Here is a 115,343-nt window from a genome sequence, read left to right as displayed (position 1 = left end):
CGCGTACGAGGTGAGGACCATCAGGTCGGCGGAGGCGTAGGCGGCGTCGAGTTCGGCGCCGGCCTTCGGGCCCGCGAGCTGCAGCCGGTCCTCGAGGCCGTACTTCGCGATGAGGCCGCGCAGATGGGTGACGTACTCCGGGTCCTGCCCGAGGCCGCCCACGCACACACAGCTCCACGGCAGGTCCCGGGCCGCGGCCAGCGCCTCCACCAGCCGGTGCTGGCCCTTGCGCGGGGTGACGGCGGCCACGCACAGCAGACGGGAGACGCCGTCCGTGCCGGAGGCCAGCGGGGCGATGTCGGCGCCGGGGGCGGCGACGTGCACCCGCTCGGGGGCGAGGCCGTGGTGCGAGACCAGGCGGCGGACCGCCCACTCGCTGGTGGCGATCACCGCGGGGACGGCCCGCAGCACGGCCCGCTCCTTGGCGTCGAGTTCGGCCGCCACCTCGGGCGCGAGACCCCGCTCGTCGCCCAGCGGCAGATGGACGAGCACGGCGAGCCGCAGCCGCTCCGCCTCGGGGGCGATGATCTCCGGCACCCCGCAGGCCACCAGGCCGTCGATGAGGACGACCGTCCCGTCGGGGAACTCCCGCAGGGTGCGGGCCAGTTCCGCGCGGGCCGCGGCCTCCGGACGGGGCCAGGAACCGGACGCCAGGTGCTTGTGCACCTGCCAGCCGAAGCCCGGCAGATCAAGGCACAGGCGCCGGTCGTAGGCGTTGCCGCCGCTCGGGTTCGCCGGGTCGTCGACTCCGCCGGGCATCACGAAGTGCACGGAGCGCAGCGACATGGGGATGATCCCGCCCATCTTGGGAAGCGCCGACTGCGAGGGCACGTACGAAAGCGGGGCCGTGTGCACGGTCTTCTCCAGGGTCACGTCGGTCACAGCGCACGCTCGTAACTCGCCCAGGCGACGTGCGACTCGTGCAGGGAGACCGCGATGGCCGCGATGCCCCGGGCGCCCTCGCCGAGCGCCCCCTTGTGGATCCGCTCCGCGAGCCGGTCCGCGATGACCTTGGCCAGGAACTCCGTCGAGGTGTTGACCCCGGCGAAATCCGGCTCGTTGTCGAGGTTGCGGTAGTTCAGCTCGCTGACCACGGCACCCAGTTCCTGCGTGGCGAGTCCGATGTCGACGACGATGTTGTCGTCGTCCAGCTGCTCGCGGCGGAAGGTGGCGTCCACGAGGAACGTCGCTCCGTGCAGGCGCTGCGCGGGTCCGAAGACCTCGCCGCGGAAGCTGTGGGCGATCATGATGTGATCGCGGACGGTGACACTGAACAACGGACGACCCTCCAGGTGCGGCGCGTCTGGCTCCCCCGGCAGTTGGCCGCCGGGGGATGCCGTGTAGTACGGACCTTCGCTTCCCCGTGTTCAGCCCGATCTCACTCTTTTCTCAGGTCAGGCCCTCTTGTGCATACCTGACGCGGTGACACAGGGCCGGGATCTCGCCCGACGCCAGCTTCGGCATGACGTCCGGCAGCTCCTCGAAAGCGCTGTCCCCCGTGACGAGCGCGTCCAGCGCCGGATCGGCCAACAGCTCCAGGGCGAGCGCGAGCCGGTCGGCGTACGTACGGCTGGAGCGGCGGGCCGGGGAGACGGCGCCGACCTGGCTGCTGCGGATCACCAGACGGCGGGAGTGGAACTCCTCGCCCAGCGGCAGGGAGACCTTCCGGTCGCCGTACCAGCTGAGTTCGAGGACCGTGCCCTCGGCCGTCAGCAGCTCCAGGGAGCGGGCCAGACCCGCCTCGGTGGCGCTGGCGTGCACGACGAGATCACAGCCGCCCAGGGCGTCCTCGGGGACGGCGAAGTCGACGCCGAGGGCCTCGGCGGTCTTCGCCCGCGCCGGGTCGGCGTCCACCAACTGCACGCGCACCCCCGGGAAGCGGGCCAGCAGCGCGGCCACCGAGCAGCCGACCATCCCGCCGCCGACCACCGCGATCCGGTCGCCGACCAGCGGCGCAGCGTCCCACAGCGCGTTGACGGCCGTCTCGATCGTGCCGGCGAGGACGGCCCGTTCGGCGGGCACGGAGTCGGGGACGACCGTCACCGCGGCGACCGGGACGACGTACCGCGTCTGGTGCGGATAGAGGCAGAAGACGGTCCGTCCGACGAGGTCCCGCGGCCCCTCCTCCACCAGCCCCACATTGAGGTAGCCGTACTTCACCGGGGCCGGGAACTCGCCCTCCTGGAACGGCGCCCGCATCACGGCGTGCTGGCTCGCGGGGACCCCGCCGCGGAAGACCAGCGTCTCCGTGCCACGGCTGACGCCGGAGAAGAGCGAGCGGACCAGCACCTCGCCCTCGGCGGGGTCGGGAAGGGTGAGATCGCGTATCCCGCCCTCACCCGGAGAGTCGATCCAGAACGCACGAGCGGTGCGGTTCATCGGGATCCTCCTGAACGATCGGGAACCTGTTCACGTACCGAGGTGTGCACAGTCCGCGCACAGTACGCGGCACTGATCATCTCTGTCATCTGGCCGGAGGAATGTGCGGTGGCCCTGAACAACACTTACGACGCAAGGCTGGTCCAGCAGGAGACCGCTGTGGGAGCGGGCGTTCAGATCCTGTTGCTGGCCCTGCTCGGCACGGCGATCGGCATGGGGCCGGCGGGCTGGGTGACCGGTCTCGTCTTCGCCATCGCCACCTGGGCGGTCCTCTCCCGGGCGCTGCACCGATCCAGTCTGCGCTCCTTCGGCCCGGCCAACCGGGTCACGCTCGGCCGGGCGACCCTGGTCGGCGGGGTGACCGCGCTGGTCGCGGACTCCTTCGAGTCCGCCCCGCCGGTGACGCTCCTGGTCGGCCTGACGGCCGTCGCCCTGATCCTCGACGGCGTCGACGGCAAGGTCGCCCGCCGCACCGGCACCTCGACGGCGCTCGGCGCCCGCTTCGACATGGAGGTCGACGCGTTCCTGATCCTGGTGCTCAGCGTCTACGTCTCGATGGCGCTGGGCCCATGGGTCCTGCTCATCGGCGGCATGCGCTACGCCTTCGTCGCCGCGGCCCGCGTCGCCCCCTGGCTCAACGCGCCGCTCCCGCCGAGCACCGCCCGCAAGACGGTCGCCGCACTGCAGGGCGTCCTGCTGCTGGTGGCGGGCGCCGACCTGCTGCCCCACGCGGCCAACTTCGCCGTCGTGCTGCTGGCGCTGGGCTCGCTGGTGTGGTCCTTCGGCCGCGACGTGCTGTGGCTGTGGCGGACCTCGCGCGTCACGGCGGAGGCACCCGCGGAGAAGATGCTCGAGCTCGTCTAGCACGCAGGGGATGGGCCCGGACCGGATTCCCGGTCCGGGCCCATCCCCTGCGTTCCGGACACGTTCCGGATTACGTTCCGGCAGGGCTACGAGCGTGCCGACCGCGTCCGTACGACGGCGAAGCCGGCGGCCGCGAGGCCCAGCACCCCGACGACCAGCCCGGCGACGCCGAGGCCACGGGCGGTGGAGTCGCCGGTCCCGGAGGCGGCGGCTGCGCCGGTGTCAGCGGCGGTGTCGGCCTGTTTCGTGCTGCCGGCGGCGGTGTCGGTGCTCTTGGCGCTCACCGTGGTCAGCCTCAGCACGGGCGCCGGGTTCTCCGGCTCGTCCGCGCCCGCCGCGGCCTCCTCGATCCAACGGACGGTCTTGCCGTCGGAGTAGGTCTGCAGGGCCTTGAAGACCAACTGGCCCGTGTCGTCGGGGAGTTGACCGAAGGCGACGTCGAAGTCCTCGTACTGGCCGGCGGCGATCTTCCCGCCGGTCCAGGTGATCTCGGTGACGGCCTCGGTGATGGCGCCGTCGTCCGTCTTGACCGGCGTCTTGAGCTTGGTGGTGGTCACCTTCGGCGTCCAGCCGTCCTGGGGGCGGACCAGCACGCCGAGGACGGGGTGGTCGGTGGGCAGGAAGACCTGGACCTCGGTGGTGCTCGCGGTGTCCTCCTCGTCGGGCACCCGGAAGCTGAGGACGCCGTCGGTGGCCCCCTTGGCGTAGCTCTCGGGATGGACGGTGACGTGCGCGGAGGCGGCGCCGGCCGCGCACAGGACCGCGGCGGCGGCGAGCACGGCGCCGAGACCGGCCCGGCGCAGGGCGGAACGGGTCGTGGACACGCGCGTGGACACGCGCGTGGATGCGGTCGTGGTCGTGGTCGTGGTCTCGGCCGTGGATACGGATGTGGTCGTGGTCGTGGTGGTGGACATGGGCGGGTGATCTCCGTACAGGAAGGTGTGGGCCCGGCTCTGGGCCGGCTCGGGTTCAGGTCGCGTACGGGATCGGCGGGGGCGGCCCACGGCGGCTCACGGCATGCCGGAGCAGCAACTGCCGGGCCGGGCCCGGAGCCGGGGCGGCGGAGCGGACGGACGGCACGGGCGCCGGCGGGACCCGGGCGTCCCGCCACCAGGCCGCGAGGCCCGGCAGGAAGGCGACCGCCCAGCGCAGCAGCGACCACAGGGCGGCCTCCCCGCGCCGCAGCCACCAGGAGGCGGCGAGCGCGGCGAGGACGTGAGCGGCGGTGGCGTGCGGGGTCATGGCCGTCGCGGTGTGCGGGGTCATCGCCGTGGCGATGTGCGGGGTCATCGCCGTGGCGATGTGCGGGGTCATCGCCGTGGCGATGTGCGGGGTCATCGCCGTGGCGATGTGGGTGTGGGTGTGGGCGTGGGCGTGCAGGTGCGGGCCGCGGTGTGCGGACGTCATGGACATCGCGGGCATGGTCCGCGCGGCCGCACGGGAGCGGGCGGCGGCGTCGAAGGCGATGTGCAGGCCGGCCTGGGTGACCAGCATGGCCGCGCCGATCCCGGGCAGCGAGCGCTCCCGGGCGCCCAGCAGCCACCCGGCGGCGAAGACCGCCAGGAATCCGGCGCCGTCCGCCCACGGCGGCGGCGCGTCACCCGTGGCGAGTCCGTGCCCGGCGGCGGCCAGCAGCACGCACACCGCGGCGAACACCGCGGCGCGCAGACTCCGGACCGCCGGGGACGCACTCATGATGCGGGATCCTCCCACGCCCGACGGATACGACGGGGACCACTCCCGCGTTGACCTCCGTTTGGGCCATGTGGGCCGCGCGGGGTGTGTGGGCCGAGCGGGGCGTGCGGGGCGTGCGGGGCGTGTGGGTCGTGTGGGTCGTGTGGGTCGTGCGGGGCGGCAGAGCAAGCGACGACGGCAACCGGCACCGCTGCACTCCGGAGGCGGGAAGGACGCGGGTGACCGCGCCACCGCAGACCACGACCGGCACCGCCACTCCCGCCTTCACGCTCTGCGGGCCCCGCGCGGCAGCAGGACAACAGCGGCAGCCGGTACCGCGGCCAGCAACACCCAGGGCACGGCCGACGGCAGCCCGGAGTCGAGCAGGCTGCCGGTGACCGCGCTTCCGACGAGCACGATCAGCCCGGAGACCGAGGACAACGCCCCCGTGTACAGGCCGAGTCGGCCCTCTTCGGCGAGGTCGGGGACCCAGGCGCGGGCGGCGGGCGCGACGAGCATCTGGCCGAGCGTGAGCAGCACGACGAACCCGGCCGCGGGCAGCAGCCCGGCCGTCCCGGTGCGCCCGGCGGGCAGGACCGCGGCCACGACGGCGAACCCGGCGGCGATCAGCGCGAGCCCCGCCGCCATCGAGCGGCGCAGGCTCAACCGCTCCCCCACCCACCGGGTGACCGGCAGCTGGGCGGTCACCACCAGCAGCGACGACAGCGCGAACAGCCAGGCCAGCGGCGCCTGCGAACCGGCCGCCCGCTCCACCTCGGCGGGCAGGGCGAGGTAGAGCTGGTTGTAGGCGAGGAGGTAGGCGCCGTAGGCGCAGGCCAGCGCGAGGAAGCGGCGGTTGCGCAGCAACGGGCCCACGCCGCCGCGGACTCGGACGCGGGTCCGGCCGGGGATGTGCTGCGGCAGCAGCCACGCGTGGGCGGCCAGGACCAGCACGAAGACCCCGGCTCCGGCCAAACACACCGCACGGAAGTCGACCTCGAGGAGCAGCGCGCCGAGCAGCGGCCCGACGAACGCCCCGGCCTGCCCGGCGACCGTGAACAGCGCCAGCACCCGGGTCCGCGATCCGCCGCCCGACTCCTCGTGCGCGACGGCCTGCCGGGCCACCTCGGACTCGACGGCGGGTGAGAACAGCGCGGCCGCGAACCCGATCAGCAGCACCGCCCCGACGACCGTCCCGGCCTGCCCGGCGTACCCGAGCCACCCGAACCCGGCGATCCGCAGCACGCACCCGGCGAGGACGACGGGCCGGACGCCGTACCGGTCCGCCAGCGCGCCGCCGACCACGAACAGCCCCTGCTGACTGAAGGTCCGCAGCCCCAGCACGAACCCGACCAGCCAGCCCGCCATGCCGACCGCGCCGCCCAGATGCTCGGCGAGGAACGGCAGAACGGCGAAGAAGCCTATGTTGAAGGCGAGTTGAGTGAGGATCAGCAGCCGCAGCAGCGGCGGGAGTCGAGTGGCTTCGCTCGCCCTGCGGCGCGGGGAGAGGCGCGTGGCCCTCACCGGGACCTCACCGACTCCGGTGGGGAGGAAGGCAGTTCGACGCCGTCCAGCTCGCTCGGGCCGTCCAGGTCTGCCGTACGACGACGTGGCCGTCGCAGTGCTCCGGCCGCCGTCACCGCGAGGGCGCCGAGCAACGCCAGGACGGTGGCGGGGGCGAGGACGGCCCAGGGGGCGCGTTCGGCGTAGGGCTGGTTCTCGGCGAGGAGCAGACCCCACTCGGGGGACGGCGGCTGCGCGCCGAGGCCGAGGAAGCCGAGGGAGGCCAGGGCGAGGGCGATGCCCGGCAGACGCAGGAGGGCGTGGCGGGCGACCGGCGGCAGCACGGCGGGCAGGAGTTCGCTCCTCAGCAGGTACCAGGGGCCGGCCCCGAGGGCGCGGGTGGCGGTGAGGTGGACGGTGGCCCGCTCCTGCCGCAGCAGAGCGGAGGCGTGCGCGGCGAGCGGCGCCCAGGCCACCACCGCCACGGCGAGGACGGGCGTCGTGGGCCCGCTGCCCCAGACCGCGGCGACGAGGAGCGCGGCGAGAACGGGCGGCACGGCGTTCACGGTGTCGACGAGCGGCCCGGACAGCCGGGGCAGCAGCCCGAGCAGGACTCCGGCGGTGAGTGCGATCGCGCTGATGGCGAGGGCGAGAAGCAGGGTGTCGAGAGCGCCGTGCGCGACCCGGGCGAGAACGTCGCGGCCGAGCGCGTCGGTGCCGAAGGGGTGGGCCGCGGAGGGGGGTCGCAGGCGGGCGGCGGTGTCGAGGGCGAGCGGGTCGCGGGGCAGGCCGAGACCGATGACGACCGACAGCAGAAGACTGTATGCAATAGGCAGGATCCTGCGGACGGTCGGCGGCGGCCCGTGGAGTGTATGCAAGGCGCCGTCGCGCAGAGCCGGGCCGATCAGCCACCGGGCGCCGAGCCGGGCAAGGCCGGTGGCGAGCGCCGCGAGGACGACCAGCACCAGGGCGCCGGCCTGGAGGACGGGCAGGTCCTGGGCGATCGCGGCCTGGAGGGTGGTCCGGCCGAGCCCGGGGATGTCGAAGATCTGCTCCACGGCGACGGATCCGCCGGTCAGCCCCACGACGAACAGCCCGAGGTTGGGCAGCAGTCCGGGCACACAACGGCGCAGCGCCTTACGGGCGATGCTCCGGCCGGGCAGTCCGCGCGCGGCGGCGGCCTGCGCCCAGGGCTCGGCGAAGGCGGCAGGCAACTGGTCGTCGAGAAGCCGCCCGAGGACCGCGCCGGCGGGCAGGCCGAGGGCGAGCGCGGGCAGCACGGTCCACTGCGGGCCGTACCAGCCGAGGGCGGGCAGCCACCCCCACTGCACACCGACCACCGTGGCGAGGACGGACGCGGTGAGGAACTCCGGCAGCGCGGCGAGCACGGCGGAGCCGGACCCGCCGGCGGGCCGGCCGTCGAGCCGTCGCCCCGAGCCGAGGTACAGGGTGCGGGCGCACACTCCGGCGGCGGTGACCACGGCGACCGCCAGTGCCACCGTCATCAGCAGCAGCGACACCCCAAGGGCATCGAGGACACCGGGCAGGACGTCGGCGCCGGAGACCCAGGACCGTCCGGCGTCACCGCGCGGCAACCCCGCGAGCCACTGCCCGAGGAGGTGCAACGGGCCGTCGTCCAGCCCCAGTCCGGCACGGACGGCGGCGAGCACCTCAGGGGTGGCGTCACGGTCGGCGGACCGCGCCTTCAGTACGGTGAGCGCCGGATCCGTGTGCGAGAGCCAGGGCAGCAGCCCGATCCCGCACACCAGCAGCGCGGCCAGTCCGGCACGCCACAGCAGCGCGCCCACCCTGCTCCGCATGCCGTCCGCGCGAAATGCCGTCAGCGCCGGGTCCCGATGCCGACGAGGGTGCGCTCGTACGGGTCGAGCAGCACGCCGCCGACCTCGGCTCCGACGCCGGTGATGACGCGCTGGTGGACCAGCGGGACGACGGCGTCGGCGCCGAGGATCTTCGCCTCGGCGGCCATGGCGGCGTCCTGCCGCTCGTCGGTGTCGGCGACCGTCTGCGCCGTGCCGACGGCCGTGTCGACTCCCTTGTCGCACAGCAGGGCGAGGTTGTAGCCGCCGTCGCAGGTGAAGTCACCGGCCAGGACGGAGACGGGGTCGCCGGTGTCGAGAAGGCTGTTGCGAGCCCCGACGAACGCGTCGAACTTCCCGGCGAGCGCGTCGCTCTCCAGCCGCGAGTACTCACGCACCTCCAGCTTCACCGCGAAGCCTGCCTTCTCCAGCTGCTGCTTCAACACCTGGGCCGCTTCAGGGAGTTCGGGCCGGTTGTCATAGGTGGCGAGGGTGACCGAGGCCCCGCCGGGGTTACCGGCCTGCGCTCTGCCGACGGGCTGGACGCGCTTGCCCGCGGCCCAGGTGACGGCGGGACCGTAGATCCCGGCGCCTGCGTCGGCGTGCCCTTCGTAGACGCCCTCGGCGAGGGCGGAGGTGTCAATGGCCGCGCGGGCGGCGGCGCGCAGTGCCGGGTCCTTGAAGACGCCCGACTTCGTGTTGAGTTGCAGGCTGGTGGTGCGGGTGGTGGCGGTCTCGCGGCGGGTGTTCGCGTCGAGGGTGGCGGCCTGGGCGACGGGTATGGCCTCGGCGAGGTCGACCTGGCCGGTGCGCAGGGCGTTGGCGCGGGCGGTGCCGTCGGCGACGAACCGCACGTCGATGCCGGAGGCCTGGGCCCGGCCGCCCCAGTAGTCGTCGAAGCGGTCGAGGTCGGCGACGGTCGTGCCGGTCACCTTGGTGAGCTCGAAGGGGCCGGTGGCGGTGCCGACCGGGTCGACGGCGTCCTTCTTCCCGTACGCCTTCGGGGCGAGGACGGCAAGGCTCGGGCTGGAGAGCCGCAGGGGCAGCACGGGGTCGGGCCGGGCGGTGGTGACGCGTACGCCGGCGCCGCCCTCCGCCTTCGCAGTGAGATCGACGCCGGCGAGGGCGGCCGGGGCTGGCTCGGCCTCGGTGGCACGGGTGAGGGAGGCGGCGACGGCGACGGGCGTGACGTCGGTGCCGTCCTGGAAGACGGCCTCGCGCAGGGTGAACAGCCAGGTCCGGTCGTCCTCACGGCGCCAGGACGCGGCGAGCGCGGGCGCGGCGGCGCCGTTGGCGTCGAGGGCGGTCAGCCCTTCGGTGACGCCGAGACGGCTGAGGATCGTCGCGTCGGCCCCGTACGGGGAGAGGTTCTCGGCGGGCGGGAAGGCGAGCGCGACCCGCAGCCGGGAGCCGTCGCCGGCTGCGGACCCCTCGCCGTCGTCACCACCGGAGGAGGCGAAGCAGCCGGCGAGGACGGGGGCGAGGAGAAGTCCGGCGAGGATCCGTGGACGGCGGGGAAGGCGGGAAATGGGGCGGCGGTGGGGGAAGCGCATGGGTGGTTACCGGCCTAGAGGTGGGGGGAGACGGCGGCGGGGCGACGGGCGACGAGGGCGTCGAGGGGGACGTCGAAGTGCACGATCCCCTGACCGCCGCCCGGGTCCTCACGCTCGTCGTGCACGACCGTGCCGAGCGACCGCCAGAAGCCTTCGGCGCCTTCCACGGAGGGGTCGGTGTGCAGATACACGGACCGGTAGCCGCCGTCCGCGGCCGCGAAGGCGAGCAGTTCGGCGACCAGACGCCGGGCAAGGCCCCGCCGCCGGTGCTCTGATCGGACATAGACGCGGCGCAACTGGGCGCTCGCGCCGGAGGGATAGCGCTCGGCCACGAGCCGGGGGTTCGGCGGGTGGAGGGGGCCGCGGGAGTCCAGGGCGCCCGTGGCGACCACCTGCCCCTCGGGGTCGAGCGCGACCAGCAGGGTATGGCGGGCGGGGACCAGATAGGCGGCGACCGGATCGATGATGTCGCCGTGCCAGCGGGGCACGTAACCGGTACCGAAATCGCGGTAGACGGTGTCGAGCATGACGGCCCGGGCGCCGTCGAGGTCCTCTGGGCCCGCGGGCCTTATGCAGTAGTCACGCACTTGCACATCATATGCATTAAGCCGAGGGCATTCGATCACTCGACCACCCCGCCCCGGGGATTTGACAGAGATCACGGCACGCCTTAAACCTAGCCACATGACATTCATTTTCAAAAAGGCGGTGCGGTGATGCGCATCGCTTTCGTAGGGAAGGGCGGCAGCGGCAAGACGACACTGTCGGCCCTGTTCGCCCGACAGTTGGCGCAGTCCGGCGCACCGGTGCTCGCCGTGGACGGCGACATCAACCAGCACCTGTCCGAGGCCCTGGACCCCACGGCCGGCCCAGCGCCCTTCACCGCCCCGCCCCTGGCCGGGCACCTGGGCGAGATCAAGGACCTGCTGCGCGGCGCCAACCCGCGGATCGCCTCCCGCGAGGCGATGGTCAAGACGACCCCGCCGGGCCGCGGCTCCCGACTGCTACACCTGCTCGGCGACGACGAACTGCACACCCGCCACGTCCAGCAGGTCGGCGGCGTGCCCCTCATGGTGACGGGCGCGTTCGACGAGAGCGACCTGGGCGTGGCCTGCTACCACTCCAAACTCGGCGCCGTGGAGCTCTACCTGAACCACCTGGTCGACGGCCCCGGCGAGTATCTGGTGATGGACATGACGGCCGGCGCCGACGCCTTCGCCTCCGGCCTGTTCACCCGCTTCGACATGACGTTCCTGGTGGCCGAACCCACCCGCCGAGGCGTCTCCGTCTACCGCCAGTACCGCGACCACGCCCGCGAGTTCGACATCCCCCTCGCGGTGGTCGGCAACAAGGTGACCGGCGAGGACGATCTCCTCTTCCTCAAAGAACAGGTGGGCGACGACCTCCTCACCCACCTCGCCCTCTCCCCCTGGGTCCGCTCCGCCGAACGAGGCAGCCCCCAGGGCGAGTTGGAGGACACCAACCGCCACGCCCTCGACATCCTGCGCGAGACGGTCGACGCCCGCACCAAGGACTGGCCCACCCTCCACCGCCACGCCGTCCACTTCCACCTGCGCAACGCCGAATCCTGGGCCAACGAGGCAACGGGCCAGGACCTGGCGGGGCAGGTGGACCCGGAGTTCGTACCGGGCCCGGAATCACTGGCCCGATAGCCCGGGGGGGGTCCCCCTCCCCCCTCCCCTCCCTCCCCAAGAACAGGAACAACACCCATGTCTCTCGACGTCTCCCCGAAGCTCCTCGCCGAGGCCGAAGCCGGTGACATCCGTGAGGAGGACTTCGTGGACACGGTCCGCACATCTCTCCCCTACGCCTACGACCTCGTCGCCTCCCTCTCCGCCGAGCTGCACGCCGGCATCGGTGAGTTCACCGACAACCAGACCCCTCCCGCGTCCGAGCAGGAGCGCGGCCAACTTCTCCGCGCCCTCGCCAGCGACGCCATCCGCAGCAGCCTGGAACGCCACTTCGACGTCACTCTGGCCTTCCAGAACTGCCACCGGGTCGCGGCGTTCCGCCCGGGAGCGCGGGACGGGGAGACCTTCGCGCGGTTCACGTCGACGCGAGCACAGGTACTGAACCAGTCCGCGCTGTTGCGGGACTGCTAGGTCGTCGGCCCACCGGCCTGCCGTCAGGTCGGGCTGCTGAGGGGATCAGGCAGCCGCTCGGGCCGATCGGCTGCCTCTCCCCCGACCCCCGGACACCCGCGCTACCGGACACCCGCACCGCCGGCCACCGCGCTACCGGACGCCCGCCGCGTCAAGCAGCCGTACCAGATCCTTTCGACCGTATCCGAGGAGTGCGGCGCGATGGGCGACCGTCAGCAGCAGCTGCGCGACGATCTGCGCCCCGTATCCATCCGGGTCGTTGCGCGACCACTCGTCGGGCTCCTCGATGCCGAGGCTGTTCATCACCACGCCATGCTCGCGGCGAATCTCCGCGACGGTGTCGGACACGGCGCCCAGAAGCGTGGCCCCTGACCGCTCGCACTGCAGAGCGAAGCAGCCGAAGTCGACGGGCTGACAGCCGCTGGGCGGCTGCGTGCGCAAGCTCGCGTAGCGCTCATCCCGGAAGTCACCGCCGAACTCTTCGTGCACCAAGGCGAATCGATGCACCCCCGGAGCCGACGGCGGCGTCGGCGTGGGTGGGGGCGTCGGGGGCGGGTGCTCCCAGCCGGCATCCTCGTGCACCAACCGCTGCACCTCGTCCTCGTCGGCCGAGGTGGCCGTGAAGCCGGTCTCGTCGTTGCGCCCTGTCGTCGTGCCGTCCGCGTTGCGCTGGAAATGCAGGCTCACAGCCACCCCCGTGGTCCGTCATGAGCGGGAAGATCCCGTCACCCGCACAACGGCCCGCCGAGGCCCCGCGTGCCCACGCTCCGAAGTATCACCCGTTCGCGTGAAGACGCCGCTCGCCGGTGACGGAGCCGCGGCGGGCACGTCGCCCCCTGGTCTGCTGTGAAAGTGGGCATGGGGCGAGCCTCACAGTGGCTCGCACGGCAGGCACCCCGGTTCTCGCGGGAACACCGGTCCCGCCACTTGACGCGCGCCTTCGGGTAGTTGAAGCATTCAGCGCTGAGAGAGCGCTCTCAAGCCGCTCTCCGTTCACTTCCTTAAATCAGCCGTTCACTCCGAGCGGCCTGTACCGAGGAGAGCCGCCCATGACCCACACCCCACAGTCGGACCCGCCCTCCGTGCGCCGCAGAGCGGTCCTCGCGGCCGCCGCCACCGCCGCAGCCGTGCCCGCCCTCTCCGGAGCGGCCTCCGCGCAGGCCGCCGCCGTTCAGGACGGCGACTGTCCGCACGCTCTGCCGGGCGGCGGCGACCTCGGACCGAACGTTCTCGTCTTCGGCCCGGCGACCCCCGACATCCAGGCCCGGGTGGACGAGGTGTTCCGGCAACAGGAGTCGGCCCAATTCGGCAGCGGACGTTACGCGTTGCTGTTCAAGCCGGGCGTCTATCACGGCCTCAACGCCCAACTCGGGTTCTACACCTCCATCGCGGGCCTCGGTCTCTCCCCCGACGACACCACCATCAACGGGGATGTGACGGTCGACGCGGGCTGGTTCGGCGGCAACGCGACGCAGAACTTCTGGCGTTCGGCGGAGAACCTCGCGCTCGTCCCGGTGAGCGGAACCAACCGGTGGGCGGTCGCCCAGGCGGCCCCGTTCCGTCGGATGCACATACGCGGTGGCCTCAACCTCACCCCGTCCGGCTACGGTTGGGCCAGCGGCGGCTACATCGCGGACAGCCGCGTCGAGGGTGAGATCGGCCCGTACTCGCAGCAGCAGTGGTACACCCGGGACAGTTCGATCGGCAGCTGGCTCAACGGCGTGTGGAACATGGTGTTCTCGGGCGTCGAGGGCGCCCCCGCCCAGAGCTTCCCCAACCCGCCGTACACCACGCTCGACACGACTCCGGTCTCACGGGAGAAGCCTTTCCTGTACGTCGACGGCGGCGACGGCGACGGCGACGGCGAGTTCCGGGTCTTCCTGCCCGCCAAGCGGACCAACGCCCGCGGGGTCTCCTGGGGCAACGGCACACCCCGCGGCAACTCGCTGCCCCTGTCGCGGTTCTACGTCGCCAAGCCGGGCGTCTCCGCGGCCACGCTCAACCAGGCTCTCGCCCAGGGCCTGAACCTGCTGCTGACGCCGGGCATCTACCACCTCGACCAGCCCATCCGGGTGGCCCGAGCCAACACCGTTGTCCTGGGCCTGGGTTACGCCACCCTCATCCCCGACAACGGCGTCACCGCCCTGAAGGTCGCCGACGTCGACGGCGTCCGACTCGCCGGCTTCCTCGTCGACGCCGGACCGGTCAACTCCTCGACGCTGCTGGAGGTCGGTCCGCCGGGAGCCCGGCGCGACCACTCCGCCAACCCGACCACCGTCCAGGACGTGTTCGTCCGGATCGGCGGTGCCGGCGCCGGCAAGGCCACCACCAGCATGGTGATCAACAACCGTCACACGATCGTCGACCACACCTGGGTCTGGCGTGCCGACCACGGCGAGGGCGTCGGCTGGGACACCAACCGGGCCGACTACGGGGTCGTCGTCAACGGCCACGACGTGCTGGCCACGGGCCTGTTCGTGGAGCACTTCAACAAGTACGACGTGCAGTGGTACGGCCAGCGCGGCCGCACGATCTTCTTCCAGAACGAGAAGGCGTACGACGCGCCGAACCAGGCGGCGATCCAGAACGGAGCGACGAAGGGCTTCGCTGCCTACAAGGTGGGCGACAACGTCACCGCGCACGAGGGCTGGGGCCTGGGCAGTTACTGCTACTACAACGTCGACCCCACGATCGTCCAGCACCACGGCTTCGCCGCTCCGAACGTGCCTGGTGTGAAGTTCCACAACCTGCTGGTGGTCTCCCTCGGCGGCAAGGGCCAGTACGAGCACGTCATCAACGACCTCGGAGCACCGACGTCCGGCACGTCGACCGTGCCGTCGACCGTGGTCTCCTACCCCTGAACCATCGTGCGGGACTGAATTCCTGATGTCTGGTCAGATCCTGAGGCGCTCGGGAATCGGAAGGGTGCGGGTCCCCGGAACCTCGGGCCGAGGTTCCGGGGACCCGCACCCCGCTCCGGGGCCTACCGCGTCGTCGCCGCCGTCGGCGCCGGGGCGTATCCCGTCGGGCGGGCCGAGAAGGTGCCTCGGCCCTGCGTGCGGCTGCGCAACCGGGTCGCATAGCCGAACAGCTCGGCCAGCGGCACGGTGGCCGTGACCACCGCCGAACCGCCGCGGACGGCCGAGTCGGTGATCCGCCCGCGCCGGCCGGCCAGGTCGCCGAGGACCCCGCCGACGGCGTCCTCGGGCACCGTGACCGTGACCTCGACAACCGGTTCCAGCACAGCCATCACGCAGCCGCGCAGGGCCTCCCGGAGCCCGAGCCGGCCTGCGGTGCGGAAGGCCATCTCCGAGGAGTCCTTCACATGCGTCGCCCCGTCGGTCAGGGTGACCCGCAGCCCGGTGACCGGGTACCCGCCGAGGGGGCCTTCGGCAAGGGCGTCCCGGCAGCCGGCCTCGACGGCACGCGCGTACTCCTGCGGCACTCGTCCACCGACGACGGTCGAGCGGAACGCGAAACCGGTTTCAGCGTCACCGCCCGCGCCGCCTGCTTCGCCCGCATCGCCTCCATCACCTGCATCGCTTTCGCCGAGCGGTTCGACATCGAGCACGACATGCGCGAACTGGCCCGCGCCACCGTCCTGTTTGACGTGCCGGAAGACCAGGCCGGACACCCCATGGACGACCGTCTCCCGGTAAGTCACCCTCGGACGCCCCACGTTGACCTCCAGTCCCAGGCTGCGGCGGATCTTCTCCACCGCGACCTCCAGATGCAGTTCACCCATGCCCGACAGCACGGTCTGACCCGTCTCCGGATCGGTCCTGACGACCAGCGACGGGTCTTCCTCCGCGAGCCGGGCAAGCGCCGAGGCCAGCCGGTCGGCGTCGGCACTCGTGCGCGCCTCCACCGCCACGGAGACGACCGGGTCGGGGACCCCCGGCGGTTCGAGAACGATGGGCGCCTCGGGCGCACACAGGGTCGAGCCCGCGCGGGCCGACTTCAGCCCGACCACGGCCACGATGTCACCGGCGACCGCGCGCTCCAGCTGGGCGTGCCGGTCGGCCTGCACGCGCAGGATCCGGCCGATCCGCTCGGTGCGTCGCCCGCCCGACTCCCATACCGCGTCTCCCTTCTCGATCGTGCCCGAGTACACCCGCAGGTAGGTGAGCCGACCTGTCGGGGTGGCGCTGACCTTGAACGCGAGCGCCGCGAACGGCGCGGCGGGGTCGGCGGGCCGTTGCTCGCCGACGACATCCTGCATACGGTCGACACCGTCGCGCATACCGTCCACGCCATCGTGCATACCGTCCACGCCGTCGTGCATTTCGTCGACGCCATCGTGCATACCGCGGGAAGCGTTCTGTATACGGTCGACAGCCTTGCGCAAACCGCCGCCCGTATTGCGCATACCGTCAGCGCCGTCGCGCATACCGCATACCGGCGGCACGTCCAGCGGCGACGGCAGATAGGCGACGGCCGCGTCGAGCAGTGGCTCGACGCCCCGGTTGCGGTAGGCCGAGCCGCACAGCACGACCACCCCGTCACCTGTACGGGTCAGGTCGCGCAGGGCCGCGGAGAGAGTCTGCGCGGACAGTGTCTCCTGGTCGCAGAACTCCTCCAGCGCGGCCGGGTGTCGCTCCGCCACGGCTTCCTCCAGCAGGCGGCGCCGACGCAGCGCCTCCTCCCGCAGCTCCTCGGGTACCGCCCCTTCGACGGCACTGTCGCCGTCGTCGTTCCAGGTCAGCGCCCGCATGCGCAGCAGGTCGACGACGCCGGTGAAGTCGTCCTCCACGCCGATCGGCAGTTGCACGACCAATGGGACCGGATGGAGTCGTGCCCGGATCGAGGCCACCGCGGCGTCGAGGTCGGCGCCCGCCCGGTCCAGCTTGTTGACGAACGCGATCCTCGGCACGCCGTGCCGGTCGGCCTGCCGCCACACGGACTCGCTCTGCGGTTCCACGCCGGCGACGGCGTCGAACACCGCCACCGCCCCGTCGAGTACCCGCAGGGATCGCTCCACCTCGTCGGCGAAGTCGACGTGCCCAGGGGTGTCGATCAGGTTGATGCGGTGACCGTCCCAGTCGCAGCTCACGGCCGCGGCGAAGATGGTGATCCCACGGTCGCGCTCCTGAGGGTCGAAGTCGGTGATCGTCGTGCCGTCATGGACCTCACCGCGCTTGTGCGTGGTCCCGGTCGCGTACAGGATCCGCTCGGTGACGGTGGTCTTGCCGGCGTCGACATGGGCGAGGATGCCCAGGTTGCGCACGGCGGAGAGATGACGGTCGAGGTGGTTGCGCACGGCCCTTGGCCTTTCGGGGTGTTCCGAGAACGGGCAGCGCGATTTCCCGACGAGGGCGATGAGCGTCGAAGGTCGGTGAGTGGGATCAGACCTGTTCGACGCACCGTCAGGCATGGGGCCTCGACGGTGCGTCGGAGTGCTCAGGCGTTCGTCAGGACATCCGGTGCCGGCCGCGCAGCGAGCACCGGACGGACGTGGATACGAGGATCACCTCGTAGCGGGAGCGGGGAGCGACGACAGCGGTGTGGTCACGCATGGCCGGGCTCCCCTCGTTCGTCTCGGTACCGCACAGCCGCGTCATGTCGTGGGCTGCGCTCGGTCTTCGGCGATTCTAGAGGCGAACGGTCGTGCGTGGCACGTGATTTATCGCGTGCCGGGCGTCTCCTGGGGAGCTGTGTAGAACTGCCGCCGCACCCGGCGCAGCCATGCTTCGGCGGCCGTGTCGTCGGGGTGTTCGGGCAGCACGCTGCGCGTCTCGGCGAACGCCTCCTCGAAGCCGCGCAGCAGCGGCAGCGCGGCTTCGGGATCGGCGGCGACCTGCTCGCCGAACCGGTGGTAGCTCTCCGGGTCCTCGACCCGGATCGTCAACTGCCCGGTGGCGTACAGCTCGTAGCCCTGGGTGCACAGCCGCTTGAGGTGGCGTGCGTGCTTGGCGGTCCGCTTGCTGACGTCCTCGGAGAGAGTGCCCTGGCTGCGGTTCTGCAGTTTGCGGAACTGCTGCGTGGCGTAGCCGAGGTAGGCGTCGCGGACCCGGTGAGCGCCGAGCAACGTCTGGCGGACGGCGATGAGTTCGTCGCCGAGCGGAGTGCGCACCTCGTACAACTCGTCCGGCAGCCAGACGAGTTCCATGACGGTCGGGTTGCCGCCGAGGGCGAGTCGGCACCACTTCGCGGCCTCGTGCAGGGTGCGGTCGGGCGCCGTGCTGACGTGCGACTCCTTCGGTCCGTGCAGACCGTGCAGTTCGTCGGTGGGGGCGGCGAACATGCCGAGGCGGTCGATGTCCGAGCCTTTGTGGGCGAGCCCGTAGGCGGTCGAGCCGACGATTCCAGACAGCAGGATGTTGTTGACGGTCACAGGTGCCCCCGGTCGTTCCCCCGACGATGATCACCCGGCGCCGCAGTCGGCGATGGGACCGCCATGATGCCCCGGCCTCGGCTCGGACCACCTCACATTTTCCGGCACCACCCCCCTCTGCGCTCCGCCAGATCCACCCACCCCACCCACCCCACCCGCTTCTCGCCCCCGCTTCTCGGCCCGCCTCGCGCCCCGCCCCGTCGCGCTTCACCCGTACGGCTCCTTGCGCTGGTCGAGCGGCCCGGCCGGTGGTGCGGTGGAGGGCAGGGGCAGCCGACCCCCGTCCTCAGGAGGTACTCGTGACCAGCCCTCGCCCGTCGTCCCGCCCGCCCCGTCCCTCGGGCCCGGCCGGTCCGAACCGCCCGGTCCGCCCGGTCCGTCCGGCCCGTCCGGCTCGGGTGCTGGCCGCCGTCCTGGCCGCCGGAACGCTGCTCACCACGGCAGCCTGTTCCGACGGGGACGACAGCGCGTCGAGCGGCTCCGGCGTGACGGCCTCGCCCGTCGCCGAACGCGCCGTCACCACGACTCCGACCACGACTGCGACCACATCTGCGACCGCGTCCCCCACCGAGCCGCTCACGCAGGCCGGCGCACAGACGGCGCTGATCACGGAGGGCGACCTGGAGGACGACTGGACGCAGGTGAAGACCGCGGCGAGCTGGCGGGACCGACTGCTCATCGACACGGTCGACGCGGCCCAGTTCGTCACGGCCAAGACACAGTCCGATGCCTGCCAGCAGTTCCTCGACGGGCTCTACGACGACGACCTGCTGGGAAAGCCGTCCGGGGCGTCGGCGCTCACCGGCTTCCAGGAGGGCGACTCCCGTCTGCTCTACCAGGTCGCCGCATACCAGCGGGCCGCCCTGGACTCGAAACTGGACTGGCTGGAGTCGCTCCCGACCGAGTGCGACCAGTTCAACGCGGTCGGCTCGGACGGCTCCACACGCACCGTGCAGGTCATCGTGAACTCCCTGCCCAAGGTCGGCGACGCCCGATACGGCTTGACCATGACCATGCAGGGCGTCTCCGGCGGCGCCCCGATCACGCTCACCCTCGACGTCGCCGTCGTTCGGGTCGGGGACGACGCGATCACGGTCACCAACGGCGGACTCGACGGCGCGGATCACGACAGCACCAAGGACGCGGTGAGCCACGGCACCACACGCCTCAAGGACGTCCGGGAAGGCCGTACCCCGGCCCCGGAGCCCAGCGAGTTCGACTGAGCGTGCGCATGGCCCTCCGGGCCGTCGCGGCCTTCTTCCTCCAGTCAGAGCAATGTGACATATTACTGGTGTGACCAAGCGACTGAGCGGTGACGTCGTGGTCGTCGGCGCCGGCATGGTGGGCGCCGCCTGCGCGCTGTACGCGGCCCGCGCCGGGCTGGACGTGGTCCTGGTCGACCGCGGCCCGGTGGCCGGCGGCACGACCGGCGCGGGCGAGGGCAATCTGCTGGTCTCCGACAAGGAGCCCGGTCCGGAGCTTCAACTGGCTTTGCTGTCCTGCCGTTTGTGGGGCGAGCTGGCCCAAGAGCTGGGAACGGCCGTCGAGTACGAGCCCAAGGGCGGGCTCGTCGTCGCGTCCACGCCCGAGACGCTCGCCGCCCTGACGGACCTCGCGGCCGGACAGCGCGCGGCCGGGGTGGAGACGGTCCACGTCGACGCGGGCCGACTCACCGATCTGGAACCGTACTTGGCGCCCGGCCTAGCGGGCGGCGTGCTGTATCCGCAGGACGCCCAGGTCATGCCCACCCTCGCCGCCGCCCACCTGGTGAAGGCGTCGGGTGCGCGGCTGGAGACCGGTCGCACGGTGACACGCGTCCTGCGCGGCGCCGACGGGGCCGTACGGGGCGTGCGGACCGACCGGGGCGACATCCTCGCGCCGGCCGTGGTGAACGCGGCCGGGACCTGGGGGGCAGAGGTCGCCGCATTGGCGGGGGTCGGACTGCCCGTGCTCCCCCGCCGCGGCTTCGTCCTGGTCACCGAGCCGCTGCCGCACCGGGTGCGGCACAAGGTGTACGCCGCCGACTACGTGGCCGACGTGGCGAGCGACTCGGCCGCCCTGCAGACCTCGCCGGTCGTCGAGGGAACCGCCGCCGGGCCGGTGCTGATCGGCGCGAGCCGCGAACGGGTGGGCTTCGACCGGTCCTTCTCGCTGCCGGTCGTACGCGCCCTGGCGGCGGGCGCGACGCGTCTGTTCCCGTTCCTGGAGCACGTCCGGGCGATGCGCACGTACCTCGGCTTCCGCCCGTACCTGCCCGACCATCTGCCCGCTGTCGGGCCCGATCCCCGCGTGCCCGGGCTGTTCCACGCCTGCGGCCACGAGGGCGCGGGCATCGGCCTGGCGACCGGCACCGGGTCCCTGATCGCGCAGACGCTCACCGGCGGGAGCCCCGAGCTGGACCTGACGCCGTTGCGCCCCGACCGCTTCGCCGAGGAGGCTGCCAGGTGAATCCCTTGAAGTTGGTCCGGGCGCGTCCCGGCGCCCCGTTCACCGTCACCTTCGACGGCCGGGAGATCGAGGCGCTGCCCGGTCAGACGATCGCCGCGGCCCTGTGGTCGTCGGGCGTCACCGCGTGGCGCACCACCCGGGGCGGAGGGCGTGCGCGCGGGGTGTTCTGCGGGATCGGCGTGTGCTTCGACTGTCTGGTGACCGTCGACGGCCGTCCCAACCAGCGGGCCTGTCTGGCGCCGGCCCTGCCGGGCGCGGACGTCCGTACGCAGGAGGGGACGGGCCACGATGACCACGACGACTGAACACCGTCCGGTGCTCGCGGTGATCGGGGCCGGCCCGGCCGGGCTCGCCGCCGCTCTGGCAGCCGCGGCGCACGGGGTACGCGTGGTGCTGATCGACTCCGCCGCCGAGGCGGGCGGGCAGTTCTACCGGCAGCCCGCACGCGGACTCGGCGCCCGGCGCCCACAGGCGCTCCACCACCAGTGGCGTACCTGGGAGCGACTGCGCGCAGGGCTCGACGACCAACTGGCCGCCGACCGCGTCACACACTTGAGTGACCGTCATGTGTGGTGTGTGGAAAGGGAGTCGGACGGGTCCACGGCGGGTGGATTCATCGTGCACGCGCTGCTCGGTCCGCTGCAGGAGGAGTCCGTCGCGGTCCGCGCCGAGGCCGTGCTGCTGGCGACCGGCGGCTACGAGAAGGTTCTGCCGTTCCCCGGCTGGACACTGCCCGGCGTGGTCACCGCGGGCGGCGCGCAGGCCCTGCTGAAGGGCGGGCTCGCGCTGCCCGGCCGTACGGCGGTCGTCGCCGGCACGGGCCCGCTGCTGCTGCCCGTCGCGACCGGCCTCGCGGCCGCGGGCGCCCAGGTCGTCGCACTCGTCGAGTCGGCCGATCCGCGGAGCTTCGTACGGCGCTCCAAGGCATGGGCCGCGGCCCCGGCGAAGCTCGCCGAGGGTGCCGGGTTCGCGGCCCAACTCCTGTGCCACGGCATTTCGGTGATGGTTCGTCATGCCGTGCTGGAGGCGCACGGGACCGAGCGGCTGGAGTCCGTCGGCGTCGTCGCGCTGGACGCCGCGGGCCGGCCCGTGCCCGGCACCGAACGGCGGCTGCCCTGCGACACACTCGCCGTGGGCCATGGCCTGCTGCCGCACACCGACCTCGCCGAGGGGCTCGGCTGCCGCCTCGACGGGCCGAACGTGCGCGTCGACGACGAACAGCGCACCGACGTCCCCGGGGTCTGGGCCGCCGGCGAGACCACGGGGATCGGCGGCGCGGCCCTGTCGCTCGCCGAGGGGCACATCGCCGGACGGTCGGCGGCGGCGCGGCTGACCGGTGCCGTTCCCGACCCGCGGGAGTGGGCTCCGGCCTCCCGTGCCCGTACCCGGCTGCGGGCGTTCTTCGCGGCACTGGACGACGCCTACGCCGCAGCTCCCGTCCGGTGGACGGAGCAGGTGACCGACGAGACGGTCGTGTGCCGCTGCGAGGAGGTCACCGCCGGTACCGTCCGCGAGGCCGTCGGCGCGCTCGGCGCGGGCGATCTGCGCACCGTGAAACTGCTGACCAGGGCCGGGATGGGCTGGTGCCAGGGACGCATGTGCGAGGCCGGGGTTGCAGGCGTCGCGGGCTGTGCGTTCGTCCCGGCTCGACGGCTGCTGGCGCGCCCCGTGCCTCTGGGGGTGCTGGCCGCCCCGACCGAACCGACGACACCGCAGTGACGGTCACAGCAGTGATATGTCACATTCCACTCACGCCGTTCATTGCACTCATGGCACTCATGGCACTCATGGCACTCAGCGAAGGGACCTCCGCGCATGACCGCCCCCACGGCATCCTCAGCACCCGCCACTTCCTCAGCATCCACCGCCGCCCGGCGCCGACCCTGGCGTGGTGTCCTCGTGGCCACCGCGCTCCCGCTCGACGACGACCTCTCCATCGACTACGACCGGTACGCCGAGCACTGCGCCTGGCTGGTGGCGAACGGCTGCGACGGCGTCGTCCCGAACGGTTCCCTGGGCGAGTACCAGGTGCTCACGCCGGAGGAGCGCGCCAGGGTGGTGGAGACCGCGGTGGCCGCGATCGGCGGCGCGCGGGTGATGCCCGGGGTCGCCGCGTACGGCTCGACGGAGGCCCGGCGCTGGGCCGAGCAGGCGGCCGAGGCGGGCTGCGGGGCGGTGATGCTGCTTCCGCCGAACGCCTACCGCGCCGACGAGCGTGCCGTCGTGGCCCACTACGCGGAGGTCGCCCGGGCGGGTCTGCCGGTCGTGGCGTACAACAACCCGATCGACACCAAGGTCGATCTCGTGCCCGAACTGCTGGCCCGGCTGCACGGCGAGGGGCACATCCACGGCGTGAAGGAGTTCTCGGGGGACGTCCGTCGCGCCTACCGGATCGCCGAACTCGCCCCTGAACTGGACCTGTTGATCGGCGCCGACGACGTGCTGCTGGAGTTGGCCGTGGCGGGCGCCAAGGGCTGGGTGGCCGGGTACCCCAACGCGCTGCCGAAGGCCTCGGTGGAGCTGTACCGGGCGGCCGTCGCCGGTGATCTCACCGCCGCGCTCCCCCTCTACCGTCGGCTTCACCCGCTGCTGCGATGGGACTCGCGCGTCGAGTTCGTCCAGGCGATCAAACTCTCGATGGACGTCGTGGGCCGCCACGGCGGCGCCTGCCGCCCGCCGCGGGTCCCGCTGCTGCCGGAGCAGGAGGCGGCGGTCCGCGCGGCCACCGAGAAGGCCGTCGCCGCAGGGCTGGCGTAACTCCGAAGCGGACAAGGGGACTTCATGCGCAGCAAGCTCGTCCTGCACGCCGTCGACTCGCACACCGAGGGCATGCCCACTCGCGTGATCACCGGCGGGATCGGCGTCATTCCCGGCGCGACGATGAACGAGCGTCGGCTGTACTTCCGTGAACACCGCGACGACGTCAAGCAGTTGCTGATGAACGAGCCGCGCGGTCACTCCGCCATGAGCGGCGCGATCCTTCAGCCGCCGACCCGGCCGGACTGTGACTGGGGCGTCGTCTACATCGAGGTCTCCGGCTATCTGCCGATGTGCGGGCATGGCACGATCGGGGTGGCGACCGTGCTCGTCGAGACGGGCATGGTCGAGGTCGTCGAGCCGGTCACCACCATCCGTCTGGACACTCCGGCCGGGCTCGTCGTGGCGGAGGTGGCGGTCGAGGACGGCGCTGCCACGTCCGTGACCTTGCGGAACGTTCCCTCGTTCGCGGTCGCGCTGGACCGCGAGGCGACGCTGGCGGACGGCCGCAGGGTGCGCTACGACCTGGCGTACGGCGGCAACTTCTACGCGATCCTGCCGCTGGAGGAGTTCGGGCTGCCCTTCGACCGCGCCCGCAAGGACGACATCCTGCGGGCCGGCCTGTCGCTGATGGAGGCGATCAACTCCGAGGCGGAGCCGGTCCATCCCGAGGATCCGTCCATCCGCGGTTGTCATCACGTCCATCTGTACGCGCCCGGCGCGACCGCCCGTCACTCCCGGCACGCGATGGCCATCCACCCCGGCTGGTTCGACCGCTCGCCCTGCGGCACGGGGACGAGTGCGCGGATGGCGCAGCTGCACGCGCGGGGCGAACTGCCGTTGCACACCGAGTTCGTGAACGAGTCGTTCATCGGCACCAGGTTCACGGGCCGACTGCTGGGCACGACCGAAGTGGCGGGCCGTCCGGCGGTGTTGCCGAGCTTCACGGGCCGCGCCTGGATCACCGGCACGGCCCAGTACCTGCTCGATCCGACGGATCCGTTCCCAGCGGGGTTCGTCCTGTGACACCACAGGTGCCCGCACCGTAGATACTGGTGGTACGTGACATGGCACAGGGGCCGATGACACGGTGACAGGCCCAGCCCGCATCCGAGGAGATCCACGATGGCCGCCCTGCCCGAGAGCAGCAGCCAGCCGCCCGCCGAGCCGTCGCTGCCCGTGCTCGGCGGGCGACGCAGCAGCTACCGCGAGCGGGTCGTCGACGCCCTGCGGGCCGCGCTGATCGCGGGCGAACTGCGGCCCGGCGAGGTGTACTCGGCGCCCGCCCTGGCCGCCCGCTTCGGCGTCTCGGCGACCCCGGTGCGCGAGGCGATGCTGGACCTCGCGAAGGAGGGTCTGGTCGATGCCGTCCCCAACAAGGGGTTCCGGGTCACCGATGTCTCCGACCGGCAACTGGACGAGTACACCCACGTCCGCGCGCTCATCGAGATCCCCACGGTGGTGGCGTTGGCGACGACCGCCGACCCGGTGTCGTTGGAGGCGCTGCGCCCGGCCGCCCGGGAGATCGTCGCCGCCGCGGTCGCGGGGGACCTCATCGCCTATGTCGAGGCCGACACCCGTTTCCACCTCGGGCTGCTCGCGCTCGCCGGAAACGCGCACCTCGTCGAGGTCGTCCGGGAACTGCGCGGCCGGGCCCGCCTGTACGGGCTGACCGCCCTCTCCGCGTCGGGCCGGCTGCTGGCGTCCGCCGAGGAGCACCTGGAGCTGCTGGACGCCCTGTCGGCGCGCGACGAGCGGGCCGTGCGCGAGGTCATGACCCGGCATCTGGGGCATGTGCGGGGGTTGTGGGCCTCCGCCCGCCCGTAGCGACTCGCCCCGAAGTGGGTGGATCGTCCGGCGAAGTCCCCCATACCCGTCTCCTCCTCTCCCGCCACCTCGGCCCCGGGATCCCGCCTGTGATCCTTGTCGCCGGTGTGCGAAGAGTGAGGAGTGCGTCGCACGGGCATTCAAATGCCCGTGCGCGAAAGGAATGGTGTCTGACCTGTGGGGGAATCGTTGCGTCTGTGTCTGATCGGTGCGGGTCTGTCAGGGCTGGCGACGGCACACGCTCTGAAGACGGCCGGGGTCGACTTCGTCTGTCTGGAGCAGTCGGACGACGTCGGCGGGATCTGGCGTCGGCCGCAGGCGGGCGAGCGCGGCCCCGGCTATGTGTCGTTGCACCTCAACACCGCCAAGCAGCTCACGGGTTACACCGCCTACCCGATGCCCGACTCCTATCCGCTCTATCCGCGGCACAGTCAGATCGCCGTGTATCTACGCGCGTTCGCCGAGTGGGCAGGCGTACTGGACCGGGTCGAGCTGGGGACGACCGTGGAGTCCGCACGGCAGGAGGCCGACGGCGGGTGGACGGTCGTCAGCCGGGATGCCGACGGCACGGTATCGTCGCGCGGCTTCACGCATGTGGTCGTCGCCTCCGGGCACAACTCGGAGCCGTCGATGCCCGCGCTGCCGAGGGGCGCCGAGACGTTCACGGGAACGATTCGCCACTCCGTCGACTACCTCGACGGCAGCGAGTACGCCGGGCAGCGCGTCATCGTCGTGGGGCTCGGCCCCTCGGCGGTGGACATCGCCGCGGACCTGTCCCGGTACGCCGAGCAGACGATGCTCTCGGTGCGCCGGGGACTGCACATCGTGCCCAAGCAGTTGTTCGGCATGGCCCTCGATCAGATCGCCGACGCGCCCTGGTGGATCAGTATGTCCCTGTCCGAACAGCGCCATTTCATCGAACAGGCCCTGCTGGTCGCCCGCGGCAAGCTCGGCGACTACGGCCTGCCCGAGCCGGACCACCCGCTCTTCGCCTCGGCGATCACCATCTCCGACGAGATCCTCAGCCGTATCCGTCATGGCGCGGTCACGCCGAGGCCCGCGATCGACGCCGTCGACGGCGACCGGGTCTCCTTCGCCGACGGCACGTCGGTCAGGGCCGACGCGATCGTGTACTGCACCGGCTACCAGATGGCTTTCCCGTTCCTGGAGCCCGGCTGCCCGGTCGGCGCGCAGGGCTCGGTGGAGCTCTACAAACGGGTCGTCGCCCCGGATCGTCCCGGACTGTTCTTCGCCGGTCTGATCCGCCCCGTCGGTTCGATCACGCGGCTGGTGGAGGCCCAGGCGCGGTGGATCGCGCGGCTCGTCACCGGCGATGCGGTGCTGCCGGAGACGGAGTTCATGCGCAAGGAGATCTCGACGTACCTGAGCGGGATCGCGGGTCAGTACGGGCAGCGGGAGGGGGCGTCGATCCAGGTCGACATGGCACCGTATCTGCAGGAGCTGCGGGAGGAGCACGCCTCCCGGTGACCACCCGAAGTGACACCGCGAAGACACCCGAAGCAAGGGAATGCCCGCCCCTGAGGGCGGGCATCCGGCCTTCTCGTGTGGAACTACTTGGTCAGCCAGTTGAGGAACTTGCTCCACACACCGGCCTGTTCGGGCTGGCGGGCCGCAGTCGGGGGCGCCGATGCCTGGGCGGTGGTCTGCCGAGTCGGCCGAGTCACCGGCTTGATCGGGGTGTACCGGGCGGGGAGCGTGGCGAGACCGCGGCTGAAGGCGCCCGGACGCCACGTCAGGCTCCCCTCAGGAACACTGAGTTCGACGTCCGGAAGCCGGTTGAGGAGGTTCTCGATGGCCGACACGGCGATCTGCCGGGCGGGTTCCTTCGAGGGGCAGGCGTGCGGTCCGGCGCTCCAGGCGAGGTGCGCCCGGTTGCTGCCGGCCTTGCGGGCCGCCGACAGCACGGGGCCGGTGTTGGCGGCGGCGATGCCGACCAGCATCAGGTCACCGGCGGTGAGCTTCTGGCCGGCGAACTCCATGTCGGACACCGGATAGTGGGCGGAGAAGGTGGCCATGGGCGGGTTCTCCCACAACGTGTCGTCCATCGCCTCCTCGATCAGCCCGCCCTCGTGGGCGTACCGGTCGTCGGTGAGCAGCCGGTGCAGGGTGTTTCCGATGAGGTTGACCAGGGGCTCGGCTCCCGCGCCCAGCAGCAGGGCGACCTGGTGCAGCATCTCCTCGTCGGTCAGGTCCGTGTGATGCTGCAGAAGCCAGGAGGTGACGTCCTCGCCGGGCTTGCGCCGCTTGAGGGCGACCAGCTCGCCGACGGCCTGGAACAGCACCTCGCCCGCCTTCTCGGCGTTGACCCCGTCGAATATGCCGGAGATGCCGAAGAATACGCGGTCGCCGATGTCGGCGGTGCAGCCGAACAGCTCGTTGAACACGAACAGCGGAAGCTGCTTCGCGTAGGAGCCGATGAGGTCGGCCGAACCGCGTTCGGCGAACTGGGAGATGAGGAAGTCGGAGATCCGCTCGACACTCTGGCTCAGCCGCATCGGGTCGATGCGCGACATGCTGTCCGTGATGGACTGACGCAGCCTCAGATGCTCGGCGCCGTCGCTGTACATGCAGTTGGGCCGGTGGGCGAGCACGGGGAGAACGGGGTTGTCGGGGGCGATCCGGCCCTCGTTGAGGTCCCGCCAGCGACGCGCGTCCTTACGGAAGGAGCCGGAGTCCTGCAGGAGTTGGAGAGCGGTGGCGTAGTCGGTGACGAGGGTGGCCTCGACTCCCGGGGTGATCTCCACGGGCGCGGTGGGCCCGTAGTGCCGCAGGTAGGTGTAGTAGGCCTGCGGGTCGGCCGCGTAGTCCGACCCGTACAGCGGCACTCTGCCTCCGGGCTGGTGCGCCGGGCAGCCCGGCGGGGGCACGGGGGCGTTGGGTTGGTCCATGACTGCTCCTAGTGTGCGCGGTCCTGCAGGTGGCGGACGAGGGTGATCAGCGCGTCGGCCGACGACTTCTCGTCTCGCGCGTCGCAGGTGACGACGGGTGTGTCGTCGAGCAGGTCCAGTGCGTCGCGCAAAGCCGTCTCGTCCCGCGGCGGGGCGCCGTCGAAGTGGTTGACGGCGATGGCGTAGTCGAGTCCGTACTGCTCGATCAGATCGATCACGGCGAAGGAGTCCGCGAGTCGCTCGGGGTCGACGAGCACCAGCGCGCCGAGCGCGCCGCGTGCCATGTCCTCCCACATCTGTACGAAGCGCTGCTGGCCCGGCGTTCCGAACAGATAGAGCACCACGCGGTCGCTGATGGTCAGGCGGCCGAAGTCCATGGCGACCGTGGTGGTGGTCTTGCCCTGGACTCCCTTGAGGTCGTCGACCGACTCCGCGGCCCGTGTCATGGTCTCTTCGGTGGTCAGCGGCTCGATCTCGGAGATCGCCCCGATGAACGTGGTCTTGCCGACCGCGAAGTGGCCCACGACGAGGATCTTCACCGCCGTCTGCGTCGCGCCGCCGCGGACGTAGGCCTGCTCATCCAAACTTGGCCCTGAGACCATTCAGCACCTCCTCCAGGATGTCCCGGTCGGCGAGTGGAGCCCGCTGCACGGGGGGACGCGTGATGAGGTAGCCGCCTTCGGTGAGGGCGGCGAGGAGGATCTTCACCACGCCCAGGGGCAGTTGGGTGTGCCCGGCGATCTCGGCGACCGAGAGGTAGCCGGCGGCGCACAGGTCCAACAGGTTCTGTTCCTCGGGGGACAGACGGGTGGGCCGTTGCTGGTGGTCGGCGGTCGCCGTGACCAGCGTGATGAGGGAGAGCTGTCCCTCGTCGGGCAGCCCGCGCCCCTTGGTGATGACGTACGGACGCACTAACTCCGGTGTCTGGGGCTCCAGTTCGTCGAAACCGGTCATGACCGCGCGCCGAGGTTCTCGCGCGGCGGCGTGGTGAGCGCCTTGCCGAGCTGTCCGACGAGCTGCTGCATCCGGAAGGTGATGTCCTGCATGTCGACGTCGGGCGAGGCCGAGACGCCGAGGTAGGCGCCCTCGCCGGCGGAGATCAGGAAGACCCAGCCGCCGTCGAACTCGACCAGCGTCTGCCGCCAGCGCATCTGCGGGTCCTCGCAGAAGAACGCCAGCGAGCGGCTGAGCGACTGCACACCGCTCATCGCCGCGGCCACCCGGTCCGCGTCGTCCTTGCCGAAGTCCTGCGTCCGTGCCATCAGCAGGCCGTCGGCGGATATCAGAACGGCATGCAGGGCCCCGGGAATCTCCAAGGCGCTGTCAAGCATCCATGACAGATCGTCGTTCACGAGACCTCATGCCCTTCGCTGCTTGCACCACGTGTGCTGCTCGACTTTTCCGCGGGATTCGCAGGCGTGGCCCGGCCCGACTGGGTGCCCCGCTGGAAGGCACCCATGATCGCCGCCGTCTCGGCGCCCGAGCGGGCGGGAGTGGCGGCGGACGCGCTGCCCGGCACGATGGCCATGGGCCGCTTGCGACGCCGCTTCGGCAGGCCGTCGGCGGTGGTGCTGGCGGTGAGCGCGCCTTCTGCGCCACTGAGGCCCGTGGCGGCGACGGCGGGAGCGACCGGGGCCGGCTCCTTCTGCTCGGGCGCGCTGGTGAGCAGATCGTGCGGCAGCAGGAGAACCGCCCGGACACCTCCGTAGGGGGAGGTGGAGTCCACGGACACCTCGAAGCCGAAGCGCTCGCTGAGCACGCCGATCACCGCGAAGCCGAACTGCGGCGGGTTGCCGAGTGCCGAGACACCCGAGACCCGGTCGCTCGTCAGGAGCCTGTCGGCGCGGGCGCGCTCTTCGTCGTTCATACCGACACCGGCGTCGTCGACGACGATGCAAATACCCTTGGGCACGGTACGAATGTTGATTTCGACGACGGTGTCCGGGCTGGAATAGCTCGTGGCGTTGTCGAGCAGTTCGGCGAGGGCCAGTGCGACCGGTTCGACGGAACGGCTCGTGATGCCGAAGTCGACCTGGGAGAGAATCTCCACCCGCCGGTAATGGCGAACCCTGCCCTGTGCGCTGCGCACCACGTCGTATACGGACGCGACATCGCGTGCGCGCCCCAGCCAGCCGTCGCAGAGGACGGCGATGGACTGGGCACGTCGGCCGAACTGCGAGTTCGTGTGGTCGATCTCCAGGAGGTCCTGGAGGATGACCGACTCGCCATATTTGTTCTGCAGCCGCGAGACAATCAACTGCTGTTCCGCGGCGAGGCCCTGAAGGGTCCGCATCGCGGACTTGAGGACCGTTTTCGTTGCGTCTTCGGCTCGTTCCTGAGCTGCCTCGACGGATTGCGCGTACTCGTTCTCCAAAGCGGAGTAGTGGGTCCTGAGCCCCGCGATCTCCTGCCTCAAGGCACGCGCCGCCCTGCGCTGACGAACAATGAGGGCGACTGCGATGAGCACGGCGACGAGGAGAGCCCAGAGTGCCGGGTTCTGTATGTAATCAGTCATAAGACTCTCTTCAGGCGACTGACGGCCAGTTGCTGAATTCCCGTCAATGCGGGTGGACCGGCGGACCGCCCGCACCGGGGTGACCGCCCGGACTGTCCCCGTAGTCGGAGATGTCGTCTTGCACCCATCCGCCCGCTCTACAAGCGAGCGTGATCGTATCACCACAAGAAGACGTCACAGACCGTCAATATGCTGACTGAGGTGAACATTGACGCTCCGTCAGCGCGACCTGGGAGGGGCCGGTCGGCGACCGGGAAGCGACCCCGACACAGGGGCGTCGAGCGATGTGACAGGACAACCGATAAACGGGCTTCCGCGACATTCGGCGACAATGGAACGGAAACAACAAAACCCGCACCCGGCGAACGCCGAATGCGGGTATCAGATGTGAGCACCGAGTGCTCACCGAGCGGAATCCGCTCACCACGGAGAGTGAAAGTGTCCGAGGGGGGACTTGAACCCCCACGCCCGATAAAGGGCACTAGCACCTCAAGCTAGCGCGTCTGCCATTCCGCCACCCGGACCAGGTGTCTGTCGCCACGCGTGTTCCCCGCGGCGACATGGACAACAATACCAAGCTTTCCGGGTGCGTTTCACCTGCATAACCGCTGGCCCAGCGGCTGCCGGGCCGCCGGCGCAAGCACCTCACGCCGGGTGACCGGACGATCACTTCAGCACCGGGTCCCCGCTGCTCATCGGCGGCTGGGGGACCCGGCCGCCGCGTCCGGTCGCCGGGTGCGCGGACCCGTGCAGCGTGCCCGGGTCCGCCGGGTCAGGGCATCAGCTGGTACTCCGGGAAGTTCCCCGGCAGCCTCTCCCCCGCCGGTCCCTGTGTCACCGCGCGTATCAGCAGCTCGCCGCCCACGAACGCGCCCCGCCAGGACGCGCCGAAGCCGCCGAACAGCTCGTCGCGGTCGCCGCGGGAGCGGGGCATGCCGTGGCCGATCTTGAACGCACGGATCTGCGGGGCCAGCCGCTCGTAGGTGCTGCGGTCGTCCGTGGACAGGGTGGCCACGAGCGCGCCGTTGGACGCGTTCATGGCAGCGAGCAGCTCCGCCTCCGTGTCGACCAGGACGATCGTGTCGACCGGGCCGAACGGCTCCGCGTGGTGCAGCGGCGAGGACGGCGGCGGCCCGAGGAGCGTGACGGGCTGGACGTACGCCGAGGTGTCCTGGCCGGGCAGGAAGCGGGCGTCGGCCGGGTGGCCGCGGTGCAGCGGGACCGCGCCCCGGTCGATGGCCTCGGCGACCTGGTCGTGCAGTTCCTTGGCCTTGGCCGCGTTGATCACCGGCCCGAAGTCCAGCCGTGGATAGGGGTCGTCGCGCTTCTCGACGGCCAGCGGATGTCCGAGCGTCAGCGTGCGCACCGCGGGCAGGTACGCCGCGAGGAACTCGTCGAACAGCGCGCGCTGGACGACGAAGCGCGGATACGCCGTGCAGCGTTGCTTGCCGTAGTCGAAGAGCTTGGGGAAGACCGCGGCGAGAGCGTCCCAGTCGGAGTGGTTCCAGATGCCCCAGGTGTTGAGTCCTTCCTGTTCGAGGATGTGGCGCTTGCCCAGGTCGGCGACGGCCGTGGCCACCGCGGCGCCGGTGTCGCGGCCGCCGACGAAGGAGACGCAGCCGATCTCGGGCGCCCGCACCAGCGCCTGGGACAGCTCGCCCCCGCCGCCGCTGACGAGGGTGATCGGGACGCCCTCCCGTGCGGCCAGCGCACAGGCCAGGGTCAGACAGGCGACACCGCCGTCGGTCGGGGTCTTGGCGATGACCGCGTTGCCGGCCAGTGCCTGTACCAGCAATGCGTGAACGAGCACGCTCATCGGGTAGTTCCAGCTCGCGATGTTGGAGACCGGTCCGTCCAGCGGGGCCCGGCCGTCGAGCATGGGTTCGATGCCGTCGACGTACCAGCGCACGCCGTCGACGGCGCGGTCGACGTCGGCCTGCGCGAGCCGCCAGGGTTTGCCGATCTCCCAGACGAGGAGCAGGGCGAGCAGTTCACGGTGTTCGGCGAGGGCGTCGAGGGTGGCCGCGACACGGGCGCGACGTTCCTCGAGCGGAACGTGCCGCCAGGCGCGGTGCCGGTCCAGGCAGGCGCGGACGGCTCGGTGGGCGGTGACCCCCTCCAGTCGGGGCGGACCGGCGATCGGACCGCCGTCGACCGGGCTCGTCGCCGGCAGCGTGCGGCCGTCCGCCTGCCAGGAGCCGTTCCAGAGGTTGAGGACGCGGTCGTCCCGGAAGGCCTCCGGGGCGACGGCGAGGCATCGCCGCCAGGCGTCGGACCAGGACGTGCCGGATTTGAGGGTGAGGGCTGTGGTCTTCATCGTGCTGCTCCGCTCTCGGTGCACAGTCGGGGGCGGGTGCGTACGTGATGCTTCGAGGGACGTCATGTTTCGTGCTTCGAGGGACGTCATGCTTCGAGGGACGTCACGCTCGTTCCTCGAGTACGGCGAGTGCGAGGCGGGCGGTCTCGGTCGGGGTGGCGCCCACCCGGACGCCCGCCGCCTCCAGCGCCTCCTTCTTCGCCCGCGCGGTCCCCGAGGAACCGGACACGATCGCTCCGGCGTGCCCCATCGTCTTGCCCTCGGGCGCGGTGAAGCCGGCGATGTAGCCGACGACGGGCTTGGTGACGTGCTCGCGGATGTAGGCGGCGGCCCGTTCCTCGGCGTCGCCGCCGATCTCGCCGATGAGGACGACGAGTTCGGTGTCGGGGTCCTCCTCGAAGGCGGCCAGGCAGTCGATGTGGCTGGTGCCGACGACCGGGTCGCCGCCGATGCCGACGCAGGTCGAGAAGCCGATGTCGCGCAGCTCGTACATGAGTTGGTAGGTGAGCGTGCCGGACTTGGAGACCAGTCCGATGCGGCCCGGCTTGGTGATGTCGGCCGGGATGATGCCCGCGTTGGACTGGCCGGGGGTGATGAGGCCGGGGCAGTTGGGGCCGATGATCCGCGTCCCGCGTGCCGTGGCGTAGGCCGTGAAGGAGACGGCGTCGTGGACCGGGACGCCCTCGGTGATGACGACGGCGAGGCCGATGCCGGCGTCGGCGGCCTCGGTCACCGCCGCCTTGACGAAGGCGGGGGGCACGAAGACGACGCTGACGTCGGCGCCGGTCGACCGCATACCGTCGGCGACCGACCCGAAGACGGGTACGGCCCGCTCGTCGAAGTCGACGGTGCGGCCCGCCTTGCGGGGGTTGACCCCGCCGACGACGTCCGTGCCGGCCGCGAGCATGCGCCGGGTGTGTTTCATGCCCTCGCCGCCGGTCATGCCCTGGACGAGGACCTTGCTCTCCTTGGTGAGGTAGATGGCCATGGCGTCGACTCTCCTCAGGCTGCGGTGGCGAGTTGGGCGGCGCGGCGGGCGGCGCCGTCCATGGTGGTGGCCTGGTGGACCAGGGGATGCCGGTGCTCGTCGAGGATCGCGCGCCCCCGGGCCGCGTTGTTGCCGTCGAGCCGGACGACGAGCGGCTTGGTCAGCCGTACGGTGTCCAGGGCGCGCACGATGCCCTCGGCGACCGCGTCGCACGCGGTGATGCCGCCGAAGACGTTGACGAAGACCGACTTCACGGCCGGGTCGGAGAGGATGACCGACAGGCCGTCGGCCATGGTCTGGGCGGATGCCCCGCCGCCGATGTCGAGGAAGTTCGCGGGGCGGGCGCCGCAGCCCGCGACCACGTCCAGGGTGGACATGACGAGGCCGGCGCCGTTGCCGATGATGCCGACCTCGCCGTCGAGTTTCACGTAGTTGAGGCCCTTGGCCGCGGCCGCCGCCTCCAGCGGGTCGCCGTGCGCGGCGCTCTCGGCTCCCCAACGCTCCTGTCGGAAGCGGGCGTTGTCGTCGAGGGTGACCTTTCCGTCGAGGGCGAGGATCTGCCCCTGCGCGGTGCGCACGAGCGGGTTCACCTCGACGAGGAGGGCGTCCTCGCCGACCAGCACCTGCCACAGCCGTACGAGGACGTCGACGCTCTGCTGCGGGAGTCCGGCCGCCTCGGCGATCTCGCTCGCCCTGGCGGAGGTGACGCCCTCGGCCGGGTCGATGTGGATCCGGGCGACGGCCTCCGGTCGGCTCGCGGCGACCTCCTCGATCTCCATGCCGCCCTCCGCGGAGGCGATCGCGAGGAAGGCGCCCGCCGCGCGGTCGAGGACGTAGGAGACGTAGAACTCGCTGTCGATGTCCACGGGTTGGGCCAGCATGACCTTGCCGACCGTGTGCCCCTTGATGTCCATGCCGAGGATCTGACGGGCCGTGATCTCGGCGGCGGCCGGGTCCGCGGCGAGCTTCACCCCGCCCGCCTTACCGCGGCCACCCGTCTTGACCTGGGCCTTCACCACCACGCGACCGCCGAGCCCACGGGCGATCTCGCGCGCTTCCTTGGCCGACTCGGCGACCTCCGCCCTCGGCGTCACTATGCCGTGTTCTTCGAAGAGTTCCCTTGCCTGGTACTCGAACAGGTCCATCTCGGCTCCTGACCTAAAAGTGCCGCACGCCCCCTGGACACCACCCATCGGATGCGGGATAACAAGCTTCATACAGTATTCGTCGACTGTATGCAATGTACCGCGAGAGCCTGCCAACCCCCTACGAAGGGACGGGACTTCGCCATGCCCGACGACACCCAGGACATGATTTCCGGTGGTCATCTCGTTGCCAAGGCGCTGAAGGCAGAGGGGGTCGACCGCATCTACACCTTGTGCGGCGGCCACATCATCGACATCTACGACGGCTGCGTGGACGAGGGCATAGAAGTCGTCGACGTACGCCACGAACAGGTCGCCGCCCACGCCGCCGACGGCTATGCGCGCATCACCGGCAAGCCCGGCTGCGCGGTCGTCACGGCCGGGCCCGGCACCACCGACGCCGTGACCGGCGTCGCCAACGCCTTCCGCGCGGAGTCCCCGATGCTGCTCATCGGCGGCCAGGGGGCGCTCACCCAGCACAAGATGGGGTCCCTGCAGGACCTCCCGCACGTCGACATGATGACGCCGATCACCAAGTTCGCGGCGACCGTGCCGGACACGGCGCGCGCCGCCGACATGGTGTCGATGGCATTCCGCGAGTGCTACCACGGCGCGCCCGGGCCCTCCTTCCTGGAGATCCCACGCGACGTGCTGGACGCCAAGGTGCCCGTGGCCAAGGCGCGCGTGCCCGAGCCCGGCGCCTACCGGGCCTCCACCCGCTCGGCCGGCGACCCCGAGGCCGTCGAGAAGCTCGCCGACCTGCTGGTGCACGCCGAGAAGCCCGCGATCCTGCTGGGCAGCCAGGTGTGGACGACCCGGGGCACCGAGGCGGCCATCGACCTCGTACGGACGCTGAACATCCCGGCGTACATGAACGGCGCCGGCCGCGGCACCCTGCCCCCCGGCGACCCGCACCACTTCCAGCTGTCGCGCCGCTACGCCTTCTCGAACGCCGACGTGATCGTGATCGTCGGCACGCCCTTCGACTTCCGCATGGGCTACGGCAAGCGGCTGTCGCCGGACGCGACCGTCGTCCAGATCGACCTCGACTACCGCACGGTCGGCAAGAACCGCGACATCGACCTCGGGATCGTCGGCGATGCGGGACTCGTGCTGAAGTCCGTCGCCGAGGCCGCCACGGGTCGCGTCAACGGCGGGGCGTCCAGGCGCAAGGAGTGGCTCGACGAGCTGCGCGCCGCCGAGCAGACCGCCATCGAGAAGCGGCTCCCGCAGCTGCGCTCGGACTCCTCGCCCATCCACCCCTACCGCCTGGTCGGCGAGATCAACGACTTCCTCACCGAGGACTCCATCTACATCGGCGACGGCGGCGACATCGTCACCTTCTCCGGGCAGGTCGTGCAGCCCAAGTCGCCGGGCCACTGGATGGACCCGGGCCCGCTGGGCACCCTCGGCGTCGGCGTCCCCTTCGTGCTCGCCGCCAAGCAGGCGCGGCCCGACAAGGAGGTCGTCGCCCTCTTCGGCGACGGCGCGTTCTCCCTGACCGGCTGGGACTTCGAGACCCTCGTGCGCTACGACCTCCCGTTCGTCGGCATCGTCGGCAACAACTCCTCCATGAACCAGATCCGCTACGGCCAGGCCGCCAAGTACGGCCCTGAGCGCGCGCGGGTCGGCAACACCCTCGGCGACGTCCACTACGACAAGTTCGCGCAGATGCTGGGCGGTCACGGCGAGGAGGTGCGCGACCCCGCCGACATCGGACCCGCCCTGCGGCGCGCCCGCGAGTCGGGCAAGCCGTCGCTGATCAACGTCTGGGTCGACCCGGACGCCTACGCCCCCGGAACGATGAACCAGACGATGTACAAGTGAGGTGCCCCCGATGACCCCCATGAGCCCCATGAGCCCCATGAGCCCCATGGCAGGAACGGCCGGCAAGGCTCTCGAAGGCATCCGCGTCCTCGACATGACGCACGTCCAGTCGGGCCCGTCCGCGACCCAGCTGCTCGCCTGGCTCGGTGCGGACGTCGTCAAGCTGGAGGCGCCCTCCGGCGACATCACACGCAAGCAGTTGCGCGACCTCCCGGACGTCGACTCCCTCTACTTCACGATGCTCAACTGCAACAAACGGAGCATCACCCTCAACACCAAGACCGAGCGCGGCAAGGAGATCCTCACCGAGCTGATCCGGCGCTCCGACGTCATGGTCGAGAACTTCGGTCCGGGCGCCGTCGACCGTATGGGCTTCACCTGGGACCGCATCCAGGAGATCAATCCGCGGATCGTCTATGCCTCCATCAAGGGGTTCGGGGACGGCCCGTACACCGACTTCAAGGCGTACGAGGTCGTCGCCCAGGCCATGGGCGGGTCGATGTCGACCACCGGTTTCGAGGACGGGCCGCCGCTGGCGACGGGGGCCCAGATCGGGGACTCGGGGACGGGTGTGCACGCCGTCGCGGGGATTCTCGCGGCGCTGTACCAGCGGGAGAACACCGGGCGTGGGCAGCGGGTCAACGTGGCCATGCAGCACGCCGTACTCAACCTGTGCCGGGTGAAGCTGCGGGACCAGCAACGCCTGGCACACGGGCCGCTCGCCGAATATCCCAACGACGACTTCGGCGACGAGGTTCCCCGGTCCGGAAACGCGTCCGGCGGCGGCCAGCCCGGCTGGGCGGTCAAGTGCGCGCCGGGCGGCCCCAACGACTACGTGTACGTCATCGTGCAGCCCGTCGGCTGGCGGCCGATCAGCGAGCTCGTCGGCCGGCCCGAGCTGGCCGACGACCCCGAGTGGGCGACGCCCGAGGCGCGGCTGCCCAAGCTCACCAAGATGTTCCAGCTGATCGAGGAGTGGTCCTCGACCCTGCCCAAGTGGGAGGTGCTGGAGAAGCTCAACTCCCACAACATCCCGTGCGGACCGATCCTGTCCACCAGGGAGATCATCGAGGACGAGTCGCTGGCCGCCAACGAGATGGTGGTCCGTGTGGCGCACCCGCAGCGCGGCGAGTTCGTGACCGTGGGCAGTCCCCTGAAGCTCTCCGACTCCCCCGTCGAGGTGACCGGCTCACCGCTGCTCGGCGAGCACAACGAAGAGGTCTACATCGGCGAGCTCGGCCTCGGGGACGAGGAACTGCGCCTGCTCAAGTCGAACGGGGTGATCTGACGTGATGGCCGAGGACCGGGCGCCGAGGGTGCGCGCACTGCTCGACGCGGTGCGGGCCGAGGGACGGACCGCGCTGACCGCGCCCGAGGGCAAGGTGATCGCCGACGCGTACGGGATCGCCGTACCGGGCGAGGAGCTCGCGAGGGACGTCGAGGAGGCCGTCGCGTACGCGGCGCGCTTCGGCGGGCCCGTGGTGATGAAGATCGTCTCGCCGGACATCCTGCACAAGACCGACGCCGGCGGAGTGGTCGTCGGGGTGCAGGGCGCGTCGGACGTGCGGGCGGCGTTCCACCGAATCGTCGAGAACGCGCGCGCGTACGACGCCGCGGCCCGTATCGAGGGCGTGCAGATCCAGGAGCTGCTGCCGCAGGGCCAGGAGGTCATCGTCGGCGCGGTCACCGACCCGACGTTCGGCAAGGTCGTGGCGTTCGGGCTCGGCGGGGTGCTCGTGGAGGTGCTCAAGGACGTCACGTTCCGGCTGGCTCCCGTGGACGCCGACGAGGCGCTGTCGATGCTGGACTCGATCCGGGCGGCGGAGGTCCTGCGCGGGGTGCGCGGCCGGCCGGCCGTGGACCGGTGGGCGATCGCCGAGCAGATCCGGCGGGTCTCCCGACTGGTCTCGGACTTCCCGGAGATCGCCGAGGTGGACCTCAACCCGGTGATCGCCACGCCCGAGGGCGCGGTCGCCGCCGACATCCGGGTGATCCTGTCCGACGCGCCCGTCAAGGAGCGTCGACGCTACACGCGCGCGGAGATCCTCACCTCGATGCGCCGGCTGATGCAGCCGAACTCCGTGGCCGTGATCGGCGCCTCCAACGAGCAGGGCAAGATCGGCAACTCGGTGATGCGCAACCTCGTCGACGGCGGCTTCGCCGGGGACATCCATCCGGTGAACCCCCGGGCCGATGACATCGTGGGCCGCAAGGCGTACAAGAGTGTCACCGACGTTCCCGGAGAGGTGGATGTGGCGGTCTTCGCGATACCCGCCAAGTTCGTGGCCGCGGCCCTGGAGGAGGTGGGACGCAAGAACATCCCGAACGCCGTGCTGATCCCCTCCGGGTTCGCGGAGACCGGGGAACACGCGCTCCAGGACGAGATCGTGGCGATCGCCGAGCGCTACGGCGTCCGACTGCTCGGGCCGAACATCTACGGCTACTACTCGACCTGGCAGGACCTGTGCGCCACGTTCTGCACTCCGTACGACGTCAAGGGCGGGGTCGCGCTGACCTCGCAGTCCGGTGGCATCGGGATGGCCATCCTGGGCTTCGCGCGCACCACCAAGACGGGCGTGTCGGCGATCGTGGGGCTCGGCAACAAGTCGGACCTGGACGAGGACGACCTGCTGACCTGGTTCGGCGAGGACCCGCACACCGACTGCATCGCGATGCACCTGGAGGACCTCAAGGACGGGCGCGCCTTCGTCGAGGCCGCGCGGGCGACCGTGCCGAAGAAGCCGGTCGTCGTCCTCAAGGCGGGCCGAACGGCGGCGGGCGCCAGGGCGGCCGGTTCGCACACGGGCGCGCTCGCGGGCGACGACGCCGTGTACGACGACATCCTGAAACAGGCCGGCGTCATCAGGGCTCCCGGGCTGAACGAAATGCTGGAGTACGCGCGCGCGTTGCCGGTGCTTCCCACCCCCAAGGGCGACAACATCGTCATCGTCACCGGGGCCGGCGGCAGTGGCGTGCTCCTCTCGGACGCGGTGACCGACAACGGTCTGTCGCTCATGGAGATACCGCCGGATCTCGACGCGGCCTTCAGGAAGTTCATCCCGCCCTTCGGGGCCGCGGGCAACCCGGTGGACATCACCGGGGGCGAGCCGCCGTCCACGTACGAGGCGACGATCCGGCTGGGGCTCGAGGACCCGCGCATCCATGCGCTGGTGCTCGGCTACTGGCACACGATCGTCACTCCCCCGATGGTCTTCGCGGAGCTCACCGCGCGCGTGGTGGCCGAATTCCGCGAACGCGGTATGGAGAAGCCCGTCGTGGCATCGCTCGCGGGTGACGTCGAGGTCGAGGAGGCCTGTCAGTACCTGTACGAGCGGGGGGTCGTGGCGTACCCGTACACGACCGAGAAGCCGGTGGCCGTGCTCGGTGCGAAGTATCGCTGGGCGCGGGCGGCAGGACTGTTGGGAGCGCCGTCATGAGGTGAGCGAGGGCGGGGGCGGCCGACGGTGCGCGTCGGCCGCCCCCGGGACCCGTGCGCGCACGAAAGGCATTGGACAGGGGGCGCTGGCCAGAACTTTCGACGCTAGGGGTGCGACACACATGACAACCACCGACATCTCGACCTCCCTCCCCTACCGGGAGGTGGCTGACCGCAACGGCCGCGTGTACCGGCTCGGGGAGACCGACCGGGACATCATGGGACGGCCACGATGGACCATGGTGCTCTTCCCGTGGATGGGCATGCTGGGCATCAGCTCTTCGGAGTACGCGTTCACGTCCGCCGAGGACACCCTGCACGAGGCCCATCTGTGGAGCAGTGGGCACATCTTCTGGCTGATGGGCGTCTGGGTGTTCTTCCAGGCCGCCGTCGCCTTCCCCGCCGGGCAGCTGCGGGAGAGCGGCAGGCTCCCCGCGCGGTACGCGATGCTGCTGGGCGCGCTGGGCACGATCCTGGGGTATCTCTCGCTCGCCTTCGCGCCGCATGTGATCGTCGCCTACATCGGCTTCGGCATGTTCAGCGGCATCGGCGCCGGTCTCGTCTACGCGACGTGCGTGAACATGGTCGGCAAGTGGTACCCGGAGCGCAAGGGCGGCAAGACCGGCATGGTCAACGGCGGTTTCGCCTACGGCTCGGTGCCCTTCGTCTTCCTGTTCACCTCGTACATGGACCTGAGCAACTACAAGAGCGTCCTGGTCATGGTGGGCGTCATCTGCTGCTCGGTCGTGGCGTTCGCCGGGTGGTTCTTCAAGGACCCGCCGAAGAACTGGTGGCCGCCGCACGTGGACCCGTTGAAAGCCACCGACGACCCGAAGATCCGCCGGGCCCTGGAGAAGAACCCGCCGGCGGTCAAGCAGTACACCCCCAAGGAGGCCGCTCGTACACCCGTCCTGTGGATGATGTGGTTCTGCCTGCTGTGCACGGCCGGCATCAACATCTTCGGCATCGCCTTCCAGGTGCCGTTCGGCAAGGACATGGGCTTCGCGGGCGGGATCGTGGCCACGGCGATGTCCCTGAAGGCCATCGTCAACGGCACCGGGCGCGGTGTCATCGGCTGGATATCGGACCGCTACGGGCGCCGCAACACCCTGATCATCGTGTGCATCGTGCTCGGCACCGCGCAGTTCGGCGTGCTGATCTCCGGCCAGATGGGCAGCATGCCGTTCTTCCTGTTCTGCTCCATGGTCTCCGGCTTCGGCGGCGGCGCGATCTTCCCGCTGTTCGCGGCCATGACGGCGGACTACTTCGGCGAGAACAACAACGCCACCAACTACGGGATGGTCTACAGCTCCAAGCTGATCTCGGGTCTCGTGGGCTCCGGCGTGGGCTCGATCGTGGTCGGCGTGTGGGACTACGAGGGCGCATTCGTCATCGCCGGTTCCATCGGGCTCGCCTCCGCCGTCCTGGCCACCTTCCTGAAGGCCCCGGGCCGGCCGAAGGCACAGCGCATCGCTCCCAACCCGCACCCGCTCGGCGAGGAGGCGGCGTGAGACGACACTGCGGCAGCCGGGGCGGACGAGCGAGGTGAACCGGGCTCCGCAACCGCAGCCCGCGCGCTGACAGCACGGCTTCGCCATCTTCCGGCGGACAGGCGCCGGACGGCCGGACGGCCCTCCCCACGTGGCACGTCGCGGGGAGGGTCGTCCGGCGTGTCGTCAGTGGCGCTTCTTGCGCAGCGCCGCCAGGTTGTCGTAGCCGATCTTCGCGTACGCCAGCGACTGCGCGGGGTCGGTGGCGCTCGGGGCGTTGTCCTGCTCGACCATCGGGTTGTGGTAGTCCCGCTCGCCGACGCGGGAGAAGAACGTCCGGTAGTCGATGACTCCGGCGCCGAACGGCACCATGTCGTACCCCATGCCGTTCGTGGTGTTGACCGTGCCGTCCTTGGCGTGGAAGAGCGGGTAGCGCCTGTTGTTGCAGGCGACGAGCCCCGCCGGGTCGAAGACCTTCTCCCGGACGGATCCGTCGTGAGCGGTGTACGTGTGGAACTTGTACTGGGCCACGTGCGCCCAGAAGACGTCCATCTCCAGCCAGACCGACTTCGGGTCGGTGACCTTCAGGAAGTACTCCAGCTTCCGGATGCCGGAACTGCGGGTCGGGCGGCCCTGGGCGTCCGGCGGACCCCCGTCGAGCAGGAAGCCGTACGCCGCGTCGTGGTTGTGGGTGTAGAGCTTGATGCCCTCGCGGCGGGCGATCCGGCCCAGCGCGTTCCACTTGTCGGCGGCCACGTCCCAGTCGGCGCGGTAGGAGCTGCCGGTGGGGTCGCCGCCGGTGCCCATGTGCGCCATGCCGAGGATGTTGGCGATCTCCAGGTGCTTCTTGAAGGTGTCCAGATCGGCCGTGGTGAGCGGCCAGGACGGCGGTATGAAGCCGTGGTTGCCCTGCGCGCGCAGCCCGTAGTCGTCGAGCCACCCGCGCAGCAGCTTGGCGCCTGCGACGGACTCCAGGCTCGCGCCGCCCGGGGCGTTGGCGTGCTGGCCGTATCCGGCGAACTCCACCTGCCGGTAGCCGAATCGCGAGAGCTGCTTGAAGACCTCGCGGAAGCCGGAGGGCAGGTCGGTGGCGAGCGGGTCGCGGCCCGTCGCGTCACGGACGGTGTAGAGGATGATGCCGCGCCGGTGCGCGGGGACGAGTGTCTCGCCGCCGTGGTCGTGGCCTCTGCCCCGGTCCTGTGCCTGGGCCGCGGCGGGTGCGGCGCCGAGGACGGGGGCGGCGATCACCGCGGTCGCGGCGGCGGTGCAGGTGCTGAGGAAGCGGCGGCGGTTGACGCCGAGAGCGCGACGCAGGGCGTCGCCGGTTCCGGATTCGTCGTTGAACGCGGTCACGGTTTCTCTCTTTCGGGTCGGTGTTCAGCGGTGGCGGGTGCCGGGTGGTCTGCCGCTCGCGCCCGGGTCGGGCCCATGGCATGCCAGGGAAATTCCCAGGTCAGAGGCGCGTGGAGCGTGCGGCGGACGCGTTGTCAGTGGCGCGTGCTTCACTTTCTGTAGTCGCTCGTCACGGCTTGTCAGGTCTCGTCAGCCGAGGCCGGCCAGGTCGAGCAGCAGGGATTTCACTTCGGCGGCCGCGACGCGGCCGGTTACCGCACGGGGGGTGGAGCAGATGAGGAGCGGACCGTCGTCGTCGCTCGTGGGAAGGCGGCCGTGGCTGCCGCGAACAGATGAGGGATCGAGAGGCACGACCGCCATGCGGTAGCGCATGCCGAGCTTCTTGCGGGCCAGCGCCGTGGCCGCCTTGACCTTCACATAGGGGTCACGGGGGTCCATGAACAGCTCGACCGGGTCGTAGCCGGGTTTGCGGTGGATCTCGACGAGGCGCGCGAAGTCGGGCGCGCGGGCGTCGTCGAGCCAGTAGTAGTACGTGAACCAGGCGTCCGGCTCCGCCACGGCGACGAGTTCGCCGGAGCGCGGATGGTCGAGGTGGTGCGCCTTCTTGCCCTCGTCGTCGAGGAGTTGCTCGATGCCGGGCAGATCGGCGAGTACGGCGCGGACGGCGTCCAGGTCCTCGGGGCGGCGCACGTAGACATGGGCGATCTGATGGTCGGCGACGGCGAACGCGCGGGACGCCATGGGGTCGAGGTACTCCATGCCGTCCTGGGTGTGCACCTCCAGCAGTCCGGCGCGGCGCAGGGCGCGGTTGACGTCCACGGGCCGGCTCACCGGGGTGATGCCGTACTCGGAGAGCGCGACGACGGTACGGCCCTCGGCGCGCGCGTCGGCCAGGAGCGGGGCCAGGGCCCTGTCCAGGTCGCCGGCGGCCTTCAGGGAGCGGGGGTCGTCGGGGCCGTGGCGTTGCAGGTCGTAGTCGAGGTGCGGGAGGTAGCAGAGCGTCAGATCGGGGTGGCGGGTGCGGATGATGTGGCGGGTCGCGGCGATGATCCAGCGGCTGGACGTCAGGTCCGCGCCGGGGCCCCAGAAGCGGAAGAGGGGAAAGGTGCCGAACTCGGCGGTGAGTTCGTCGTGCAGCGCCGCGGGCCGCGTGTAGCAGTCGGGTTCCTTGCGGCCGTCGGAATAGTAGATCGGACGGGGGGTGACGGTGACGTCGGTGTCGGCGCCCATGGCGTACCACCAGCAGATGTTGGCGACCGTGTAACCGGGGTGGGCGCGGCGGGCGGCGTCCCACAGTTTGTCCCCGGCGACGAGTCCGTTGTGCTGGCGCCACAGCAGGACGTCACCGAGCTCGCGGAAGTACCAGCCGTTGCCGACGATGCCGTGCTCGGCGGGGTGGGCGCCGGTGAGGAAGGTGGACTGGGCGGCGCAGGTGACGGCGGGCAGGACGGTCCCGAGCGCGGCACGGGAGCCGGCCCGGGAGAGCGCCCGGAGGTGGGGCATGTGGTCGAGGAGACGGGGGGTGAGACCTACGACGTCCAGGACGAGGAGCGGGGTGGGGGCCGCTGTGCTGTGGGCCGTCACGGCAGCTCCTTGAGGCCGAGGTCCGTCAGGAGGTCGCGGGCGAAGGCGAGTTCGGCGGCGATGCCGTCGGCGAGCTGGGACCGGGCGCGCGGACGCAGCTCGGGTGGGAGGGCCTGCCAGGTGTAGGTCTCGACCTCGAGGTGCCGGGTGAGCGGGTGCGGGCCGCCGACGAGCCGGGTCAGCGCGGCTTTGAGCACCGGGAGCGTCGCGGTGAGGGGCGCGACGGGGGCCGCGTGCAGGGGAATGTGGAAGTGGGCGCGCCAGGGCGTGCCGTCGGGCAGGGCGCCGCCGGCGAGGGCTTCGCCGAGGTCGTCGGTGCCGTGCAGGCCGGTGCCGGTGCCGGTGGCCGTGGCGGAAGGGGTTCCGGTGGCGGTGATCGTGCGGGTCTGGTGCAGGAAGCGGGGTTCGTCGAACTTGGCGAGGGCTTCGCGGACGGCTGGGAGACGGGGGTGTTCGGCGTGCAGGGCGGCTGACAGCTGGGATTTGACGATGGGGACGCGGGCCTCGGTCAGCGCGTCCAGGGCGGTGTCCGGGTCTTCGAAGGAGGTGGCGAGATGGCAGGTGTCGACACACACGCCGATGCGGTCGTGCGCGATCGCGGTGAGCGGGGCGAGGGCGTCGGCGGTGGTCTCGATGATGCAGCCGGGTTCCGGTTCGAGTCCGACGCGGACGGAGCGGCCGGTCAGGTCCGCCAGCGCGTCGAGGCGTTCGGCGAGGGTGACCAGGGCGGTGTGGGCCGTCTCGGCGCGGTCGGCGTCCCAGCCGGTGCGCCAGCCCAGCGGGAGGGTGGAGACGGTGCCCTCGGTGACGTCGTCGGGGAGCAGTCCGGCGAGCACCCGGGCCAGGGCCGTGGTGTGCTCGAGCCGCTCGGGGTCGGCCCAATCCGGCTTGTACACGCGGTACTTGACCTCCTCGGCGCCGAAGCCCTCATAGGGGAAGCCGTTGAGGGTGACGACCTCCAGGCCGCGCCGGTCGAGTTCGGTGCGCAGCCCGCGCAGCGCCGCCGGGTCGGCGTCGAGTGCACGCGCGGCGTCCCTGGCCAGCCACAGACCGATGCCGAGCCGGTCGCGGCCGAGCCGGCGGCGGACGGGTTCGCAGTGGTCCCGGAGTTGCGCGAGGACGCCGTCGACGGTCTCGGCGGGGTGGACGTTGGTGCAGTAGGCGAGGTGGACGGTCGTGCCGTCGGGGTGGCGGAAGCGCATCGCTCACTCCCCGCCGCGCAGGATGGAGTTGCCCTCGTGGGTGGCGTCGGCGGTGGCCACGTCGAGGCGAAGTCGGCCGCTGAGGCCGTAGAAGGCGACGGGGTTGCGCCACAGGACGAGATCGACGTCGTCCTCGGAGAAGCCCTCCGCGAGCATCAGGTCGGCGACCCTGCGCGTCTTGAGGGGGTCGCTCCTGCCCCAGTCCGCCGCCGAGTTCACCAGCGTCTGCTCCGGGCCGTGCGCGCGCAGGATCTCGATCATGCGGTGCTCGTCCATCTTGGTGTCGGGATAGATGGAGAAGCCCAGCCAGCAGCCGGCGTCCTTGGCCTCTTTCACGGTGGTCTCGTTGAGGTGGTCGAGCAGGACCCGGTCCGGGGACAGGGCGGACTCCCGCACGACGTCGAGGGTGCGGCGCAGGCCGGCGAGCTTGTCGCGGTGCGGGGTGTGCACGAGCGCGGGCAGGGCGTGCTCGGCGGCCAGTTGGAGCTGGGCGGCCAGGGCTGCGTCCTCGGCGGGGGTCATCGAGTCGTAGCCGATCTCGCCGACGGCCACGACGTGGTCCTTGACCAGATAGCGGGGCAGCTCCTGAAGGACGGCCGCGCAGCGCGGGTCGTTCGCCTCCTTCGGGTTGAGGGCGAGCGTGCAGTGATGGGCGATGCCGTACTGGGCGGCCCGGAAGGGCTCCCACCCGAGGAGGGAGTCGAAGTAGTCGAAGAACGACGCCGGGGACGTGCGGGGCTGGCCCAGCCAGAACGACGGCTCCACGACGGCACGGACGCCGGCCGCGTGCATCGCCCGGTAGTCGTCGGTGGTGCGCGAGGTCATGTGGATGTGGGGGTCGAAGATGCGCATCAGGACTCCTTGCCGTGGGGGTGGGCCGGGCGGTGGAGACTTCCCGTGCCGTGGAGGTCCGTGCGGTGGAGATCTGGGCTGTCGGGGCTGCTTGCCTCGTCCGAACTGTTTGCCTCTTCCGAACTGCTTGCCTCGTCCGGGCTGCTTGCCTCGTCCGGGCTGGCGGTGCGTGACGGCTGCGTGGTCTGTGCAGGGGGTTTCGGGCGGGAGGGCACGGCAGGCGGGGTGGGCGGGGCGGGCGTGCCTGTGTCGGTCAGCGCCAGGACGCGTTGCAGGTCACCGGGTACGGGGCGGCCGGCGGCGGTGCGTTCGGCGGCGTAGTCGCCGAGCATGCGGGCGAGTTCGCCGTCGGCGCGGGCGCGCTGTTCGAGGCCTGCCACCTCGTCGACGGGCACCCCGACGAACAGGCACTTCAGGACGGCGTGCCGCCAGGCATGGGCGTCGAGGTGGCGGGCCGCGTAGGGGCCGACCGCGGCGGCCAGGAGGCGGGTGTCGTGGGTGCGCAGGGCGTCCTCGACGAGCGGGCGGGCCTCGGGGCCGGGCACCAGGTGGGGCAGCGCGTGCAGGACCGCGCGCCGCTCGTCGGCGGTGCCCTGGTAGTAGACGCGGGCCAGGGCGGCCGGGTCGGCGTGGGCGGCGTGGAGGATGAGCACGCGGGCGGCATCGGCGTACCGACTGCCGCAGCGGCGTCCGGCCTCGGCGAGCCTCAACTCCCATACGGAGATGGGTCCGTGGGTGCCGGGGTGGGCGGCCGCCTCGTCGAGAGCCTGGCCGAACCAGGCGCGAGCGGCATCGTCGAGCCGGGTGTCGAGCTGGCTGCGCAGGGCGTCGAGGGGAGTGCGGGCGGGGGTGGGGCCCGTCTGTTCCGCTTCCGGGGTCGCCGGGGTCGCCGGGGCGGCGTGGGGGTGGGTCATGGGGTGCTCCCTTCCGGGGTGGCGGAGGGCTCGCCGGGTGGTGCTGCAGGCGGGTTCGCGGCCGGGTGGGGGCGGCCCGGAGGCGGGGCGGCGGACGTGCGGTCGATGGCCTCGGCGCATGCCGCCGCGCGACGGAGCAACGGGAGGGAGAGTTCGGCGTAGTGCGGGCCGGCGTGGGAGTGGCGGGGCAGTTCGACCACCGTCAGCCCGCGGTAGCCGGTGGCGGCCAGGGCCGCGAGGACGGGCGGGAAGTCGATCTCGCCCTCTCCGAGCGGGAGGTGTTCGTGGACGTCACGGCGCATGTCCTCGATCTGGACGTGCCGCAGCCAGGGGCCGGCGGCACGGACGCAGTCGGCGGGAGGGAGTGGTTCGAGGCACTGGCAGTGGCCGATGTCGAGGGTGAGGCCGAGGGACGCCGGGTCGCCGAGGCTGCGGCGCAGCCGGTGGAAGTCGGCGAGCGTCGCGAGGAGGTGGCCGGGTTCGGGTTCGATCGCGAGGGGGATGCCTGCGGTTGCCGCGGCGTCCAGGACGGGGGCGAGCGTGTCGGCGAGGCGCTGCCATGCCGTCTCCGGATCGGTGCCCGGCTGCGTCGTCCCGCTGAAGCAGTGGACGGCGTGCGCGCCGAGGTCGCCGGCGATCCGGACGGCGCGCAGCAGCAGGTCGACGCGGCGGGCGCGGTCGTCCGGCTCCGGGTCCAGCAGGGACGGCCCGTGCTTGCGGCGCGGGTCGAGGACATAGCGGGCGCCGGTCTCCACGGTGACGCCGAGCCCGAGCGCGTCCAGCCGCCGCGCGAGGCGTCGGGTGCGGGCGGGGAGGTCCGGGGCGAGCGGGTCGAGGTGCATGTGGTCGAGCGTCAGTCCGACGCCGTCGTAGCCGAGGTCGGCGAGGAGGCCGAGGGCGTCGTCGAGGCGGAGATCGGCGAGGCCGTTGGTGCCGTAGCCGAAGCGGAGCGGGGGCCGGGCGGTCTCCGCCTCCGCGTACCCGACGACTCCACGCGCCGCCGTTCCGTCCCCGCTCACCCCGCTCACCCCGCTCACCCCGCTCACCCCGTCTCTCCGCCGGGCCTCGTCCCGGACTCGCGCCGCGCCTCGGGGGTCTCCCGTCCGCCGCGGCCGCCGCCCTCGGTGCCCTCGGCACCTTCACCTGATTCACCTGATTCGCCGGATTCGCCGAGTCCGCCCTTCAACCGCTGGGCGAACCGCTCCAGTTCCGTGTGCTGCTCGGCCAGGGCCGACGACGCGTCGCCCACGGGGTCCTTGAAGAAGTAGGCGAGTTCGGTGAGCGGTCCGGACAGGGCCACTTCGTGGGCCCGGGCCGCGAGGCGGGCCAGGTCGAGGACGAGGGGCGCCGCGAGCGCGGAGTCGCAGCCCTGCCAGATGGTCTGGAGGACCATGCGGGTGCCGAGGAAACCGTCGAAGGCGACATGGTCCCAGGCCGTCTTCCACTCCCCCAGGACGGGGACGTCGTCGATGTGGACCCGGCCCTCGGGAGCGGTGCCCAGCGTGTCGGCGAGGACGCGTTCCTTGCCCGCGTTCTTCGCCTCGGCCGCGGCCGGGTCGGCCAGGGCGGCTCCGTCGCCGCCGCCCAGCAGGTTGGCGCCGGACCAGGCCCGGACGGCGAGCGCCCGCCCGGCGAACATCGGACCGAGGGCGGAGCGCAGGAGCGTCTGGCCGGTCTTGCCGTCGCGGCCTGCGTAGGGCAGCCCGCTGGACTCCGCCAAGGAGGCGAGCGCCGGATGGTGCAGCCCCGTGGACGGGGTGAAGTTCACGTACGGGCAGCCCGCGCGCAGGGCGGCCGCCGCGTACAGCGAGCTCGGCGGGAGCGCGGGGCCGGTCGCCGCGGGTTCCGTGGAGGCCACGTTCACCACCACCGCACGCGCCAGCCCGGACCGTCGCACGAAGTCCCGTATGTCGGCGGCGAAGGCTGCGATCAGCTGTTCCTCGGTCCGGGTGTCCCCCGGGGCGGGGCCACCGGGTCTGATCTCCCGGTCGGCGGCGGTGAGTTCCGCGTCGACCGCCCTGGGGAGACCGAACGGGAGGACTCCGCCGGCCGCGAGCTGCTCGGCGCGTTTGGGCAGGGGGCAGTCGGTCGTGTCGTGTCCGCCGAACACGAGACAGGACAGGGCCGGCAGGCCGCTGTCGGCGAAGGCGGGCGTCTCGGTGACCAGGCCCGTCGGCGGATGCAGGCCTGCCGTGACGGCGGCGTGCCCCGCGACCACGGTCGTGGCCACGGAACCGCGGGCCCCGATCAGCCAGACGCCGACGCGCGGGATACGGGAGAGGGACACGGACATGAGCAGCCTCCTTGTCGTGCGCGAACCCCGGAGAACGAGGAGGAAGGGCGGGCGGGCCAGCCGGAGGTCCACCGCTGGGAGAGGGGCAGGGTGGTGACGGCGGGCGGGGGTCCGGCGTCCCCCGCCCGCCGCCGTTCAGTCGCCCTGTACGGGCCGTTCCCTGCCGGGCAGTTCCTTGATCCGGACGTCACGGAAGGACACCTGGTCGTCGGCTCCGTGGTTCTGCAGGCCGAGGTGTCCGTCGCGCAGGCTCCGGGCCGGATCGGTGTTGGTGAAATCGTTGATCTTCACGCCGTTGAGCCAGACGCGCAGGCGCTCGCCCTCCACGCGGATCTCGTACGTGTTCCACTCCCCCGGCGCGTTCAGCGCACGGTCCCGCTTCTTCAGGTCGGCGGACTGGAAGCCGTAGACCGACCCGGTGGTTCTCTCGGGAACGTCGGTGGCGTCGATCTGGATCTCGTATCCGTTGTTCACGGCGGACCACGGGTCGTCCGACGGCGGGAAGCCGACGAACACACCGGAGTTGTCCTCTCCGGAGCCGGATCCGGAGCCGGCACCAGCACCGGAGCCGCCCGGATCGCCGGCCGTGGTCCTCCAGTCGAGCTTCAGGGAGTACGCCCCGAAACTCCGATCCGCGTACCAGAGCAGGCCCATGCCGCCCGTCGACGTCAACGTGCCGTCGTCGGAGAGGGTGAAGGAGCCGGGTCCGGCCTGTCGCCAGCCTTCCAGAGACGTGCCGTCGAACAGCGGACGGTATCCGTTCTCCGGTCGACAGTCCGCCTGCATTCCGTCGACTGCATACAGGATCCCGCCCAGCAGGTGTCTACGGAATACCGGATCCCCGTAGGACTCCTTCGTGTGGCCGCCTCCGGTGTAGAAGGCGCGGCCGCCCTGGTAGTTCTGGCACCAGGCGATCGGATGGTCGCCGTTCATGGTGCCGCCCGTGTAGGACGACTCGTCGAGCGAGGCCAGGACGTGAACCCGCTCGCGCGGATCGGAGCGGTAGTTGTACCACTCGTCGGTGCGGCTCCAGGTGCGATCGAGTCCGGAGGTCGCCGGGTGGGCCCGGTCCTCCACGTCGACCGTCGCGGGCTGGATCGCCGGGTGCGACTCGAACCAGGCGCCGACGAGGCCGCCGTAGAACGCCCAGTCGTACTCGGTGTCGGCCGCCGCGTGGACTCCGACGTAGCCGCCGCCGTGCCGGATGTAGCCCTCGAAGGCGGCCTGTTGGGCGGCGTCCAGGACGTCCCCGGTCGTCGACAGGAAGACGACGGCGTCGTAGCGCCGCAGGTTCGCCGGCGTGAACGCGCCGGCGTCCTCCGTCGCGTCGACCCTGAAGCCGCCAGCCGCGCCGAGCTCCCGCACCGCCGTGACGCCGTCCGGGATCGAGTCGTGCCGGAAACCGGCCGTCTTCGAGAAGACCAGTACGCGTTTCGCGCCGTCCCCTTTCGCGTCGGCCCCGGAGTGCGAGGCGGCCGGGCCCGAGAGGCTGCCGAGGAGGAGCGCCGCGCCCACTGCCACGGTCGCCAGTCTGCGGGTTGCAGGCATCACGTGCCCTCCTCTCAGCCGGTCGTGAAGGTGAAGTCGTCCACGTCGAAGAGAGCTCCGGAGCCGCCCTTGAAGACGAGGTAGAGCGTGGTGGTGCCGCGCGGTGTGCGGGACAGGTCGGCGCTGACGTCCTGGAAGGCCTCCCAGCCGCCGGTCACCGGGACGGCGACCTTGCCGAGCAGGGTGCCGGTCGGCGAGCCGGCGCGGATCTCCAGCCGTCCGCCCGCGCCGCCCGAGGAGACACGTGCCGTGATCTTCTTGGCGTTGCCGACGACGTACGGCGTGAAGGAGATCCAGTCGCCGTTGTCGATGTCGCCGACCGTCCTGCCGCCGTGGGCGACGTCCTTGGCGATGACCGTGACACCGGAGGCGTCGCCGAAGTGCTCGGCCTGACGGTGGCGCGGCTGGAGGACGCTCTGGTCGTGCGAGGTGAGCGCGGCCTGGCCGCCGCCTCCGCCGTCGGTGTACTCCGCGTCGAGGACCCCGAAGATGTTGGCGTCCTCGTCGTGCCCGCCGTCGGCACTGGTCTGGAGGGTTCCGGTGCAGCCGGTCGCCGACGTCACCGGGTGGCCGTGGCTGTCGTGACCGAGGACGAAGGTGACCTCGACCTTGGAGCAGTCGATCGCCCGGCCGTCCTCAGGGTCGGTGACCTTCACCTTGAACGGGATCGCGTCGCCGAAGCTGAACAGCTGCCCGTCCTTCGGGGTCTCCAGGACCACCTCGGGCGCCGTGTTTCCCACGACGATCTGCACACTCGCGCCGCCGGTGCGGCCGGAGGCGTCCTCGGCGGTCAGGGTCGCGGTGTACGTGCCGTTCTTCTTGTACCTGTGGGTGGGGTTCGCCGCCGTCGAGGTGCCGCCGTCGCCGAAGTCCCAGCTGTAGGTGAGTGCGTCGCCGTCCTGGTCGGTGCTGCCGGCGGAGGAGAAACGCACCTTCAGAGAGGCCTGTCCCGACGTGCGGTCGGCCGCGGCCTGGGCGACCGGGGAGTGGCCGTCGGTGGCGTTCTCGATGCGGTACAGACCCGAGTGCTCGTCACCGCCGAACCAGGCGGTGCCGTAGTCGAGGACGTACAGCGCACCGTCGGGCCCGAACGCCATGTCCATCACCTGGGTGCCGGTCCACGGGACGGAGTTGATCGACTGCACGGCGCCGTTCGCGTCGCTGGTGATGCGCTTGATCCAGCGGCGGCCGAACTCCCCGGCGAAGAAGTCGCCGTCGTAGGCCTCCGGGAACTTCACCGGCGAGTCGAGCGAGGCGTCGTAGTGGTAGACGGGGCCGCCCATCGGGGACTCCGAACCGTCGCCGAGGTCGGGTACCGACGGGCCGTTGTACGGGATCCAGGCGGGCTGGGCCGGGGGCAGGTCGGTGAGGCCGGTGTTGTGCGGCGACGTGTTCTTCGGGGCGTCGCAGTCGAAGGGGGCGCCGGAGACACCGGTCGCGAAATCGTATGCGATATACGGGTCATTGTCTCCCGTGCAGAACGGCCACCCGAAGTTGCCGGGGCCGGTGACGCGGGCGAACTCGACCTGGCCGGCCGGTCCGCGGGCCGGATCGGCGGCGCCGGCGTCGGGACCGTAGTCGCCGACGTAGAGGATGCCGGTGGCCTTGTCGACGCTGAAGCGGAACGGGTTGCGGAACCCCATCGCATAGATCTCGGCCCGCGTCTTGTCCGTGCCGGGCGCGAAGAGGTTGCCGTCGGGGATGGCATAGGAGCCGTCGGCGTTCACCTTGATGCGCAGGATCTTGCCGCGCAGGTCGTTGGTGTTTCCGGAGGAACGGCGGGCGTCGAAGGCGGGGTTGCGGCCCTCGCGATCGTCGATCGGTGTGAAGCCGTCCGACTGGAAGGGGTTGGTGTCGTCGCCCGTGGACAGGTACAGGTTTCCCGCCGCGTCGAAGTCGATGTCACCACCGACATGGCAGCACAGACCGCGCGACGCGGGCACGTCGAGGATCTTCGTCTCGCTCGCCGCGTCGAGGGTTCCGTCCGTCTTCAGCACGAAGCGGGAGAGGCGGTTGACGCCGTCGAAGGGGGCGAAGTCGGCGGCCGTTCCGGTCTCGGGAGCGTCGCCCGCCGGGGTGTCCAACGGCGGTGCGTAGTAGAGGTAGATGAAGCGGTTGGCCGTGAACTCCGGGTCCACGCCGATGCCTTGGAGGCCCTCCTCGTCATGGGAGTAGACGTCGAGCTTGCCCGCCAGCCGGGTGTTGCCGGCGGCGTCGGTGATGCGGAGTTCGCCGTCGCGCGAGGTGTGCAGGACCGAGCGGTCGGGCAACACCGCGAGCGACATGGGCTCGCCGACCTCGGCCTCCCCCTTGGCCAGGGTGACCTGCTGGAAGTCCTCGGCGGCCGCGACCACCGGGTCGGCGACGGCTGCGCCGGCCTGGGGTGTGGTGAGGGTGAGGGACGCGCCGGCCAGCAGCGCGCCGCTCAGGAGGGCGATCGCTCTGCGCAGCGAAGGGCGTCGTCTGTGGGTCTCGGCTCTGCGGGTGCCGGTGGTGGGGTCGTTCCCGTGCACGGATGCCTCCAGGAAGGGGCTGGTTGTACGGGCGGGTGCGTGCGCCGGGATGCGCCGTCATCCCGGAGACCGGTGGAGCGTCAGGGACTACTCGGTCGCGAGGTTTGCGACCGTTCCTGACAGAACGTCAGAGAGTGTTGATCCGGGCCCAGTCGGGCCCAGTCGGGCTCAGTTGCCGAAGGCCGCGTCGAAAGCGGCGGACGGCGGTTCGAAGTCGTAGGCCTTGAGACGGGTCAGGGCCTCCGGGGCGCCCTGCAGTCGATCCATGCCGGCGTCCTCCCACTCCACGGAGATCGGACCCTGGTAGTCGATGGAGCGCAGCATGCGAAAGACGTCCTCCCAGGGGACGTCGCCGTGGCCGGCGGAGACGAAGTCCCAGCCGCGGCGCGGGTCGCCCCAGGGCAGATGGGAGCCGAGGCGACCGTTGCGACCGTCGAGGCGCTTGCGGGCCTCCTTGCAGTCCACGTGGTAGATGCGGTCGCGGAAGTCCCACAGGAAGCCGACCGGGTCGAGGTCCTGCCACACGAAGTGACTGGGGTCGAAGTTGAGGCCGAAAGCCGGTCGACGGTCGACTGCATCCAGTGTGCGTACCGTCGTCCAGTAGTCGTATGCGATCTCGCTGGGGTGGACCTCGTGCGCGAACCGCACGCCCTGCGCGTCGAAGACGTCGAGGATCGGGTTCCAGCGCTCGGCGAAGTCCTCGTAGCCGCGCGCGATCATCGACTCGGGGGCGGGCGGGAACATGGCGACCAGGTGCCAGATGGCGGAGCCGGTGAAGCCGATCACCGTGTCGACCCCGAAGGCCGCCGCGGCCCTCGCGGTGTCGGCGATCTCGGCGGCGGCCCGCCGCCGCACACCCTCCGGCTCACCGTCGCCCCAGATGCGGGCGGGCAGGATGGCCTGGTGGCGTTCGTCGATGATGGCGTCGCACACCGCCTGCCCCACCAGGTGGTTGGAGATGGCCCAGCACTTGAGGCCGAACTTGTCGAGGAGTTGGTGGCGGGACTTCACATAGTCCGGGTCCGCAAGCGCCTTGTCCACCTCGAAGTGGTCGCCCCAGCAGGCGAGTTCGAGGCCGTCGTAGCCGAAGTCGCGGGCGAGGCGGCAGACTTCCTCCAGGGGCAGGTCGGCCCACTGGCCGGTGAAAAGTGTGAATGTGCGCGGCATGCTCCAGGCCCTCCTCGGTCCTCAGTCCGCTATCGGGGTGTAGACGGAGTTCTTTTCGGCGCTCTCCTCGACCGCCGCCAGGACGCGCTGCACCTGCAGCCCGTCGGCGAAGGACGGCTCGGGCCGGTGGCCCTCGGCGACGGCGTGGACCAGATCGCGCGCCTGGTGGATGAACGTGTGCTCGTAACCGAGGCCATGGCCCGGCGGCCACCAGGCGTCCAGGTAGGGGTGGTCGGGTTCGGTGACGAGGATGCGACGAAAGCCCGCGTGTGTGCCGGGTTCGGTGGCGTCGTGGAACCACAGTTCGTTGAGGCGCTCCAGGTCGAACGCCAACGAGCCGCGCTCACCGTTGAGTTCGAGGCGCAGCGCGTTCTTGCGGCCCGTGGCGAACCGGGTCGCCTCGAAGGAGGCCAGCGCCCCGGAGGTGAAGCGGCCGGTGAAGAGGGCGGCGTCGTCGACGGTGACCGTGCCGACGCCGTCGGCGGACGTCGCGCTCAGCCCGCTCGTCGGACCGCCGGGCAGCGGTCGCTGCCGTACGAAGGTCTCGGTGAGCGCGGAGACTCCGGCGAGCCGTTCCCCCGCCAGGTGTTGAGCGAGGTCGACGATGTGCGCGCCGAGGTCGCCGAGGGCCCCGGAGCCGGCCAGTTCCCTGCGCAGTCGCCAGGTCAGCGGGAACTCCGGGTCCACGAGCCAGTCCTGAAGGTAGGTCACCCGCACATGGCGCAGGGTTCCCAGCCGTCCCTCGGCGACCATGCGCCGGGCCAGGGCGGTGGCCGGGACGCGACGGTAGTTGAAGCCGACCATCGCCAACTGACCGCGCTCGTAGGCGGTTTCGGCGGCGCGCGCCATGGTCTCGGCTTCCTCGACGGTGTTCGCGAGGGGCTTTTCGCACAGCACGTGCTTGCCGGCGGCCAGCGCGGCGACGGCGATCTCGGCGTGCGATTCGCCGGGGGTGCAGATGTCGACCAGGTCGACGTCGTCCCGGGCGATCATGGCACGCCAGTCGGTCTCGGTCGCCGCCCAGCCGTGCCGATCGGCCGCCGCGCGCACGGCGGAGGCGTCGCGGCCGCAGATCACGGCGAGGACCGGACGGCGGGGCAGATCGAAGACGCGCCCCGCGGTGCGCCAGCCCTGGGAGTGGGCGGCGCCCATGAACGCGTAACCGACCATCCCCACACGGAGCGGCGGCTTGCCGGCCTCCGGTCCTGCTGACTGCTGCGGCTGTTCCATACGGTTGTCCTCCTCGTCGTCGTGGCACGGTGGGGGGTGGGACGCCGTCGGGCTCAGGGGCGGACCGTCCGCCGACGGACCCCTGGCGGGAGCCGGTGGCACCGCCCGGGAGGCGCTCGGGCCGAGTCGGGCGGGGCCCGCCAGGACGGACCGCGATCGCTCGCGTCTTGGCCGCCTCGGCCGGACCCGTCGGCCAATGAGCAGGTCGGCCGATGAGCACGTCGGCCGATGGACACGCCAGCCCGTCGAGCACGTCGGTCCGTCGGGCAGCCCCCGGCCGTCCGCAACCCGTGGCCCCCACGGTGAGGAGCCCGCGGCCTCCGACACCGCCGTCCGGAACGCGCCTGCCTGGTGCCGATGGCTCCTGCACCGGAAGCCGTGGATCTCGCCCCGCCGGCCCACGGCCCGTGCCCAGTGCTCCTGACCCGTGCCCCTGCCCTGCACCCGTCCCCGGTGGGCGGCTCCCGCCGGTCGGACCGGGCGCGTCCTACTTGAAGCCGGTGGACATGTACTGGTCGACGTTGGTCTTGTCGACGACCGCCGAGTAGAGGGTGATCGAGGCGGGGATTTCGTACTCGGCGAGACCTCCGACGCCCTTGCCCTGACCCAGTGCGCGGGCGAGGTCGATCGCTGAGGCGGCCATGGTCGGCGGGTAGAGAACGGTTGCCTTCAGGACGCCGCTGTCCGCCTTGATCGCCTGGAAGGCGGCCAGGGCGCCCGCGCCGCCGACCATCATGAAGTCGTCGCGCCCGGCCTGCTCGATGGCGCGCAGCGCGCCCACGCCCTGGTCGTCGTCGTGGTTCCACAACGCGTCGAACTTGGGCTGCGCCTGCAGGAGCTGGGCCATCTTGGCCTGCCCCGACTCGACCGTGAACTCGGCGGCCTGACGGGCCACCTTCTTGATGTTGGGGTAGTTCTTCAGAGCGTCGTCGAAGCCCTTGGTGCGCTGCTTGGTGAGCTCCAGGTTGTCCAGGCCGGCCAGCTCGATCACACGGGCGTCGGACTTGCCCTTGAGTTTCTCGCCGATGTAGTGGCCTGCGTTGAGCCCCATGCCGTAGTTGTCTCCGCCGACCCAACACCGGTACGCCTGGGGGGTGTTGAAGATCCGGTCGAGGTTGACCACGGGGATGCCCGCGCGCATCGCCTTCAGGCCGACCTGGGTGAGGGCCTTGCCGTCGGCGGGCAGTACGACCAGGACGTCGACCTTCTTGTTGATGAGGGTCTCGATCTGGCCGATCTGCTGGGCGGTGTCGTTCGAGCCCTCGGTGATCTCCAGGCTCACGTCCGAGTACTTCTTCGCACGGCTCGTGGCGTTGTCGTTGATGGCGTTGAGCCAGCCGTGGTCGGCCTGCGGTCCGGCGAAACCGATGGTGACCTGCTTGCCGGGCTTGTCGTCGGCGGCCGGCTGGTCGTTCGCCGCCGGTTCCTCGTCCTTGGATTCGTTGCTGGTGCAACCCACGAGGAGGGTGCCGGCGGAGACGGCGGCGGCCCCGAAGAGCATGTTTCTGCGACTGGTGAAGCGGCTCGGATAAGGTGTCGGCTCTGGCATGGCGATGAACCCTTTCCTCAGGTCGTGCTCGCGGTACGGCGCTGGACCAGCACGGCAGCGACGATGATCGCGCCCTTGGCGATCTGCTGGACGTCGCTCTGCAGGTTGTTCAGGGCGAAGATGTTGGTGATCGTGGTGAAGATCAGTACGCCGAGCACGGAGCCGGTGATGGTGCCGCGCCCCCCGGTGAGCAGCGTGCCGCCGATGATCGCGGCCGCGATGGCGTCGAGCTCGTAGAGGTTTCCGTTGGTGTTCTGGCCCGATCCGGACAGGATGATCAGCAGGAAGGCCGCGATGCCGCAGCACAGGCCGGACAGCAGGTAGAGGTACAGCCGTTGGCGGCGTACGTCGATGCCGGCGAGCCGGGCGGCCTCCGCGTTGCCGCCGACGGCGACCGCGCGCCGGCCGAAGGTGGTGCGGTTCAGCACCAGCCAGCCGATGATCGTCACAATGGCGAAGACGATCACCAGCGGCGGAACGCCGAGCACATATGAGTCGCGCTCGCCCAGGTCGAGGATGCCCTCGACCGTCACGATCTGCGTCCGGCCGTCCGTGATCTGCAGCGCCAGTCCGCGGGCGGAGGCCAGCATGGCGAGCGTCGCGATGAACGGCACCATCCCCCCGTACGCGATGAGCAGTCCGTTGACCAGGCCGCAGCCCACGCCGACGATCACCGCGGTGAAGAAAATGCCCGCGAAACCGTATTCCTGGGTGGCGACCGTGGTGGCCCACACCGAGGAGAGGGCGACGATCGCGCCGACCGAGAGGTCGATCCCCCCGGAGGTGATCACGAAGGTCATGCCGACGGTGACGACGCCGATCACCGAGGCCTGGGTGAGGACGAGTTGCAGATTGCGGGTGTCGAGGAACTCGTCCGGCTTGGTGATCCCGCCGATCACGACGAGCGCGGCGAGCACGCCCAGCAGGGAGAGGGTGCGGACGTCGGTGCGGGCCATCAGGGTGCGCCAGGCGGGAGGCGGGATCTGCGGCACCTTGTCGGTGCTGTCCCGCGGTGGGGAGACGGGCTGCGTCATGACGCCGGACTTCCTTCCATGACGAGATCGAGTACGCGGTGTTCGTCCAGCTCACGAGCGGGCGCCGTGTGGACGACGCGGCCCTCTCGGAGCACCAGCACGCGGTCGGCGAGGCCGAGCACCTCGGGCACCTCGCTGGAGACCAGCAGCACGGCGAGGCCTTCGTCCGCCAGTCGACGGACGACTGCATACAGTTCGGCGCGGGCGCCGACGTCGACGCCGCGCGTCGGCTCGTCGAGCAGCAGCACCCGGCAGCCGCGCAGCAGCCAGCGGGCCAGGACGGCCTTCTGCTGGTTGCCGCCGGACAGGGTGCGCACGGGGACGGACGGGTTGTCGGGGCGTAGGGACAGCTCACGTGTCGCGGCCCGCGCCGCCCCCCGTTCGGCCCGCCGGTCGATCCAACCCCCGCGCGAGAAACGGGACATGGAGGAGACGGAGACATTGCGGGTGACGGACTCCAGCATCAGCAGGGCCTGCGCCTTGCGTTCCTCGGGGGCGAGCCCGAGCCCGGCCCGTACGGCCGCGGGCACGCTGCCGGGGCGCAACGGCCGTCCGTCGACCAGGACTTGCCCCGCGCTGGGCTTTCGCGCTCCGTAGATCGTCTCCAGGATCTCCGAGCGTCCCGAGCCGACCAACCCGGCCAGCCCGACGATCTCTCCGGGCCGCACGGTCAGGTCGAGGGACGCGAACTCGCCGTCCCGGGCGAGCCCTCGCACCTCCAGCACCGGCTTCCCGGCCCCGGCTGCTGCCGCCGCGTCGTCCGACGGCCGCTCGGGGAAGACGTACTCGACGTTGCGCCCCGTCATCAACGCCACGACCTCCCGTGTCGGCGTGGCCTTGGCGGGCAGCCCGCCCGCCACCGCCCGTCCGTCCTTCAGCACGGTCACGCGGTCGCCGATGCGGCGGATCTCCTCCAGGCGGTGCGAGATGTAGACGACGGCCACTCCGTCGGCGGTCAGGCCGCCGACGATGCGGAACAGGTTGTCGACCTCGTCGGGGTCGAGGGCGGCGGACGGTTCGTCCATCACGATGAGCCGTACGTCGTGGGAGAGGGCCCGCGCCATGGAGACGATCTGCTGCTGCGCTGCCGACAACTCGCCCACCGGACGCGCCGGTTCGATCTCGGGGTGCCCAAGTCGCTTCAGCAGAACGGCCGTCGAAGCGCGGGCCGCCTTGCCCCGTACGACGAACCCGGCGGCCGTGGGCTCATGTCCCAGGTGGACGTTCTCGGCCACCGAAAGGTGTTCCACCAGGTCGAGTTCCTGGTAGATGGTGGCGATGCCCAGCCGCATGGCGGCAATGGGGGAGCGGAGCGTGACGGGGTCGCCCTGCCAGCGGATGACGCCGTCGTCGGGCTGGTGCGCGCCGGCCAGGACCTTGATGAGGGTGGACTTCCCGGCACCGTTCTGGCCGAGCAGACAGTGCACTTCGCCGGCCTGGACGTCGAGGTCGACGCCGTCCAACGCCCGTACTCCGGGAAAGGACTTGGTGATGCCGGACATGCTGAGCAGCGGTGGTGGTGATGCCATGTGGGTTCCCCTCGGCGGGCGGGCGGGCCGGAGTCAGGGCAGAACAGGTCGTCGTTCTCAGGGCAGGGTCGAGCAGGGCGCGTGCCGGTGAACCGTGTCAACGGGATCGACTGCGGGCTTGCCGAAACCGTGTGTCGGGTAGCGGGTGGCAGGTAGGAGACAGGCAGCTGATCTATGCGGGTGAGAACAGGTGGTCGCTGATCAGTCGGGCCGCGCCGATCACACCGGCGGTGGGGCCCAACTCCCCCAGAACGATGGGCAGGTTGCCGGTCGCGAGCGGCAGCGACTGGCGGTACACCTGGGTGCGGATCGCGGCGAGCAGGGTGTGGCCGAGGCCGGTCACCCCACCGCCGATCACCACCAGGCCGGGATTGAAGAACGAGACGAGTCCGGCGATGACCTGGCCGACGCGATTGCCACCGTCCCGGATCATCTCGAGGGAGGTGGCGTCGCCCGCGGCGGCCGCGGCGGCGACGTCGACGGCGGTGAGGCCGCCGTTCGTCTCCAGCCGTGCCGCGAGTTCCGCCGAGCGGCCCTGCTGGGCCGCTTCCACCGCGTCACGGGCCAGGGCCGCGCCGCTGAAGTAGGCCTCCAGGCAACCGCGGTTGCCACAGGCGCACGGACGGCCGTCGGGCACGGCCTGGATGTGCCCGATGTCCCCCGCGCTGCCGGTCGTACCGCGGTAGACCTGGCCGCCGACGACGATGCCGCAGCCGATACCGGTGCCGATCTTGACGCAGAGGAAGTCGGCGACGGTACGGGCGACGCCCGCGTGCTGCTCCCCCATCGCCATGAGGTTCACGTCGTTGTCGACCATGACCGGGCAGCCGAGCTCCTGGCTGAGCGCCTCCCGTACGGGGAAGCCGTCCCAGCCCGGCATGATCGGCGGCGCGACCGGCACGCCTTCGGGGAAGCGGACCGGCCCGGGTACGCCGATGCCGGCGCCGTCGAAGCCTTCGGCGAGCCCCGTCGCCCTCAACTTCGCTGCCATGGACAGGACTTGCTCGAAGACCGCGACCGGTCCTTCACGTACGTCGAGGGGCTGGTTGAGGTGTCCGAGGGTCTCCAGTTCGGCGTTGGTGACGGCGACGTCGACCGAGGTCGCGCCGATGTCGACGCCGAGCAGGCGCAGCCCCGGGTTGAGCCGGACGTTGTGGGAGCGGCGGCCGCCGCGCGAGGCGGCGAGTCCGTCGGCCACGACCAGCCCCGTCTCCAGGAGCCGGTCCACCTCCACCGCCAGCTTGGACCGTGACAGGTCGACCTGATCACCCAGTTGGGCACGGGAGTTGGGGCCGCTGTCCCGCAACAGCTTGAGCAGACGGGCCTGATGAGCGTTCGCGGGTCGTGCCGTCATACGTCTCACGAACCCCTCCCCGCCTCAATTCGGCCACCAGCGTCGGGCTTTCGAAGGGAACGTAGCAGCGGCTGCCGAACCTGGGAAGAAGATGTGCACGGATTGCTGTCAACTTTCTCCACTCCCAGGACAAAGATCTGGCGCAGCAGAGCGGTGCAGTGCGGTGCAGTGCGGCTGCCGCAGACGTGCGCCGAGCCGGGACAGGCGGGAACCCCGGCACGGCGCATCGGCGGTCGCCGAACTCACCGTGCCGGTAAGGGTGTCGATGGGAGCATGCCGCCGATCGAGTCCTGCGGGGCAGGCGCCCCGCAGGCGCTCAGGACGTGGCGCGGGCGTGGTACGAGCGACGGGTGTGCTCGGTGTGCTCACGCATCAGCTGGGTGGCCAACTGCTCGTCGTGGGCGACGATCGCGGCGATCAGATCGCGGTGCTCGATCCAGGACTGGTGGCCGCGCTGGCGCGCGACCGGCGTGTAGTACCAGCGCACCCGGCGGTCGACCTGCGACGCCAGCTCCGCGAGGACCGCGTTGCCCGCCAGCTCGATGACCTTCGCGTGGAAGCGGGCGTTCAGGGCGACCGCGGCGTCCACGTCGTCGCGGGCCACGGCCATCATTCCCTGCGCCACGATCTCGTCCAGGGCCTCGATGCCGGCCTTGTCCGCGTGCGCGGCGGCGAGCCTCGCGGCTTCAGCCTCCAACAGCGTACGAACGGTGAGGAGTTGGTCCGCCTCGTCCTCGGTCGGCTCGTGCACGAACGCGCCCTGGGCGGGCCTGAGATCGACCCACCCCTCGGTGTTCAGCCGCTGCAGCGCCTCGCGCACCGGCTGTCGTGAGACGCCTAGGTGCGTGGCGAGCTCACTCTCGACCAGGTGCTGGCCGGGCTGGAGGGCGCGTGTGGTGATCAGTTCGAGCAGTGCCTCGTAGACGCGGTCGCGCAGCGGGCCCGGCCGTTCGAGCTTGGGCACCGCACCCTGTGGCAGTCCTGGCGACAACATCGGTCGGTCCCCCTCCTGAGCAACACCGGACAACTGCAGACGGAAAGCCATCTATCGACCGACGCATCAGCTGTCCGCAGCCGAGCGACGGGCACGACTGTCTACAGCCGAGTATCGATTGTCTTTCGTCTACAGTCTACGGCGCACAGTAGACCAGAGCCGGGAGCAGTCGATCGCGTCACACTATGCCGCGACCACCCGCACGACCTGCCCGCCGACTGCGTCCCACCCCTCGTTCACGGGCAGCGCACGACCTGTCCCGCGTACGACAGATTGCCGCCGAAGCCGAACAGCAGCACCGGGTCCCCCGTGGAGACGGCGCCCTGCTCGACGAGCTTGGAGAAGGCGAGCGGAATGCTGGCGGCGGAGGTGTTACCCGATTCGGTGACGTCACGCGCGACCACCGCGTTGACCGCGCCGATCTTCTGCGCGAGGGGTTCGATGATGCGCAGGTTCGCCTGGTGCAGGACGACGGCCGCGAGGTCCTCGGGAGTGAGTCCGGCCCGCTCACAGGCCTGCCGGGCGAGCGGCGGCAGCTGGGTGGTGGCCCAGCGATAGACGCTCTGCCCCTCCTGCGCGAACCGCGGCGGCTGCCCCTCGATGCGCACCGCGTGCCCCATCTCGGGCACCGAGCCCCACAGCACGGGCGCGATGCCGGGCTCGACGCCGTCGGGACAGGCCTCGACCACGGCGGCGCCCGCTCCGTCGCCGACGAGCACGCAGGTGGTGCGGTCGCTCCAGTCGGTCACCTCGGACATCTTGTCGGCGCCGATGACCAGGGCGCGGGTCGCGGCGCCCGCACGGACGGTGTGGTCGGCGGTGGCCAACGCGTGCGTGAAACCGGCGCAGACGACGTTGACGTCCATCGCGGCCGGCCCCGGGATGCCGAGGCGGGCCGCGACCCGGGCTGCCATGTTGGGCGAGCGGTCGATGGCCGTCGAGGTCGCCACCAGCACCAGGTCGATGTCGCCCGGCGTGAGGCCGGCCGTCGCGAGGGCCTTGGCGGCGGCGTGCGCGGCCAGCTCGTCCACGGGCTCGTCGGGGCCGGCGATGTGGCGCGTGCGGATGCCCACCCGGCTCCTGATCCACTCGTCACTGGTGTCGACCAGGCGCGCCAGATCCTCGTTGGTGAGCACCTTGGCGGGCTGGTAGTGGCCGACGGCGGCGATGCGTGAGCCGTTCATTGGGGGGTCCCCCTCGTTGCCGTGGGTAGCGGGATCCACCAGTCTGATCAGTGACTCACCGGTACGAGGGCGCGTGAAGCGACAGGAAACCGGTTCCCGGGTTGTCGGCTTCCCCATAGCCCTCGACCGCCCGAGCAGCCGCCGAACACCTACCTGCCGAACACGCGCCGTGCCGCTGCCGCTACCCGGTGAACAACTGCGTCGCCTTCCGTACCAGCTCATACAGCCCGTAGGCGAGCGGCGCCCCCACCCACAGCCAGGCGAAGGCGATCAACGGCCGCCGGTCAGGCTGCGGACTCGGGCTGCTGTCGTTCGACATCGGCGGCCTCCCTCTGTGCGGGAACGTGGTGACGGGCGTCGACGGGCCGGACGAGTTCGTTGGCGACGAATCCGACGGCCAGCAGCCCGATCATGATGAACAGGGACAGGGTGTACAGCGACGCGCCGTGCTTTCCGGCCTCCTCCTGCCGGTCGGCGATCCAGTTGACGATCAGCGGGCCGAGGACGCCGGCGGTGGACCAGGCGGTGAGCAGACGGCCGTGGATCGCGCCGACCTGGTAGGTCCCGAACAGGTCCTTGAGGTAGGCGGGGATCGTCGCGAAGCCGCCGCCGTAGAAGGAGAGGATCACCAGCGCGCACAGGACGAACAACGGCTTCGACGAGTCGCCGATGAGCGCGATCAGGGCGTACATCAGGGCGCCGGCGCCCAGGTACACGCGGTAGATGTTCTTGCGTCCGATCAGGTCGGAGGTCGACGACCAGCCGATCCGGCCGGCCATGTTCGCCGCGGACAGCAGGGCGACGAAGCCGGCGGCCGCGGTCACCGACACCGGCGTGGAGGTGTCGGCGAAGAAGTCCGTGATCATCGGCGCGGCCTTCTCCAGGATGCCGATGCCCGCGGTCACGTTCATGCAGAGCACGACCCACAGGCACCAGAACTGCGGGGTGCGCACCGCACTGCGCGCCGAGACCTGCACGCCCTCGACCGCGCTCGGCGCGCCCGCGACCGGCCGCTCGCCGCGCGGCACCCGCACCAGCAGGACGCCCAGCGTCATGAATACCGCATACGAAAGCCCGTGTACGAGAAACGCGACCGCGATCCCTGAGCTGTCGGAGCCGAACGACTCCAGCATCTGCGCCGACCAGGGCGAGGCGATGAGCGCGCCACCGCCGAAGCCCATGATGGCGATGCCGGTGGCCATGCCGGGACGATCCGGGAACCACTTGATCAGTGTGGAGACGGGCGAGATGTAACCGATTCCGAGGCCGATTCCGCCGACGAAGCCGTAGCCGAGGACGATCAGCCAGTACTGCTCGGTGGCGGCGCCGAGCGCGGAGATCAGGAAGCCGGACGAGAAGCAGACCAGGGCGACGGTCATCGCCCAGCGCGGCCCGTTGCGCTCCACCAGCGTGCCGCCGAAGGCCGCGGAGAGGCCGAGCATCACGATGGCGAGCTGGAACGGGAGCGCGCTCTGCGTACCGCTGAGGTCGAGGGCGGACTCCAGTGGCGGTTTGAACACGGACCACGCGTAGGCCTGGCCGATGGAGAGGTGAACCGAGAGGGCGGCCGGGGGGACGAGCCAGCGGCTCCAGCCTGGCGGCGCGACGGGGGGACTCATAAATCCTGAACAGTAGGAACCGGCAAGGGCGTTGAGAAGGCGGCGCGTCGACAGCATTCGCTGAACGGTATGGGGGCTGCGGCGAACGGTCGGACCGACCGGTTTCCGAGGTCCCTCGGCCGCAGTCCCCGCCGCCGACGCTGCGCGAACCCTTGCCGCCCCAACCTCCATACTGTAGACAATATTTCGTCGACAGAGTTCGGCAGTTCCTCGGTACCCTCGACCGAACGGAGCTCCCTCGCAATGAAAGTCGCAGTCCTCGGCGCCGGTGCGATCGGCGCCTACGTCGGTGCAGCGCTCCACCGCGCAGGCGCCGACGTGCATCTCGTCGCCCGTGGACCGCATCTCGCGGCCATGAGGCGCAGCGGGGTGCGGGTGCTCAGTCCGCGCGGCGACTTCACCGCCCGCGCCCACGCCACCGACGACCCGACGGAGATCGGCCCGGTCGACTTCGTCTTCCTCGGTCTCAAGGCGAACTCGTACGCGGCGTGCGGGCCGCTGATCGAGCCCCTGCTGCACGACTCCACCGCGGTCGTCGCGGCCCAGAACGGCATCCCCTGGTGGTACTTCCACCGGCACCGCGGCCCCCACGACGGCCGACGCGTCGAGAGCGTGGACCCGGACGGCGCGGTCAGTGCGGTGCTCGCGCCCGAACGGGCCGTCGGCTGCGTGGTCTACGCGGCCACCGAGCTCGAAGGCCCGGGCGTCGTACGGCATCTGGAGGGCACCCGGTTCTCCATCGGCGAGCCCGACCGGAGCGTCTCGGTGCGTTGTCTGGCGCTCAGCGAGGCCATGCAGGCGGGCGGGTTGAAGTGCCCGGTGGAGCCGGACCTGCGCAACGACATCTGGCTCAAGCTGCTGGGCAACATCTCCTTCAACCCGATCAGCGCACTGGCCCGCGCGACCATGCGGCAGATGTGCCTGCACGGCGGCACCCGCGAGGTCATCGAGACGATGATGCGCGAGACGCTCGACGTCGCCGAGGCCCTCGGCTGCGAGGTGGGCGTCTCCATCGAACGCCGCCTCGCCGGCGCGGAGAAGGTCGGCGACCACCGCACCTCCACGCTCCAGGACCTGGAGCGCGGCAAGCCGCTCGAACTCGACGTACTCCTCGCGGCCGTCGTCGAGTTGGCGGAGATCACCGGCGTCCGGGTGCCCACCTTGCGCACCGTGCACGCCATCTCGGACCTGCTCGCGCTGAGGAGTGCCGCATGAGCAAACGCGACCGGACCCCGAAGACCTACACCCGGCTCACCCGACCACTGGTCAGGGACTCCCGCAACGAGCCGTTCCGAGAGGCGAGTTGGGAGGAGGCTCTGGAGCGCACCGCGCTGGGCCTGCGGCGCAACCGCGGCGCGTTCGGCATGTTCTCCTGCGCCCGCGCGACCAACGAGATGAACTACGTGGCCCAGAAGTTCGCCCGGGTCGTCATGGGCACCAACAACGTCGACTCGTGCAACCGCACCTGCCACGCCCCGAGTGTCGCGGGTCTGTCGGCCGCTTTCGGCTCCGGCGGCGGGACGTCGTCCTACGAGGAGATCGAGCACACCGACGTCATCGTGATGTGGGGTTCCAACGCCCGTTTCGCCCATCCGATCTTCTTCCAGCATGCGCTGAAGGGGATCCGGAACGGCGCCCGGATGTACGCGGTCGACCCGCGGCGGACGTCCACCGCCGAGTGGGCGGAGAGCTGGCTCGGCCTCAACGTGGGCACGGACATCCCGATGGCGCACGCCATCGGCCGCGAGATCATCCAGGCGGGTCTGGTCAACGAGGCGTTCGTCGAGCGGGCGACCCGCGACTTCGAGGAGTACAGGGCGCTGGTCGAACCCTGGACGCTGTCCCTCGCGCAGAAGGTGACGGGCGTACCGGCCGCCGCCATAAGGGAGTTGGCGCACGCCTACGCCCGCGCCGAGCGGGCCCAGCTCTGCTGGACCCTCGGCATCACCGAGCACCACAACGGCACGGACAACGTGCGCGCGCTCATCAACCTGTCGCTGCTGACCGGGCACGTGGGCCGGTACGGCTCCGGTCTGCAGCCCCTGCGCGGGCAGAACAACGTCCAGGGCGGCGGTGACATGGGGGCGATCCCCAACCGGCTGCCCGGCTTCCAGGACATCCTCGACCCGGACGCCCGGCTCAGGTTCGAGTCGGCCTGGGACACCGTCATCCAGCCGCACTACGGGCTGAACCTGACGGAGATGTTCGAGGCGATGGAGGAGGGCTCGCTGAAGGCCGTCTACTGCATCGGGGAGAACCCCGCGCAGTCGGAGGCGGACAGCGAGCAGGCGATACGCCGTATGCGGGCCCTCGACTTCCTCGTCGTGCAGGACATCTTCCTCACGAAGACAGCGGAGTTGGCGGACGTCGTGCTGCCCGCGACGGCCGGCTGGGCGGAGACGAACGGCACAACCACCAACAGCGAACGTCGAGTTCAGCGGGTGCGGCGCGCCGTCACCCCGCCCGGTGAGGCGCGCGAGGACATCGACATCCTCTGCGATCTGGCGGCACGGCTCGGTCACGAGTGGAAGTACGCGGACGCCGAGGCGGTCTGGAACGAGCTGAGGTCGGTGTCCCCGGACCACTACGGCATGACGTACGACCGGCTGGCGGAGCACCAGGGCATCCAGTGGCCGTGTCCGAGCACCGAGCGACTCGAACCCACCTATCTGCACGGCCGGTTGTGGGAGAAGGAGCCGCAGCGGCGAGGCAGGCGGGCGCCGTTCGGGATCGTCCGGCACGACCCGCCGGTCGACCTCACGGACGAGGAGTACCCGATCCGGCTGACGACCGGCCGTCGGCTCGACTCCTACAACACCGGTGTGCAGAGTGGGAGTTTCGCCTCCCCGCTGCGGCGCGGCGAGTTCGTCGAGCTGTGCCCGGAGGACGCGGAGCGCTACGGAATCGTCGTCGGCGAGGAGGTCCGGGTGACCTCGCGGCGTGGATCCGTGGTGGCGCCCGTCTGGGTCGACACCGCCCTGCGGCCCGGGCTCGCCTTCATGACCATGCACTTTCCCGACGAGGTGGACACCAACCAGCTGACGATCGAGGCGAATTGCCCGATCGCGGGGACGGCGGAGTTCAAGGCGTCGGCGATCCGGATCGAGAAGCTTCTGGCCCCGACCCAGGTGAGGTGATGTCGTGGACCTGCACTTCGGCGACAGCAAGCCGACGGATGAGGAACGGGCTGCCGTGGACGCCCTGTTGGGCCCGCCGTTGTCCTCATGGGAGGGCGCCGACCGCGACGGGATGCGGGCCGCCGATCTCAGATGGGCCCGGGGCGGACGCGAGGCCCGGGACCGCCGCGAACTGCTGCTGCCGGGGCTGCACGCCGTCAACGACCGGGTCGGCTGGATCAGCGAGGGCGCCCTCGACTATCTGTGCCGCCGCCTGACCGTGCCCCCGGCGGAGGCGTACGGCGTCGCCACCTTCTACGCGATGTTCTCGGTCGGACCGCGGCCGGCGACGGTGCTGCACGTGTGCACGGACCTCGCCTGCACGGCCGTGGGAGCCTCGGAGCTGTGCGCCGGGATCGAGGGACGCCTGGGCCCGGGCGGCGGTGTCCGCGTGGAGCGCAGCCCCTGCCTCGGCCTGTGCGAGCGCGCCCCGGCCGCGCTCGCGATCAAGGCGGGCGATCCGGTGCGTACGGCGGTGTCGGCGCCGGCGAGCGTCGAGACGGCCGTGCTCGCCGCGAGCGCGCCCGACTCGGCGGCCGAGGAACCGCCCGCGGCGACGGCGGTGCCCCAGGCCGGGAACCCGTCGCTGACCCTGCTCGGCCGGGTCGGTGCGGTGGATCCGTCGTCGCTCGACGACTACCGGGCGCACGGCGGGTACACGGCGCTGCGCCGGGCTTTCGCGCTCGGTCCGGCCGCGGTCATCCGCGAGGTCACCGACTCCGGGCTGCTGGGGCGGGGCGGCGCCGCCTTCCCCACCGGCCGTAAGTGGCAGGCCACGGCGTCCCAGCCCGACCACCCGCACTATCTGGTGTGCAACGCGGACGAATCCGAGCCCGGCACCTTCAAGGACCGCGTGCTGATGGAGGGCGACCCGTACGCCCTGGTGGAGGCGATGACGGTCGCGGCGTATGCGATCGGCGCCCACAAGGGCTATCTGTATCTCCGCGGCGAGTATCCGCGTGCGATATACCGTATGCAGTATGCGGTCGACCGGGCACGTGAGCGCGGGCTGCTCGGCGACGACATCCTCGGCCAGGGCTACGCCTTCGACATCGAGATCCGCCGGGGCGCGGGCGCGTACATCTGCGGCGAGGAGACGGCCCTGTTCAACTCCATCGAGGGCTACCGGGGCGAACCGCGCTCGAAGCCGCCGTTCCCCGTGGAGAAGGGCCTGTTCGGGAAGCCGACGGTCGAGAACAACGTGGAGACGCTGGTCAACGTGCTGCCGATCCTCACCATGGGCGCTCCGGCCTACGCGGCCGTCGGCACGGCCAGGTCCACCGGCCCCAAGCTGTTCTGCGTATCGGGCAGCGTCGGCCGCCCCGGCGTCTACGAACTGCCCTTCGGCGCGACGCTGGGCGAACTCCTCGAGCTCGCCGGGGTCCGCGAGGGCCTGCGCGCCGTGCTGCTCGGCGGCGCGGCCGGCGGCTTCGTACGGCCCGACGAACTCGACATCCCACTGACCTTCGAGGGCACCCGGGAGGCGGGCACCACGCTCGGGTCAGGGGTCGTGATGGCCTTCGACGGCACGGTCCCGCTGCCCCGACTGCTGTTGCGGATCGCCGAGTTCTTCCGGGACGAGTCGTGCGGGCAGTGCGTGCCCTGCCGGGTCGGGACCGTGCGGCAGGAGGAGGCGTTGCACCGGATCGTGGCACGGACCGGCGCCGACGCCGCCGGCGACATCGCCCTCCTGCGCGAGGTGGGCCGCGCGATGCGCGACGCCTCGATCTGCGGCCTCGGGCAGACCGCGTGGAACGCCGTGGAATCAGCCATCGACCGCCTGGGGGCGTACGAATGACCGCGACCGGACGCACAGGAGCCGCCGTATGACCGCCGTATCGCTGGGAGTGCCACGTCGGCTGGTGGAGTTCACGATCGACGGACAGGAGGCCAGGGTCCCCGAAGGGGCGACGATCCTCGACGCCTGCCGAGCAGCCGGGACGGACGTCCCGACCCTGTGCCAGGGCGACACGCTCACCCCGAAGAACGCCTGCCGGGTCTGCGTGGTGGAGGTCGAGGGCTCCCGGACCCTGGTGCCGGCGTGCTCCCGCAGGGCGGAGCCCGGCATGGAGGTCCGCACCGACACCGAGCGCGCCCGGCACAGCCGCAGGATCGTCCTGGAACTGCTCGCATCCTCGGTCGACCTGTCCACGACACCGATGGCTGCGGAATGGATCAAGGAGTACGAGGCGAAGCCGGACCGCTTCGGACCGGACGCGGCCCGACTGAACGAGGAACCGAAGATCGACAACGAACTCTATGTACGCGATTACGACAAGTGCATCCTCTGTTACAAGTGCGTCGACGCGTGCGGTGACCAGTGGCAGAACACTTTCGCGATCTCCGTCGCAGGGCGCGGTTTCGACGCCCGGATCGCCGTCGAGCACGACGCTCCGCTCACCGACTCGGCGTGCGTGTACTGCGGAAACTGCATCGAGGTGTGCCCGACGGGGGCGCTGTCGTTCAAGTCCGAGTTCGACCGGCGGGAGGCCGGAGACTGGGACGAGGCTTCCCAGACCCGGACCACGACCGTGTGCGCATACTGCGGAGTGGGCTGCAACCTCACGCTCCATGTGCAGGACAATGAAATCGTGAAGGTCACCTCACCGCACGACAACCCGGTGACTCACGGCAACCTTTGCATCAAGGGCCGCTTCGGCTACCAGCACGTACAGAACCGGGGCTGATCACGACATGGGACGAGTCACCGAACGACGCAAGGTGATCCGCATCAGGGACGGAGTGGTCTCCGCCCGACCGGACACCCTCGTCGCCGAGGAACCACTGGAGATACGGCTCAACGGCAAGCCGCTCGCCATCACCATGCGCACGCCCGGTGACGACTTCGCGCTGGCCGCGGGCTTCCTGGTCAGCGAAGGTGTACTGGCCACCGCATCCGATCTGCTGAATATCGTCTACTGTGCGGGCGCGACCGTCGACGGATCCAACACCTACAACGTGGTGGACGTACGGACGGCCCCCGGTGTGAGGATTCCCGACATCACCCTGGAGCGGAACGTCTACACGACCTCGTCCTGCGGCCTGTGCGGCAAGGCGAGCCTGGACGCGGTCCGCACGACGACCCGCTGGCCCATCGCCGACACTCCCCCGCTCCGGATCGAGCCCGAGTTCCTCGCGAGCCTCCCCGACCGGCTGCGCGCGGCCCAGCGGGTGTTCGACCGGACCGGGGGGCTCCACGCGGCGGCCCTCTTCTCCGAGGACGGCGAACTGCTGGACGTACGGGAGGACGTGGGTCGGCACAACGCGGTCGACAAACTGGTCGGCCGCGCGCTGCAGAACGGGGACCTGCCCCTGTCCCGGACGATCCTGCTGGTCTCCGGCCGGGCCTCGTTCGAACTGGCACAGAAGGCCGTGATGGCGGGGATCCCGGTGCTCGCGGCGGTCTCGGCACCCTCCTCCCTGGCGGTGGACCTGGCCGTGGAGACCGGGCTGACACTGGTGGGTTTCCTGCGAGGAAGTTCCATGAACGTGTACGCGGGCGAGGACCGCATCGCTCTGCGGGCCGCGGCCGCCCAGGGCTGACCCGGTTTCCCCGCTGCACGGCGGCGGGGCCCCGACCGGCGGGGAGCGCCCCCTGCGCCGAGGGGCCCCGCCTCAGCCCTCGGCGATCTCGACGAACACCCCGGCGAACGTCTCGCATACTGCATACCGTCGACTCGCGGTCGACTGTAGACAGCAGACGGCAGACGGCAGACGGCAGACGGCAGACGGCAGACGGCAGACGGCAGACGGTCTCACGCTGCGGCCGACGCCGCCCGCTCGTCCACGCGTTCCCCGGACGACTCCAGTGGGTCCCTCGCACGGCGTTTGGCGATGATCGCGCAGACCATCAGCTGCATTTGATGGAAGAGCATCAGCGGCAGTACCGCCAGAGAGGCATGTGCACCGAACAGGACGCTCGCCATGGGCAGTCCGGAGGCGAGGGACTTCTTGGAGCCCGCGAACTGGATGGCGATGCGGTCCTCACGGTTGAACCGCAGCGCCTTGCTGCCGTACCAGGTCACAGCGAGCATCACAGCGAGCAGAACGGCCTCGACGACGAGCAGTCCGCCCAGCCGTACGGCGCTGACCTGGTGCCAGATGCCCTGGACCATGCCCTCGCTGAACGCGGTGTAGACGACGAGAAGGATCGAGCCGCGGTCGACGAGTCCGAGCACCTTCTTGTGCCGGGTGACGAATCCGCCGATCCAGCGGCGCAGCAGCTGTCCCGCGACGAACGGTACGAGCAGTTGCAGCACGATCTCGACGACCGAGTCCGCGGAGAATCCGCCGCCGCTGCCGCCGAGCACGGCGGCGGCCAGCAACGGTGTGACGACGATGCCGACCAGCGAGGAGAAGGAACCCGCGCAGATCGCGGCGGGCACGTTGCCGCGGGCGATGGAGGTGAAGGCGATCGACGACTGGATGGTCGACGGCACGAGCGTGAGGAAGAGCAGCCCCTGATAGAGCGGGTGGGTGAGGAACACCGGGACCAGGCCGCGCGCCGCCAGGCCCAGCAGCGGAAAGATCACGAACGTGCAGACCAGGACGGTCACATGAAGGCGCCAGTGTTTCAGTCCGTCCAGCGCCTCCCGGGTGGACAGTCGAGCGCCGTACAGGAAGAAGAGGAAAGCGATCGCGGCCGTGGAGGCTCCGGAGGCCACATCGGCGGCGGCGCCCCGCGCCGGGAACAGAGCCGCCAGCCCGACGGTCCCGAGCAACAGCAGGATGTAGGGGTCGACCGGCATCCAACTGGGCCAGTGCAGGCGTTTCACGGTGCTCCACGTGCGCTTCGATGGGCGTGCGTCGGGGCCCGGAGGGGCCCTCTCCATCGTCCTCCTACGAACCGTGATCGGGAATCCGGTATACGGCTCTCACTGTCATCACGAAACACGATGACAAACGCTTACAGTGGCGGTGTGTACGAGCCCTCTCATCTGCGGACCTTCCTGGCCGTGGCCCAGACGCTGAGTTTCACGCAGGCCGCGCGGCGGCTCGGGCTGCGCCAGTCCACCGTCAGCCAGCACGTACGTCGGCTGGAGGACGCGACCGGGCGGGCGCTGTTCACCCGGGACACGCACTCCGTGGAACTGACGGAGGACGGCGAGGCGATGCTCGGGTTCGCCCGCCGGATCCTGGACGTCCATGAGCAGGCCACGGCGTTCTTCACCGGTACCCGGCTGCGCGGGCGGCTTCGCTTCGGCGCGTCGGAGGACTTCGTGCTGACCCGGCTGCCGGAGATCCTGGAGGGTTTCCGCCACGACCATCCCGAGGTCGACCTGGAACTGACGGTGGAGCTGTCGGGCACCCTGCACGAGCAGCTCGCCGCGGGGAAACTGGACCTGGTGCTGGCCAAGCGCCGCCCCGAGGATCCGCGCGGCGAGCTGGTGTGGCACGACAGGCTGGTGTGGATCGGCGCGGAGCGGCTGCGGCTGGACGCCGATCGTCCGGTCCCGCTGATCGTGTTCCCGCCCCCCGGCATCACCCGCGCCCTGGCTCTGGAGGCGCTGGAGCGGCAGGGGCGGGCCTGGCGGATCGTCTGCACGAGCGGCAGCCTCAACGGACTCATCGCGGCGGCCCGAGCGGGCCTGGGCGTGATGGCGCACTCACGGGGCCTGATCCCGCCGGGCCTGGTGCGGATCCCGGAACGGGCAGGAATGCCTGAGCTGGGGCGGGTCGACTTCGTGCTCGTGCACGGACGCAAGGCTTCGTCGGCGCAGGGTGCCGCCGACGCGCTGGCGGCGGCGATCCTGGCGGGCGGCGACCGACTGCACCGCCGGACGGCGTCCACCGCCCCTCACCGCCCACCACGCTGATACGTCAGCTGCTTCACCCTCCGCAGGAACGGCGTGGCCTCCACGTGCTGGACGCCCTCCAGCCGGCCCAAGGGCCCACTGAGGTAGCCGTACAGGCCTGCCGTCCCGCGGGCCACCGCCGTGACCACGATCTGGGAGGGGCCGGCCGTGGCCGAGGCGAAGGCGACCTCCTCGTGGGTGGCGAGCGCCTCGCCGACCGCGTGCAGCGCGGAGGGCGTCGTGGTGATCCACAGGACGGCGGCGAGGGGATAGCCCAGGAACTCGGAGTGGTACTCGACGTCGATGTAGACGGCGCCGGAGGCGAGCAGGGCGGCGAGACGGCGTTTGACGGCGGACTCGGAACGGCCGGTGGCCTTCTGGAGTTCGGGGTAGGTGGCGCGGCCGTCGCGTTCGAGCACAGCCAGCAGGGGCTCGTCCTCGGGGTCGATACGGGCCGGCCCCAGCGCCGCCCCCACCGTTCCCGCCGCCGCTCCCGAGACCGTTCCCGCCGCCGTTCCCGGGTCGAGGCGCGGAGTCAGGGCGGCGACCTGTTCGTCGTCGAGCGCCCGGAACTTGCGCATCCAGCCGGTGGGGCCGCCGTAGAAGCGGTGGAGGAGTTGCTGGGCGCGGATCTCCAGCACGCTGGGCGTGCGCGGAAGCTTGCCGAGCAGCAGGTCGTCGTGGTCGCCGGGATGACGGGGCCGGGTCATACAGACGATCTCGGTGCCGCCCGAGCCGAGGCCGATCCAGTATGTGTCGGGCCGTTTGGCGAGCGCGTCGGCGATGACCGTGGCGCTGTCGGGAATGCAGCGCAGCCGCAGCATCCACTGGTCCTGCCCGAGGCGTTCGGCGTCCCGGACGGCGACGACCCTGAGCCCGGCCTCGGCGCAGAGTCGGCGGTAGCGACGGGCGATCGTCTGGTCGGAGACCCCGAGGACCGTGCCGATCCTGCTGAACGAGGCCCGGCCGTCCACCTCCAGCGCCGACAGCAGCTGGAGGTCCAGCTTGTCCAGGGTGTGGGATTCCATCTCCATCGAGCCGTCCTCCGTCGGATTCCGTCGACCGGTCATAAGTTTCCATGGTGATCGACCGCTTCCGTCCCAGGGTGGAGACACAGGAAATCCATCGCAGGAAAACGGGAAAATCGAGGAGTGGGGATATGCGCACAAGCGGAAACATGCGCACATGGGGGCCGCTGACCGCGGTATGCCTGGGCACGTTCATGTTGTTGCTGGACGTGACGATCGTGCTGGTGGCGCTGCCGGACATGGCACGGGCGATGGACGCCTCGCTGAGCGATCTGCAGTGGGTGGTCGACGGGTACGCGCTCGCGCTGGCCGCGCTGCTGCTGGGTGCGGGAGCCGCCGCCGACATCCTGGGCCGGCACCGGGTGCACGTGGCGGGGGTGGTGCTGTTCGCGGCCGCGTCGCTGCTGTGCGGGCTGGCGAGCGGGCCGGAGACCCTCGTGGCCGCGCGGGCCGTGCAGGGCGTGGGTGCGGCCGCGATGTTCGCGACGACGCTCCCGCTGCTCGGCTCGGTCTACCAGGGCCGGCAGCGGTCGGTGGCGCTCGGGGTGTGGGGCGCGGTGAGCGGCGCGGCGGCGGCCGTCGGGCCGGTGCTGGGCGGGCTGCTGACGGAGGGCCCGGGCTGGCGGTGGATCTTCTATGTGAACCTGCCGGTGAGCCTGGTCGCGGTGTGGCTGACGCTGAAGGCGGTGCCGGAGTCGAGGGGCACGCGCGGGATGCGTGTCGACTGGGCGGGCACGGCGACCTTCGCGGCCTTCGCGGGCGGGACGACGTATGCGGTGGTGCGGGCCGGTGAGGACGGTTGGACGGCGTCGGCGACGCTCGCCTCGTTCGGGCTCGCCGCGCTCGCGCTGGTGTGCTTCGTGCTGGTGGAGCGTCGGGCGGCGCATCCGCTGCTGGATCTGTCGCTGTTGCGCCGGCCCGCGTTCGTGGGGGTGATGGTGGGTGCGCTGGCCTTCAACGGCGTGGCGTTCGGGGTGACGCCGTATCTCTCCATCTGGATGCAGACGCTGTTGGGGATGAGTCCGGTGCGTGGCGGACTGACGCTGCTGCCGATGACGGTGGCCGCCATGGTCACCGCGATCCTGGTCGGGAAGTTGCTGCACGGGGCGCCGGCCCGGCTGACCATCGGGGGCGGGCTGTTTCTGATCGGTTCCGGCTGTTTCTGCCAGGCCGTGCTCGACGCGGGCTCGGACTGGACGGCGTTGGTACCCGGGTTCGTGCTGGTGGGCATAGGAACCGGTTTCGTCGCACCTACCGTGGCAGGGGCGGCGCTGGCCGCGGTGGAGCCGGCGCGAGCCGGAATGGCGGGCGGAGCGGTGAACACCGTACGGCAGCTCGGGTTTGCGCTCGGAGTGGCGGTCTTCGGCACCGTCGCAACGTCCCGGATGACCGACACGCTGCCGCACGACGCGTCCCACACGCTGGCGGGCGGGGGTGCCGCGGCCCTGCGCGGTGTGTTCCCCGAGCACACCCTGCGGTCCGCGTTCGCCTCCGGGCTGGATACGGCGCTGGTGGTGGCGGGCTGCACGGGCGTCGCAGCCGCCGTGCTCGTCCTCGCGCTGGTCAGGCCGCCTCGCGCGGCCGCGGCAGGAGTAACGGAAGCAACAGGAGAAGTAACAGCAGAGGCATCGGAACAAGTAACGGAATCGGCGGCTCCGGCGCTGTCCGAGGAGAGGGTGACCCCTCGCCCGTGACGTCGGGGTACGGGGTCTGGCGGTGCAGGCCGTGACGGGCCTCGGAAGGGGTCGGGCAGCGTAAGCGGTACGGGCAGATTCGGTGGAGATTACGGTACCGAAACTTACTCGACCGTCAGTTTTCTGTCCGACCCTTCCCCATGTGAGCCCATTTTCCAGCACTGACCAGCGCAGACACGAGCATCGCTCGCTTTCCGCCCCCCTCCCGCCCTGCCGTTCGGTGGGGTAGCTTTCACGGCGCTGTGCGGCCATGAGAAGCGGGGTGCTGGGTTTGCGCGAGTTCACCAACCCTCCGTTGGCGTTGGCACCGCCTGTCGGCGGTCTGGCCGACGTCGTCTTCCGGCACGCCCAGGAGGAGCCGCATTACATCGCCCTCGGCCGCAAGGACGACCAGGGCGAATGGCGGGACGTCACCTCCGCCGAGTTCCGCGACGAGGTCCTCGCCCTCGCCAAGGGCCTCCTCTCCCAGGGCATCCGCTTCGGCGACCGCGTCGCGATCATGTCCCGCACGCGCTACGAGTGGACGCTGTTCGACTACGCCCTGTGGACGGTCGGCGCCCAGGTGGTGCCGGTCTACCCGACCTCCTCCGCCGAGCAGTGTTTCTGGATGCTGTACGACGCCGAGTGCACGGCCGCGGTCGTCGAGCACGAGGACCACGCGATGACGATCGCCACCGTCATCGACCGGCTCCCCCAGCTGCGTCAGCTGTGGCAGCTGGACTCGGGGTGCGTGCAGGAGCTGTACGACGCCGGTGCCTCCATCGAGGACGACGTCGTCCACCGACATCGGGAAGCGGTTACCCCCGACTCGACCGCGACGATCATCTACACCTCCGGCACGACGGGCCGGCCCAAGGGCTGTGTCATCTCGCACGGAAACTTCATGTTCGAGGCGGACACCGTGATCGAGCGGTGGGAGCCGGTGTTCCACTCGAAGAAGGGCGACGAGGCGGCGACGCTGCTGTTTCTGCCGCTCGCGCATGTCTTCGGCCGGATGGTGCAGATCGCCGCGATCCGCGGCAGGGTCCGCTTCGGCCACCAGCCGCAGCTGCACGCGGCCGCCCTGCTGCCCGACCTGGCCGCCTTCAGGCCGACGTTCTTCCTGGCCGTGCCGTACATCTTCGAGAAGGTCTTCAACGCGGCCCGCCGCAAGGCGGAGCGGGAGGGCAAGGCAGGCCCCTTCGAGAAGGCCGTCGACGTGGCCGTGAGCTACGCGGAGGCGGTCGAGGCGAAGGCGTGGGGCATCGGGCCCGGCCCCTCTGCGGGCCTGCGCATGCAGCACCAGCTCTTCGAGAAGCTCGTCTACTCCAAGGTCCGCGCGGCCATGGGCGGCCGCGTCCGGCACGCCATGTCCGGCGGCTCGGCCATGGACCGCAAGCTCGGCCTGTTCTTCGCCGGCGCGGGCGTGCAGATCTACGAGGGCTACGGTCTGACCGAGTCGACGGCGGCCGCGACCGCCAACCCGCCGGGGCGCACCCGCTACGGCACCGTCGGCCAGGCCATCCCCGGCATGACCGTGCACATCGCGGACGACGGCGAGATCTGGCTGCACGGCGAGAACATTTTCCAGGGTTACCTCAACAACCCCAAGGCCACCGACGAGACCCTGCACGACGGGTGGCTCGCCACCGGTGACATCGGCGCCCTCGACGAAGACGGTTTCCTCACCATTACCGGCCGCAAGAAGGAGATCCTGGTCACCTCCGGCGGCAAGAGCGTCTCGCCGGGGCTGCTGGAGGAGCGGGTCCGCGACCATCCGCTGGTCAATCAGTGCATCGTCGTCGGCAACGACCGGCCGTTCGTGGCCGGTCTGATCACCCTCGACCAGGAGGCCGTTGAGCACTGGCTGCAGATGCGCGACAAACCGCAGCTCACGCCGGTCGAGCTGGTGCGCGATCCGGACCTGGAGGCAGAGGTGCGGCGGGCCGTCGTGGCGGCCAACACGCTGGTCTCACAGGCCGAGTCGATCCGCACCTTCCGGATCCTCGCCCAGCCCTTCACCGAGGAGCACGGTCTGCTGACGCCGTCGCTGAAGCTGAAGCGCAAAGCCATCGAAAACGCATACGCGAACGAGGTCGACGCGCTATACCGCACGTAGGGTTTCCCACGGACGGTAAATGTGTTTCATGCGTTTCATGTGATCCTGGGAGACGTGAAACGTGTTTCCGATGGGCTCCCGCGAACGAAAACAGGGGTCAGGAATGCAGCACCCGCCGTGATCGTTCACGATGGGAGCATCACTTTGACGGACAACCGAAGGATCAAGAGCTCGTGAGCAGCAAGGTCCCCCCGATCATCCTCAACAACGGCGTGGAGATGCCCCAGCTGGGCTTCGGTGTCTGGCAGGTGCCGGACGACGAGGCGGAGCAGGCGGTCGCCACCGCGCTGGAGGCCGGGTACCGCAGCATCGACACAGCGGCGATCTACGGCAATGAGGAGGGCACCGGCAAGGCCATCACCGGCGCCGGCGTGCCCCGCAAGGACATCTTCGTCACCACCAAGCTCTGGAACGGCGACCAGGGGTACGACGCGACGCTCCGCGCGTTCGACGCCTCCCTTGAGAAGCTCGGTCTGGACTACCTGGATCTGTACCTCATCCACTGGCCGCTCCCGGCCCGCGACAAGTACGTCGACTCGTACAAGGCGTTCGAGAAGCTCCTCGCGGACGGCCGCGTCCGGGCGATCGGCGTGTCCAACTTCCTGCCCGACCAGCTGGAGCGGCTGATCGGCGAGACGTCGGTCATCCCGGCGGTCAACCAGATCGAGCTGCACCCGCATCTGCAGCAGCACGCCTCCCGCGAGTTCCACGCGGAGCAGGGCATCGCGACCGAGGCCTGGTCCCCGCTCGGCCAGGGCAAGGGGCTCCTCGAGGTCCCGGCGATCGTGGCCATCGCCCAGAAGCACAACCGCACACCGGCCCAGGTCGTGCTGCGCTGGCACCTCCAGCTCGGCAACGTCGTGATCCCGAAGTCCGTGACGCCGTCGCGGATCAAGGAGAACATCGACGTGTTCGACTTCAGTCTGGACACCGAGGACCTGGCGGCGATCAGCGCGCTGAACGAGGACCGTCGCATCGGTCCCGACCCGGCGACGTTCGACGTCGGCTGAGCACCGAACGGGGGTGCACGGCCCCTGCGACGCGTAGCGGGCGCCCCTGGTCGGGGGCGCCCGCTACGCGCGTCACAGTCCTTCGTCGCCAGGTCAGTTGGGCTGCCCGATCGGCCGTACGACGACGGTGTTGACGTCGACGCCCGCAGGCTGCCGGATCGCCCACACCACGGAGTCCGCGATCTGGTCGGCGGTCAGCAGCTGCCCGGGCGGCAGGCTGCCGTAGCTGTCCCAGAACGGGGTCTCCACCCGGCCGGGCGCGATCAGCGTCACGCCGACGCCCCACTCGGTGACCTGGCGGCGGGTGTTCTCCGCGAGGCCGGTCACCGCCCACTTCGTCGCTCCGTAGATGTTGCCCGGCGTGGGCACGAAGCCCGCGACACTGCCCACCAGCACGATCCGCCCGCGGGTCTCCTTCAGCGCGTCGATCGACGCACGGATGAGGAGTGCAGGGCCGAGGACGTTGGTCAGCACCATGTCGGTCCAGCCGGCCGGGTCGCCCTCGGCGACCGAGTCGTGGGTGGCGGTCCCCGCATTGGCGACGACTGTATCCAGTCGACCGTATTCCTTGAGCGTACGGTCGACCGCCGACTGTACGCAGTCGTAGTCGGCGGCGTTCCCGGCAACCGTCAGCAGTCCCGCCGGCTCGCCGAGTTCCACGGCGAAGGCGCGCAGCCGCTCCTCTCCGCGACCGGTGACGGTGACCCGGTACCCGGCGGCCAGCAGTTGCCGCGCGACGGCGGCGCCGATTCCGCTGCCGCCGCCGGTGATCAGTGCGACCGGAGAATCCGGCGTGCTGGAAGAGTCGGTCATGGCGTGCCCCCATAGCGTTGCTGCCTGCGTTACCTGCATTGCCTGCGTCGCCCTGCTCAAGGTGAGTGACGCGGCACGCAGTTCATCACTTGGAGCGTTCTCCAAGTCAAGCCCCACCAGGGGAACTTGGCGCAGGACCAAGGCTGCAGGCTGTTGCTAAACCGGTTTCACAGCCGTATACACGGTGTGCGCCGCCAGCACGAACACGTCCGCCCTGCGGTGCAGGCCCGCCTCGTCCTGCGGGTCGAGCAGCCGGTCCAGCGTGGCCCGGTCGTCTGCGTCCAGGGTGTCGCCGACGACGTCCCGCAGCCGGGACAGGGACGTGGCGATATAGGCGCGGGCCCGGTCGGAGGCGGGGGCGGGCAGGTCGAGCAGGAAGCTGCGGGTGCGGAAGTGCTTCAGGCCGGCCGCGCCGAGCAGAGCCGCCCAGTCCTCGGTCTCGGCCACGGATCCGGGCAGTTCGGCCCGCATCCGTGCGAACCACTCCTCCTGCAGCGCGTCGAGCCGCGCCTCCAGGCCGGGCCGTCCGAAGCCGAGGTCGCGTGGCAGGAACCGGGGCGGCAGTCCGCCCTCCATGATCGCCAGCGTTCCGCCGGGCGCGAGCCGCTCCGCGAAGGCCGTCAGGGCGGCACGCTGGTCGCCCAGGTGATGCAGACTGCGACCGGCCCACAGCAGATCGGCCGGGTAGTCCAACTCGTCGAGCACACCGGGGAGTTCACCGGTCAGGGTGCCGAAGCGGTCGCCGTACCCGAGCCGGTCGGCACGCTGCCGTGCCCGCTCCAGCAGCGGCGCGGAGCCGTCGACCGCCATGACCCGCGCACCGGAGAACGTCTCGGCGAACAGACAGGAGACCACCCCGGGGCCACTGCCCACGTCCACGATCAGCCCAGGCTCGGTCACCTCCTTGCCGAGCCAGGACAGGGCCCGCTCGTACAGGGGCGTGAACAGTTCGGCCTGCGCCTCCAGATGCGGGGCCATCTCGGCCCAGTCGATGTCGGGGCCGTGACCGTGCGCATGGCCATGATTCTGGCCGTGCGCATGGCCCTCGTCATGGCCCTCGTCATGGCCCTGCTTCTGTCCGTGGTTCTGTCCGTGGGTGTGCTGGTCGCCGTGCGATTCGTGCGGATGGTGCGCCATGGTGGTCAGCCTCTCGTCCGGTGTGCCGTCAGCGTGCGCCGACGCACCGGCCGAGGGCCACTCCTGTTGCCGGGACGGCAAAAATCAGGATGCGGACAGCAAGCCGATCCACCGAGGACAAGGGACGGGAACCGCCCGGCGGTGGAACGAGCGATCCGCCGGGGTCCGGCCCGAAAGAGCCGACCGACCCCGGCGGATCACCGTCACTTCACCTTCTCCTTCGCCTCACCGCCGTGCGGATCGGCTCACCGACCTACAGCGGCGGGTACGCGTTCTGCATCAGCTGCTGGAACTGGGCCGAGAACCAGTGTCCGGACAGCGGGGCGTTCGCGAGGGAGCCGGACATGCTGTTGCCGTTGCGGGGGTTGCCCGTGTACGTGGGGTCGCACATCCGGTCGAAGCCCTTGCCCTCGTCGTTCGGGATGGCGGAGCTGGAACCGTCGGACTCGCCCGGCGGCTTCATCCACACATACGCGTCGATCCCGGCGGCCGGTGCGGCCTGCGGGCGCTCGCCGAGGCCTGCGCCCGACTGGTTGCACCAGTTGCCGATGTGGATGCGACGGTCGTAACGGCCGCCGTCGACATAGGTGTCCACGCTGGTCGTCGCGCCCGGACCGGCGGGCCGGGCGGTGCCGCCCCAGCCGTTGCGGGAGGTGTCGATCAGCATGCCGATGTTCGACCTGAAGCCGGTCGAGACCAGCTGGCTGCGGAAGGCCTGGGCGTACGACAGCTCGTCGACGTAGCGGTTCCAGTCCACCCACTTGGACTCGCGTACCGACTTGCCGGCCACGGAGTCGTTGATGGTGAAGTTGTTCTCCTTCAGGGCGCTGTAGTTCGCCGTGTTGGTGATGAAGCCGTGCACGTCGTCGACGGTCGCGCCCTCGGCGGTGGCGGCCTGGTAGAAGAGCTGGGCGGAGGGGGCGAAGTTGTCGTCCCAGCCGAGCCAGCCGTGGTGACCTGCGTCGATGTAGTTGTAGACGTTGGGGATCGCGCCGAGCTTGTTCAGCGCGTAGCCGACGCCCTTCACGTAGTTGCCGTTGGCCTTCATGGTGTCGCAGGCCGCGGTGGCGGTGGGCCGACTGCCGGTGTTGGTCACGAGGTTGGGCAGCGAGTCGATCTCGATGGTCGTGACGATGCGCAGGCCGGCGTACTTGCTGTCGGCGAGGATCGTCGCGATCGGGTCGATGAACTGCGTCTTGTACTTGTCGATCTCCGTCGGGCCGAGCTCGCCGTTGGAGGCGAGAGCCGCGCAGTCACGTCCGGGAAGGTCGTAGACGACCAGTTGGACGACCTCCTCACCGCTGCCCTTCTGGGCGAGCGCCGCGTCCAGGTGGGCGCGCAGACCCATGCCGCCGCTCACCCCGTTGATGGCGGCGATGCGGTCGAGCCAGACACCGGTGGGCTGGTTGGAGATACGGCTGCCGCCCGTCTCGGCCGCGGCCTTCGCCGACCACTCGGGGTTCACGTACACCTTGGCGCCGGAGTAGGGGTTGTCGACCTTGGTGGACGGAGTGCCGGGGTCGGTCGGCCCCGGGTCGGTGGGTCCACCGGTGCCGCTGTCGACGTTGCAGGTCACACCGTCGAGAGTGAAGGTGGTCGGGATCGCGTTGGTGCCGCTGTACGAGGCCTGGAACCCGAAGCTGACCGAACCGCCGGTCGCCAGCGTGCCGTTGTAGGTCTCGTTGTTGGCGGTGACGGCCGTACCGGACTGGGTGATCTTCGCGTTCCAGCCGTTGGTGACCGTCTGGTTGCCGGCGTACGCCCACTTCACCGACCAACTCGACTTGGCTGCCGAGTTGTTGGTCACGGTGACGGCGGCGGTGAAGCCGGTGCCCCACTGGTTCTGCACCTGGTAGTCGACGGTGCACGGGATGGCGGCGATGCTCGAATCGCCGGGGACGACCGCGAGCGCCGTCCCGGAGGCGCCGGCGACCAGCGCCAAGGCGGCGAGTACCGCTGTTCTGCTACGGCTCATGAGTGCGGGTTTCCTTCTTGGTTGAGGGTGCTGTCCGTTCCTTCGCTGGTTCCGTTCGGTGGCGCCGTTCGGTGGATCCGTTCGCTGGTTCCGCTTGGTGCATCCGCTCGGTGCATCCGCTCGGTGGATCTGCAGGCAGCCGGCCGCCCCTGTCCGGTGGAACCGTCGAGGGAGCTGCCGGTGCGTCTGCCGATGGCGCCTATCCGTCGAGTGCGCGCAGGTGGTCGCGCAGGCCGGTGCCGTACGCCGTGGGCGTCCCGTCATAGCCCGAGATCAGGGACGGACCGGTGGAACAGTCCCAGGTGTTCCAGGTCCAGCCCAGGTAGGACAGGCCGCGGTCGTCGAACCACTTCATGACCTGGTCGACGAAACCGTGCGAGCAGGTGTTCTCACCGATCTCCCCCGCCACGAGCGGCACTTGGGCGGCGACAGGGGCGAGTGTGGAGTTCCAGCAGCTCTCGTTCGCGCAGCTGTTGAAGTTGTAGACGTGGTACGCGGCGGCGAGATTGCCGGTCGGGTCGGTCGGCCTGTACGTCAGCCACTGACCGAGGTCGTTGGAGTACGCGAGCCCGCCGGCCAGGATCACGTTCTTGGCGCCGGTAGCCCGTATGGAGTCGACGAGATCCTGCATACCGGCGACCTCGTACCCGATGCCGGGGCAGGTGCCGCCGTCCCGCCAGCACTGCCACGCCTGGGTGATCGTCGAGGTGGCGCGGTCCGGGTAGGGCTCGTTGAACAGGTCGAACACGACGGCCTGGTCGTTCTTGAAGGCGTTGGCGACCGAGGTCCAGAACGACGGTGTGTACTGCATGTCGGGCATCGGCTTCTGGCAGCTGGCGTGCACGTCGGAGCAGCCGGCCGAGTTTCCCGTGTACTGGCCGTAGTTCCAGTGCAGTTCGACGACCGGGGTCATGCCGTGAGCCTCGACGCGGGCCACCAGGTCCTTGACGGCGTTGACGTAAGGGGAGCCGCCGTACGCGGAGTTGATGTTCGCCAGGCCCAGCCAGCACTCCTCGTTGAGCGGGATGCGGACCGTGTTGACGTTCCAGTCGGCGATCGCCTGGACGGCGGCGTCGTCGACGGGTCCGTCCCAGATGCCGCGCCCCTGTACGCACATGAACTCACCGCCGGAGCGGTTCACGCCGAGCAGACGGCGGGTCTTCCCGTCGGCGTCCACGAGCTTGTTGCCCGAGACGTGCAGCGCGGGCGGCTCGTCACCGGTGTCCGGCGGATCGGTCGACGGCGGCGTGGTCGGAGTGGGGGTGGGGGTGGGGGTCGGTGTTGAGGTGGGGGTGGGCGTAGGGGTGGGGGTCGGTTCCGTGTCGACGTTGCAGGTCGTGCCGTTGAGCCTGAACGTCGTCGGCACGGCGTTCGCCCCCGACTTCGAGGCGATGAAGCCCGCGCTGACGCTCGCGCCGGTGCCCAGGGAGCCGTTCCAGCTCTCGTTCGCCGCGGTGACGGTCGTGCCGGACTGGGACCACTTGCCGTTCCAGCCCTGGGTGACCTTCTGACCGTTCGCGAAGTCGAAGGCAAGGCTCCAACTACTGACGGCCGCCGCGTTGTTGGTGATCTTCACGGCACCCTGGAAGCCCGCGTCCCACTGGCTGGTGACGGAGTACTCCACCGTGCACGCGGGCGTGGCTCCCTGCGCCGCAACGACCGGTAACAGGGCGCCCGCGACGAGGGCGACCGTGCCGGCGACGGCTAAAAAAATTGAACGCGGGGGGTGTCGCATGAGCGACTCCTTGCAGCTCAGGCGCGTCGTAACAGACGCGTCGACTGATGGAACCGCTCCCACTGGTGTCTCGAAGTTAGCGCCAAGCGCTGGCAAAGAACAGGGTCGTCGCTGACTTTCCCTCAACTTCTGACGTCGAATCTTTTCGACTCTTCAAGCACCTTGACCGCGTTCACCCCCGTCCCCACTATGGGAGCGCTCCCACTGGTTCAAGGCTTGTTGCTCCTCCCCCTTCTCCGAGCCGCAAGGAGGAACCAGCACCATGGATCCCTCACGCAGACGCCGCGGGGCGCGGCGCCTGTGGACCGCCGTCACAGCGGCCCTCGCGCTCCCCCTCGCCATGCTGAGTTCGAGTTCAACTCCCGCACAGGCAGCCGCACTTCAGTGCAGCGTGGACTACAAGACCAACGACTGGGGCTCCGGGTTCACCGCGGATCTGACCCTCACCAACCGGGGCACCGACCCGATCAGCGGCTGGGCCCTGACGTATTCCTACGCGGGCAACCAGAAGCTGACGAACGGCTGGAACGGCAGCTGGTCGCAGTCCGGTCAGCAGATCACGGTGAACAACGCCACCTACAACGGGACGATCGCCGTGGGCGCGGCGGTCAGCACGGGCGCGCAGTTCACCTACAGCGGCACGAACGCCGCTCCCACGAACTTCGCGATCAACGGCACCACCTGCGTCGGCGCGCATCAGCCGCCGGTCACCGTGCTGACCAGTCCGGCCGCGGGCGCGGTCTACACGCAGGGAAACGCGGTGCCGCTCGCTGCGACCGCCGCGGCCGCCGACAGCGCGACGATCGCCAAGATCGAGTTCTACGACGACACGACCCTGCTGGGCACGGACACGACGTCGCCGTACTCCCTGTCCGCTTCCGGGTTGTCCGTGGGCACCCACTCCCTGGTCGCCAAGGCCTACGACAGTCTGGGGGCGTCGGCGTCGTCGACACCGGTCGGCATCACGGTCGTCTCGGGACCGGCCGTGGTCGCCTCCGCGAACCAACTGGCGGTGCAGCAGGGCAAGACGGGCACCTACTCGCTGAAGCTGTCGACCCAGCCGTCGGCCAATGTGACCGTCACGACCGCGCGCACCTCGGGCAACACGGGTCTGGCGGTGACGGGCGGCGCGAGCCTGACCTTCACACCGTCGAACTGGTCCAGCGCCCAGAACGTGACCATCACCGCCGACGCCACGGGCACGGGCTCCGCGACCTTCGAGTCGACGGCGACCGGGCATGCGAAGGCCTCGGTAACCGCTACCGAGATCGCGGGCGCAAAGGCGTACGACGCCCGGTTCCTCGAGCTCTACGGCAAGATCACCAATCCGGCAAACGGTTACTTCTCACCCGAGGGCATCCCCTACCACTCGGTCGAGACGCTGATCGTCGAGGCCCCGGACCAGGGTCACGAGACCACGTCGGAGGCCTACAGCTACCTTCTCTGGCTGCAGGCCATGTACGGGAAGATCACGGGCGACTGGACCAAGTTCAACGGCGCCTGGGACATCATGGAGAAGTTCATGATCCCCACCCACGCCGACCAGCCGACCAACTCCTTCTACAACGCCTCCAAGCCGGCGACGTACGCGCCCGAGCTGGACACCCCGAACGAGTATCCGGCGCGACTGGACACCGGTGTGTCCGTGGGATCGGATCCGATAGCCGGTGAACTGAAGACTGCATACGGCACGGACGACGTCTACGGTATGCACTGGCTGCAGGACGTCGACAACACCTACGGCTACGGCAACGCGCCCGGCAAGTGCGAGGCCGGCCCGACGGACACCGGTCCGTCGTACATCAACACCTTCCAGCGCGGCGCACAGGAGTCGGTGTGGGAGACGGTGCCGCAGCCGACCTGCGACGCCTTCAAGTACGGCGGCACGAACGGCTATCTGGACCTGTTCACCGGCGACGCCTCCTACGCCAAGCAGTGGAAGTTCACCAACGCCCCGGACGCCGACGCGCGGGCCGTGCAGGCCGCGTACTGGGCGGACGTCTGGGCCAAGGCGCAGGGCAAGGGCAGTGACGTCTCCGCGACCGTCGGCAAGGCCGCGAAGATGGGCGACTACCTGCGCTACTCGATGTACGACAAGTACTTCAAGAAGATCGGCAACTGCGTCGGACCGACGGCCTGCGCGGCCGGCACCGGCAAGGACGCCTCGCACTATCTGATGTCCTGGTACTACGCCTGGGGCGGCGCCACGGACACCAGTGCGGGCTGGGCCTGGCGCATCGGGTCGAGCCACACGCACGGCGGCTACCAGAACCCCCTGGCCGCCTACGCCCTCAGCAGCTACGCCGACCTGAAGCCCAAGTCGGCCACGGGACAGGCGGATTGGGCGAAGTCGCTCGGCCGTCAGCTGGAGTTCTACCGCTGGCTGCAGTCCAGCGAGGGCGCCATCGCGGGCGGGGCGACGAACAGTTGGGCGGGTCGCTACGCGACTCCTCCGACCGGCACGTCGACCTTCTACGGCATGTACTACGACCAGCAGCCCGTCTACCACGACCCGCCGTCCAACCAGTGGTTCGGCTTCCAGGCGTGGTCGATGGAACGGGTCGCCGAGTACTACCAGCAGACGGGGAACGCGAGCGCCAAGGCGGTCCTCGACAAGTGGGTCGACTGGGCGCTGTCCAAGACCACGATCAACCCGGACGGCACCTTCCGGATCCCCTCCACCCTCCAGTGGTCGGGCCAGCCCGACACCTGGAACGCGTCAAGTCCCGGTGCGAACACGGGACTTCACGTCACGGTCGCCGACTACACCAACGACGTCGGGGTGGCCGCCGCGTACGCCAAGACCCTGACGTACTACGCCGCCAAGTCCGGTGACACGGAGGCGAAGACGACCGCCAAGGCGCTCCTGGACGGCATGTGGACCAACAACCAGGACGCTCTCGGCATCGCGGTCCCCGAGACCCGCGCCGACTACAACCGCTTCGACGACGGCGTGTACGTCCCGAGCGGCTGGAGCGGCACGATGCCGAACGGCGACCCGATCAACTCCTCCTCGACCTTCGCCTCGCTGCGCTCGTTCTACGAGAGCGACCCGGCCTGGTCGAAGATCGAGAGCTATCTCGCGGGCGGAGCCGCGCCCGTGTTCACGTACCACCGCTTCTGGGCCCAGGCGGACATCGCCCTGGCCATGGGCTCGTACGCGGAGCTACTCGAATAGCCCCCGCCGGGCGCTCCGCGGGTCGGGCGGTTCATGTCTGCGGGCCGTGTGTGGCTGGTCGCGCAGTTCCCCGCGCCCCTGAAGGGGCGCGGTACCGCACCGCTCCTTCGCGGAGTCGCCCGAAGCTCCGCGTACGCGGTCCCGTCACCTGACGACGGGGCCCGGCCGGGCGGCCCCCACCCGCACAGGGGGCCGCCCGGCAGTCGCACGTCCCGTGTCCCCCGCACCGATCTCCTCCCGCACAGAACTCCTCCCGCACCGTTTCCTCCCGCACAGATCTCCTCCCACATGGCTTCGCGAGGAAGGACCCCCACCGTGCGAAGAACCCGCATCCTCACGGCCGTACTGGCGCTCGCCGCCGGCCTCGTCGCGGGCAGCCCGCCCGCGCTGGCGGCGGACGGCCCGAGAGCGACACTGGCCGCAGAGTCGTACACCTGGAAGAACGCCCGGATCGACGGCGGCGGCTTCGTGCCGGGCATCGTCTTCAACCGCAAGGAGAAGAACCTCGCCTACGCACGCACCGACATCGGCGGCGCATACCGCTGGCAGGAGTCGAGCAAGACCTGGACGCCGCTGCTGGACTCGGTCGGCTGGGCGGACTGGGGGCACACGGGCGTGGTGAGCCTGGCCTCCGACTCCGCCGACCCGAACAAGGTGTACGCGGCGGTCGGCACGTACACCAACAGCTGGGACCCGGGCAACGGGGCCGTGCTGCGCTCCGCCGACCGGGGCGCGAGCTGGCAGAAGACAGCCCTGCCGTTCAAACTGGGCGGCAACATGCCCGGCCGGGGCATGGGTGAGCGCCTCGCGGTCGACCCGAACAGGAACAGTGTGCTGTATCTGGGCGCGCCGAGCGGCAAAGGGCTGTGGCGGTCGACGGACTCGGGTGTCACCTGGTCGCAGGTGACGAACTTCCCCAACGTCGGCAACTACCAGCAGGATCCGACGGACACGAGCGGGTACGCCTCCGACAACCAGGGCATCGTCTGGGTCACCTTCGACGAGTCCACGGGGACGCCGGGCACCGCGACGAAGACGATCTACGTCGGGGTGGCGGACAAGGACAACGCGGTGTACCGCTCGACGGACGCGGGCGCGACCTGGACACGGGTGGCCGGGCAGCCGACGGGATATCTGGCGCACAAGGGCGTACTGGATACCGTCAACGGTTATCTGTACATCGCATACAGCGACAAGGGCGGGCCGTACGACGGCGGCAAGGGCCGGCTGTGGCGGTACGCGACGGCGACCGGGACATGGACGGACATCAGCCCGGTGGCGGAGGCCGACACGTACTACGGCTTCAGCGGGCTGACCGTCGACCGTCAGAAGCCGGGCACCGTCATGGCCACCGCGTACAGCTCCTGGTGGCCGGACACCCAGATCTTCCGCTCGACGGACAGCGGCGGTGCCTGGACGAAGGCGTGGGACTACACGTCGTATCCCAACCGTGCGAACCGGTACACGATGGACGTCTCCTCGTCGCCCTGGCTGACCTGGGGCGCGAATCCCTCGCCTCCCGAGCAGGCGCCCAAACTCGGCTGGATGACCGAGGCGTTGGAGATCGACCCGTTCAACTCCAGCCGCATGATGTACGGGACGGGAGCGACGATCTACGGCACGGAGAACCTGGCCAACTGGGACAGCGGCGGCCAGTTCACGATCAAGCCGATGGTGCAGGGGCTGGAGGAGACGGCGGTCCTCGACCTCGCCTCTCCCCCGTCCGGCGCCCCGCTGCTCAGCGCGCTCGGTGACATCGGCGGCTTCCGTCACACGGACCTGACGAAGGTGCCGTCGATGATGTTCACCTCGCCGAACTTCACGTCCACGACGAGTCTGGACTACGCCGAGACGAACCCGAACACGGTGGTCCGGGTCGGCAATCTGGACTCGGGGCCGCATGTGGCGTTCTCGACGGACAACGGTGCCAACTGGTGGGCGGGCACGGACCCTTCGGGGGTCAGCGGGGGCGGGACGGTCGCCGCGGCGGCGGACGGCAGCCGCTTCGTGTGGAGCCCGGCGGGCACCGGCGTTCAGTACACAACCGGTTTCGGAACCTCGTGGCAGGCGTCGAGCGGGATCCCGTCCGGTGCGATCGTGGAGTCGGACCGGGTCGACCCCAAGGTCTTCTACGGTTTCAAGTCGGGCAAGTTCTATGTGAGTTCGGACGGCGGGGCGACCTTCACCGCGTCCGCGGCGACCGGCCTGCCCGCCGGGGACAGCGTGCGCTTCAAGGCGCTGCCGGGCACGAAGGGCGATGTCTGGCTGGCCGGCGGGGCGAGTGACGGGGCGTACGGGCTGTGGCACTCCACCGACTCCGGCGCGACCTTCGCCAAGCTGTCGACCGTCGAGCAGGCCGACACCATCGGCTTCGGCAAGGCGGCCACGGGCGCGTCGTACCAGACGCTGTACACCAGCGCGAAGGTCGCCGGCGTCCGCGGGATCTTCCGCTCCACGGACAAGGGCGTGACATGGACCCGTGTCAACGACGATGCCCACCAGTGGGGTTGGACGGGAGGGGCGATCGCGGGCGACCCGAGGGTGTACGGGCGGGTCTATGTCTCGACGAACGGCCGGGGCGTCGTCTACGGCGACACCTCCGACACGAGCGGCGGGGGCACGGATCCGACGGACCCCACGGATCCCACCGATCCCACGGACCCCGCTCCGACGGGCGCCTGCGCGGTGACGTACACGATCACCAACCAGTGGTCGGGCGGCTTCCAGGCGGACGTCAAACTGGCCAACACCGGGACGAGCGCGTGGTCCGGCTGGAGCCTCAACTGGGCCTTCCCCAGCGGGCAGAGCGTCTCCCAGCTCTGGAACGCCGACTACACCCAGTCGGGTTCCACGGTGACAGCGAAGAACGTCGGCTGGAACGCCAACGTGGCGGCCGGCTCGTCCGTGAGCTTCGGCTTCACGGGCAGTTGGTCGGGCACGAACGCGAAACCGACGGCGTTCACATTGGGTGATCAGAGCTGCACGGTGAGCTGAACCAGGCACCGGTCAACCGGATGATCTCGTTCAGCGCCACGACCGAGTTCTCGCTCATACGATCGATCCTGCTTCCACCCAGGAGGCAGAAGAGCTTGGAGGGGAACATGGGAGTGTCCAGACGTGCCCTGTTGGGCTATTCGAGTTCGGCCGCGGCAGGAGCCGTCCTCGCGTCCGCCGGCCCGGCCCAGGCCGAGGCCGAGGCCCAGGCCGAGGCCGAGGGGACGGGCGTCGCCGAGCAGGTCTCCGAGACGGAGACGGACCCGGACTGGGGCTGGAGCGTCCCGTTCCGTGGGGTCACCCCGCCGGGCCCGGAGGACGGAAGCATCGTCGTGTCCTTCAACATCGACTTCATGTCCTCGCCCACGGCGCAGAAGGTCACCGCGCTGGATGTGGCCGACGCCATCAACGAGCTGCTCACCTCCCGTGGTTGGCCTGCCATCCAGTTCTTCGGGAACGTGCCCCAGGCCCTGAACTGATCCGCCGCACGACCGCGTCGAGGCCCCGCCCCGCTGCTCCGGGCGGGGCCTCGGCACGTCCTCGTCAGGGGGTGTACACCGTCGGCCTCGGTGCCGTCGCCATGCCGTTGCCGATGAAGAAGCTGGGGTGCGGCGGCTGGTTGTAGGCCGTGTTCTGCCAGGCCAGGCCGGTGCGGTACATCGTGTCGTGCAGCAGGGTGGTGATCTTTGTGGTCGTCTCGACGGGGGTCGAGTAGATCCTCAGTGCCGTGTTGTCCGACGTGGGCCAGACGACCTCCTCGCGCCAGTCGCCGAGGATGTCGCCCGACAGCGACGGGGTGGCCTTGGTGCTGTTGTTGGAGTGGACGCCCGAGCCGGTCAGCAGGCGCGTGTCCGAGGACGTGCCGTACTTGTCGATGTGGGTGCCGTCGAGGAGTTCGCGGACGGGGTCGGCGTCCCACCAGGAGAGGAAGTTGACCGAGGACGGTTCGCGGCCCTTCGTCGCTCCCGCCTCGTCGCGGATCGAGGAGTCGGAGGCCGACCAGACCTCGGCTCCGTCGTTGCCCGCCCAGATGTCACCGGCGACCCCGCGGCCGTTGTCGCAGCAGGCCGCGATCGACCAGTTGACCGTGCCGTTCGCCGGGTTGATGTACAGCTCGGCGGGCTGGGACGTCGACTCCGAGACCTTGAAGTACTCCAGGCCGGCGTGCGAGGGGTCCAGGTCGCCGAGGTGCTGAGCGTCGCCGTGGCCGGTCTTCGTCGTCCACAACCCGTTTCCGTTGTCGTCGACCGCCATCGCGCCGTAGACGATCTCGTCCTTGCCGTCGCCGTCCACGTCCCCGACGGAGAGGCTGTGGGAGCCCTGGCCGTCGTAGCCCTTGCCGGTGTTGGTGGAGGAGGAGCTGTCGAAGGTCCAGCGGCGGGTGAAGGAACCGTTCCGCCAGTCCCAGGCCGCGATCACGGTGCGCGTGTAGTAACCCCGCGCCATGATCAACGACGGCCGTGCGCCGTCCAGGTAAGCGGTTCCCGCGAGGAAGCGGTCGACACGGTTTCCGTACGAGTCGCCCCAGGACGAGACCGTGCCGCGGGCCGGGACGTAGTCGACGGACTGCATCGCCCTGCCGGTCTGGCCGTCGAACATGGTCAGATACTCGGGGCCGGACAGCACATAGCCGCTGGAGTTGCGGTGGTCGGCGGAGGAACTGCCGATCACCGTGCCGGCGCCGTCCACCGTGCCGTCGGCGGTCTTGGTCGCGACCTCGGCCTTGCCGTCGCCGTCGTAGTCGTACACCTGGAACTGTGTGTAGTGGGCGCCGGAGCGGATGTTGCGGCCCAGGTCGACGCGCCACAGCCGGGTTCCGTCGAGCTTGACGCCGTCGAGGATCGTGTTTCCGGTGTAGCCGGACTGGGAGTTGTCCTTGGCGTTGGTCGGCTGCCACTTCAGGACGATGTCCAGGGCGCCGTCGCCGTCCAGGTCGCCGACGGAGGCGTCGTTGGCCTCGTACGTGTAGGCGACGCCGTCGGGGGTCGTGCCGCCTGCGGGCGGGGAGATGGGAACGTCCTTGTAACCGGTGCGCAGTTGGACCGCATGAACGGAGTCCGCCTGCTCGACGCCGCCCACGATCGCGCGGATCGTGTAGTCGGCCTGGGCGGGCGCGCCGGAGTGGAAGTAGTTGGTGGAGCCGGTGATCGGGGTCGAGTTGACCTTCGTACCTGCGCGGTAGACGTTGAAGGAGACGTCGTTCGGGTCGGTGCCGAGCCAGCGCCAGCTGACCAGGTTGCCGCTGTCGGTGTGGACGCTGACGACGCCCCGGTCCAACTTCTCGACCTGGCGGGCGGTGGCGGCCTCGGCGGTGCCGGTGCCGAGTGCGGTCAGGCCGGCGGCGACGAGGGCCGCCGCGGCTGTCGCCGCCGAGAGAAGGACATGGCGTCTGTGGTGCCTGCGCGGGTGCTGCACGGGACGAACCTCCAGAGAGGACGGACGGGTTCCGCACTCAGTCGCCGCCGCTGGCAGTCAAGTTGCCGTATCTTTCGGCCAGTTCGGCAACCGTGCGGGCCATGCGTTCGCGCAGCTCGGGCGGCTCCAGCACCTCGATGTCCGTGCCCAGGCGCAGGAATTCGCCATGCGCGTGATCGACGGACTCGATCGGGACCGTGGCGAGCGTCCAACCTCGCTCGTCCGTCGGTCCGTCGACCGACTTCGGCAGCCGCACGCCTGGCGCGAGTCGGACGACCGCTTCCCCCCGGTGGAGCCGGTCGTGGAAGTCCCGCTGGTACGCCGTCCAGTACGCGGCCAGGTCGAAGTCCTCGGGTCGGGTGAACTCCTCGTCCGGGGCGGCGAGTTCGAGGATCTGGTCGACGCGGAAGGTGCGCGGGCCCGGTCCCGCGACGACGTACCAGCGGCCCGCCTTCAGCACCAGGCCGTACGGTTCCAGGCGGCGCTCCACGTCGGTGGGTTCGGCCCAGCGGCGGTAGCGGACCTGTAGCACCCGGCTGTTCCACACCGCGTCCGCCACCGCCGGGAGATACGGCGCCTCCGCCGCCTGCGCGTACCAGCCCGGCGTGTCGAGATGGAAGCGTCCGCTGATCCGGTCGGCGTGGGCGCGCAGTTCCGGCGGCAGCGCGGCCCGCACCTTCAGCTGGGCGGCGGCGAGGACCGAGCCCAGGCCCAGCTCGGCGGCCGCACCGGGCGCACCGGCGAGGAAGAGGGCCTCGGCTTCGTCCGCGTTCAGCCCGGTCAGGCGGGTGCGGTAGCCGTCGAGCAGGCGATAGCCGCCGGTGTGACCGGCGTCGCCGTACAGCGGGACCCCCGCCGCGCTCAGCGCGTCCACGTCCCGGTAGACCGTGCGGACCGAGACCTCCAGCTCCTCGGCGAGCTGGGCGGCGGTCATCCGGCCCCTGGTCTGGAGCAGCAGGAGGATCGAGACGAGTCGACTGGACTTCACTGACACAGGATGGCAGTGAAGCGCGCCTAACGTCGCCGCCATGACATCGACCTCACCCTCTGCCTCGCCCGCTGCCTCACCCCCGACCTCTGCCTCACCCCCGACCTCGGTCTTCGCCGAGAAACTCCTGACCGTGCCGCCGCCCATCGAGGTGGCGGGACGGCGGATCAAGCGCTACCACGTCACCCGGGACCCCGCGGGCATCGCACCCGAGGTGGAGCGGGCCGCGTACGCGATCCTGCCGCGGCTGCTGCCGGAGCCGGACGGGACCCCGCCCGCCACGTTCGTCGTGCTGCACCGGGGCGACGACACGGGCGCCTACCTGAACGCGTACAGCTGGGCGTGGGACAACGTCCTGCACTTCCGGGGCGCGGCGGCGGGCCAGCCGGTGCTGGGCTGCCCCGACCTCGACCCCACCCACTTCGTCACCCCGGACGTGCCGTGGATCGGCTGCGTCTGGGAACTGCCGCCGATCCTGCACGAACGGGACGCGTGGGTACGGCACATCCTCGCCCGCGAAGCACCCCGAGTCCCGGACCTCGAGGCCTACTTGGCCGACTCCCTGCCCGAAGGCACCACAGGAGACCGCATATGAGCAGCCCGCACGACTTCGACTTCCTCCACGGCGAGTGGGAGGTCCGCCACCGTCGGCGCACCGACTTCCTCGACGCCGGCAGCGAGTGGGAGGAGTTCCCGTCCACGACCCGGTGTTGGCCGTTGTTCGACGGGGCCGCGAACATCGACGAGATCGACATGCCGCATCTCGGGGCGAAGGGGCTGACGCTGCGGCTCTTCGACCGGGAGAGCCGTCGGTGGTCGCTGAACTGGTCGTCCAGCAGCAGCGGCAGACTGTTTCCGCCGGTGATCGGCTGCTTCGGCGGCGACGGAGACTCCCGCGCCGACTCCGGTGACGGTCGGCGTGACCGCGGTGTGTTCTACGGCGACGACACGCACGACGGCGAGGACGTGCGGGCCCGGTTCGTCTGGTCGGGGGTCTCGGAGACGTCCGCCCGCTGGGAGCAGGCCTTCTCGCTGGACGGCGGGGAGACCTGGCTGACCAACTGGGTCATGGACTTCACCCGTCCGGAAACGAACCAGGAATCGGTTTCCGGAACGCCCTCAGCGTGAACGCGGGATCCGGGCGGGGCCGGTCCTGGTCGGGCAGCGCCGCGAGGCGGTCGGCGAAGTCGTCGGCCAGGGGGTGTCCCGGCGGCAGGGTGACGAACCACCCGCGTCGCAGGTCGGAGATGGCCCGGCGCGGGCTGCGCCCCTGCCCCCGGCCGGGGAAGCGGGCCTGCCCGGCCGGGACCAGGCCGCATCCGACGGCGTACGACTCCACGAGCGCGGCGGTGTCGGAGGCCGACCGGCGCGGACGCGAGGCCAGCACGACATCGATGTCGCTGCCCACGTTGTGCGAGGCGCCCTTGTCGACCGTGGTGACGTACGTCCCGCCGGGCCGCAGCACCCTGGCGCATTCGGCGACGATCCGCCGCGTGTCCACGGGATCCTCGACGAGGTGCAGCAGCCACACGCTGCTGACGGCGTCGAACTCCCCCTCCCTGAAGGGGAGTCGGCGGCCGTCGGCGAGGACGACCGCACCGGGCAGCCGGACGGCGGCGTGCCGGGCCATGGCGGGCGCCCGGTCCACGCCCGTCACCCGCAGGCCCGCCCGGCCGGCCGCGAGCCGCCGGGTGACGATGCCCGTACCGCAGGCGACGTCCAGCAGGCTGCGCGCCTGAACCGGGACGAGGCCGAGGACGCCCTCCGCGGCGGCGGCCGCCCGGGGCTCGCCGCCGCGCGAGACGTCGTAGCGTTCGGCTTCCTTTTCGTAGTCCAGCACGCGCGCTCCCGTTCCGTCGCAGCCGTACCCGTGCCCGTATCGGTAGTCGTCCCCGTCCCCGTACCCGTGCCCGTATCGGTAGTCGTCCCTGTACCCGTGCCCACGCCTGTGCCCGTGCCGGTCGGCGGGCCGGCGCGCAGGTCAGTGCACAGGTCAGTGCGCTCCGTGTGCGGGAGCCGCGTCCGTCACGCGACGGGCGAGTTCGAAGTCGAGTTCGGTGACGGCGCCGCCCACGCTGTGGGTGTTCACGGCGAGGGACACCGAGTGGTAGCCGAGGGTGAGGTCGGAGTGGTGATCGAGCTCCTCCTGGATCCGTGCGACATGCACGACCAGGGCCGTCGCGGCGAAGTGGGAGCCGAGCCGGTACGTGCGGGTGAGGCGGTCGCCGTCCAGGGACCAGCCGGGCAGCTCGGACAGCCGCTCCTCGATCTCCTTCGGCGACAGCGGTTCGACGGCCATGGCCCGGCTCCCTTCCTGGGCAGCGCATACCTGTCAAGCGTGCCACAGGAGAGCCGCCGCAGCCCTGGTCAGACGGGTTTCCCCTGCTCAGTCACCAGCGCACTCCGCCGCCAGGTCGTCCGCCAGCGCGATGATCGTGGCCCGGCCCTCGACCTGCTCCACCCACTCGTGCGGCAGCCCCACGTCGCCGTGCCGGGCGCCCAGGACGTTGCCGCAGACCGATCCCGTGGAGTCGCTGTCGCCGGAGTGGTTCACGGACAGGAGCAGGGCGTCCTCCACCCGGCGGGTGGCCAGCACCGCGTAGACCCCGATGGCGAGGGCCTCCTCGGCGACCCAGCCCGCGCCCAGCTTCTCCACCTTCTCCGGAGTCGGCTCGCGCTCGGCGGCCAGGTCGAGGGCCTGGTTCAGCGCGGCCGAGGTCTCCTCGTGACCGGAGTGGCGGCCGAGCAGCCGCAGGGTGCGCAGCGTCGCGCCCTCGACGGACTCCCCCTGCACCAGGTACGCGACGATCGCGGCGAGCGCGCCGGCCGCGTAGTAGCCGGTGGGGTGGCCGTGGGTCGTCTGGGCGCAGCGGGCGGCCGTCGCGAAGGCCTGCTCGGCGGAGCGGTGGGCGAGTCCGAAGGGGGCCGAGCGCATGACCGTGCCGCAGCCCTTGGAGCCGGGGTTGACCGGTCCGGGCGCGCCGCTCAGCTCGGCCCGCGGGTCGGGAACGTACTCCTGGGCGAGCCCGGAGAGACAGGCGTTGCCGGGGGCGCGGCGGGCGTACAGCCAGGGCTCGGCGAGGAGGCCGCCCTTGACTCCGTCAGCCGGTCCCGGCCGCTGCTGGGTCTCCAGCCAGCGCCCGTAGGCCTGGCGGACCAGGGCGGTCTCCGCGCCGCCGATGCCCTTGAGCCGGGCCCGCCGCGCCGCCGTCCGCAGCCCCTCGACGGTGAACAGGGTCATCTGGGTGTCGTCGCTGACCCGGCCGACCACGCCCTCGCCGTCCGGAACGAGGCGGGTCAGACCCCTCGGGCCGTGGGCCGCGCGGATGCGGTCGAGGGAGGAGAACTCGACGGCGTAGCCGAGGGCGTCACCGAGAGCTCCGCCGAGGAGACAGCCCCGGACCCGGGCGCGGTACACCGCCGCCGACTCCAAGGAGGACTTCCGCCAGTCGTTCATCCGCTCTCTCCTCAACCCTCGACCCTCGGCCCTCAGCCCTCGGCCCTCGGCGAACCGCCCTCGGCCCTGAACCACCCTCAGCCCTGAACCTTCGGGCCTCAACTACGGTCGTGCTTATGACCATTGTCTCGACCGGTACGAGCGCCGACTCCGCCGCCCCCACCACTCCCTCCGCCCTCGCCACTCCCTCCGCTCCCGCCGACTCCGTCGGCCAGGGCGTCGGCCCGCTGCTGCGGGCCTGGCGGGTGCGGCGGCGGATGAGTCAGCTGGAACTGGCGCTGCGCGCCGACTCCTCGGCCCGGCACATCAGTTTCGTCGAGACGGGCCGCTCCCGGCCCAGCGAGGAGATGGTGCTGCGGCTCGCCGAGCACCTCGACGTGCCCGTGCGCGAGCGCAACGCGCTGCTCCTGGCGGCCGGTCACGCCCCCCGCTACCCGCACACCCCGCTGGACGACCCGGCGCTGGACGCGCTGCGCGCGGGCATGGAGCGGCTGATCCAGGGCTACGAGCCGTATCCGGCGCTGGTGATGGACGCCCGGTACGACGTGCTGGCGGCCAACCGGGGCATCGCGATGCTGCTGGACGGCGTCCCGGAGTCCCTGCTCGCGCCCCCGCTCAACGCGATGCGCCTCACCCTCCACCCGCAGGGCCTCGCGCCGCGCATCCGCAACCTGCGGGAGTGGCGGGGCCACCTGCTCGCACAGATGGAGCGCCAGATCGCTCTGTACCGCTCGACGGCGCTTCGGGAGCTGTACGAGGAGGTCGCCGCCTATCCGGTCCCCGAGGCCGCCGCAGCTGTCGAACAGGCGGATTCCGTACCGTACTTCGCGCTGCCGATGCAGATCGAGCACGAGGGGCGGACGCTCTCCTTCCTCTCGTCCGTCGCCACCTTCAACACCCCGATGGACGTGACCGTCGCCGAGCTGGCCATCGAGACGTTCCTCCCGGCGGACCCCGCCACGGCCAAATATCTTCATTCGCTGGTGAACTGATGATCCATCAGTGAAATTCTCGGGTAGATTCCCAGGTGAATGTTGGACTCCGTTCTCGTGAGATCGACGCCGGAACGTGTCACACTGGCCCGCGTGCCCGGACACGTAGGGGAGACGTGGCGTGAGTGAGCGACGGCCCGCACCCACGGTGGGCCAGGTGGTACTCGGCAGGCGGCTGCAGGAGTTACGCGAGGCAGCCGGCCTCGGCCGCGAGGAGGCGGCCCGCGCCCTGCGCGTGGCCGCGGCGACCGTGCGCCGTATGGAGACGGCCGACGTCGCCCTGAAGGTCCCTTATGTACAGGTGCTGTTGGAGACGTACGGCGTCCCCGAGGCGGAGGCCGAGGCGTTCGTCTCGCTCACCGAGGAGGCGAACCGGCCCGGCTGGTGGCAGCGCTACCACGACGTGCTGCCGGAGTGGTTCAGCCTGTATGTGAGCCTGGAGGGCGCGGCCCGGCTGATCCGCTCCTACGAGCCGCACTTCGTGCCCGGGCTGCTGCAGGCGGAGGCCTACGCACGTGCCGTGCTGGAGGCCGGGACGGTCGGGCGGACGACCCCGGATTCGCTCGAACGGCACGTGTCACTGCGCATGGCCCGCCAACGGCTGCTGGAAGGCGGCGACCCGCCGCATCTGTGGGTGGTGATGGACGAGACGGTGCTGCGCCGCCCGGTGAGCGTCGAGGCGGACGTGATGGCCGAACAGCTCGACAAGCTGGTGGAGTTCGCCGAGCGCGACCGGATCACCCTGCAGGTCTCCGAGTTCGCGTCCGGCCCGCATCCGGGGACGTCCGCGCCGTTCTCGCTGTTCCGTTTCGCCGAGCCGGAGCTGCCCGACATGGTCGTCACCGAGTATCTGACCGGGGCTCTGTACCTCGACGATCGCAAGGAGGTCTCCGCGCACCTGGAGGTCCTCGACCACATGACGACCCATGCCGCGTCCGCGCAGCGCACCAAGGAGATCCTGCGGTCCGTCCGCGCGAACCTCTGAGCACAGCCGACCGGCCGGCCTGCCGCCCGCGCGCGACGCGGCCCACGTTCTTCCGGACTCTCGACCGATCCTCCAGGAGCAGAACCGCCATGACCGGATCCGAGGCAGAGCAGACCGCCGCCCCGATAGACACCACCAGGCCGCATCCGGCCCGTGTCTACGACTGGTGGCTGGGCGGCAAGGACAACTACCCCGTGGACGAGGAGCTGGCCCGCCGCATCCTCGCCGTGGACGGCACGGTGCTGCGTGGGGCGCGGGCCAACCGCCGGTTCATGCAGCGCGCCGTCCGGGCGGCCGCCGAGGCCGGTCTGCGCCAGTTCCTGGACATCGGCACCGGGATCCCCACCGAGCCCAACCTGCACCAGGTGGCGCAGGGCGTGGCCCCGGCGTCCAAGATCGTGTACGCGGACAACGACCCGATCGTGCTGCGGCACGCCGAGGCGCTGCTGCGCAGCTCGGCCGAGGGCTCCACGCAGTATGTGCACGCCGACGTCCGCGACCTCGACACGCTGCTGCGGCGGGCCGGCGACTCCCTGGACTTCGCGCAGCCGGTCGCGCTGTCGCTGGTGGCGCTCACGCACTATCTGGGCGAGGACGAGGCCGGCGACGACGTGTACGGCCTGCTGAAGAGGTACGTGAGCGCGCTCGCCCCGGGCAGCTGGCTGATCCTCTCCCAGGTCACCCCGGACCTGAGTCCGCAGGCCATCGAGAAGGCCGCAGAGAACTTCCGGCGCAGCGGGACCCCGTTCCACCCCCGCTCGCTCCCCGGGTTCTCCCGCTTCTTCGAGGGCCTGGAGCTGCTCGGCCCGGGCGTCATCCCGGTCTCCGGCTGGCGGCCGGACCCCGAGGACGTGGCCGCCCAGGCGGAAGGCATCGTCCCGGTGTACGCGGGCGTCGCCCGCAAGCCCTAGCGGCAACGCTCAGAGCTGCGCTGCAGCACCAACCGGAGCACCGGCATTTGTGCAGGCGGTCCTAGCCCTTCGCCTCGCCTCGGCGTGAGAGTGGACAAAGCTCACAGCCGACACCGGATGGAGGGTGAATTTCCATGGCGCAGACCCCCAACGTCATCCTGGAGGGCGGCGGACCTCTCATTCCCACCGACGAGAGGATCCGCTTCCTGTCCAACACCGCCGAGCCCTTCAAGCTCTTCCTCGGCAACCGGCATGAGCACTATGAGCCGAGCGACACGCGGCATGCGCACCACGACGGTCGCGAACTGCGGGTCTTCAAGTGGGTGCGCCGCACCTACGTGGCCGAGTAGCGCATGCGGGCCGCCGGTGATCGGCGGCCCGCACCACATGCCGACCCTCACTACATGCCGGCCCTCACTACATGCCGGCTCGCACTACGTGCAGGCTCGCACTACGTGCAGGCGCGGCGCTCTCGCTCAGGCGAGCTTGGCCGAGAGGGTCATCGGGACGGCCTTGAGGGCCTGGCTGACGGGGCAGTTGGCCTTGGCGTCCTCGGCCGCGGCGACGAAGCCGTCCTCGTCCAGGCCGGGCACGGTGCCCTCCACGGTCAGGTGGATGCCCGTGATGCCCTCACCCGGCTGGAAGGTGACGTCGGCCGAGGTGGTGAGCCTGGTGGGCGGGGTGCCGGCGCCGGCCAGGCCGTGCGACAGGGCCATCGAGAAGCAGCTGGAGTGGGCGGCGGCGATCAGCTCCTCGGGGCTGGTCTTGCCGTTCGCCTGCTCGGCGCGCGACGGCCACGACACCGGCTGCTCACCGATGCCGGAGGAGTCGAAGGTCACGACACCGTTGCCCTCGAGCAGGTTGCCTTCCCAGACGGTGTGTGCGGAGCGCGTGGTAGCCACGGTTCTTCCTTTCGGATGGGGTTCCCGTCGGACGGGATTCCGTGTCCCCCATCCGATCACACTCCGCCTCACCGCACCTGGAACACCGGCCCCTGAGCCGTGAACGGCAGTCGGCTGCCCTGCGGGATCAGGTAGGCGTGCTCGCGGCGGACCCGCAGGACGTCGCACCAGCCGTCGGTGATGACGAGGATCGGCGCGCCGGGCGGGAAGTCGTCGGCGCGGTGCAGCAGGTCGATGCCGGGCTGCAGCACCGTGCCGCCTCGGCCGTGCACACGGACCCGGCCGGCGATCTCGGTGACCGGGAGGTAGCCCGCGTCGTGCGGGGCCGCGTCGCAGAACACGACCCGGGCCGCCGGTACGTCACGGGCCTCGGCGTAGGAGGCGATGGCGCCGAGCGCCTTGCCGAGGAGGGTGCGGTCCATGGAGCCCGAGGTGTCCAGGACGACGCCGAAGGTGCACCGCGCGATCTCCTCCGGCGGGAACCAGCGGCCGGCGCGCGGGATGTCGGGGGTGGAGGCCTGGCGGCGCGCGGGTCGGGCGTACGTCCGCAGCGGCTCGGGGCGCGGGACGAACTCGTCGAACCAGCGGGCCAGTCGGGCGTCCCAGGGCAGGGGCGGGTGGCTGAGCGCCCGGATCTCCTCGACCAGCCCGCCGGGCAGGAAGCCGCGTTCCTGCCGCTGGTGCAGGTCGAGGCCCTGGGCGAGGCCGCGGCGGTAGAAGCCGTCGAGGTCGACGTGGTCGCCGGGCGGGCCGATCGGGGCGCCGAGGATGTCGCCGAGGCCCTTGCCGCGCAGGGTGGCCAGGCGGCGCATCCGGCGCAGGTCGCCGGCGATGCGGTCGTAGACCTCCTCGCCGGACAGGCCTGCCAACTCCGCGTCGTACAGCAGCCCTTCGGGCATCGTGCCGACCTGCATCTCGCGCAGCCAGCCGTTGACGACGTAGTCGCAGGCGACGTTGAAGAGGTAGGGGTCGCGGGTGCCGCAGCGGTCGCCGTGCCGCAGGGCGGCGTGCAGCATCTCGTGGGCGAGGACGAAGCGCCACTCCTCGTCCTCGAGGGTGCGCAGCGGATTGACGTAGATCTCGCCCGCCTCCGCGTTCACGGCGGCGACCTGGATGCCGTAGGCGCGGGCGAGTTCGGCGTCGGCGACGAGCTTGACGCCGGCCGCGATGCCGCCGAGCAGCGGGTAGGAGGAGACGAACCAGCTCAGCGCCTCCTCCCAGGGCCGCCGGTCGGCCGTCTCACCGTCGAGGGAGTCGCGGCGGCCGGCGGCCATGTCCATCGCGGCGGACACAGTCCGGGTGAGCGCGGTGGCGAACGCCAGCTGCCAGTCATGGGGCTTGCCCCGGCCCCGGTCCTCCCACGTCACGAGCACCTGGTCGGGTTCCCCGCCCGCCGTCCCGCAGTGCTCGTAGACGGGTGGCAGGCCGCTGTTCCGCCAGCGGTCGGCGAGCTGCTCCTCGGTGCCGTCGGGGTAGGCACGCGGCAGATCGTCGGGGGCGCGGCCGATCGGAAACGTGAGCAGAAAACGGTTGACGACGGCACAGCGCGCGGCGAGTTCGAAGCGGTCGGGCTGGACGCGTTCGCCCCTGGCGATCGGCAGATGCCCGAAGCCGAGGTGCAGGGCGGCGTGGGCGAGCGACCAGGCCCACAGGGCGGGGTCGGCGATCCGGTCGGGGTGGGCGTGGACCATGCCGGTGGAGTGGACGACGAGGAGCCCGTCCCGGGGCGCCATGGCGCAGTCCGGTTCGCGGCAGACGCCGAAGTCGACGGCTGCCAGCGCCGGGTTGGCCTGCACCAGCCGCGTCCCCTCGGCGAACGCCTCCGCGGCGGCGTCCCGCTTCTTCTTGCCGCGACCGCCGCGACCGCCGCGGCTCACCGGCGCGCCTCCACCAGGCGGGGCATGTCCCGGGCCGCCTCGACCAGGAACCAGGCGGGCAGCACGGGGTTGCCGTCGGCGTCGGAGGCGATGACGGTCTGGGCGACCTCGACGGAGATCTCGGCGAGCTGCACGAGCAGCGACTTGGCGCGGTACGCCGTCTGCCGGCCGTTCGCCGACATGTGCTCCTTGACGGCGGGCAGTTCCTTGCGGAGCCGGCCGCGGAACGACTCGGCCAGGTAGTAGAGCAGGTCACGGTCCTCGACGCGGTGCGGCCAGGGGGCGTCGCCCTTGAGGACGGCCTCGATGCCGTAGCGGCTGCGCACGATCTTGACGTAGCCGCAGAAGGCGGTGGCGTGCGCGGGCGTCAGCGTGCCGTGCGCGAGGACCTTCAGGGTGTCCTCGTCGAGGCCCGGTCCGAAGGAGTGCAGGGCGTCGGAGAGCATGTGCCAGGAGCGAGGCGTCGAAAACGGTTCCTCGGTTTTCGGCGGCTTGGACCACAGGTGGTCGGGACGGTCGATCAGGTGGTCGAGGACCCACGGATGGATGGCATTGCCCGCGGCCCACTTCAGCCAGTCCTTCGCGGACACCTCCAGGTGGACGTGGGTGAGCCGGTTGACGAGCGCGGAGGCGATGGGCCGGGCGAGCGCGTTGTCCGTGGCCCGGTTCCCGGCGCCGATGACGATCGAGCCCTTCGGCAGCTCGTAGTTGCCGATGCGCCGGTCGAGGATCAGCGAGTAGAACGCTTTCTGGACATCGGGCGTGGCCGCGTTGAGCTCGTCCAGGAACAGGCAGTACGGCTCGTCGCGGGCGATCGCCTCCGGCGGGCAGAACACCGACCGGCCGTCGCGGATCTGCGGGACGCCGATCAGGTCCTCGGGCGCGAGCTGGGTGCCGAGCAGGCTGACGCACTCCAGCCCGAGCGACTCGGCGAACTCCCTGACCAGGGAGGACTTTCCGATGCCGGGGGCGCCCCAGAGGAACACCGGCCGCACGGTGGCGAGGCCGAGCAGGAGTTCGGGGATACGGGAGGGCGTGACGGTCACGGCAGCCTGCAAAGCAAAGACCCCTCGGAGGAATCGAAGGAAACGGAGGAATGCCGCAAGGGCGAGGAATACCGCAAGGGCGCGGATCGGTACGGCCCAGTGTGTGCGCACGCCCCCGTCGGCGCAGCCGAATTTCAGGCGGCGCGCTCCTCCGGCGCCGTCTGCACGGGCACCTGGGGCCCGTTCGACTCGCGCAGCCAGCGGGCCAGGACACGGTGGACGTGCTCCGCCCCGGCGAGCTCCTCGTCGTCCTCGACGGGCGCGGACAGGGCGAGCGGCGACAGCAGGAAGGGCCTGCCCTGGGCGCCGCCGAGGCCGCCGTGCGATCCGATCTGCTCCTCGAAGGCGAGGACCTCGCCGTCGGCCGGGTCGTGGAAGGAGTTGACCATGATGTCGGCGGTGTGCGGGAAGGAGTGGGTGCGGCGCACGACGTCGGCCGCGCCGGGCCCGAAGACGGCCAACGGGCCCGGATTCCGGTCGAGTCGGTCCAGCGGGATCTCCGCGCCGTACGCGCCGAGGACGACCCCGCCGTGCTCCTCGCTGCGGACGAGGAGGAAACCGATGCCGGGGTGGTTGGCGAGGGTGGTCAGCAGGGCGGGGTGGCGGGCGTCGATCTCCTCCTTGCTCATCCGGTGCGGGACGTCGGGGAAGGAGATCAGGCCGAGGTTGCCCGAGGCCAGCACGATCGGCTCCGAGCGGCGGCCGGCCGGCCGATGCCGTTCGCCGCCCTCCTCCACGGGCCGGCGCAGCGCCGCGCGGACGGCCGCGCGGGCCTCGGCGCCGCTGTGGGTCCGTTCGGCCTTGCGCGGCACGGGCAGTCCGCAGCCGGCCCGCACCAGGTCGCCGAGGGTGAGGCCGTAGCGGGCGCGGAACGTCTCGCCGGGGCTCTGGCCGTGGTCGGACAGGACGACGATCCGGTACGGGCGGGGAGCGTGCTCGGCGACGGTCCCGATCAGCGCGAGCGCCCGGTCGAGCCGGCCGAGGACCTGCTCGGTGTCCCGGCCGAGCGGCCCGGAGTGGTGCGCGACCTCGTCGTAGGCCACCAGGTCGGCGTAGACGGCGGTGCGGCCGGCGAGCATGTCGCCCATCACGGCGGCCACGACGACGTCCCGCTCGACGACGGTCGCGAAGGCGCGGACGAACGGGTAGAGGCCGCCGCGCGCCACGCGCGGGCGGTCCTCCCGCAGCCGGGCGCGGGTGGACTGGGCGATCTCGCGGACGACCTCGGCGACGAACGACAGGGCGGTGCGCACGGCGTTGGCCGGGTCGGAGAAGTACGCGAAGTAGCCGGACCGGGACCGGGTCTCCCGGCTGCGTCGGCGCGTGGCGATGGACAGCACCAGCGCCTGTTCGTCGGCGCCGCCGCTGAAGAGGTTGCCGCGGCTGGCGCCGTCGGCGGACAGCAGCCCGCCGTCAGCGGTGTGTTCGACGGCCCGGCGCTGGAGTTCGGCGGCGCTGGTGGGGCGGTTGCAGACCATCACCTCCTGGCTGTCCTTCTCGTACCAGCGGAAGGCGGGCACGTCGTGATTGCTGCCGTGCAGGATCCCCAGCTGACTGGCCCCGGTCTGACTGGACCAGTCGGTCCGCCAGGAGGTGAGCCGATGCGTGGGCCGGATCCGGGGGTCGGGCTTGCGGCCCTGCCGCGGGTCGTCGCCCTGCCGCGGGTCGTCGCCCGGGCGTGGTGGGCCGCCCGGCTCCGGGGACGGCCCGCCCAGCCAGGTGGCGACGGTCGGCATCAGGCCCTTGTCCACGGCGCCGACCAGTACGTCGTGGCCGACGCCGTCGAGTTGGAGGAAGACCGTGCCGGGGGTGGCGGGGCAGGCGGGGACGCCTCTGCGACGGCGGTCGGCGAGGCGGTACAGGCGACGGCGGTAGGCGTCGTCGTCGCGCACGGCCAGCGCGCCGCCCGTCGCGGAGGCGACGGCGGACATCACGGCGGCGACGATGACGGCGGTCTCGGGCGCCGCCTCGCTCTGCCCGGAGGGGGTCAGCCGCAGGGCGAGCAGCAGCAGCGAGCCGTTGAGGAAGAACACCAGCAGGCCCAGGACGAGCGCGGGCACCAGCAGCAGCAGACGGACGAGCAGGGGCCAGACCAGGGCCGACAGCACACCGAACACCCCGGCGCCGACGGCCGCCGTCACGGCGATGGTGGTGGCGCTGTCGCCGTCGGCGGACTGCAGCCGGAAGTCCGGCAGGATCCCTGCCAGCACCAGCATCGTGAGCGTGGAGACGCCCCACACCGCGACGCTGCGCCCCACCTGACTCACGGCCCGCCGCCACCGCACCCCACGCACGCCCCGTACACCTCGCGTTCCGCCCCCGACGACCGCGGGGGCCGTCTTCCACCCTGTCACACCGCGGTGACAGCCACCCGGCGTGGCGGCTATCGCCCGTCGTAGCCGGCGGTCGGCATCGACAGTCTGCGGTGCACCCGGGCTTTCATCTGTGCGTCGTAGGCGGGCTCGGCGCTGCCCACGGTCTCCACCCGCACCCCGCGCCGCGCGCACTCCTCGGAGAACTCCTCGACGGACGACAGCGCGCTCTCCAGCACCCTGCGGCTCGGCGCGACGAACAGGTCGACGCCGGGCCGGACCCCGTCCCACAGCACGCAGTGGTCGGCGCGCAGCCCGCGCACCAGCAGTTCCCGGCTGACGACGTACCCGCGCTCCGCGGCCCACCGCGCGCACATCGCGTGCTGGCTGCGGGAGTCCACCAGAAAGGGATCGTCGTCCAGTTCCTCGAGCGGCGTCAGACTCGCGATCGCCGTGACCCGCATGACCCGCACCGGTCCCATGGCGTCCCCCTCACCTCCGGGTTTCGCCGCCGACCCTACTCCTGCCCGTACGCTTCGGGGGAGTCGCGCGAAGGAGGCAAAGGGGTGCCGGTGGAGATCACGTGGTGGGGTCACGCCACCTGCACGGTGGAGGATTCGGACGTACGTGTGCTCACCGATCCCCTGTTCGCCCGCCGCCTGGCTCATCTGCGCCGCCGCCGGGGCGCGCCGCCCCCGCCCGACGCCTGGCGGGCGGACGTGGCGCTCGTCTCCCACCTGCACGCCGACCACCTGCATCTGCCCTCGCTGGCGCGCCTCGCGCCGGGCACGCGCCTGCTGGTGCCCCGGGGCGCACCGCGCGCCGTCCCCGGGCTGCGCCGACTGCGGCAGCTGGAGCTGACCGAGATGGCGGCGGGGGACGAGACGACCGTGGGCGAGCTGCGGATCCGGGCCGTGCCGGCCCGCCACGACGGGCGTCGGCTGCCGGTCGGCCGGCACCGCTCCCCCGCACTCGGATACGTGGTCGACGGCGAGGCGCGGACGTACTTCGCCGGGGACACCGGCCTGTTCGAGGACATGGCCGAGGAGGTCGGGCCGGTCGACGTGGCGCTGCTGCCGGTGGGCGGCTGGGGGCCGTATCTCGGCGAGGGGCACCTGGACGCGGGGCGCGCGGCCGAGGCGCTGACCCGGATCGCGCCGCGCAGTGCCGTGCCGGTGCATTACGGCACGTTCTGGCCGATCGGCATGGACGCCGTGCGCCCCCATGAATTCCATGCCCCCGGCGAGGAGTTCGTACGACTTGCGGCGGAGCGTGCGCCGGGGGTCGCGGTGCACCGGCTCGGGCACGGGGAGAGCGTGCGCCCGGAGGTCGCGCGGTGAGCTGGCGGCTCGCCGCGGCCGTGACGGCCGTGCCCCCGGAGTCCACCCAACAGGCCCTCGGCTACCCGTCGTTGTTCCTGCTGGTGCTGATCGGGGCGCTGGTGCCGGTGGTGCCGACGGGGGCGCTGGTGAGTTCGGCGTCGGTGGTCGCCTTCCATCAGACGGCGCCCTTCGCGCTGGCGCTGGTGTTCGTGACGGCGTCGCTGGCGGCGTTCTGCGGGGACGCGGCGCTGTACTGGCTGGGGCGGCGCGGAATGCGGTCGAGGAACGGCTCGCGCTGGCTGGAGGCGATCCGTTCGCGGGCGCCGGAGGAGCGGCTGACGCAGGCACAGGAGAAGCTCGCCGAGCACGGCACGGCGGTGCTGGTGCTGTCCCGGCTGGTTCCGGCGGGCCGGATCCCGGTGATGCTGGCCTGTCTGATGGCGCAGTGGCCGCTGCGCCGCTTCGTGCGGGGCAACTTCCCGGCCTGTCTGGCCTGGGCGCTGACCTATCAGCTGATCGGCATCCTGGGCGGCTCGCTGTTCCCCGAGCCCTGGGAGGGCGTGGTCGCCGCGATCGCGCTGACCGTGGTGATCGGCTTGCTCCCGAGCCTGTGGCGCCGGGTCAGGGGAACCCGGCCCGCGTAGCACCCGCCCCGGCGACGATCGCTACGGGACCCGCCCGGCCCGGCACCCGGGTTACGTCAGCACCCGCGAGCCTCCTACCGGCAGGTCCCACAGGGCGTCCCGGTCCAGCCCCGCCTTCTCCCAGGCCGCACGCACGCGCGTGAGGGGTTCGAGGACGGGCTCGGCGGAGAGCACGAACGTGCCCCAGTGCATCGGGGCCATGCGCCGCGCTCCGAGGTCGAGGGCGGCGCGGACGGCCTCCTCCGGGTCGCAGTGGACGTCGCTGAGCCACCAGCGGGGGTCGTAGGCGCCGATGGGCAGCAGGGCCAGGTCGATGCCCGGGTAGCGGCGGCCGATGCGGGAGAACCAGTGGCCGTAGCCGGTGTCTCCGGCGAAGTAGAGGCGCTGTCCGTCGGGGGCGGTGAGCACCCAACCACCCCACAGGGAGCGGCAGGTGTCGGTGAGGGTGCGCTTGGACCAGTGGTGGGAGGGCACGAAGTCGAAGCGGACGCCCGACAGTTCGGCCGCCTCCCACCAGTCCAGCTCGGTGACCCGGGTGAACTTGCGGCGCACGAACCAGCGACCGAGCCCGGCCGGCACGAACACGGGTGTGTCGCGCGGGAGTCGGCGCAGCGTGGGGGCGTCCAGATGGTCGTAGTGGTTGTGGCTGACGACGACCCCGTCGATGCGCGGCAGCGCCTCCCAGGGGACGCCCACGGGGGTGATGCGGGCCGGGGTGCCGAGGATGCGGCGGGACCAGACCGGGTCGGTCAGCACGGTCAGGCCGCCGATCCGCACGACCCAACTGGCGTGTCCCGCCCAGGTGACGGCGATCGTGCGGGCGTCCACGCGAGGCAGCGGGCCGGGTTCGAAGGGCAGTCGGGGAACGTCCGCGAGGCCTTCCCGGCCGGGCCGCACGGAGCCCTCGCGGGCGAACCGGGCGATGGCCTTGAGACCGGGCAGCGGAGAGGTCAACCGGTCGTGGAAGGTCCGCGGCCACACCCGCCGTTCGCCCGGCCGGCGGGGCTCGGCGAGCGGCGGTACGGGCGGTGCGGGCGGTACGGGCGGCGCGAGCGGAGACGGGGACGAAGGGGCGGAGGTGTCGGCGGAGATGTCGGCGGAGGTGAAGGCGGAGATGTCGGCGGTGGTCACCGTGCTGGTGGTGGTCGACTCGGACTGCTGCGTCATCGAGGAGGCTCCCATCGCTGAGCGTCGTCACGGAGATCGTCGAAGACCGACCTCACGAACGTCAACGCGCGTTGCACGTGTGGCAGTTCCAACGGTGTGGGTGACGTGAGACATTCCGCGCGCTGCGCGTGTGTGCCGTCCAGCAGCATGCCGGTGGACAGCCGGACGCGCAGCGCCCCGAGGTCGTCCCCGAAGCGGTGACCGCCCGGCGCGGGCATGCCGAGCCGGGCGGAGAGGAAGTCCTCCAGTTCCTGTGCGTCGCCCACGCCGTGCGCGGCGAGCGCTTCGCGCAGCGGCCCGAGATCGACGTACAGATGACGGCCGGCCCGGGGCGGCAGGGCCAGACCGCCCGCGGCGATCACGGCGGCGTGCACGGCGTCCGCCACGCGCGCGTGCAGGCGTACGGCGGCGGCCGTGCGCGCGGTGACCGGCTCCGGCTCGGCCAGGGCGTACGCGGCGGCCGCGGCGACCGGTGCGGCCACGCGCGCGTCGAGGGCGGTGAGGACGTCGAGCACACGCGCGTGCAGGCCGTCGCCGACGGCCGAGGCGGGGAAGCGGGCGACGGCCGCCGGCCAGCCGACGGGCAACAGGGCGCCGGCCAGGTCGCTGACGACGGTGACCTGCTCGGGCAGCATCTCGGCGGGGCTGACCAGCACGGTGTCGTAGGGGGCGTGCAGCGTGTCGCGCCAGGTCTCGTCGCTGACCAGGTGCAGGCCCTCGCCCACGGCGGCCTCCACCGCCTCGTGCAGCACCTCGGGCGGCGCCACGGTCGCGGTGGGGTCGTCGGCGACGGACAGCACCAGCAGCCGCGGGTCCCCGCCCTCGGCGCGCACCCGCCGCACGGTCTCCAGCAGGGCGTACGGGTCCGGGACGCCCCCGCACTCGGCGGGCGTCGCCACATGGAAGACGCGTCTTCCCAGCAGGCGCGCGTACGGCGCCCACCAGGCCGCGCAGGGCCGGGGCACCAGGACGTCGCCGCCGAGGGCGGCGGTCAGCGCGAGCAGCAGCGCGGGAGCGCCGGGCCCGGCCACGACCCGCCCCGGCTCGGCGGGAGCGCCGCGTCGGGCCCAGTAGCCGCGGGCCGCGTCGAGGAGGGCGGGGCCGCCGCCGACCGGCTCGCTGTCGGCGCGGCCGGCCGCCTCGGCGAGCACCGAGGCGAGTTCGGGCAGCACCGGCAGCCCGTCCGGGGGGAGCGGCGGGCCGTAGCGGACGGGCCCGTGGTCCTCCGGTTCCGTCCGCCGCATGTCGACCTCCGCGCAGTCCGTGCCCGATGCCGTCGCCGGTGTCCTGTGCCGTCCCCCGCCGCCGGGCGCCGGCGTGGGCCGTGTGGTGCGGGTGGTGCGGGTCGTACGTGTGGAGCGGGTGGTGCTTGACGTCTCGTTCGGGACCCGGCGTTCGTACGAGGCTCGGCGCTCGTGCGTGACCGGGCCGCCGTACGAGGTCGACGAGGCCGTCGAGGTCGACGAGGCCGTCGAGGTCGACGAGGCCGTCGAGGTCGTTCGTGCCCCTGGGCTCTGCGTACCCGGTGGGACCTCGCCCCATGACCGTCCCCACGCGTTGCGCCGGTCACAGCCCGGGCCGGACCGGCTCTGCGGCGGAGTCAGGCGTTCCTCGCGGGGTCGCGGCGGCGCAGTCGGTGCACGGCGGCGCCGAGCGCACCGGCGATCAGCAGACCGCCGGCGGCGAGCGCGGGAACGGAGTCGGTGAAGGCGCCCCCCGTACCGGCCCGGACGCCGTGCCCGACGGCGGCGGGGGCGCAGGTGGCGTCCTGGGACGCGGTGCCCCGGGGCTGGGGCGCGGGCCGGTCGCACGGCTCGACCGTGGGGCAGGCGTCGGGGTTCGGCCGGGAGACGCCCTGCGCCGCCGGCGGACACGGTCGACCGGTGGCGCAGGACACGCCGACGGTCGCCGACCCGCACGGCTGCGTCCCGCCGCGCGCGACGTCCAGGGTCGCGCTCCACGCCTTGCCCGGTCCGCCGGCCGCCGCCGGGCAGGTCCCGTCGACGGTCCAGGCGGCGTCCGTTCCGACCGCCGCCGGACTCGCCTCCAGGTCGGCGGCGGATGCGATCTGTGCGGTGCCCTGGTAGACGGGCCCGGTCTGCGCGTCGTCCCCGGGGACCTTGCTCAGCTTGACGGTGCCGTCGGCGAAGGCCTGCGAGGCGGCGTCGACGCTCTCGGGGGCGGCGACGCCGAGGGGCCCGCAGGAGACGGACACCGTGACGCTGCCGCCCGGGGCGACGCTGCCGGGGCTGACCTCCGCCGCGGGATCCGCGTACGCGACCGGACCGGCGGCGACCAGGACGGCACCGGCCACGGCGAGGGCGGAGAGGAAGTGGGCGCTGCGACCCATGGAACGGCTCCTTCGGCCGGTGACTGCGGGGCGGGGCCTTGCTGCCCCACAGCCATCACAGCCCGAGGGAACGCGGGGCGCGCGCGGCCGGACGCCATTGGCGGGACGGAAGCCCCCATGCGGGTGACTCGGGACCCCGGCCACTCCGGTGAGCCGACCGGCCGGTCGGTCACCCGCCCTCGCCCGGTCCCCCTTGCTCAATGCGCCTTGATGCCACTCGATGTCGCTCGACGTCACCCGACGTCACCCGACGTCTCTCACCGTCGTCGCACGCGTCGCCGCGTCGAGGAGGGGGCCGAGTTCCCGGGCCACGGCGGTCAGGGCGCGGACGTCCCGCTCGGCACGGGCGATGAGGATCGCACCCTCCAGGGCGCTGATCATGAGCGTGGCGAGTGCACCGGCCCGCTCCTCGGGCACGCCCATGTCCGTCAGGGCCTGTCCCACCGGCCCGGTCCAGGTGGCGAACGCGGCCGAGGCGGCCTCCCGCGTGGACGACGAGGCCTGCGCGCAGTCCACCGTGGCGGCGGCCACGGGGCAGCCGCCCGCGAAGCCGGCGGCCTCGTACTCGTCGGTCCACTGCCGCACCATCTCGGCGAACAGGGCACCGGGCGTCGGTTCGGGCAGCGCGGCGAGGAAGCGGGCGACCCGGTTGCCCGCGTACCGGCCCGCCCAGCCCACCGCCTCGTTGACCAGCTGTTCCTTGCCGCCGGGGAAGTAGTGCTGGAGCGATCCGCGCGGCGCGCCGGCGTGGGCGGCGACCTCGCGCATACCGGTGGCGGCGACCCCGTCGCGCCGGATGAGCTGGGCCGCGCTGAAAACCATCCGCTCGCGCGGCCCTCGTTCGGACACCGCCATCCCCGACCTCCTTTTCCTGGACCCCCTGGACCCCTGCACCCCGTGGGCCCTCGGCCGCTCGGCCGCTCCGGCACCACCCTATGACCGCCGTCATAGGGGCGACTACTATGACCGCTGTCATAGCGAGTGGTCAGGACCGGGAAAGGCAGGGCAACGTGTACGTCGGTTTCGTGGGTCTGGGGGTCATGGGGCAGCCCATGGCGCTCAACCTCGCCCGTGCCGGAACGCCGCTCGTCGTGTGGAACCGCACGCCCGGCCCGTGCGCACCCCTGCGCGCCGCCGGAGCCGAGGTCGCGGCGAGCCCGGCCGAGGTCTTCGAGCGGGCCGAGGTCGTGATCCTCATGCTGGCCGACGAGCCGGCCGTCGACGCGGTGCTGGGGCGCGGCACACCGGACTTCGCCGCGCGCGTCGCCGGGCGCACCGTCGTCCACATGGGCACGACCTCCGCCGAGTACTCGAGCCGTCTGCGGGACGACGTCCGGGCGGCGGGCGGGAGTTACGTCGAGGCCCCGGTCTCCGGTTCCCGGGTCCCGGCGGAGCGGGGCGAACTCGTGGGGATGCTGGCGGGCGACGAGGACGCCGTGGCGGCCGTACGACCCCTGCTGGCCCCCATGTGCCGGGAGACGTTCGGCTGCGGACCGGTCCCGGGCGCGCTGCTGATG

95 protein-coding genes, 1 tRNA gene and 1 pseudogene (2 of these 97 cut by a window edge) are annotated in these 115,343 nt (G+C 71.1%); 37 read left to right on the top strand and 60 right to left on the bottom strand.

What is annotated here, in order from left to right; genetic code table 11:
- The 3 genes from ABZ725_RS20305 to ABZ725_RS20295 all read right to left on the bottom strand — a co-directional run.
- Positions 1-882 carry the 5' portion of a glycosyltransferase family 4 protein gene (locus ABZ725_RS20305; RefSeq protein WP_358803983.1) on the bottom strand. It extends 312 nt beyond the left edge of the window, so 882 of the gene's 1,194 nt are visible here — the first part of the coding sequence; its start codon is at positions 880-882; its stop codon lies beyond the left edge, outside the window.
- Positions 879-1,277, bottom strand: coding sequence for a 6-carboxytetrahydropterin synthase (locus ABZ725_RS20300; protein WP_054241489.1), 399 nt, complete (start codon positions 1,275-1,277; stop codon positions 879-881). Before ABZ725_RS20300 ends, ABZ725_RS20305 begins: the two co-directional genes overlap by 4 nt.
- A 112-nt stretch (positions 1,278-1,389) precedes the next feature.
- Positions 1,390-2,379 (bottom strand): zinc-binding alcohol dehydrogenase, encoded by a 990-nt coding sequence (locus ABZ725_RS20295; protein WP_358803982.1) that lies wholly within the window; start codon positions 2,377-2,379, stop codon positions 1,390-1,392.
- 108 nt (positions 2,380-2,487) lie between these two features.
- On the opposite strand from ABZ725_RS20295, the gene ABZ725_RS20290 reads away from it, so the two are divergent.
- Complete coding sequence (locus ABZ725_RS20290) at positions 2,488-3,243, top strand: CDP-alcohol phosphatidyltransferase family protein (protein WP_358803981.1); 756 nt, start codon at positions 2,488-2,490, stop codon at positions 3,241-3,243.
- 86 nt (positions 3,244-3,329) lie between these two features.
- Here ABZ725_RS20290 and ABZ725_RS20285 read toward each other — a convergent pair whose 3' ends face one another.
- The 6 genes from ABZ725_RS20285 to ABZ725_RS20260 all read right to left on the bottom strand — a co-directional run bounded on the left by ABZ725_RS20285 (position 3,330) and on the right by ABZ725_RS20260 (position 10,377).
- On the bottom strand, positions 3,330-4,067 hold the full coding sequence (locus ABZ725_RS20285; protein ID WP_358804152.1) for a YcnI family protein: 738 nt from the start codon (positions 4,065-4,067) through the stop codon (positions 3,330-3,332).
- Positions 4,068-4,212: 145 nt separating this feature from the next.
- A complete protein-coding gene (locus ABZ725_RS20280) occupies positions 4,213-4,938 on the bottom strand; it encodes a hypothetical protein (RefSeq protein ID WP_358803980.1) in 726 nt (241 codons plus the stop codon).
- 264 nt (positions 4,939-5,202) lie between these two features.
- Positions 5,203-6,441 (bottom strand): MFS transporter, encoded by a 1,239-nt coding sequence (locus ABZ725_RS20275; protein ID WP_358803979.1) that lies wholly within the window; start codon positions 6,439-6,441, stop codon positions 5,203-5,205.
- Entirely contained in the window at positions 6,438-8,240 is a 1,803-nt protein-coding gene (locus tag ABZ725_RS20270) for an ABC transporter permease subunit (RefSeq protein WP_358803978.1), read from the bottom strand. Before ABZ725_RS20270 ends, ABZ725_RS20275 begins: the two co-directional genes overlap by 4 nt.
- A 20-nt stretch (positions 8,241-8,260) precedes the next feature.
- Positions 8,261-9,790, bottom strand: coding sequence for an ABC transporter substrate-binding protein (locus ABZ725_RS20265; RefSeq protein WP_358803977.1), 1,530 nt, complete (start codon positions 9,788-9,790; stop codon positions 8,261-8,263).
- A gap of 14 nt (positions 9,791-9,804) precedes the next feature.
- A complete protein-coding gene (locus tag ABZ725_RS20260) occupies positions 9,805-10,377 on the bottom strand; it encodes a GNAT family N-acetyltransferase (protein WP_358803976.1) in 573 nt (190 codons plus the stop codon).
- Positions 10,378-10,506: 129 nt separating this feature from the next.
- On the opposite strand from ABZ725_RS20260, the gene ABZ725_RS20255 reads away from it, so the two are divergent.
- Together ABZ725_RS20255 and ABZ725_RS20250 are read left to right on the top strand one after the other, a co-directional pair.
- Entirely contained in the window at positions 10,507-11,463 is a 957-nt protein-coding gene (locus ABZ725_RS20255; RefSeq protein WP_358803975.1) for an ArsA-related P-loop ATPase, read from the top strand.
- Between the two features lie 57 nt (positions 11,464-11,520).
- On the top strand, positions 11,521-11,913 hold the full coding sequence (locus ABZ725_RS20250) for an SCO5389 family protein (protein ID WP_358803974.1): 393 nt from the start codon (positions 11,521-11,523) through the stop codon (positions 11,911-11,913).
- 132 nt (positions 11,914-12,045) lie between these two features.
- Here the strand turns inward: ABZ725_RS20250 and ABZ725_RS20245 are convergent, their stop codons facing one another.
- Positions 12,046-12,600: a hypothetical protein gene (locus tag ABZ725_RS20245; RefSeq protein ID WP_358803973.1), complete on the bottom strand. Its 555-nt coding sequence runs from the start codon at positions 12,598-12,600 to the stop codon at positions 12,046-12,048.
- A gap of 362 nt (positions 12,601-12,962) precedes the next feature.
- Here ABZ725_RS20245 and ABZ725_RS20240 point away from each other — a divergent pair, with 362 nt between their 5' ends.
- Complete coding sequence (locus ABZ725_RS20240) at positions 12,963-14,774, top strand: coagulation factor 5/8 type domain-containing protein (protein WP_358803972.1); 1,812 nt, start codon at positions 12,963-12,965, stop codon at positions 14,772-14,774.
- A gap of 122 nt (positions 14,775-14,896) precedes the next feature.
- Here ABZ725_RS20240 and ABZ725_RS20235 read toward each other — a convergent pair whose 3' ends face one another.
- Complete coding sequence (locus tag ABZ725_RS20235) at positions 14,897-17,173, bottom strand: elongation factor G (RefSeq protein WP_358803971.1); 2,277 nt, start codon at positions 17,171-17,173, stop codon at positions 14,897-14,899.
- 363 nt (positions 17,174-17,536) lie between these two features.
- A complete protein-coding gene (locus tag ABZ725_RS20230; RefSeq protein ID WP_358803970.1) occupies positions 17,537-18,247 on the bottom strand; it encodes a nucleotidyltransferase domain-containing protein in 711 nt (236 codons plus the stop codon).
- Positions 18,248-18,645: 398 nt separating this feature from the next.
- Here ABZ725_RS20230 and ABZ725_RS20225 point away from each other — a divergent pair, with 398 nt between their 5' ends.
- From ABZ725_RS20225 to ABZ725_RS20190, 8 genes are all read left to right on the top strand, one after another.
- Complete coding sequence (locus ABZ725_RS20225) at positions 18,646-19,470, top strand: hypothetical protein (RefSeq protein ID WP_358804151.1); 825 nt, start codon at positions 18,646-18,648, stop codon at positions 19,468-19,470.
- Between the two features lie 70 nt (positions 19,471-19,540).
- On the top strand, positions 19,541-20,695 hold the full coding sequence (locus tag ABZ725_RS20220; protein WP_358803969.1) for an FAD-binding oxidoreductase: 1,155 nt from the start codon (positions 19,541-19,543) through the stop codon (positions 20,693-20,695).
- Positions 20,692-21,000: a (2Fe-2S)-binding protein gene (locus tag ABZ725_RS20215; protein ID WP_358803968.1), complete on the top strand. Its 309-nt coding sequence runs from the start codon at positions 20,692-20,694 to the stop codon at positions 20,998-21,000. The genes ABZ725_RS20220 and ABZ725_RS20215 overlap by 4 nt, the downstream gene beginning before the upstream one ends.
- Complete coding sequence (locus ABZ725_RS20210) at positions 20,984-22,414, top strand: NAD(P)/FAD-dependent oxidoreductase (protein WP_358803967.1); 1,431 nt, start codon at positions 20,984-20,986, stop codon at positions 22,412-22,414. Before ABZ725_RS20215 ends, ABZ725_RS20210 begins: the two co-directional genes overlap by 17 nt.
- Positions 22,415-22,594: 180 nt before the next feature.
- A complete protein-coding gene (locus tag ABZ725_RS20205; RefSeq protein WP_358803966.1) occupies positions 22,595-23,452 on the top strand; it encodes a dihydrodipicolinate synthase family protein in 858 nt (285 codons plus the stop codon).
- A 24-nt stretch (positions 23,453-23,476) separates the two neighbouring features.
- Positions 23,477-24,478, top strand: a complete 1,002-nt coding sequence (locus ABZ725_RS20200; protein WP_351919310.1) for a proline racemase family protein — start codon at positions 23,477-23,479, stop codon at positions 24,476-24,478.
- Positions 24,479-24,577: 99 nt separating this feature from the next.
- The gene (locus ABZ725_RS20195) at positions 24,578-25,279 is read left to right on the top strand and encodes a GntR family transcriptional regulator (protein ID WP_358803965.1); all 702 of its coding nucleotides are present in this window, start codon (positions 24,578-24,580) and stop codon (positions 25,277-25,279) included.
- Positions 25,280-25,468: 189 nt separating this feature from the next.
- Complete coding sequence (locus ABZ725_RS20190) at positions 25,469-26,767, top strand: NAD(P)-binding domain-containing protein (RefSeq protein WP_358804150.1); 1,299 nt, start codon at positions 25,469-25,471, stop codon at positions 26,765-26,767.
- An 83-nt stretch (positions 26,768-26,850) separates the two neighbouring features.
- Here ABZ725_RS20190 and ABZ725_RS20185 read toward each other — a convergent pair whose 3' ends face one another.
- From ABZ725_RS20185 to sucC, 9 genes are all read right to left on the bottom strand, one after another.
- A complete protein-coding gene (locus ABZ725_RS20185; RefSeq protein WP_358803964.1) occupies positions 26,851-28,188 on the bottom strand; it encodes a cytochrome P450 in 1,338 nt (445 codons plus the stop codon).
- Positions 28,189-28,196: 8 nt separating this feature from the next.
- Positions 28,197-28,790 (bottom strand): ATP/GTP-binding protein, encoded by a 594-nt coding sequence (locus ABZ725_RS20180; protein ID WP_351919304.1) that lies wholly within the window; start codon positions 28,788-28,790, stop codon positions 28,197-28,199.
- Entirely contained in the window at positions 28,765-29,142 is a 378-nt protein-coding gene (locus ABZ725_RS20175) for a DUF742 domain-containing protein (RefSeq protein ID WP_358803963.1), read from the bottom strand. The genes ABZ725_RS20180 and ABZ725_RS20175 overlap by 26 nt, the downstream gene beginning before the upstream one ends.
- A complete protein-coding gene (locus tag ABZ725_RS20170; protein ID WP_351919300.1) occupies positions 29,139-29,540 on the bottom strand; it encodes a roadblock/LC7 domain-containing protein in 402 nt (133 codons plus the stop codon). Before ABZ725_RS20170 ends, ABZ725_RS20175 begins: the two co-directional genes overlap by 4 nt.
- A complete protein-coding gene (locus tag ABZ725_RS20165) occupies positions 29,537-30,703 on the bottom strand; it encodes an ATP-binding protein (RefSeq protein ID WP_358804149.1) in 1,167 nt (388 codons plus the stop codon). Before ABZ725_RS20165 ends, ABZ725_RS20170 begins: the two co-directional genes overlap by 4 nt.
- Positions 30,704-31,142: 439 nt before the next feature.
- Positions 31,143-31,227, bottom strand: a tRNA-Leu gene (locus ABZ725_RS20160).
- Positions 31,228-31,475: 248 nt separating this feature from the next.
- Positions 31,476-33,020, bottom strand: a complete 1,545-nt coding sequence (locus tag ABZ725_RS20155) for an aldehyde dehydrogenase family protein (protein WP_358803962.1) — start codon at positions 33,018-33,020, stop codon at positions 31,476-31,478.
- A 103-nt stretch (positions 33,021-33,123) separates the two neighbouring features.
- Complete coding sequence (gene sucD, locus ABZ725_RS20150) at positions 33,124-34,008, bottom strand: succinate--CoA ligase subunit alpha (RefSeq protein ID WP_358803961.1); 885 nt, start codon at positions 34,006-34,008, stop codon at positions 33,124-33,126.
- 14 nt (positions 34,009-34,022) lie between these two features.
- On the bottom strand, positions 34,023-35,153 hold the full coding sequence (gene sucC, locus ABZ725_RS20145; protein ID WP_358803960.1) for an ADP-forming succinate--CoA ligase subunit beta: 1,131 nt from the start codon (positions 35,151-35,153) through the stop codon (positions 34,023-34,025).
- A 144-nt stretch (positions 35,154-35,297) separates the two neighbouring features.
- Here sucC and ABZ725_RS20140 point away from each other — a divergent pair, with 144 nt between their 5' ends.
- The 4 genes from ABZ725_RS20140 (at position 35,298) to ABZ725_RS20125 (ending at position 41,927) form a co-directional block, all read left to right on the top strand.
- Complete coding sequence (locus ABZ725_RS20140; protein ID WP_358803959.1) at positions 35,298-36,980, top strand: thiamine pyrophosphate-binding protein; 1,683 nt, start codon at positions 35,298-35,300, stop codon at positions 36,978-36,980.
- 46 nt (positions 36,981-37,026) lie between these two features.
- Positions 37,027-38,268: a formyl-CoA transferase gene (gene frc, locus ABZ725_RS20135; RefSeq protein ID WP_358804148.1), complete on the top strand. Its 1,242-nt coding sequence runs from the start codon at positions 37,027-37,029 to the stop codon at positions 38,266-38,268.
- A gap of 4 nt (positions 38,269-38,272) precedes the next feature.
- The gene (locus ABZ725_RS20130; RefSeq protein ID WP_358804147.1) at positions 38,273-40,417 is read left to right on the top strand and encodes an acetate--CoA ligase family protein; all 2,145 of its coding nucleotides are present in this window, start codon (positions 38,273-38,275) and stop codon (positions 40,415-40,417) included.
- 121 nt (positions 40,418-40,538) lie between these two features.
- Positions 40,539-41,927 (top strand): OFA family MFS transporter, encoded by a 1,389-nt coding sequence (locus ABZ725_RS20125; protein WP_358803958.1) that lies wholly within the window; start codon positions 40,539-40,541, stop codon positions 41,925-41,927.
- Positions 41,928-42,092: 165 nt separating this feature from the next.
- Here the strand turns inward: ABZ725_RS20125 and ABZ725_RS20120 are convergent, their stop codons facing one another.
- From ABZ725_RS20120 to ABZ725_RS20030, 19 genes and pseudogenes are all read right to left on the bottom strand, one after another.
- Positions 42,093-43,259, bottom strand: coding sequence for a sugar phosphate isomerase/epimerase family protein (locus tag ABZ725_RS20120; protein ID WP_358803957.1), 1,167 nt, complete (start codon positions 43,257-43,259; stop codon positions 42,093-42,095).
- A gap of 189 nt (positions 43,260-43,448) precedes the next feature.
- Positions 43,449-44,843: a nucleotide pyrophosphatase/phosphodiesterase family protein gene (locus ABZ725_RS20115; RefSeq protein WP_358803956.1), complete on the bottom strand. Its 1,395-nt coding sequence runs from the start codon at positions 44,841-44,843 to the stop codon at positions 43,449-43,451.
- A complete protein-coding gene (eboE, locus tag ABZ725_RS20110) occupies positions 44,840-46,045 on the bottom strand; it encodes a metabolite traffic protein EboE (protein WP_358803955.1) in 1,206 nt (401 codons plus the stop codon). Before eboE ends, ABZ725_RS20115 begins: the two co-directional genes overlap by 4 nt.
- Before the next feature lie 3 nt (positions 46,046-46,048).
- Positions 46,049-46,897: a TatD family hydrolase gene (locus ABZ725_RS20105; RefSeq protein WP_358803954.1), complete on the bottom strand. Its 849-nt coding sequence runs from the start codon at positions 46,895-46,897 to the stop codon at positions 46,049-46,051.
- Between the two features lie 227 nt (positions 46,898-47,124).
- Positions 47,125-47,811 (bottom strand): annotated as a pseudogene (locus tag ABZ725_RS20100) (EboA domain-containing protein); the annotation flags it as partial.
- Entirely contained in the window at positions 47,808-48,857 is a 1,050-nt protein-coding gene (locus ABZ725_RS20095) for a sugar phosphate isomerase/epimerase family protein (RefSeq protein ID WP_358803953.1), read from the bottom strand. The gene ABZ725_RS20095 and the pseudogene ABZ725_RS20100, both read right to left, overlap by 4 nt.
- The gene (locus ABZ725_RS20090; protein ID WP_358803952.1) at positions 48,854-50,104 is read right to left on the bottom strand and encodes an inositol-3-phosphate synthase; all 1,251 of its coding nucleotides are present in this window, start codon (positions 50,102-50,104) and stop codon (positions 48,854-48,856) included. The genes ABZ725_RS20095 and ABZ725_RS20090 overlap by 4 nt, the downstream gene beginning before the upstream one ends.
- A gap of 135 nt (positions 50,105-50,239) precedes the next feature.
- Positions 50,240-51,652 (bottom strand): ThuA domain-containing protein, encoded by a 1,413-nt coding sequence (locus tag ABZ725_RS20085; protein WP_358803951.1) that lies wholly within the window; start codon positions 51,650-51,652, stop codon positions 50,240-50,242.
- A gap of 14 nt (positions 51,653-51,666) precedes the next feature.
- Positions 51,667-54,165 (bottom strand): carbohydrate-binding protein, encoded by a 2,499-nt coding sequence (locus ABZ725_RS20080; protein ID WP_358803950.1) that lies wholly within the window; start codon positions 54,163-54,165, stop codon positions 51,667-51,669.
- A gap of 168 nt (positions 54,166-54,333) precedes the next feature.
- Entirely contained in the window at positions 54,334-55,332 is a 999-nt protein-coding gene (locus ABZ725_RS20075) for a sugar phosphate isomerase/epimerase family protein (protein ID WP_358803949.1), read from the bottom strand.
- 21 nt (positions 55,333-55,353) lie between these two features.
- On the bottom strand, positions 55,354-56,562 hold the full coding sequence (locus ABZ725_RS20070) for a Gfo/Idh/MocA family oxidoreductase (RefSeq protein ID WP_358803948.1): 1,209 nt from the start codon (positions 56,560-56,562) through the stop codon (positions 55,354-55,356).
- A gap of 487 nt (positions 56,563-57,049) precedes the next feature.
- Positions 57,050-58,111: a substrate-binding domain-containing protein gene (locus tag ABZ725_RS20065; RefSeq protein WP_358803947.1), complete on the bottom strand. Its 1,062-nt coding sequence runs from the start codon at positions 58,109-58,111 to the stop codon at positions 57,050-57,052.
- Positions 58,112-58,128: 17 nt separating this feature from the next.
- Positions 58,129-59,145: an ABC transporter permease gene (locus ABZ725_RS20060; RefSeq protein WP_358803946.1), complete on the bottom strand. Its 1,017-nt coding sequence runs from the start codon at positions 59,143-59,145 to the stop codon at positions 58,129-58,131.
- Positions 59,142-60,674, bottom strand: coding sequence for a sugar ABC transporter ATP-binding protein (locus ABZ725_RS20055; RefSeq protein ID WP_358803945.1), 1,533 nt, complete (start codon positions 60,672-60,674; stop codon positions 59,142-59,144). The genes ABZ725_RS20060 and ABZ725_RS20055 overlap by 4 nt, the downstream gene beginning before the upstream one ends.
- A gap of 172 nt (positions 60,675-60,846) precedes the next feature.
- The gene (locus tag ABZ725_RS20050) at positions 60,847-62,028 is read right to left on the bottom strand and encodes an ROK family transcriptional regulator (RefSeq protein WP_358804146.1); all 1,182 of its coding nucleotides are present in this window, start codon (positions 62,026-62,028) and stop codon (positions 60,847-60,849) included.
- 316 nt (positions 62,029-62,344) lie between these two features.
- Complete coding sequence (locus ABZ725_RS20045; protein WP_358803944.1) at positions 62,345-63,022, bottom strand: GntR family transcriptional regulator; 678 nt, start codon at positions 63,020-63,022, stop codon at positions 62,345-62,347.
- Between the two features lie 236 nt (positions 63,023-63,258).
- Positions 63,259-64,206: a beta-ketoacyl-ACP synthase III gene (locus ABZ725_RS20040; RefSeq protein WP_358803943.1), complete on the bottom strand. Its 948-nt coding sequence runs from the start codon at positions 64,204-64,206 to the stop codon at positions 63,259-63,261.
- A 181-nt stretch (positions 64,207-64,387) separates the two neighbouring features.
- Positions 64,388-64,525, bottom strand: a complete 138-nt coding sequence (locus ABZ725_RS20035; RefSeq protein ID WP_351914704.1) for a hypothetical protein — start codon at positions 64,523-64,525, stop codon at positions 64,388-64,390.
- On the bottom strand, positions 64,491-65,825 hold the full coding sequence (locus tag ABZ725_RS20030; RefSeq protein ID WP_358803942.1) for an OFA family MFS transporter: 1,335 nt from the start codon (positions 65,823-65,825) through the stop codon (positions 64,491-64,493). Before ABZ725_RS20030 ends, ABZ725_RS20035 begins: the two co-directional genes overlap by 35 nt.
- Positions 65,826-66,068: 243 nt before the next feature.
- On the opposite strand from ABZ725_RS20030, the gene ABZ725_RS20025 reads away from it, so the two are divergent.
- The 5 genes from ABZ725_RS20025 to fdhD are packed head-to-tail and all read left to right on the top strand — an operon-like array spanning position 66,069 to position 72,544.
- Positions 66,069-67,040, top strand: a complete 972-nt coding sequence (locus ABZ725_RS20025) for a 2-dehydropantoate 2-reductase (RefSeq protein ID WP_358803941.1) — start codon at positions 66,069-66,071, stop codon at positions 67,038-67,040.
- A complete protein-coding gene (locus ABZ725_RS20020) occupies positions 67,037-68,962 on the top strand; it encodes a molybdopterin-dependent oxidoreductase (protein WP_358803940.1) in 1,926 nt (641 codons plus the stop codon). Before ABZ725_RS20025 ends, ABZ725_RS20020 begins: the two co-directional genes overlap by 4 nt.
- 4 nt (positions 68,963-68,966) lie before the next feature.
- Positions 68,967-70,799 (top strand): NADH-ubiquinone oxidoreductase-F iron-sulfur binding region domain-containing protein, encoded by a 1,833-nt coding sequence (locus ABZ725_RS20015; protein WP_358803939.1) that lies wholly within the window; start codon positions 68,967-68,969, stop codon positions 70,797-70,799.
- Between the two features lie 28 nt (positions 70,800-70,827).
- Positions 70,828-71,688 carry a 2Fe-2S iron-sulfur cluster-binding protein gene (locus tag ABZ725_RS20010; RefSeq protein WP_358803938.1) on the top strand — a complete coding sequence of 287 codons (861 nt, stop codon included), beginning with the start codon at positions 70,828-70,830 and terminating at the stop codon, positions 71,686-71,688.
- A 7-nt stretch (positions 71,689-71,695) separates the two neighbouring features.
- The gene (gene fdhD, locus ABZ725_RS20005; RefSeq protein WP_358803937.1) at positions 71,696-72,544 is read left to right on the top strand and encodes a formate dehydrogenase accessory sulfurtransferase FdhD; all 849 of its coding nucleotides are present in this window, start codon (positions 71,696-71,698) and stop codon (positions 72,542-72,544) included.
- A gap of 212 nt (positions 72,545-72,756) precedes the next feature.
- Here fdhD and ABZ725_RS20000 read toward each other — a convergent pair whose 3' ends face one another.
- Complete coding sequence (locus ABZ725_RS20000) at positions 72,757-73,776, bottom strand: bile acid:sodium symporter family protein (protein WP_358803936.1); 1,020 nt, start codon at positions 73,774-73,776, stop codon at positions 72,757-72,759.
- A gap of 144 nt (positions 73,777-73,920) precedes the next feature.
- Between ABZ725_RS20000 and ABZ725_RS19995 the strand changes: the two genes are divergently transcribed.
- Positions 73,921-74,817, top strand: coding sequence for a LysR substrate-binding domain-containing protein (locus ABZ725_RS19995; protein WP_358803935.1), 897 nt, complete (start codon positions 73,921-73,923; stop codon positions 74,815-74,817).
- On the opposite strand, the gene ABZ725_RS19990 is transcribed toward ABZ725_RS19995, so the two are convergent.
- Positions 74,799-75,830 carry an AsnC family transcriptional regulator gene (locus tag ABZ725_RS19990; protein WP_358803934.1) on the bottom strand — a complete coding sequence of 344 codons (1,032 nt, stop codon included), beginning with the start codon at positions 75,828-75,830 and terminating at the stop codon, positions 74,799-74,801. The two genes, ABZ725_RS19995 and ABZ725_RS19990, sit on opposite strands and share 19 nt — an antisense overlap.
- A 143-nt stretch (positions 75,831-75,973) precedes the next feature.
- Between ABZ725_RS19990 and ABZ725_RS19985 the strand changes: the two genes are divergently transcribed.
- From ABZ725_RS19985 to ABZ725_RS19975, 3 genes are all read left to right on the top strand, one after another.
- Positions 75,974-77,518 (top strand): MFS transporter, encoded by a 1,545-nt coding sequence (locus tag ABZ725_RS19985; RefSeq protein WP_358804145.1) that lies wholly within the window; start codon positions 75,974-75,976, stop codon positions 77,516-77,518.
- 271 nt (positions 77,519-77,789) lie between these two features.
- Complete coding sequence (locus ABZ725_RS19980) at positions 77,790-79,616, top strand: AMP-dependent synthetase/ligase (RefSeq protein WP_358803933.1); 1,827 nt, start codon at positions 77,790-77,792, stop codon at positions 79,614-79,616.
- A gap of 173 nt (positions 79,617-79,789) precedes the next feature.
- Positions 79,790-80,626, top strand: coding sequence for an aldo/keto reductase (locus ABZ725_RS19975; protein WP_358803932.1), 837 nt, complete (start codon positions 79,790-79,792; stop codon positions 80,624-80,626).
- Between the two features lie 93 nt (positions 80,627-80,719).
- On the opposite strand, the gene ABZ725_RS19970 is transcribed toward ABZ725_RS19975, so the two are convergent.
- The 4 genes from ABZ725_RS19970 to ABZ725_RS19955 form a co-directional block, all read right to left on the bottom strand.
- Positions 80,720-81,439, bottom strand: a complete 720-nt coding sequence (locus ABZ725_RS19970) for an SDR family oxidoreductase (protein ID WP_358803931.1) — start codon at positions 81,437-81,439, stop codon at positions 80,720-80,722.
- Between the two features lie 156 nt (positions 81,440-81,595).
- The gene (locus tag ABZ725_RS19965; protein WP_358803930.1) at positions 81,596-82,576 is read right to left on the bottom strand and encodes a methyltransferase; all 981 of its coding nucleotides are present in this window, start codon (positions 82,574-82,576) and stop codon (positions 81,596-81,598) included.
- Positions 82,577-82,829: 253 nt separating this feature from the next.
- Positions 82,830-84,551, bottom strand: a complete 1,722-nt coding sequence (locus tag ABZ725_RS19960; RefSeq protein WP_358803929.1) for a glycoside hydrolase family 6 protein — start codon at positions 84,549-84,551, stop codon at positions 82,830-82,832.
- A 199-nt stretch (positions 84,552-84,750) separates the two neighbouring features.
- Positions 84,751-86,286 carry a cellulase family glycosylhydrolase gene (locus ABZ725_RS19955; RefSeq protein WP_358803928.1) on the bottom strand — a complete coding sequence of 512 codons (1,536 nt, stop codon included), beginning with the start codon at positions 86,284-86,286 and terminating at the stop codon, positions 84,751-84,753.
- Positions 86,287-86,548: 262 nt separating this feature from the next.
- On the opposite strand from ABZ725_RS19955, the gene ABZ725_RS19950 reads away from it, so the two are divergent.
- The 3 genes from ABZ725_RS19950 to ABZ725_RS19940 all read left to right on the top strand — a co-directional run bounded on the left by ABZ725_RS19950 (position 86,549) and on the right by ABZ725_RS19940 (position 92,937).
- On the top strand, positions 86,549-89,464 hold the full coding sequence (locus ABZ725_RS19950; protein WP_358803927.1) for a glycoside hydrolase family 48 protein: 2,916 nt from the start codon (positions 86,549-86,551) through the stop codon (positions 89,462-89,464).
- A 315-nt stretch (positions 89,465-89,779) separates the two neighbouring features.
- The gene (locus ABZ725_RS19945) at positions 89,780-92,458 is read left to right on the top strand and encodes a cellulose binding domain-containing protein (protein WP_358803926.1); all 2,679 of its coding nucleotides are present in this window, start codon (positions 89,780-89,782) and stop codon (positions 92,456-92,458) included.
- Between the two features lie 107 nt (positions 92,459-92,565).
- Positions 92,566-92,937 (top strand): hypothetical protein, encoded by a 372-nt coding sequence (locus ABZ725_RS19940; RefSeq protein ID WP_358803925.1) that lies wholly within the window; start codon positions 92,566-92,568, stop codon positions 92,935-92,937.
- Between the two features lie 64 nt (positions 92,938-93,001).
- Here ABZ725_RS19940 and ABZ725_RS19935 read toward each other — a convergent pair whose 3' ends face one another.
- Complete coding sequence (locus tag ABZ725_RS19935) at positions 93,002-94,873, bottom strand: rhamnogalacturonan lyase (protein WP_358803924.1); 1,872 nt, start codon at positions 94,871-94,873, stop codon at positions 93,002-93,004.
- A 37-nt stretch (positions 94,874-94,910) separates the two neighbouring features.
- The gene (locus tag ABZ725_RS19930) at positions 94,911-95,861 is read right to left on the bottom strand and encodes a YafY family protein (protein WP_358803923.1); all 951 of its coding nucleotides are present in this window, start codon (positions 95,859-95,861) and stop codon (positions 94,911-94,913) included.
- Positions 95,862-95,994: 133 nt separating this feature from the next.
- Here ABZ725_RS19930 and ABZ725_RS19925 point away from each other — a divergent pair, with 133 nt between their 5' ends.
- Positions 95,995-96,456 (top strand): hypothetical protein, encoded by a 462-nt coding sequence (locus ABZ725_RS19925; RefSeq protein ID WP_358804144.1) that lies wholly within the window; start codon positions 95,995-95,997, stop codon positions 96,454-96,456.
- Positions 96,453-96,989, top strand: coding sequence for a hypothetical protein (locus tag ABZ725_RS19920; protein ID WP_358803922.1), 537 nt, complete (start codon positions 96,453-96,455; stop codon positions 96,987-96,989). The genes ABZ725_RS19925 and ABZ725_RS19920 overlap by 4 nt, the downstream gene beginning before the upstream one ends.
- Here ABZ725_RS19920 and ABZ725_RS19915 read toward each other — a convergent pair.
- The 3 genes from ABZ725_RS19915 to ABZ725_RS19905 form a co-directional block, all read right to left on the bottom strand.
- Positions 96,937-97,701, bottom strand: a complete 765-nt coding sequence (locus ABZ725_RS19915; protein WP_358803921.1) for a class I SAM-dependent methyltransferase — start codon at positions 97,699-97,701, stop codon at positions 96,937-96,939. The two genes, ABZ725_RS19920 and ABZ725_RS19915, sit on opposite strands and share 53 nt — an antisense overlap.
- A 153-nt stretch (positions 97,702-97,854) precedes the next feature.
- On the bottom strand, positions 97,855-98,160 hold the full coding sequence (locus ABZ725_RS19910) for a 4a-hydroxytetrahydrobiopterin dehydratase (protein WP_358803920.1): 306 nt from the start codon (positions 98,158-98,160) through the stop codon (positions 97,855-97,857).
- A gap of 87 nt (positions 98,161-98,247) precedes the next feature.
- The gene (locus tag ABZ725_RS19905) at positions 98,248-99,318 is read right to left on the bottom strand and encodes an ADP-ribosylglycohydrolase family protein (RefSeq protein WP_358803919.1); all 1,071 of its coding nucleotides are present in this window, start codon (positions 99,316-99,318) and stop codon (positions 98,248-98,250) included.
- 116 nt (positions 99,319-99,434) lie between these two features.
- On the opposite strand from ABZ725_RS19905, the gene ABZ725_RS19900 reads away from it, so the two are divergent.
- From ABZ725_RS19900 to ABZ725_RS19885, 4 genes are all read left to right on the top strand, one after another.
- Positions 99,435-100,310: a helix-turn-helix transcriptional regulator gene (locus ABZ725_RS19900; protein WP_358803918.1), complete on the top strand. Its 876-nt coding sequence runs from the start codon at positions 99,435-99,437 to the stop codon at positions 100,308-100,310.
- A gap of 121 nt (positions 100,311-100,431) precedes the next feature.
- Positions 100,432-101,295 (top strand): helix-turn-helix transcriptional regulator, encoded by an 864-nt coding sequence (locus ABZ725_RS19895; protein ID WP_358803917.1) that lies wholly within the window; start codon positions 100,432-100,434, stop codon positions 101,293-101,295.
- A gap of 89 nt (positions 101,296-101,384) precedes the next feature.
- A complete protein-coding gene (locus ABZ725_RS19890; RefSeq protein WP_358803916.1) occupies positions 101,385-102,206 on the top strand; it encodes an SAM-dependent methyltransferase in 822 nt (273 codons plus the stop codon).
- Between the two features lie 134 nt (positions 102,207-102,340).
- Positions 102,341-102,556 (top strand): DUF5988 family protein, encoded by a 216-nt coding sequence (locus tag ABZ725_RS19885; RefSeq protein WP_351914756.1) that lies wholly within the window; start codon positions 102,341-102,343, stop codon positions 102,554-102,556.
- Between the two features lie 126 nt (positions 102,557-102,682).
- Here ABZ725_RS19885 and ABZ725_RS19880 read toward each other — a convergent pair whose 3' ends face one another.
- The 5 genes from ABZ725_RS19880 to ABZ725_RS19860 all read right to left on the bottom strand — a co-directional run bounded on the left by ABZ725_RS19880 (position 102,683) and on the right by ABZ725_RS19860 (position 108,825).
- Positions 102,683-103,108 carry an OsmC family protein gene (locus ABZ725_RS19880; RefSeq protein WP_358803915.1) on the bottom strand — a complete coding sequence of 142 codons (426 nt, stop codon included), beginning with the start codon at positions 103,106-103,108 and terminating at the stop codon, positions 102,683-102,685.
- A gap of 68 nt (positions 103,109-103,176) precedes the next feature.
- On the bottom strand, positions 103,177-104,985 hold the full coding sequence (locus tag ABZ725_RS19875) for a hypothetical protein (protein ID WP_358803914.1): 1,809 nt from the start codon (positions 104,983-104,985) through the stop codon (positions 103,177-103,179).
- Positions 104,982-106,043: a MoxR family ATPase gene (locus ABZ725_RS19870; RefSeq protein ID WP_358803913.1), complete on the bottom strand. Its 1,062-nt coding sequence runs from the start codon at positions 106,041-106,043 to the stop codon at positions 104,982-104,984. The genes ABZ725_RS19875 and ABZ725_RS19870 overlap by 4 nt, the downstream gene beginning before the upstream one ends.
- Positions 106,044-106,165: 122 nt before the next feature.
- The gene (locus ABZ725_RS19865) at positions 106,166-108,325 is read right to left on the bottom strand and encodes a phage holin family protein (RefSeq protein ID WP_358803912.1); all 2,160 of its coding nucleotides are present in this window, start codon (positions 108,323-108,325) and stop codon (positions 106,166-106,168) included.
- An 89-nt stretch (positions 108,326-108,414) separates the two neighbouring features.
- Positions 108,415-108,825, bottom strand: coding sequence for a hypothetical protein (locus ABZ725_RS19860; protein ID WP_351914766.1), 411 nt, complete (start codon positions 108,823-108,825; stop codon positions 108,415-108,417).
- Positions 108,826-108,909: 84 nt separating this feature from the next.
- Here ABZ725_RS19860 and ABZ725_RS19855 point away from each other — a divergent pair, with 84 nt between their 5' ends.
- Both ABZ725_RS19855 and ABZ725_RS19850 read left to right on the top strand, forming a co-directional pair.
- Positions 108,910-109,683: an MBL fold metallo-hydrolase gene (locus ABZ725_RS19855; protein ID WP_358803911.1), complete on the top strand. Its 774-nt coding sequence runs from the start codon at positions 108,910-108,912 to the stop codon at positions 109,681-109,683.
- On the top strand, positions 109,680-110,309 hold the full coding sequence (locus tag ABZ725_RS19850; RefSeq protein ID WP_358803910.1) for a VTT domain-containing protein: 630 nt from the start codon (positions 109,680-109,682) through the stop codon (positions 110,307-110,309). The genes ABZ725_RS19855 and ABZ725_RS19850 overlap by 4 nt, the downstream gene beginning before the upstream one ends.
- Positions 110,310-110,360: 51 nt before the next feature.
- Here the strand turns inward: ABZ725_RS19850 and ABZ725_RS19845 are convergent, their stop codons facing one another.
- From ABZ725_RS19845 to ABZ725_RS19830, 4 genes are all read right to left on the bottom strand, one after another.
- Complete coding sequence (locus ABZ725_RS19845; RefSeq protein WP_358803909.1) at positions 110,361-111,476, bottom strand: MBL fold metallo-hydrolase; 1,116 nt, start codon at positions 111,474-111,476, stop codon at positions 110,361-110,363.
- Positions 111,473-112,720, bottom strand: a complete 1,248-nt coding sequence (locus ABZ725_RS19840; protein ID WP_358803908.1) for an aminotransferase class I/II-fold pyridoxal phosphate-dependent enzyme — start codon at positions 112,718-112,720, stop codon at positions 111,473-111,475. Before ABZ725_RS19840 ends, ABZ725_RS19845 begins: the two co-directional genes overlap by 4 nt.
- Positions 112,721-113,076: 356 nt before the next feature.
- Positions 113,077-113,826 carry a hypothetical protein gene (locus ABZ725_RS19835; RefSeq protein WP_358803907.1) on the bottom strand — a complete coding sequence of 250 codons (750 nt, stop codon included), beginning with the start codon at positions 113,824-113,826 and terminating at the stop codon, positions 113,077-113,079.
- Positions 113,827-114,069: 243 nt separating this feature from the next.
- Positions 114,070-114,681: a TetR/AcrR family transcriptional regulator gene (locus ABZ725_RS19830; protein WP_358803906.1), complete on the bottom strand. Its 612-nt coding sequence runs from the start codon at positions 114,679-114,681 to the stop codon at positions 114,070-114,072.
- Between the two features lie 155 nt (positions 114,682-114,836).
- Between ABZ725_RS19830 and ABZ725_RS19825 the strand changes: the two genes are divergently transcribed.
- Positions 114,837-115,343 carry the 5' portion of an NAD(P)-dependent oxidoreductase gene (locus ABZ725_RS19825; protein WP_358804143.1) on the top strand. The gene runs 375 nt beyond the window's last position, so 507 of the gene's 882 nt are visible here — the first part of the coding sequence; it begins with the start codon at positions 114,837-114,839; the stop codon falls past the right edge of the window.

Origin of the sequence: Streptomyces sp. NPDC006872 (assembly GCF_040635845.1) — a bacterium.
Classification (GTDB): domain Bacteria; phylum Actinomycetota; class Actinomycetes; order Streptomycetales; family Streptomycetaceae; genus Streptomyces.
The sequence above is the reverse complement of the archived record's forward strand: the minus strand, read 5'-3'. Positions and strand labels throughout refer to the sequence as shown.

Bases quoted from the DNA above. Each gene is read 5' to 3' on its own strand.
- ABZ725_RS20065 (WP_358803947.1), bottom strand. From the start codon at position 58,111: ATGCCAGAGCCGACACCTTATCCGAGCCGCTTCACCAGTCGCAGAAAC.
- ABZ725_RS20140 (WP_358803959.1), top strand. From the start codon at position 35,298: ATGCCCGACGACACCCAGGACATGATTTCCGGTGGTCATCTCGTTGCC.
- ABZ725_RS19840 (WP_358803908.1), bottom strand. From the start codon at position 112,720: ATGCGGCGGACGGAACCGGAGGACCACGGGCCCGTCCGCTACGGCCCG.
- ABZ725_RS19990 (WP_358803934.1), bottom strand. From the start codon at position 75,830: ATGGAGATGGAATCCCACACCCTGGACAAGCTGGACCTCCAGCTGCTG.
- ABZ725_RS20240 (WP_358803972.1), top strand. From the start codon at position 12,963: ATGACCCACACCCCACAGTCGGACCCGCCCTCCGTGCGCCGCAGAGCG.
- ABZ725_RS19845 (WP_358803909.1), bottom strand. From the start codon at position 111,476: ATGACGCAGCAGTCCGAGTCGACCACCACCAGCACGGTGACCACCGCC.
- ABZ725_RS19950 (WP_358803927.1), top strand. From the start codon at position 86,549: ATGGATCCCTCACGCAGACGCCGCGGGGCGCGGCGCCTGTGGACCGCC.
- ABZ725_RS20195 (WP_358803965.1), top strand. From the start codon at position 24,578: ATGGCCGCCCTGCCCGAGAGCAGCAGCCAGCCGCCCGCCGAGCCGTCG.
- ABZ725_RS20055 (WP_358803945.1), bottom strand. From the start codon at position 60,674: ATGGCATCACCACCACCGCTGCTCAGCATGTCCGGCATCACCAAGTCC.
- ABZ725_RS19920 (WP_358803922.1), top strand. From the start codon at position 96,453: ATGAGCAGCCCGCACGACTTCGACTTCCTCCACGGCGAGTGGGAGGTC.
- ABZ725_RS19830 (WP_358803906.1), bottom strand. From the start codon at position 114,681: ATGGCGGTGTCCGAACGAGGGCCGCGCGAGCGGATGGTTTTCAGCGCG.
- sucD (WP_358803961.1), bottom strand. From the start codon at position 34,008: ATGGCCATCTACCTCACCAAGGAGAGCAAGGTCCTCGTCCAGGGCATG.
- ABZ725_RS20130 (WP_358804147.1), top strand. From the start codon at position 38,273: ATGGCCGAGGACCGGGCGCCGAGGGTGCGCGCACTGCTCGACGCGGTG.
- ABZ725_RS20295 (WP_358803982.1), bottom strand. From the start codon at position 2,379: ATGAACCGCACCGCTCGTGCGTTCTGGATCGACTCTCCGGGTGAGGGC.
- ABZ725_RS20210 (WP_358803967.1), top strand. From the start codon at position 20,984: ATGACCACGACGACTGAACACCGTCCGGTGCTCGCGGTGATCGGGGCC.
- ABZ725_RS20185 (WP_358803964.1), bottom strand. From the start codon at position 28,188: ATGGACCAACCCAACGCCCCCGTGCCCCCGCCGGGCTGCCCGGCGCAC.
- sucC (WP_358803960.1), bottom strand. From the start codon at position 35,153: ATGGACCTGTTCGAGTACCAGGCAAGGGAACTCTTCGAAGAACACGGC.
- frc (WP_358804148.1), top strand. From the start codon at position 37,027: ATGGCAGGAACGGCCGGCAAGGCTCTCGAAGGCATCCGCGTCCTCGAC.
- ABZ725_RS20090 (WP_358803952.1), bottom strand. From the start codon at position 50,104: ATGTCCGTGTCCCTCTCCCGTATCCCGCGCGTCGGCGTCTGGCTGATC.
- ABZ725_RS20255 (WP_358803975.1), top strand. From the start codon at position 10,507: ATGCGCATCGCTTTCGTAGGGAAGGGCGGCAGCGGCAAGACGACACTG.
- fdhD (WP_358803937.1), top strand. From the start codon at position 71,696: ATGGGACGAGTCACCGAACGACGCAAGGTGATCCGCATCAGGGACGGA.
- ABZ725_RS20175 (WP_358803963.1), bottom strand. From the start codon at position 29,142: ATGACCGGTTTCGACGAACTGGAGCCCCAGACACCGGAGTTAGTGCGT.
- ABZ725_RS19940 (WP_358803925.1), top strand. From the start codon at position 92,566: ATGGGAGTGTCCAGACGTGCCCTGTTGGGCTATTCGAGTTCGGCCGCG.
- ABZ725_RS20045 (WP_358803944.1), bottom strand. From the start codon at position 63,022: ATGTTGTCGCCAGGACTGCCACAGGGTGCGGTGCCCAAGCTCGAACGG.
- ABZ725_RS19965 (WP_358803930.1), bottom strand. From the start codon at position 82,576: ATGGCGCACCATCCGCACGAATCGCACGGCGACCAGCACACCCACGGA.
- ABZ725_RS20200 (WP_351919310.1), top strand. From the start codon at position 23,477: ATGCGCAGCAAGCTCGTCCTGCACGCCGTCGACTCGCACACCGAGGGC.
- ABZ725_RS19960 (WP_358803929.1), bottom strand. From the start codon at position 84,551: ATGAGCCGTAGCAGAACAGCGGTACTCGCCGCCTTGGCGCTGGTCGCC.
- ABZ725_RS19970 (WP_358803931.1), bottom strand. From the start codon at position 81,439: ATGACCGACTCTTCCAGCACGCCGGATTCTCCGGTCGCACTGATCACC.
- ABZ725_RS20250 (WP_358803974.1), top strand. From the start codon at position 11,521: ATGTCTCTCGACGTCTCCCCGAAGCTCCTCGCCGAGGCCGAAGCCGGT.
- ABZ725_RS20025 (WP_358803941.1), top strand. From the start codon at position 66,069: ATGAAAGTCGCAGTCCTCGGCGCCGGTGCGATCGGCGCCTACGTCGGT.
- ABZ725_RS20040 (WP_358803943.1), bottom strand. From the start codon at position 64,206: ATGAACGGCTCACGCATCGCCGCCGTCGGCCACTACCAGCCCGCCAAG.
- ABZ725_RS20020 (WP_358803940.1), top strand. From the start codon at position 67,037: ATGAGCAAACGCGACCGGACCCCGAAGACCTACACCCGGCTCACCCGA.
- ABZ725_RS19955 (WP_358803928.1), bottom strand. From the start codon at position 86,286: ATGCGACACCCCCCGCGTTCAATTTTTTTAGCCGTCGCCGGCACGGTC.
- ABZ725_RS20085 (WP_358803951.1), bottom strand. From the start codon at position 51,652: ATGCCTGCAACCCGCAGACTGGCGACCGTGGCAGTGGGCGCGGCGCTC.
- ABZ725_RS20030 (WP_358803942.1), bottom strand. From the start codon at position 65,825: ATGAGTCCCCCCGTCGCGCCGCCAGGCTGGAGCCGCTGGCTCGTCCCC.
- ABZ725_RS20280 (WP_358803980.1), bottom strand. From the start codon at position 4,938: ATGAGTGCGTCCCCGGCGGTCCGGAGTCTGCGCGCCGCGGTGTTCGCC.
- ABZ725_RS20010 (WP_358803938.1), top strand. From the start codon at position 70,828: ATGACCGCCGTATCGCTGGGAGTGCCACGTCGGCTGGTGGAGTTCACG.
- ABZ725_RS20265 (WP_358803977.1), bottom strand. From the start codon at position 9,790: ATGCGCTTCCCCCACCGCCGCCCCATTTCCCGCCTTCCCCGCCGTCCA.
- ABZ725_RS20125 (WP_358803958.1), top strand. From the start codon at position 40,539: ATGACAACCACCGACATCTCGACCTCCCTCCCCTACCGGGAGGTGGCT.
- ABZ725_RS20035 (WP_351914704.1), bottom strand. From the start codon at position 64,525: ATGTCGAACGACAGCAGCCCGAGTCCGCAGCCTGACCGGCGGCCGTTG.
- ABZ725_RS19835 (WP_358803907.1), bottom strand. From the start codon at position 113,826: ATGGGTCGCAGCGCCCACTTCCTCTCCGCCCTCGCCGTGGCCGGTGCC.
- ABZ725_RS20070 (WP_358803948.1), bottom strand. From the start codon at position 56,562: ATGGAACAGCCGCAGCAGTCAGCAGGACCGGAGGCCGGCAAGCCGCCG.
- ABZ725_RS19905 (WP_358803919.1), bottom strand. From the start codon at position 99,318: ATGAACGACTGGCGGAAGTCCTCCTTGGAGTCGGCGGCGGTGTACCGC.
- ABZ725_RS20060 (WP_358803946.1), bottom strand. From the start codon at position 59,145: ATGACGCAGCCCGTCTCCCCACCGCGGGACAGCACCGACAAGGTGCCG.
- eboE (WP_358803955.1), bottom strand. From the start codon at position 46,045: ATGCGCTTCCGCCACCCCGACGGCACGACCGTCCACCTCGCCTACTGC.
- ABZ725_RS19985 (WP_358804145.1), top strand. From the start codon at position 75,974: ATGCGCACATGGGGGCCGCTGACCGCGGTATGCCTGGGCACGTTCATG.
- ABZ725_RS19860 (WP_351914766.1), bottom strand. From the start codon at position 108,825: ATGGGACCGGTGCGGGTCATGCGGGTCACGGCGATCGCGAGTCTGACG.
- ABZ725_RS19890 (WP_358803916.1), top strand. From the start codon at position 101,385: ATGACCGGATCCGAGGCAGAGCAGACCGCCGCCCCGATAGACACCACC.
- ABZ725_RS20050 (WP_358804146.1), bottom strand. From the start codon at position 62,028: ATGACGGCACGACCCGCGAACGCTCATCAGGCCCGTCTGCTCAAGCTG.
- ABZ725_RS19900 (WP_358803918.1), top strand. From the start codon at position 99,435: ATGACCATTGTCTCGACCGGTACGAGCGCCGACTCCGCCGCCCCCACC.
- ABZ725_RS19910 (WP_358803920.1), bottom strand. From the start codon at position 98,160: ATGGCCGTCGAACCGCTGTCGCCGAAGGAGATCGAGGAGCGGCTGTCC.
- ABZ725_RS20180 (WP_351919304.1), bottom strand. From the start codon at position 28,790: ATGGTCTCAGGGCCAAGTTTGGATGAGCAGGCCTACGTCCGCGGCGGC.
- ABZ725_RS20155 (WP_358803962.1), bottom strand. From the start codon at position 33,020: ATGAAGACCACAGCCCTCACCCTCAAATCCGGCACGTCCTGGTCCGAC.
- ABZ725_RS20270 (WP_358803978.1), bottom strand. From the start codon at position 8,240: ATGCGGAGCAGGGTGGGCGCGCTGCTGTGGCGTGCCGGACTGGCCGCG.
- ABZ725_RS19885 (WP_351914756.1), top strand. From the start codon at position 102,341: ATGGCGCAGACCCCCAACGTCATCCTGGAGGGCGGCGGACCTCTCATT.
- ABZ725_RS20075 (WP_358803949.1), bottom strand. From the start codon at position 55,332: ATGCCGCGCACATTCACACTTTTCACCGGCCAGTGGGCCGACCTGCCC.
- ABZ725_RS20165 (WP_358804149.1), bottom strand. From the start codon at position 30,703: ATGACTGATTACATACAGAACCCGGCACTCTGGGCTCTCCTCGTCGCC.
- ABZ725_RS20105 (WP_358803954.1), bottom strand. From the start codon at position 46,897: ATGCGCATCTTCGACCCCCACATCCACATGACCTCGCGCACCACCGAC.